Source organism: Cohnella endophytica, assembly GCF_003628305.1.
GTDB lineage: Bacteria > Bacillota > Bacilli > Paenibacillales > Paenibacillaceae > Cohnella > Cohnella endophytica.
Map to the genome: position 1 here is coordinate 57,672 of NZ_RBZM01000004.1, position 115,343 is coordinate 173,014.

The 115,343-nt window shown below is 50.7% G+C and carries 72 protein-coding genes, 1 tRNA gene and 1 riboswitch (1 of these 74 only partly in view); of the genes, 62 read left to right on the plus strand and 11 right to left on the minus strand.

From position 1 onward, the window contains the following. The 3 genes from D7Z26_RS06925 to D7Z26_RS06935 all read left to right on the plus strand — a co-directional run. Nucleotides 1–1,019, plus strand: partial view of an MDR family MFS transporter gene (locus D7Z26_RS06925; RefSeq protein ID WP_120975343.1) — the 3' portion only. It extends 202 nt beyond the left edge of the window; the window shows 1,019 of its 1,221 coding nt (coding positions 203–1,221); its start codon lies beyond the left edge, outside the window; its stop codon occupies nucleotides 1,017–1,019. A gap of 104 nt (nucleotides 1,020–1,123) precedes the next feature. Continuing rightward, nucleotides 1,124–2,317: a polysaccharide deacetylase family protein gene (locus D7Z26_RS06930; protein ID WP_120975344.1), complete on the plus strand. Its 1,194-nt coding sequence runs from the start codon at nucleotides 1,124–1,126 to the stop codon at nucleotides 2,315–2,317. A gap of 42 nt (nucleotides 2,318–2,359) precedes the next feature. Beyond that, entirely contained in the window at nucleotides 2,360–3,334 is a 975-nt protein-coding gene (locus D7Z26_RS06935; RefSeq protein ID WP_120975345.1) for a DUF3221 domain-containing protein, read from the plus strand. 63 nt (nucleotides 3,335–3,397) lie between these two features. On the opposite strand, the gene D7Z26_RS06940 is transcribed toward D7Z26_RS06935, so the two are convergent. Together D7Z26_RS06940 and yfbR are read right to left on the minus strand one after the other, a co-directional pair. Continuing rightward, nucleotides 3,398–4,204, minus strand: a complete 807-nt coding sequence (locus D7Z26_RS06940) for a sugar phosphate isomerase/epimerase family protein (RefSeq protein WP_120975346.1) — start codon at nucleotides 4,202–4,204, stop codon at nucleotides 3,398–3,400. After that, on the minus strand, nucleotides 4,201–4,809 hold the full coding sequence (gene yfbR / locus D7Z26_RS06945; protein WP_120975347.1) for a 5'-deoxynucleotidase: 609 nt from the start codon (nucleotides 4,807–4,809) through the stop codon (nucleotides 4,201–4,203). Before yfbR ends, D7Z26_RS06940 begins: the two co-directional genes overlap by 4 nt. A gap of 87 nt (nucleotides 4,810–4,896) precedes the next feature. Between yfbR and D7Z26_RS06950 the strand changes: the two genes are divergently transcribed. From D7Z26_RS06950 to D7Z26_RS06960, 3 genes are all read left to right on the plus strand, one after another. Next, entirely contained in the window at nucleotides 4,897–6,456 is a 1,560-nt protein-coding gene (locus D7Z26_RS06950; RefSeq protein WP_120975348.1) for a fumarate hydratase, read from the plus strand. 30 nt (nucleotides 6,457–6,486) lie between these two features. After that, nucleotides 6,487–8,286 (plus strand): two-component system histidine kinase PnpS, encoded by a 1,800-nt coding sequence (gene pnpS / locus D7Z26_RS06955; protein WP_120975349.1) that lies wholly within the window; start codon nucleotides 6,487–6,489, stop codon nucleotides 8,284–8,286. Between the two features lie 124 nt (nucleotides 8,287–8,410). After that, nucleotides 8,411–9,139: a response regulator transcription factor gene (locus D7Z26_RS06960; protein WP_120975350.1), complete on the plus strand. Its 729-nt coding sequence runs from the start codon at nucleotides 8,411–8,413 to the stop codon at nucleotides 9,137–9,139. A 940-nt stretch (nucleotides 9,140–10,079) separates the two neighbouring features. Here D7Z26_RS06960 and D7Z26_RS06975 read toward each other — a convergent pair. Further along, complete coding sequence (locus tag D7Z26_RS06975) at nucleotides 10,080–10,778, minus strand: helix-turn-helix domain-containing protein (protein ID WP_120975353.1); 699 nt, start codon at nucleotides 10,776–10,778, stop codon at nucleotides 10,080–10,082. Between the two features lie 113 nt (nucleotides 10,779–10,891). After that, the gene (locus D7Z26_RS06980) at nucleotides 10,892–11,761 is read right to left on the minus strand and encodes a helix-turn-helix domain-containing protein (RefSeq protein ID WP_120975354.1); all 870 of its coding nucleotides are present in this window, start codon (nucleotides 11,759–11,761) and stop codon (nucleotides 10,892–10,894) included. A gap of 125 nt (nucleotides 11,762–11,886) precedes the next feature. Here D7Z26_RS06980 and D7Z26_RS06985 point away from each other — a divergent pair, with 125 nt between their 5' ends. The 9 genes from D7Z26_RS06985 (at nucleotide 11,887) to pstA (D7Z26_RS07025) (ending at nucleotide 23,354) form a co-directional block, all read left to right on the plus strand. Then, a complete protein-coding gene (locus tag D7Z26_RS06985) occupies nucleotides 11,887–12,960 on the plus strand; it encodes a Gfo/Idh/MocA family protein (protein ID WP_199731676.1) in 1,074 nt (357 codons plus the stop codon). Between the two features lie 264 nt (nucleotides 12,961–13,224). Then, nucleotides 13,225–14,187 (plus strand): sugar phosphate isomerase/epimerase family protein, encoded by a 963-nt coding sequence (locus D7Z26_RS06990; protein WP_120975355.1) that lies wholly within the window; start codon nucleotides 13,225–13,227, stop codon nucleotides 14,185–14,187. Nucleotides 14,188–14,210: 23 nt separating this feature from the next. Continuing rightward, nucleotides 14,211–15,347, plus strand: coding sequence for a Gfo/Idh/MocA family protein (locus D7Z26_RS06995; RefSeq protein ID WP_120976472.1), 1,137 nt, complete (start codon nucleotides 14,211–14,213; stop codon nucleotides 15,345–15,347). A 161-nt stretch (nucleotides 15,348–15,508) separates the two neighbouring features. Next, complete coding sequence (locus D7Z26_RS07000) at nucleotides 15,509–17,602, plus strand: hypothetical protein (RefSeq protein WP_120975356.1); 2,094 nt, start codon at nucleotides 15,509–15,511, stop codon at nucleotides 17,600–17,602. A gap of 190 nt (nucleotides 17,603–17,792) precedes the next feature. Then, nucleotides 17,793–18,989: a methyl-accepting chemotaxis protein gene (locus D7Z26_RS07005; protein WP_120975357.1), complete on the plus strand. Its 1,197-nt coding sequence runs from the start codon at nucleotides 17,793–17,795 to the stop codon at nucleotides 18,987–18,989. A 105-nt stretch (nucleotides 18,990–19,094) separates the two neighbouring features. Further along, nucleotides 19,095–20,510, plus strand: coding sequence for a stalk domain-containing protein (locus tag D7Z26_RS07010; protein ID WP_120975358.1), 1,416 nt, complete (start codon nucleotides 19,095–19,097; stop codon nucleotides 20,508–20,510). 28 nt (nucleotides 20,511–20,538) lie between these two features. Next, nucleotides 20,539–21,390 (plus strand): phosphate ABC transporter substrate-binding protein, encoded by an 852-nt coding sequence (locus tag D7Z26_RS07015; RefSeq protein ID WP_120975359.1) that lies wholly within the window; start codon nucleotides 20,539–20,541, stop codon nucleotides 21,388–21,390. Nucleotides 21,391–21,480: 90 nt separating this feature from the next. Further along, nucleotides 21,481–22,449, plus strand: coding sequence for a phosphate ABC transporter permease subunit PstC (gene pstC, locus D7Z26_RS07020; RefSeq protein ID WP_120975360.1), 969 nt, complete (start codon nucleotides 21,481–21,483; stop codon nucleotides 22,447–22,449). A gap of 2 nt (nucleotides 22,450–22,451) precedes the next feature. Next, entirely contained in the window at nucleotides 22,452–23,354 is a 903-nt protein-coding gene (gene pstA, locus D7Z26_RS07025; protein WP_120976474.1) for a phosphate ABC transporter permease PstA, read from the plus strand. Here pstA (D7Z26_RS07025) and D7Z26_RS07030 read toward each other — a convergent pair. Beyond that, nucleotides 23,351–24,244, minus strand: coding sequence for a LysR family transcriptional regulator (locus tag D7Z26_RS07030; protein ID WP_120975361.1), 894 nt, complete (start codon nucleotides 24,242–24,244; stop codon nucleotides 23,351–23,353). The two genes, pstA (D7Z26_RS07025) and D7Z26_RS07030, sit on opposite strands and share 4 nt — an antisense overlap. Nucleotides 24,245–24,399: 155 nt before the next feature. Between D7Z26_RS07030 and D7Z26_RS07035 the strand changes: the two genes are divergently transcribed. From D7Z26_RS07035 to D7Z26_RS07095, 13 genes are all read left to right on the plus strand, one after another. Continuing rightward, on the plus strand, nucleotides 24,400–25,299 hold the full coding sequence (locus tag D7Z26_RS07035; protein ID WP_120975362.1) for a phosphate ABC transporter substrate-binding protein PstS family protein: 900 nt from the start codon (nucleotides 24,400–24,402) through the stop codon (nucleotides 25,297–25,299). Between the two features lie 78 nt (nucleotides 25,300–25,377). Then, nucleotides 25,378–26,280, plus strand: coding sequence for a phosphate ABC transporter permease subunit PstC (gene pstC / locus D7Z26_RS07040; protein WP_120975363.1), 903 nt, complete (start codon nucleotides 25,378–25,380; stop codon nucleotides 26,278–26,280). Further along, nucleotides 26,277–27,164: a phosphate ABC transporter permease PstA gene (gene pstA / locus D7Z26_RS07045; RefSeq protein ID WP_120975364.1), complete on the plus strand. Its 888-nt coding sequence runs from the start codon at nucleotides 26,277–26,279 to the stop codon at nucleotides 27,162–27,164. Before pstC (D7Z26_RS07040) ends, pstA (D7Z26_RS07045) begins: the two co-directional genes overlap by 4 nt. A 13-nt stretch (nucleotides 27,165–27,177) precedes the next feature. Further along, nucleotides 27,178–27,936 carry a phosphate ABC transporter ATP-binding protein PstB gene (gene pstB, locus D7Z26_RS07050; RefSeq protein ID WP_120975365.1) on the plus strand — a complete coding sequence of 253 codons (759 nt, stop codon included), beginning with the start codon at nucleotides 27,178–27,180 and terminating at the stop codon, nucleotides 27,934–27,936. Nucleotides 27,937–27,975: 39 nt separating this feature from the next. Beyond that, nucleotides 27,976–28,731: a phosphate ABC transporter ATP-binding protein PstB gene (gene pstB / locus D7Z26_RS07055; RefSeq protein ID WP_120975366.1), complete on the plus strand. Its 756-nt coding sequence runs from the start codon at nucleotides 27,976–27,978 to the stop codon at nucleotides 28,729–28,731. A gap of 25 nt (nucleotides 28,732–28,756) precedes the next feature. Beyond that, complete coding sequence (gene phoU, locus D7Z26_RS07060; protein WP_120976476.1) at nucleotides 28,757–29,416, plus strand: phosphate signaling complex protein PhoU; 660 nt, start codon at nucleotides 28,757–28,759, stop codon at nucleotides 29,414–29,416. A gap of 178 nt (nucleotides 29,417–29,594) precedes the next feature. Further along, nucleotides 29,595–31,916, plus strand: coding sequence for a GGDEF domain-containing protein (locus tag D7Z26_RS07065; protein WP_120975367.1), 2,322 nt, complete (start codon nucleotides 29,595–29,597; stop codon nucleotides 31,914–31,916). Nucleotides 31,917–31,992: 76 nt separating this feature from the next. After that, on the plus strand, nucleotides 31,993–33,222 hold the full coding sequence (locus D7Z26_RS07070) for an EAL domain-containing protein (protein ID WP_158602229.1): 1,230 nt from the start codon (nucleotides 31,993–31,995) through the stop codon (nucleotides 33,220–33,222). 143 nt (nucleotides 33,223–33,365) lie between these two features. Beyond that, entirely contained in the window at nucleotides 33,366–36,026 is a 2,661-nt protein-coding gene (polA, locus tag D7Z26_RS07075; protein ID WP_120976478.1) for a DNA polymerase I, read from the plus strand. Between the two features lie 29 nt (nucleotides 36,027–36,055). Beyond that, nucleotides 36,056–36,970, plus strand: coding sequence for a DNA-formamidopyrimidine glycosylase (gene mutM / locus D7Z26_RS07080; RefSeq protein WP_120975369.1), 915 nt, complete (start codon nucleotides 36,056–36,058; stop codon nucleotides 36,968–36,970). Nucleotides 36,971–37,105: 135 nt separating this feature from the next. Beyond that, on the plus strand, nucleotides 37,106–37,798 hold the full coding sequence (gene ytaF, locus D7Z26_RS07085; protein ID WP_120976480.1) for a sporulation membrane protein YtaF: 693 nt from the start codon (nucleotides 37,106–37,108) through the stop codon (nucleotides 37,796–37,798). Nucleotides 37,799–37,809: 11 nt separating this feature from the next. Continuing rightward, the gene (coaE, locus tag D7Z26_RS07090; RefSeq protein WP_120975370.1) at nucleotides 37,810–38,406 is read left to right on the plus strand and encodes a dephospho-CoA kinase; all 597 of its coding nucleotides are present in this window, start codon (nucleotides 37,810–37,812) and stop codon (nucleotides 38,404–38,406) included. Beyond that, complete coding sequence (locus D7Z26_RS07095) at nucleotides 38,403–38,972, plus strand: lytic transglycosylase domain-containing protein (RefSeq protein WP_120975371.1); 570 nt, start codon at nucleotides 38,403–38,405, stop codon at nucleotides 38,970–38,972. Before coaE ends, D7Z26_RS07095 begins: the two co-directional genes overlap by 4 nt. 71 nt (nucleotides 38,973–39,043) lie before the next feature. Here D7Z26_RS07095 and D7Z26_RS07100 read toward each other — a convergent pair whose 3' ends face one another. Beyond that, the gene (locus D7Z26_RS07100) at nucleotides 39,044–39,262 is read right to left on the minus strand and encodes an alpha/beta-type small acid-soluble spore protein (protein ID WP_120975372.1); all 219 of its coding nucleotides are present in this window, start codon (nucleotides 39,260–39,262) and stop codon (nucleotides 39,044–39,046) included. Nucleotides 39,263–39,379: 117 nt separating this feature from the next. Between D7Z26_RS07100 and nrdR the strand changes: the two genes are divergently transcribed. From nrdR to D7Z26_RS07140, 6 genes are all read left to right on the plus strand, one after another. Beyond that, nucleotides 39,380–39,841 carry a transcriptional regulator NrdR gene (gene nrdR, locus D7Z26_RS07105; protein ID WP_120975373.1) on the plus strand — a complete coding sequence of 154 codons (462 nt, stop codon included), beginning with the start codon at nucleotides 39,380–39,382 and terminating at the stop codon, nucleotides 39,839–39,841. Nucleotides 39,842–40,035: 194 nt separating this feature from the next. Continuing rightward, nucleotides 40,036–40,111, plus strand: a tRNA-Ala gene (locus tag D7Z26_RS07110). Nucleotides 40,112–41,927: 1,816 nt separating this feature from the next. Next, entirely contained in the window at nucleotides 41,928–46,040 is a 4,113-nt protein-coding gene (locus D7Z26_RS27715) for an S-layer homology domain-containing protein (protein ID WP_233566704.1), read from the plus strand. A 422-nt stretch (nucleotides 46,041–46,462) separates the two neighbouring features. After that, nucleotides 46,463–47,104 carry an S-layer homology domain-containing protein gene (locus D7Z26_RS07130; RefSeq protein WP_120975375.1) on the plus strand — a complete coding sequence of 214 codons (642 nt, stop codon included), beginning with the start codon at nucleotides 46,463–46,465 and terminating at the stop codon, nucleotides 47,102–47,104. Between the two features lie 292 nt (nucleotides 47,105–47,396). Continuing rightward, on the plus strand, nucleotides 47,397–53,792 hold the full coding sequence (locus tag D7Z26_RS07135) for an endo-1,4-beta-xylanase (protein ID WP_120975376.1): 6,396 nt from the start codon (nucleotides 47,397–47,399) through the stop codon (nucleotides 53,790–53,792). Between the two features lie 229 nt (nucleotides 53,793–54,021). Next, on the plus strand, nucleotides 54,022–54,963 hold the full coding sequence (locus D7Z26_RS07140; protein WP_120975377.1) for an SDR family NAD(P)-dependent oxidoreductase: 942 nt from the start codon (nucleotides 54,022–54,024) through the stop codon (nucleotides 54,961–54,963). A gap of 428 nt (nucleotides 54,964–55,391) precedes the next feature. Here D7Z26_RS07140 and D7Z26_RS07145 read toward each other — a convergent pair whose 3' ends face one another. Next, entirely contained in the window at nucleotides 55,392–56,018 is a 627-nt protein-coding gene (locus tag D7Z26_RS07145; protein WP_325050440.1) for a transcriptional regulator, read from the minus strand. Between the two features lie 955 nt (nucleotides 56,019–56,973). On the opposite strand from D7Z26_RS07145, the gene D7Z26_RS07150 reads away from it, so the two are divergent. The 9 genes from D7Z26_RS07150 to D7Z26_RS07190 all read left to right on the plus strand — a co-directional run bounded on the left by D7Z26_RS07150 (nucleotide 56,974) and on the right by D7Z26_RS07190 (nucleotide 69,939). Further along, complete coding sequence (locus tag D7Z26_RS07150) at nucleotides 56,974–59,151, plus strand: LuxR C-terminal-related transcriptional regulator (protein ID WP_158602230.1); 2,178 nt, start codon at nucleotides 56,974–56,976, stop codon at nucleotides 59,149–59,151. A gap of 126 nt (nucleotides 59,152–59,277) precedes the next feature. Next, nucleotides 59,278–63,345, plus strand: a complete 4,068-nt coding sequence (locus tag D7Z26_RS07155; RefSeq protein ID WP_120975379.1) for a GLUG motif-containing protein — start codon at nucleotides 59,278–59,280, stop codon at nucleotides 63,343–63,345. Nucleotides 63,346–63,852: 507 nt separating this feature from the next. Then, nucleotides 63,853–65,190, plus strand: a complete 1,338-nt coding sequence (locus tag D7Z26_RS07160; protein ID WP_120976484.1) for a sensor histidine kinase — start codon at nucleotides 63,853–63,855, stop codon at nucleotides 65,188–65,190. Further along, a complete protein-coding gene (locus D7Z26_RS07165) occupies nucleotides 65,187–65,825 on the plus strand; it encodes a response regulator transcription factor (protein WP_120975380.1) in 639 nt (212 codons plus the stop codon). Before D7Z26_RS07160 ends, D7Z26_RS07165 begins: the two co-directional genes overlap by 4 nt. Nucleotides 65,826–65,974: 149 nt before the next feature. Then, on the plus strand, nucleotides 65,975–66,418 hold the full coding sequence (locus D7Z26_RS07170; protein WP_120975381.1) for a thiol-disulfide oxidoreductase DCC family protein: 444 nt from the start codon (nucleotides 65,975–65,977) through the stop codon (nucleotides 66,416–66,418). Continuing rightward, entirely contained in the window at nucleotides 66,415–66,852 is a 438-nt protein-coding gene (locus tag D7Z26_RS07175) for a hypothetical protein (protein WP_120975382.1), read from the plus strand. The genes D7Z26_RS07170 and D7Z26_RS07175 overlap by 4 nt, the downstream gene beginning before the upstream one ends. A gap of 452 nt (nucleotides 66,853–67,304) precedes the next feature. Next, nucleotides 67,305–67,820: an MBOAT family protein gene (locus tag D7Z26_RS27275; protein ID WP_267900995.1), complete on the plus strand. Its 516-nt coding sequence runs from the start codon at nucleotides 67,305–67,307 to the stop codon at nucleotides 67,818–67,820. 230 nt (nucleotides 67,821–68,050) lie between these two features. Next, the gene (locus D7Z26_RS07185) at nucleotides 68,051–69,073 is read left to right on the plus strand and encodes an LCP family protein (protein WP_120975384.1); all 1,023 of its coding nucleotides are present in this window, start codon (nucleotides 68,051–68,053) and stop codon (nucleotides 69,071–69,073) included. A gap of 41 nt (nucleotides 69,074–69,114) precedes the next feature. Continuing rightward, on the plus strand, nucleotides 69,115–69,939 hold the full coding sequence (locus D7Z26_RS07190; protein WP_120975385.1) for an undecaprenyl-diphosphate phosphatase: 825 nt from the start codon (nucleotides 69,115–69,117) through the stop codon (nucleotides 69,937–69,939). 62 nt (nucleotides 69,940–70,001) lie between these two features. On the opposite strand, the gene mgtA is transcribed toward D7Z26_RS07190, so the two are convergent. Beyond that, the gene (mgtA, locus tag D7Z26_RS07195; RefSeq protein ID WP_120975386.1) at nucleotides 70,002–72,647 is read right to left on the minus strand and encodes a magnesium-translocating P-type ATPase; all 2,646 of its coding nucleotides are present in this window, start codon (nucleotides 72,645–72,647) and stop codon (nucleotides 70,002–70,004) included. 341 nt (nucleotides 72,648–72,988) lie between these two features. Next, nucleotides 72,989–73,161, minus strand: a riboswitch (M-box (ykoK) riboswitch). Nucleotides 73,162–73,268: 107 nt separating this feature from the next. On the opposite strand from mgtA, the gene D7Z26_RS07205 reads away from it, so the two are divergent. From D7Z26_RS07205 to D7Z26_RS07235, 7 genes are all read left to right on the plus strand, one after another. Next, complete coding sequence (locus D7Z26_RS07205; protein ID WP_120975388.1) at nucleotides 73,269–73,991, plus strand: response regulator transcription factor; 723 nt, start codon at nucleotides 73,269–73,271, stop codon at nucleotides 73,989–73,991. Between the two features lie 3 nt (nucleotides 73,992–73,994). Continuing rightward, the gene (locus tag D7Z26_RS07210) at nucleotides 73,995–75,377 is read left to right on the plus strand and encodes a sensor histidine kinase (protein WP_120975389.1); all 1,383 of its coding nucleotides are present in this window, start codon (nucleotides 73,995–73,997) and stop codon (nucleotides 75,375–75,377) included. Between the two features lie 90 nt (nucleotides 75,378–75,467). Next, nucleotides 75,468–76,022: a hypothetical protein gene (locus tag D7Z26_RS07215; RefSeq protein ID WP_120975390.1), complete on the plus strand. Its 555-nt coding sequence runs from the start codon at nucleotides 75,468–75,470 to the stop codon at nucleotides 76,020–76,022. A gap of 1 nt (nucleotide 76,023) precedes the next feature. After that, nucleotides 76,024–77,160 carry a putative lipid II flippase FtsW gene (gene ftsW / locus D7Z26_RS07220; RefSeq protein WP_120975391.1) on the plus strand — a complete coding sequence of 379 codons (1,137 nt, stop codon included), beginning with the start codon at nucleotides 76,024–76,026 and terminating at the stop codon, nucleotides 77,158–77,160. A 16-nt stretch (nucleotides 77,161–77,176) separates the two neighbouring features. Next, the gene (locus tag D7Z26_RS07225; protein ID WP_120975392.1) at nucleotides 77,177–78,310 is read left to right on the plus strand and encodes an FtsW/RodA/SpoVE family cell cycle protein; all 1,134 of its coding nucleotides are present in this window, start codon (nucleotides 77,177–77,179) and stop codon (nucleotides 78,308–78,310) included. Between the two features lie 21 nt (nucleotides 78,311–78,331). After that, a complete protein-coding gene (mgtE, locus tag D7Z26_RS07230) occupies nucleotides 78,332–79,669 on the plus strand; it encodes a magnesium transporter (protein WP_407643491.1) in 1,338 nt (445 codons plus the stop codon). Nucleotides 79,670–79,822: 153 nt separating this feature from the next. Next, nucleotides 79,823–88,141 (plus strand): DUF2252 family protein, encoded by an 8,319-nt coding sequence (locus D7Z26_RS07235; RefSeq protein WP_158602233.1) that lies wholly within the window; start codon nucleotides 79,823–79,825, stop codon nucleotides 88,139–88,141. Nucleotides 88,142–88,244: 103 nt separating this feature from the next. Here D7Z26_RS07235 and D7Z26_RS07240 read toward each other — a convergent pair whose 3' ends face one another. Then, on the minus strand, nucleotides 88,245–88,775 hold the full coding sequence (locus tag D7Z26_RS07240; protein WP_120975394.1) for a TVP38/TMEM64 family protein: 531 nt from the start codon (nucleotides 88,773–88,775) through the stop codon (nucleotides 88,245–88,247). Nucleotides 88,776–88,936: 161 nt separating this feature from the next. Here D7Z26_RS07240 and D7Z26_RS07245 point away from each other — a divergent pair, with 161 nt between their 5' ends. The 7 genes from D7Z26_RS07245 to D7Z26_RS07275 all read left to right on the plus strand — a co-directional run bounded on the left by D7Z26_RS07245 (nucleotide 88,937) and on the right by D7Z26_RS07275 (nucleotide 108,061). Further along, the gene (locus D7Z26_RS07245; RefSeq protein WP_120975395.1) at nucleotides 88,937–89,611 is read left to right on the plus strand and encodes a response regulator transcription factor; all 675 of its coding nucleotides are present in this window, start codon (nucleotides 88,937–88,939) and stop codon (nucleotides 89,609–89,611) included. Beyond that, a complete protein-coding gene (locus tag D7Z26_RS07250; RefSeq protein WP_120975396.1) occupies nucleotides 89,608–90,984 on the plus strand; it encodes a sensor histidine kinase in 1,377 nt (458 codons plus the stop codon). Before D7Z26_RS07245 ends, D7Z26_RS07250 begins: the two co-directional genes overlap by 4 nt. 159 nt (nucleotides 90,985–91,143) lie before the next feature. Then, nucleotides 91,144–92,091 carry an alpha/beta hydrolase gene (locus tag D7Z26_RS07255; RefSeq protein WP_120975397.1) on the plus strand — a complete coding sequence of 316 codons (948 nt, stop codon included), beginning with the start codon at nucleotides 91,144–91,146 and terminating at the stop codon, nucleotides 92,089–92,091. 153 nt (nucleotides 92,092–92,244) lie between these two features. After that, nucleotides 92,245–97,212 (plus strand): S-layer homology domain-containing protein, encoded by a 4,968-nt coding sequence (locus D7Z26_RS07260; protein ID WP_120975398.1) that lies wholly within the window; start codon nucleotides 92,245–92,247, stop codon nucleotides 97,210–97,212. 238 nt (nucleotides 97,213–97,450) lie between these two features. Next, the gene (locus D7Z26_RS07265; RefSeq protein ID WP_158602234.1) at nucleotides 97,451–103,903 is read left to right on the plus strand and encodes a cadherin-like beta sandwich domain-containing protein; all 6,453 of its coding nucleotides are present in this window, start codon (nucleotides 97,451–97,453) and stop codon (nucleotides 103,901–103,903) included. A 150-nt stretch (nucleotides 103,904–104,053) separates the two neighbouring features. Further along, nucleotides 104,054–106,039 (plus strand): sensor histidine kinase, encoded by a 1,986-nt coding sequence (locus D7Z26_RS07270; RefSeq protein ID WP_158602235.1) that lies wholly within the window; start codon nucleotides 104,054–104,056, stop codon nucleotides 106,037–106,039. 36 nt (nucleotides 106,040–106,075) lie between these two features. Beyond that, nucleotides 106,076–108,061, plus strand: coding sequence for a sensor histidine kinase (locus tag D7Z26_RS07275; protein WP_120975401.1), 1,986 nt, complete (start codon nucleotides 106,076–106,078; stop codon nucleotides 108,059–108,061). 26 nt (nucleotides 108,062–108,087) lie between these two features. Here D7Z26_RS07275 and D7Z26_RS07280 read toward each other — a convergent pair whose 3' ends face one another. After that, nucleotides 108,088–108,783 carry a response regulator transcription factor gene (locus D7Z26_RS07280; RefSeq protein ID WP_120975402.1) on the minus strand — a complete coding sequence of 232 codons (696 nt, stop codon included), beginning with the start codon at nucleotides 108,781–108,783 and terminating at the stop codon, nucleotides 108,088–108,090. Nucleotides 108,784–108,946: 163 nt separating this feature from the next. On the opposite strand from D7Z26_RS07280, the gene D7Z26_RS07285 reads away from it, so the two are divergent. The 5 genes from D7Z26_RS07285 to D7Z26_RS07305 all read left to right on the plus strand — a co-directional run bounded on the left by D7Z26_RS07285 (nucleotide 108,947) and on the right by D7Z26_RS07305 (nucleotide 114,278). Then, nucleotides 108,947–110,248, plus strand: a complete 1,302-nt coding sequence (locus D7Z26_RS07285) for a spore germination protein (protein ID WP_158602236.1) — start codon at nucleotides 108,947–108,949, stop codon at nucleotides 110,246–110,248. Beyond that, on the plus strand, nucleotides 110,241–111,305 hold the full coding sequence (locus D7Z26_RS07290) for a GerAB/ArcD/ProY family transporter (RefSeq protein WP_120975404.1): 1,065 nt from the start codon (nucleotides 110,241–110,243) through the stop codon (nucleotides 111,303–111,305). The genes D7Z26_RS07285 and D7Z26_RS07290 overlap by 8 nt, the downstream gene beginning before the upstream one ends. After that, nucleotides 111,302–112,360: a Ger(x)C family spore germination protein gene (locus tag D7Z26_RS07295; protein WP_120975405.1), complete on the plus strand. Its 1,059-nt coding sequence runs from the start codon at nucleotides 111,302–111,304 to the stop codon at nucleotides 112,358–112,360. Before D7Z26_RS07290 ends, D7Z26_RS07295 begins: the two co-directional genes overlap by 4 nt. 89 nt (nucleotides 112,361–112,449) lie before the next feature. Next, nucleotides 112,450–113,466, plus strand: a complete 1,017-nt coding sequence (locus tag D7Z26_RS07300) for an ATP-binding cassette domain-containing protein (protein ID WP_120975406.1) — start codon at nucleotides 112,450–112,452, stop codon at nucleotides 113,464–113,466. Continuing rightward, nucleotides 113,463–114,278 (plus strand): ABC transporter permease, encoded by an 816-nt coding sequence (locus D7Z26_RS07305; protein WP_120975407.1) that lies wholly within the window; start codon nucleotides 113,463–113,465, stop codon nucleotides 114,276–114,278. The genes D7Z26_RS07300 and D7Z26_RS07305 overlap by 4 nt, the downstream gene beginning before the upstream one ends. Before the next feature lie 61 nt (nucleotides 114,279–114,339). Here D7Z26_RS07305 and D7Z26_RS07310 read toward each other — a convergent pair whose 3' ends face one another. Beyond that, nucleotides 114,340–115,227, minus strand: coding sequence for a fructose bisphosphate aldolase (locus tag D7Z26_RS07310; RefSeq protein WP_120975408.1), 888 nt, complete (start codon nucleotides 115,225–115,227; stop codon nucleotides 114,340–114,342). Between the last annotated feature and the right edge of the window lie 116 nt (nucleotides 115,228–115,343).

Below are 115,343 nucleotides of genomic sequence, written 5' to 3' on the forward strand. Positions count from 1 at the left end.
GGTTCGGGGGCGGTTGGAGCGACCGTTTCGGTCGCAAGCCGCTGATCATAATCGCGTTAGCCCTTCAAATGCTCTGCATGGTCGGTTATGTGTTCGCGAATGAAGTATGGCATTATGCGCTTATTTCCATCGTGAACGGAATCGGTTTCGCTTTATACATGCCGGCAGCCAACGCGCAGATTACGGATCTAGTGACGGAGGAGAAGAGAGCCGAGGTCTTCGCATTAATGCATACCGCGTTTAACGTCGGAGCGGCGGTCGGACCCGTGCTGGGGTTGCTGATGTTCAGTTGGAACCCGTCTGCCGTGTTCCTTCTATCCGCGCTTTCCTTCGTCGCTTACGGTTTACTAGTATGGTTCAAGTTACCGGAAACGGCTCCGTTGAAGACGGGAGCAGCAAGCTCGGCTTCAGCCCTGTCGCGTACCAATCCGAAGTTTACGTGGGCTCTTCATAAGTCCCTGTTGCTTATTACGCTGCTTAGTTTGCCGGTCGGGCTCTTGTACGCGCAAGTGGAATCGACGTTTCCGCTGCACTTGCAGACGAATTTCCTTAATTACCGCACGTTGCTAGCCGCTATCCTCACGTTTAACGGCGTTATGGTTATCGCGCTGCAAATCTGGATCGCGAAGCGCACGGAATCGATGGCATCTTATATCGTTATCGGATTTTCCTACCTGCTGTTCGCTCTAGTTTCTCTCGGTTACGGTTATTCGAAGATCGTCATCGCTCTCTTCGTCTCCGAGTTTATTTTTACGATCGGGGAGATGATCTTCGGTCCGCATATCCAGAAAGCCGTTTCCTTGATGGCACCGGCCGAACAACGCGGCTTCTACTTCTCCGTATATGGCACGAGCCAGATGTTGTCGCGCGGGCTTGGACCGATTCTCGGAGGTTATCTGTTCAGCGTCGCGAACGGGGAGACTATGTTTACGGTATTGGCCGTACTCATTCTTGTAGCCGGGTATGGGCAGTTCAGAGTCGTTCGGCAAATCAACAATGGGCAGAAAGCTCTAGCGTAAGGACCCTTCGGGGTCCTTTTTTACGTTACGGCTGAACTTTGTTCCCGCGTCCCTCGTCAAATAGGTATCTTTTGGAAAAGTCGGTGATTCCTATTCGAGTACGGATGACGATCTTACTATTCTTTGTTATGAGTTTAACCGTCGCATCGGGCTGCAGCGTGCTAACCTCTTCCGCGGATAAGGCCGTATCTTCGGATGCAAAAGCCGAGCCTTCATCGCAGCCTGCTTCCCCGCTATCTCCCGCCGCGAGCCCGGAGCCGCAATCGACGCCTTCCGCGCCTTCAAGCCGGGAACCCGAGCCATCGGAAACCTCCGAGCTCGTTCCGTACGACGGAGTCGTCGAGCATATCTTTTTTCACCCGTTGATCGTTTATCCGCAGCTCGCTTTCGACAAAGACTCTTTATCGGATGGTTATAACGAATGGTTTACGACGATTCCCGAATTCAATAAGATGATGGATGCTCTTTATGCCGACGATTTCATTCTTGTGCACCTGGAAGACGTATACGAGGAACAAACGAGCGGCTCGGGGACGAAGATCGCCAAGAAAACGTTGATGCTGCCTAAAGGCAAGAAGCCGCTCGTCATCTCGATAGACGACCTGAACTATTACGATTATATGATCAAGAACGGAAATGCCTTTAAGCTCGTGCTGGATGCCGACGGCGACGCCGCGACTTATTCCGTGACCCCGGAAGGGATTGAGGTCGTATCCAGGGATAATGACGTGATTCCGTTACTCGACCGGTTCGTGGAGGCTCATCCCGATTTTTCTTTAAATGGGGCCAAGGGCGTAATCGCGTTAACGGGCTTTCAGGGTATTCTCGGTTATCGGACTCAGAGGGACTCGCCGGATCGCGAAACCGAAAAGACCGAAGTCCGTCCTATCATTGAGAGATTGAAGGAAACCGGTTGGACGTTCGGTTCGCATAGCTATGGGCATATCAATCTGAGTAAAGTAAGCCTGGACCGGTTGAAAAAAGATACCGAGGAGTGGAAGGACGAGGTGGAACCGTTGGTCGGAGCAACGGCTTTGTTTTTCTACCCGCATGGGGCAAGGGTCGAATACGGAAGTCCGAAGTTTAACTTTCTGGTAGCGAGCGGCTATCGGGTAATCTCGGCCGTAGGCCCGACTTCTTATACGAAAGTCATCGACGGTGCCTATACGATGGATCGTCGCCATATGGACGGGATTGCGCTTATTCAACAACCGAAAACGTTGAAGGACTTGTTCGATCCCGCGGAAGTGCTGGATACCGTTAATCGTCCGGCGGAATATTGGAAGCAACATTCCTAAACTTATCCTCGTCTGTAAATGATATGAAGGGGAGGGTTGCGCGTGCGTTCGTTGAGGATGTTCGTCGTTATGGTCGTTGTCGCGTCGATGCTCGCGGCTTGCGGTCAGAAGCCGGAGAAAACGGATAAGCAAGCGGGAGAGCAGGACCCTAATGCGGTATCCGCCGCGGTCGGATTTGTCGGATACGTGGTCAAGCAAAAGGGAGACCGGATTCTGGTCGTGAATGCTACGGAGCGCGACTTCAGCGCGAGCGACGGAGCGAGCCATTATTACGAGGCGATCTGGTTCTCGAAAGCTCCGAGCGATATCGTAATTGGAGATCGCGTGGACGTTGTGTCGGATGGAGGAATAGAAGCAAGCTATCCCGGGCAAGGCGCGGCGTCTAGCGTAGAGGTGCTTACGACTACGGAGCCGACGGGGGCTAAGCGGAAAGAAGCGGAAGCGGTTCGTATCGCTTTGCAAGATTCACGGGTCTCGGGATATGAAGTGCCCGTGGTGAAATCGGTCGAATACGATACCGAAGCTAAAGCTTGGTTCGTTGAAGTCACCCAAAACGGCGATGAAAACTCGCTGAAGGTAAAGGTTCCGGCCACGGATGACGGGCAGGAACTGGGAGATAAGCCTCCGTTGCCGGTCGTATACGCGGGGGAACAAGCTATAACGGTGTATCAGAGCTCGTACTGCTGGACTGCCAAGAAGACGGAACAATCTACCCAGAGCGTCTGCGCGGATTATGCCAGCCCATTCGGTATGCTTAAGGATGTATCACTGGATCAAGTGGCGGCAGGCCAAGAGATCGTATTCCGATTCGATTCGAAACAGCCGACGGAGACGAGCGTATCAAGGTTCGAAGAAAGTTCGGTCACTCAGGTAGAGTTGGATGGGAAAAAAGGTTTCCTAGCGCCTAGCGAACCGGGAAAGTATTACTACGGCATAGACGCGAAATGGTTAAGAGATACGGATAGAAGCGTGTCCGAAGGCTCTTCGAGCTATGCGTTCGCTATCGAAGTAAAATAAAAGGCTAGGCAACCGGATAAATGTTCATCCGGTTGCTTAGCCTTTGTCGTTATACGGCATCTACTAATTTAGCCAATCGTTCCAGTTACGTTCGATATAATCCTTCATCCACAAACAAACTTCCCATAAGTCGGAGACCGGCTGGTTCGTGAACGGCAACGTCTGGAGATATCCCGGAGGTCCGAATTCCGGCACGAAGATAAGCTGCTCCGCGCCCTGATCGCGCCGGTTGCGGGCGATGTCGCGCCACCAATCGGCGTGCGCGGCTAGAGCGGCGGCATGCTCGGGAGCGCCGGGATGATTGACTTGCGGTCCTTCGGCATAACCGACGCGCGAATGGATATGTATCGATCTCGCGGTCGCGAGCTTCATCCGCTCGGCCTGATTCTCGAGCAAAGATTCGCAGACGGTGCACCAATGGCTGAAGTCTGCGCATAGGTTGAGTCCCGGCACGTCCTTAAGCAGTTGCTCCGTCGCCCAAGGCGTGAACATCGCGCGGCCTCTGTGGGTTTCGTGAGCGATCGGGATGCCGAGGTCGCGTTCGACGTCGACGGCGAAACGATAGAAATCAAGCTGCTGCTCGTAAGGCATATCGTCTTTGGCGCTATGCGCGTTAATGAGAACGGGCGAGAAGGTTGCCGCGCGCTCGACTTGGCTCTTAAAAGATTGTTCGTGGTCGCCGCCGGTGAAAACCATGGAGGTATATCCCAATCCGTATTCCTTCAGAAGCGCTCTAAACCGTTCTTCCGTCGTCGGATCGGGAAGGCCCGCCTCGATCCCCGCGTATCCGGCCTCGGCGATCATTCTGAATTGCGTTTCAAGCGGCAGATGTTCCATTCCCCATAATGCTTTGAATATTCGCAGATTCACGCTTCATCGTCTCCTTGTTCGGTTTCCGTCAACTCGTCCAGCGTTTTCTCGAATGAAGGCGCCAGATGGGTTAAGAACCATTCGACTTCGGGCATGGCTAGCTTGCGCAGCCTCTCTTCGCTTTGTTTGCGCGCGGTCGCGAATTCGCGGTTTCCGGCGGACAACTCGCTCGTGCATTTTAAGTAAGCGTCCAGTAAGTCGGCAGCTTTCAACAGCTTGTCGAGCTCCGGATCGGCGGGTTTGCGCGCCAGCAGCGGACGGTAGCTCTCTTGCAATTCGGACGGAACGGCCGCAAGCAATCGCTCGGCAGCCAAATCTTCGATCTCCCGGAAATTAGCCAGAATGCGAGGATTGTGATGCTTGACGGGCGTTGGAATATCCCCGGTAAACACTTCCGTCGCATCGTGGAATAGCGCATAAGTCACGACTTCGCCCGGATCAATGTCGCGTCGGAATATTTCCCGCGCAATACTGCCTAGAGAATGGGCGATAAGCGCTACATGGTAGGAGTGCTCGGCAACGTTCTCCGGGGTCGAGCTTCGCATGAGGCTCCACCGTTCGATATTTTGCAATCGATATAAATACGCCAAAAAATGATTTGCCATCAACTCGACTCCTTTTCTCCCTCCGCATGTCTGTATGCTATTATATAATGTATAAGCATCATCGAACAGAGAGGGGAACCAGCACTCATGGCTTCAATTTTCGAACAAAGCATGTATCAACTTATCGTGGAAACCTCCACTAACCTTCCGGCGGACGTTCGCCGTGCGATATCCGCGGCCCGGGAAGCGGAAGACCGCGCGACTCGCGCCGGCTTGTCCTTGTCTACGATCGCCCAGAACATCGAGATGGCGGAATGTAACGTCTCTCCGATCTGCCAGGATACCGGTATGCCGACCTTCGTCGTGCATACTCCGGTTGGCGCCAATCAGATCGTCATGAAGCAGGAAATCAAGAACGCGATCGCCAAGGCGACCAAGGACGGCAAGCTGCGCACGAACTCGGTAGATTCGTTGACCGGAGCCAACACGGGGGACAACCTCGGACCGGGTACTCCCGTCATCCACTTCGAACAATGGGAACGCGACGAAGTAGACGTTCGTCTCATTCTTAAGGGCGGCGGCTGCGAAAATAAAAACATTCAATATAGCCTGCCTTGCGAAATCGAAGGACTCGGCAAAGCGGGTCGCGACCTCGACGGAATCCGCAAATGCGTGCTTCACGCGGTCTATCAAGCGCAAGGCCAAGGCTGCAGCGCAGGCTTCATCGGCGTCGGAATCGGAGGCGACCGGACGACGGGTTACGAATTGGCGAAGCAGCAATTGTTCCGTAAAGTGGAAGACGTTAACCCGATTCCGGAGCTGGCCAAGCTTGAAGAATATATTTTAGATAAAGCCAACCAATTGGGCATCGGAACGATGGGCTTCGGAGGCAACGTGACGTTGCTCGGCTGCAAAGTCGGCGTGAACAATCGCTTGCCGGCCAGCTTCTTCGTTTCGGTAGCTTACAACTGCTGGGCTTACCGTCGCCAAGGGGTCGTGCTGGACGGCAATACCCACGAGATCAAGAGCTGGGTGTACGAAGGCGGATCCGCGGTATCGATGTCGGAAACGGCCGCAGTCTCGGAGACGGTTGCAGGCGACAATGAGGAATCCGCTCCCGAGAAGGCGCGCGAAGTCGTTCTGCAAATGCCGCTATCCGAAGAAGACGTGCGCGGCTTAAGAGTGGGCGACGTCGTCATCTTGAACGGCGAGATGCATACGGGACGGGATGCGTTGCACAAGCATTTGATGGACCATGACGCGCCGATCGACTTGAACGGAGGAGTCATCTATCATTGCGGACCGGTCATGCTGAAGGATGACGAGGGTTGGCACGTGAAGGCGGCAGGCCCGACGACGAGCATCCGCGAGGAGCCTTACCAAGGCGACATCATGAAGAAATTCGGATTGCGCGCGGTCATCGGCAAAGGCGGCATGGGACCGAAAACGTTGGCGGCTCTGCAGGAGCACGGAGGCGTCTATATGAACGCGGTCGGCGGCGCGGCGCAGTATTACGCGGAATGCATTAAGAACGTGAACGGCGTCGACTTCATGGAATTCGGCATACCGGAAGCGATGTGGCATCTGCAGGTCGAAGGTTTCGCCGCGATCGTAACGATGGACTCGCATGGCAATAGCCTGCACGCCGACGTAGACAAAGATTCCAAAGCGAAACTAGCCCAGTTCAAGGATCCCGTTTTCGCATAATCGCAACGTTTAAGGAGCCAGTATCCGTCCATGACAAAATTTCGTTTGAAATTGACCGCATTGTTCGTCCTTCTAATCGGCTTCTCCGTATTGGCCGCGGGTTTGCTAATGGGCAACTCTTACCAGAAAAACCATCAGGATGCTCTTCGCGACCACATGATCCGCGAGCTGCACGTGCTGAACGCGGCCGCGCCATGGCCGGAATCTAAGGATGAGGCGGAGCAGGGCGCGTATTTCCAGGAGCAAGCGAAGCGGTTTAAGGAAATCGCGGGAATGCGCGTCACTTATATTCGTCTGGACGGAAAGGTGCTGGGCGATTCCGATCACGAGCCGGAGACGATGGACAACCATTTGACCCGCAAGGAAGTTCGGCAGGCGATGAACGAAGGCACCGGAAGCAGCGTTCGGCTGAGCGACACGTTAAAAGAAAGAATGATGTACGTGGCGATAACGGTCGGCGGAGCTAACGGCGGTCCGAAAGAAGGCATCATTCGTTTGTCGATGAGTCTAGGGGACATAGAACGAAGTTTGAATAACATGTGGCTGGCTTTGATCTTCGGCCTGTGCATGCTATTCGTGGTCGCCGGAATCGTCAGCTATCGCGTAGCGCTTAGCGTGACTCGTCCGCTAGAGCGCATGACTTCTGCGGCGAAGCGGATGGCGAACATGGATTACGCAATTCGCGTACCGGAAAGCGGCCGGGACGAGATGAGCGAGCTTGCGCGCGCGCTAAACGCGATGGCGGGCAGCTTGCAAGGTCAAGTGGATGAAATTCGCCGTAACGGCGTTCGACTGCAGGATGTACTGGACAATATGACGAGCGGCGTCGTCATGGTCGCGCACGATGGCCGGATTACGCTATATAATCGTCAGGCAGAACTATTGCTCGGCGGATCGGTAAAGGAAAGAGTCGGCAGAAGCTTTTCGGAAATCCGTCAGCATTACGAATTGGTCGGTATAATCCGGGAAGGACTGGAAAGTCACTCGCCGATTCACGAGGAATTAACGGTGTATTATCCGGAAGAGCGACTGCTTGAAATCCATCTCGTTCCGATGACGATGAGCGGAGAAGAAGAGTCGGGGCTGTTGCTAGTCCTGCAGGACGTGTCGGCGATCCGCCGGCTCGAGCGGATGCGGAGCGAGTTCGTAGCTAACGTTTCCCACGAGTTGAAGACGCCGGTGGCTGCCGTCAAAGGCTTTGCCGAGACGCTGCTTGCCGGAGCGGTGAACGATCCCGAGACCGCGAGATCGTTCCTCACGATCATCCAAGACGAAAGCGACAGATTGAATCGCCTGATCGGCGATATTTTGGAGCTGTCGAAAATCGAGTCGCGCCGTTCGCCGTTGCAGTTCTCGCCGATCGACTTGCCGATGTTCCTGGGCCGCATGAAGGAATTATTGTCCGCGGACGCCGCCAGGAAAAGCATTACCCTCGACGTTCAGTCCGAGGAAGGTCTTTTCTTGGAAGCGGACGAGGATAGATTGGGGCAGATCGTCATGAATCTGTTGCAGAACGGCATAAACTATACGCCCGAAGGCGGCAAGGTGAAAGTTCTCGCCGAGATTGTCGTCGATGAAGACACCGAGGAAGAGCTGGTACGGATTACGGTGTCCGATACCGGAATCGGCATTCCGAAAAAAGATATTCCGCGGATTTTCGAACGGTTTTACAGAGTGGACAAGGCCAGATCCCGCAGCTCGGGGGGCACGGGGTTAGGATTATCGATCGTCAAGCATCTAACCGAGCTCCATCATGGCACGATCCGGATCGAAAGCACGGTCGGGGTCGGCTCCCGATTTATTCTGGAATTGCCCCTGATTCAACCTTAATAGGACGGTTATACGCCTATTTTACGCTGAGATAACATTTGCATGATGTCGCCTTTACATTGGTATGATAAAACTAACAAGAAGAGCCAAATTGGCAGGACTTTCTGCTGGACCGGAGGGGCGCATGTCGGACAAAGTATTGATTATCGAAGACGAACCGACACTTGCACGTTTGGTAACCTATAATCTTTCTCAAGAGGGTTACGAAACGGAAGTCGTAGGGAATGGCGCGGAAGGACTTCATAAGGCGATCCATGAGCAATATGCCATTATTTTTCTAGATTTGATGTTACCCGGAATGAATGGGTTCGAGGTGCTCCAGAAGCTGCGCCAGAACGGCGTCAAGACGCCGGTCATCATCCTTACCGCGAGGAACGCGGAGGAAGAAGTGGTGCAAGGACTTAAGCTTGGCGCCGACGACTACATTACGAAGCCGTTCGGAGTCGCCGAGCTGCTTGCGCGTACTTCCGCGGTGCTGCGGCGCTCTCGCAACGAAGAGAGCAAGCCATCCGTTGCGAGCGGAGGGGACAAGGTCATCTCGATCGGGGACCTGCAAATATTCCCGGACAAATACGAGGTATTCTCGAACGGTCAGTGGATCACGTTGCGACCGAAGGAGTTCGAGGTTCTGCTGTATTTGGCGGAAAGACCGGGCATCGTCATTACGCGCGACGATCTCATGAACGTCGTATGGGGATTCGATTATATCGGCGGGCAGCGTACGGTAGACGTGCACGTGAGCTCGCTGCGCAAGAAGCTGGAGCTTAACCAACAGAGCGTACAGATCGACTCGATCCGCGGAGTTGGTTATAAGCTATTTATCAACCGCAAAACAACCTCGTCAAGCCGTTAGGCTCGGGCGAGGTTGTTTTGCGGTTACGGGTGGAGGGGAGTTGGGCGTGATGGTTCGCCGCCCTCAATGTCGCAGAATGCAGCAATGAGAGCTCAAACCAATCAACCTCCGCCCTCATTGTCGCAGAATTCAGCAATGAGAGCTCAAACCAACTAACCTCCGCCCTCATTGTCGCAAAATGCAGCAATGAGAGCTCAAACCAACTAACCTCCGCCCTCATTGTCGCAAAATGCAGCAATGAGAGTTCAAACCAACCAACCTCCGCCCTTATTGTTGCAGAATGCAGCATTGAGAGCTCAAACCAACCAACCTCCGCTCTCATTGTCACAAAATGCAGCAATGAGAGCTCAAACCAACCAACCTCCGCCCTCATTGTCGCAGAATGCAGCAATGAGAGCTCAAACCAACCAGCCCTCCTGCTCATTGTCGCAAAATGCACCAATGAGAGTTCAAACCAACCAACCTCAACCCTCATTGTCGCAAAATACAGCAATGAGAGCTCAAACCACCCAACCTCCGCCCTCATTGTCGCAGAATGCAGCAATGAGAGCTCAAACCACCCAACCTCCGCCCTCATTGTCGCAAATTGCACCAATGAGAGCTCAAATCAACCAACCTCCGCTCTCATTGTCGCAGAATGCAGCAATGAGAGCTCAAACCAATCAACCTCCGCCCTCATTGTCGCAGAATTCAGCAATGAGAGCTCAAACCAACTAACCTCCGCCCTCATTGTCGCAAAATGCAGCAATGAGAGCTCAAACCAACTAACCTCCGCCCTCATTGTCGCAAAATGCAGCAATGAGAGTTCAAACCAACCAACCTCCGCCCTCATTGTTGCAGAATGCAGCAATGAGAGCTCAATCCAACCAACTTCCGCCCTCAATGTCGTAGAATGCAGCAATGAGAGCTCAAACCAACCATCCTCCGCCCCTTTGTCGGTTCAATTCAGCAAATGGGGTAGCCTAGCTTTGTTGATGGTATAACCGCACACTCGTTTAACATCCGACCGGGTTGCGAACAGCAACTGCTTCTTCACGAGAGCTCGCAAGTGGCGCACGGCCGTGCTGCGGTGCAAGTGAAGTTTCTCGGCAACGTGCTTGGGAGTCAGGTTTGTCGATAGGGAAGCCGCGATTCGCATGATGGACATCTCGGTCGGAGACAAAGGCACAGCTTGATTTTGCACGGATGCCCCGATTTTCCCGAAGAGCTGCTGAATCAATTGTTGTCCGAGACGAGGGCGTTCGATGATGTCGTCGTAGGCGAATCGAAGGACGATCCAACCGTCTACTACGAGATGGTTTTGTCGAATTAAATGATCGGCGAACTGCTTTCGGTCAATGTCGCGCCAGTGCGGGCCGTATCCATCGACTTCGAAACAGATTTTGTATCCTTCCGCGATATATGCGAAGTCCAAATAGCGCGATCCGTCTTTGAAATCCTTCACCTCGAACTCCGCATGGAGGTTGTCGAAGCGACCTATTGCCGGCCACCAAACTTGTTGAATGAACATTTTCTCTGCATGGTTGTTAGCGTTGAGCAATCTTCTTTTCCTTTCTCCGGTGCTCGTTACGATCATCTTCGATAGCCAATCTTCGTAAGCGCGCTTCAGTTCCGCTGTAAACAGTTGCCCTTTTACCATTAGCGATTCCACCTTTTCGCATCGTTATTTATTAAATAAAAAACCGCCCGATCCGGTTATCTCCGGAAAAGGCGGCGCGTGCTTCGCATCCGTATTGCCTTTATCGATCTAGCTTAGCTTCGTCCCCAAGCGAGCATCTTGCGTTGGAACTCTTTCGGGGAACAGCCGTTGAAGCGTTTGAACATTTTGTAGAAGTGGGCCATGTTCGCCATGCCGATCTGGTCGCCGACCTCGCTGACGCTCATGTCGCGGGTAAGCAGAAGCTGCTCGGCTCGTTTGATTTTTCGGAAGTTGACGTATTCCGTGAAGCTGAGACTCATCGTTTTCTTGAAAAATTTGACGAAATAATAATAGCTCATATTGGCGAGGCGGCAAGCGTCCTCCACCGAGATTCGATCGTCGATGCGGGATTCTACGAAATCGAGCACCGGCTTCAGTCGAATACGTTCCACCCGGTCTTGGTCGGCGAGCAATCCGCGGGTGTCGTTGCGAATCAAGATGAGCAGAAGTTTCTTGATCAACATGTTAACCGCTAGCTCGTAACCGCTTTCTTTGCACAAAGCTTCTTGGTGGATTTGACGGATACAATCGGCCATTTCATTGCGTGCGACGGCATTCTCGCGAAAAATATAATTCATGGCGCTCAATGGCACCTTGGTTTCATTAAAATATTGCAAATAGGGGATCGTGCTCTGATCGAAATAAGTGTTCAGATCGAACTGAAGCACGATATAATCGAGCGTTCCGCCGAGATTCCTATCGCGATGAAGCTGAGAGTTGCCCAATATGACGACGTCTCCAGTCTTCATATCAAACGTTTCGTCGCTAAGATCGACGCAGAAACTCCCTTGCTGGACGAGCATGAGCTCGCACTCGGGATGATAATGCCAAGTCACGGAACCGGAATCATTGCGCGTTGTCTGCCAGATTTTCAGAGACAGCAACGGGTTCTCGTATTCGATCGTTTCTCTGATGGCTTGCACGGGGTCAGCCCTTTCTATGACAAAATCACATAAAATACTCGCACCTGAGCGGATGGGAATTCTACCAAAGTATGATAAACTAATTGTAATTTGAATCCTGCAAAGTATCAAGGAGGACAAGCGTTTTGACAAAAGTTAACGTAGGGATGATCGGATGCGGCGGCATCGCGATGGGGAAACATCTTCCATCGCTCGCCAAAATCCCGGAAGCGCAAGTGGTTGCCTTCTTCGACGTGGCTCCGGATCGGGCCCATGAAGCGAAGAACAAATTCGGTACGCACGATGCCAGGGTTTACCATGATGTATACGAGTTGTTAAGAGATAACGACGTACATGTCGTGCACGTCTGTACGCCGAACGACACGCACGCGGAAATCTCGATTGCGGCTTTGGAACACGGGAAACACGTTCTATGCGAGAAGCCGATGGCTAGAACGGCAGCCGATGCGCGACGGATGCTAGAGACGTCCGAACGGACAGGCAAGAAGCTGAGCATCGCGTACCAGAACCGTTACCGCGCGGATAGCCGTTGGTTGCATCAAGCTTGCCGCGATGGCAAGCTCGGCGAGATTTACGTGGCTAAAGCCCATGCGGTGCGCCGCAGAGCGGTTCCGACTTGGGGCGTGTTCCTTGATCAGGAGAAGCAGGGCGGAGGTCCGCTTATCGATATCGGTACCCATGCGTTAGACTTGGCACTCTGGATGATGGATAACTACGAGCCGAAAACCGTGCTCGGAACGACCTACCGCAAGCTTGCCGAGCAAGGAAGCCAAGCGAATCTGTGGGGACCTTGGGAACCTTCCAAGTTCACGGTCGAAGATTCCGCGTTCGCGATGATCACGATGAAAAACGGGGCAACGGTATGGCTGGAGTCCAGTTGGGCGCTGAATACGCTAGATGTGGACGAAGCGAAAGTAACCTTGAGCGGAACAAATGCCGGCGCGGATATGAAGAAGGGCTTGCGCATCAACGGCGAAGAACACGGCCGCTTGTATACGCAGGAAATCCAGATGTCCGGAGATTTCGGAGGTAATCCGCTGCCAGATGACGCGGCGGAGCAAGAAGCGCGGGCTTGGATCGACTCGATCCTACACGATCGCGAGCCGGTCGTTACGGCGAAGCAAGCATTGGTCGTTCAAGAAATTTTGGAAGCCGTATACGAGTCGGCGAACAAAGGACAAGCGATTAGCTTCGGATAAGGCGACGGAGTCGACTCCAAATCATCATACAAAAAGAACTAAATAGGTAAGTGTTTTCGGCGAGGAACTCAAGTAGACTTGAAACATTCCCGGAATACAGTGGAGTAGACGAGTCTCCTTGGCAGGAGACTCGGTCGCCTCTTTTGATTTTAGGGTGGAAAGGTGCATGCGGTTTCATGTAAACTAGTTGTGGGACAACGATGAACGCGCGTACATCTGCAGCACTAACTTTTGATAACAATTAGAAAGGTTTGGTGGGGAACAGTGAAATCAGGAGTATTTATCGTTTTGTTCGGCCAGCAATCTTTTGAGCAAGCGCTCGATACCGCGAAAGCGGCAGGCCTCCAGTCCGTTGAAATCGGCACCGGTGCGTATCCGGGTACTTCGCACGTGAACGCGCAAACCGTCGTAAACGACGAAGCGGCTATTCGCATAATTCGCGATGCCGTCGATTCCCGCGGATTAACGATTAGCGCATTGAGCTGCCACGGAAATCCTCTCCATCCGGATGCGGCGATTGCGAAAGCGCATCACGACGATTTCGTAGCGACCGTCCAATTGGCGGCGAAGCTCGGCGTAGATACCGTCATTACTTTTTCGGGTTGCCCTGGCGACTCGGAAAACTCCAAATATCCGAACTGGGTCACTTGCCCTTGGCCGGAGGATTTCCTGACCATCCTCGAATGGCAATGGAACGAAGTCGCCATTCCGTACTGGAAAGAACAATCCGCGTTCTGCCGCAAGCATGGCGTTCGCGTCGCGATCGAGTCCCATCCGGGTTTCCTCGTCTATAACACGGAAACAGCGCTTCGCCTTCGCCGCGAAGCGGGCGACAACATCGGCGTCAACTTCGACCCGTCCCACTTGTTCTGGCAAGGAATGGATCCGATCGAGTGCGTCAAGGCACTCGGCGATTCCATTTACCACGTACATGCCAAAGATACGAAATTAGACAAACGCAACATCGCGCTTAATGGCGTTCTTGATACGAAGCATTACGGCGACATCTTGAACCGTTCCTTCGTGTTCCGCACCGTCGGTTACGGACATGACGAAGAATTCTGGAAAGACCTCGTCAGCGTATTGCGTCTCGTCGGCTACGAAGGCACGATCAGCATCGAGCACGAAGACGGCATCATGAGCGTGAACGAAGGATTCACGAAAGCGGCAAGCTTCCTTAACGGCCTCATCCTGAAAGAAAGCGCAGGTGAAATGTGGTGGGCGTAAACAAAAAGAAACTGAATGTCGGCATGGTCGGTTATAAATTCATGGGCAAAGCCCATAGCCATGCGTACAAAGACGTAGGCATGTTCTTCGATCCGGCGGCGGATGTCGTCATGAAGGCGATTTGCGGACGCGACGAGAACGGAGTTAAAGAAGCGGCGGACAAATTCGGCTGGGAGTCTTACGAGACCGACTGGCGGAAAATGGTCGAGCGCGAAGATATCGATTTCGTCGATATCAACGCTCCGAGCGACGCGCATAAAGAAATCACGCTCGCGGCGATCGCCGCCGGCAAACACGTATTCTGCGAGAAGCCGTTGGCGCTGAATCTGGCCGACGGCCGCGAAATGCTGGCCGCCGCGGAGAAAGCCGGCGTCAAACACGCGGTTTGCTTTAACTATCGCTTCCTTCCGGCCGTACAGCTAGCGAAGCAAATTATCGACGAAGGCCGTCTAGGGGAGATTCACCACTATCGCGCCACTTATTTGCAGGATTGGCTCGTCGATCCGAACACGCCGCTCGCCTGGCGCTTGAAGAAAGAAGTCGCGGGCTCCGGCGCGCACGGCGACATCAATGCTCATAGCATCGATCTTGCCCGCTTCTTGATCGGCGAATTCGATCGCGTCGTCGGACATAATCGCACGTTCGTGAAAGAACGTCCGGTTCTAACGGGATCCTCCGGATTGTCCGGTACGGGCTCCGAGACGGAAAAAGGCGAAGTCACAGTAGATGATGCGACTGGATTCCTCGCCGACTTCAAAAACGGCGCGATGGGCATGTTCGTCGCTTCCCGGTTCGCGGCCGGCCGCAAAAACCACAATACTTTCGAGATTCACGGCAGCAAAGGTTCGATTCGTTGGGACCTCGAGAAGCTGAACGAGCTCGAAGTGTACTTCCGCGAAGACGAGCCGAACCTGGCAGGTTTCCGCCGCATTATGGCAACCGAGCCTTCGCACAAATACGCCGGCAACTGGTGGCCGACGGGTCATATTATCGGATACGAGCATGCTTTCGTGCATATCGTGTACGAATTCATGCAGCACATCGCCACGGATTCCCCGTTCGCGCCGACGTTCTACGACGGCGTGAAATGCCAAGAAGTTCTCGAGGCAGTCGATCTGTCGATCGAGCGCGGTGCATGGGTTAGCGTAGACGAAGTATAAGCTAGTCGTAAGAGGAGACCATCCGGTCCATCCCGTATAGGGAGGACCGGATGGTTTTTTTAGTGGATGGAGGATGGGAACTGTGTAACTTTTTCTGGATCAAAACGTCTAATAGATGGTCAATTCCCATCATTTAGGACAAAGAACGGAGCAGGTGTCGTATGCGCATAAAGTTGTTTTTGATGGGTACCGCTATAGCGGTATTCGCGATCGTGGTCGCTTTAGTCGTGTGGAAGCAAGTCGCGAAATCTCCTGACCCGGTGGAGACACAACTGACATTGGCGGAACAGCCGTTTTTGTACGATATCCCCGTCGCTCAGAAAGGCGTGGATTGGGACAGCGACGGGAAACAGGAGACGTTGTCGATCGTCATGACCGAAGGGAAGCTCGTTAACTACGAGGATCCCGGCCCGTACATGGGCGAATTTTACGTCGGTCAATTCTCGGCGGTGCTGAAAGATGCAGGGGGAAATACGCTTCAATCCCTCGAACTCGCGCCTACGTTTCACGAAGCACTGATGTTCCCCAAAGGCACGTTCGAGCTCATGTTCGACGACTATAACGACGATGGTTATCCGGAATTCACGATCGGGCAATATATGTCGAGCAACGGCAACATTTATAATATGTATACGATACGTCCCGAAGGCATTTCTACGGTCGGAAGCGGTATTTTTACTTCTTCCGCAGAAGGCCCTTATTCTATTCGCTATCCTAAAGCTTCGCCGATTTCTTTCCTGAACCGGTATTACGATAATAGCCGAGGCAAAGCGTTCCAATCGACGTTTGAATGGAGCGGGAATACGTTCAAGAAATTAGGAGAAGTCGAGCTTGTATTCGACCCGGAAACGGGGACCGAGACGGTGCCGCCGGCAAAAGAGGACAAGGAGCTCGGTCTAGCCGCAACGCCGATGCAATACGGGTTTAAGCTGAACTATAATCCGATTTTTACGATGAGCTCCGACGAAATCGTTCGGGACGGAGATAAACTTGCGATCCCATTCTCCGTTAGCGAAGACTCGGATAAAAGCAGCGCCTTGCGCAGAGTTATCGGTTATTTTGACTTAGCGTCGCAGACAACGTTAGCCGCTCATGAGATCACGAATACGACGGTTACGAATATTTACGGAGTTTCCAGCGCGTTAAAAGTATTCGGTCTAATCGGCCAGGACGAGTTGGTCTACTCTAACGTATCAGAGGAAGGCGGAACGCAAAATTATCGCATCGATAAGCTGAATCTTAAATCGGGAGCCAAGGAAACGTTAGTCGCGGGTTTTCCCAGCGCGCCGAATGAGCAAGGTTTTTTCGCGAGAAATTGGTTCAGCCCGAAAGAAAATCGCATCGTCTTTAATCAATACTCGGAAGGAACTATGGAAACGTTCGATATGAAGACGCGGAAAGTGAATGCTTTTCATAAGAAATATCCGCATAGTTGGCCGCTTTACATGACGATTCCCTCTCCGGATGGCTCGCTCTTCTGGTACCAGGGATCCGACTTCCGGCTTATGGACCTGAACGAGAAAGTGGTGGCCAAAGTGCCTTATCCGGAAGGGATGATCGACTATCCGGTCTGGATATGGAGCGACGACAGTAATTATTCGGCTATCCATTATACGTTCGACCAGGATCGGAAACACGTAATCGACTCCGAAGAAATCGAGAATATCGCTCCGCAGGGGGTAAGGATTTTCGATCGGAGAGGGAAGGAAGTCGCCAATCTCAAAGCCGAACCGAAGAAGGACGAATATGTGGAAATAGCGGGATGGTTGCCAGAAAGCAATGGCGTGCTGCTTCGGTATTTTCATCTGTACCGCGAAGAAGCCAGGAAGGAAAACTTCCCGATCATGGATTCCTCCGTTACCTACAAGCTATATCATTTGAACGAGCGCAAGTTAACGAGTCTCGAAAACGTCGATTCCTTCGAGAAATTGCCGAAGCCTACCTTGGTGAAGTCGGCAGTTCGGGGGATGCACAATTATATTTTGGATAAGGACGCCAAGCTCTTATGGAAAACCGCAAACCGGTCGCCAGATGCCGCTTATCCGATTTCTTCCCCCGCAGGCGAGCTGTACATTGTGAGCAACGACGCGATAAACGGGAAAGCCGAAATCGCCAAATACGAGAAAGCGACGCGTAGATGGACGAAAGGTAACTTGCCGTACAACTTCATCGATCCCGTATTCAACGGAGAAAATTGGTTGTCTAGTGAAGGAACTTCCTATATAAATCTGAAGTGGTGTTTGAACGGTAACTAATAGATTCCAGTCGACTCCTTCTATTTAAAAGCCTCCCCATGGCTATGGAGAGGTTTTTTGTCGTTTTAATATCGGAGCCCCTAAACTTTACATTCCGATAACGAAAAACAAACAAATGGATGACACTATTTTGATAGGTTAGGTGTGAGGTAATATTTCCCTTCATTTATACAGAACAGAGGTGTTTCTTGTGATAAGCCCGTCCGTTCTTCCTAGACCCGAAGCAGAGAACGCGCTCGCCGACAAGATGATTCCGACAGATGCCGACCCCTCTGACAGCTTAACCGCTAGACACGCGATTACCGAGCTGTTTCAGCCGATCGTCGTGAGGGACTGGATGAAAGGTTGTCCGGTCATTACGCCTTCGCAGCAGAGCGATGATCTTGTCACCTTGTTTCGCAGGAAAAAACAATTCGAATGCGTTGTTGTCTGCGACGAATGGCATCGCCCGCTCGGGTTGATCATGAAAGATCGGTTTTTCCGGCTTTTAGGCTCGCTGTATGGCATGTCGTTGTTCGGACATCGTCCGATCTCGGCGATGATGGACGCGAAGCCGCTCATTATGGAGCTGACGGTCGATCCTCATGAATTGATCGACCGCGCGTTGTCCCGAGCTGAAGAAACGTTCTACGATGCCGTACTCTTAACGGATAACGGCAAATTCGTCGGCGTGTTGACCGTCAACGATCTGCTGAACTTGAGCAGACTGTTGCAACGCGAAGCCGTCAGCCGGCAAATTCGCACGATCCGGGACACCGAGACGATGATCGGAAACATTCGGGGGTCGGTCGAGAAAGTATCGGAAGCGACGAGCGATACGCTGGCTTGCGGCGAACGCATCGCGGAAATTACCGACGAAGGCCGCGAAGAATTGGACGGGATGCTGCAATTGTTCAAATTATGGTCCGCGAACGCGAGCAAGCAGGAGCAAGCGGTCGCCGAGCTAACGGAACGGACGTCCGCCGCGGACGGAATTATCCGGCTTATCGCGGATCTGGCGGATCAATGCAACCTGTTAGCCGTGAATGCGACGATCGAGGCCGCACGCGCCGGCGAGCATGGCAAAGGGTTCGGCGTCGTCGCCCAGGAAATTCGCATGTTGGCAGATCAGACGAAACATTCGGCAGGTCAGATCACCGGGCTTATCAAGGCGATGACGGAAGCCACCCAGAGCGCCGTTCGGTTAGTCGGCGAAGGGAAGCGAGGCGCGGACAGGGGATTTACACAAGTGAAGAAGACGGAAGATGCTTTCGCCCAGTTGTGGAGCTCGTCCGAATTGAATCGCGAGGCGGCTTCCAAGCTGATCGATGCTTCGCGCGACGCGTTGGAAACATCGAACGAAGTATCCAAAGAATTTCGTAAACTCGTCGGCCAATTGGGTACATAAATTTAACAATTCGAAAACGAAACCCGAACAGGCGCTTTACAAATCAAAACTATAATTATCCTAGTAAGATTAAATCTACCATAATCAGAAGGGTGATCAGAGTCGATGTTGCTAAAAAAAGCGTCAATGGTATCTGTGTTAGCGTTAGCTGTAGGGGTATCCGCAGTCGGTGTGGCATCCGCGGCAACTGTAACGAAAGCGAGCGCGGTACAGGTAATCAATTCGGCTTATATCGTAAACGGAGTATCGGTTAACCTCAGCACCTTCTTCGAAAAAGGCAAAACGCTCGTGTCCGTGAAAGAATTGAGCACAAGACTCGGCGCTTCGCTTCAAGCACTTAAAGGCGGTATCGTTCAAGCGAAACTCAACGGCCATCTGGTAGAGCTCAAGCTGGACAGCACTTCCATCAAAGTCGACGGCGTCGAGCAAAAACTGTCGGTTCCGGTAAAAGCGGTTAAAGGCACTACATATGTAGAATTGAAGTCTTACGTTCAAGCTCTCGGCGCGCAATTCGCGAAAGACGCATCCGGCGCCACTTGGATCGACGCTAACCTGCTGGCCGACGTCGACCACATCCAATTCGCGGATCCGTCGACCATTATCGCTTCCCTCGAGAACGAAACAGGCCGCGTAGATTACTTGATCAACGCGCAAACAGGCAAATACGCATCGCTGTTGGATGCTGCCGACGCTTCTGAGCTGGTCGTTTCCCCGAACGGTGTGAGAGCCGCGTACACGAAATCTACGGGCGAAGTGTATGTGATCAATCTGGGCTCGAAGACATCGTCGCTAATCAGCGCGGATACTTCGATTAAGCCTGAACTGGTATGGTCCGCCGATGGTTCGGCTCTTTACTTCCTGCAAGGAGATAAAGGAAGCGTAATCGCCAAGTTGGACGTGACTAGCGGAACGATTTCCAAAATTCTCGACGACAAAGTAGATTACAAAGCGAACTTGGGCGTATCCGCCGACGGCAAAACGTTCACGTATACGGTAACGAAGCCGGGCGCGGTCGTAGCCGACGCGAACAAACCGGTCGATGCGGACGATGTAACGATCGATATGAAGGGTACCGAGCCGCAAATCTTCCTGTTCGTCAACGATCCTTCGATCAAAGACAACAAGCCGACGCAATTGACGACGGCAGCGGACGATAAAGTGTTCATTCAAGCTGCAGCCGACGGTTCGAGCGTAACATATGTAAGCGTAAGCGCGGACGACAACGTGAAATCCACGCTGGTGCAAGTAAGCAAAGACAAAACGGTTAAAACACTGTTCGCCGACAAAGACGTATACCAAGCAACGTTGTCGAACGGCAAATGGTATGTGCTTACGGAAGGCAATGGCTCGAACCAATTCATCTACGAGATCGATCCTGCCACGGGCACGGCTAAGCAAATTTACACCGTCTCCGACAGCGTGAGCGAAATCGTAGTTAAAGCAGGAGCTCCATTCGCGGTAATCAATAACGGCCATGTGTACGTGGATATTGACGGACACTGGAAACCAACAACCCGATAATAACTAATCGAGAGGAGATTTTCGAATCATGAAATTATTCAAATCGTTATCCGTCGCCGCCATGGCGATCGCGCTAGTCACTTCTTCCGTATCCGTAGCGGGTGCTTCCAGCTCCCTGAGCGGCAAAATCGTAATTAACGGTTCTTCCGCCCTTCTTCCGCTGACGCTTCAAGCGGCGAGCGAGTTCAAGAAGCTGAATCCGAAAGTAAAAATCTCGGCTTCCGCCGCTGGTTCCGTAACCGGACCTCAATCCGTACGCAAAGGCATCGCCGATATCGGCGCTTGCGACTGGGATGCTTCCATGGATGTTCCGGGCTTCAAGAAGTTCGATGGTCAAGTAGCTAATAAAGTTGCGATTATCCCGTTTGCGGCAGTCGTGAATAAAAATGTCGGAGTGAACGACTTATCGACGAAACAGCTGCAAGACATTTTCTCCGGTAAAGTTACGAACTGGAAAGACGTAGGCGGCTCCGATGCCGACATCATCCTCGTTAACCGCGCGTTCGGTTCCGGTACTCGCGTTAACTTCCAAATGAAAGCTCTGCAAGGCGCGGACTTCCTCTCTAAAGGCAGCAACTACAAAGAAGTCAAATCGAGCGGAGACATGAAAACCGCGATCGAAACGACTCCTAACGCAATCGGTTATATCGATTTGGTATACGTAACAAGCAATATGAAAGCTATGCAAATCAACGGCGTGGCTCCAACGGAAGCGAATGTCGTCAACGGTACTTATAAAGTATGGGCTTACGGAAACTTCATGACGAAAGGCCAGCCTACAGGCGCGGTTAAAGCGTTCATCGAGTACATCCAAAGCACGAAGTTCCAAAACGGTTCGCTTAAAAAGTTGAAATTCATTCCGCTTTCCGCAATCAAGTAATTTCATAAGGCTCCATTAACCACACATTGGGGAAGAAGCCAGCATAGCGACCGCGCTAGCTGGTTTCTTCATGGGAGGACGGACATCTTCATGCAACTGGAATCTTCTGCTCAAAGGCCGATCATCGGGACCGGCGCCTCCGAACTCGGAGGAAGCATCAAAGCCGGATCGGGCAAAAAGTTCGATCGGAAAAACAGGCTACTGATCTACAACCGTTTCTTTAAAATCGCTTGTATCGCAAGCGCGGTGTTCGTGTGCTTGGTGTTGTTCAGCATCTTGTTCTTCATGTTCCGTACGGGCGTGCTTACGTTCCAAGACGTTTCGCCGATGACCTTCTTCTTCTCGACGGATTGGTCTCCCGAGAACGAGAGCTACGGCGCGTTCGTATTCATATTCGGAACTTTCGCGCTTACGTTATTGACGCTCGTCATCTCGGTTCCGCTCTCCGTCATTATTGCGGTATTCCTGGCCGAAGTGGCTCCGAAATGGTTGAGAAACATCCTTCGTCCCGTTCTGGATCTGCTTGTCGGAATTCCTTCTGTCGTCTATGGCTTTCTTGGCTTGACGATTCTTATTCCGCTCTTGCGCGACTTAACGGGAACGAACATGGGCGATGGCATACTCGCGGCCGCTATCGTGCTAACGATAATGGTGCTGCCGACGATTAGCCGGATTAGCGACGATGCGATTAGCGTAGTTCCGAGAAAATACAGGGATGCTTCCTATGCGCTTGGCGCGACGCGATTCCAAACGATCTTCAAAGTCATTGTCCCGGCTGCCCGCAGCGGTATTATGTATGCCGTCATACTGGGCATGGCGCGCGCGATCGGCGAAACGATGGCCGTCGTTATGGTCATCGGGAATACGCCTCAATTGGCGGATGCGTTGTTCAAGCCAACATCGGTTCTGACGAGCAATATCGTCATGCAGATCGCGAACGTTCCGTTCGACTCGACTTGGAATAACGCGCTGTACATGATGGGATTCCTGTTGCTTATTATTTCGTTGCTTATGATCGTGCTCGTTCGGATGTTCCAACGTAAGGGGGCACAACAATGAATATGGCGACGACGAATGCTCCCAATGCTCCGAAGAACGCGTTCCGTTCGGAAAAAAACTTGAACCATGTCAAAAATCGGTTTTTCACCGTTTTCGTTTGGGGAATATCCGCCATTATCGTATTGTTCATCTTGGCGCTATTGTTCCTGATTCTGGAAAAGGGACTACCGAGCTTGTCTTGGGGATTCATCATGGGATTGCCTAGCGAGATGGAGGAAGGGGGAGGCATCGGTCCGGCATTATTCAATTCCTTCTATATGCTGGTCATTTCCCTCCTTATCTCCATTCCGCTAGGGATGGCCGCGGGTATTTATTTGGCCGAGTTCGCGCCCAACAACAAGCTGATCGGCTTTGTCAGGGTGTGCGTAGAGGGCCTGGCGTCCGTACCTTCGATCATCTTCGGCTTGTTCGGGATCGCGCTGTTCGTCGAGATGCTCGGAATCGGCTTAACGATTATCGGCGGCGCGGTTAGCTTGGCGTTCCTCAACCTTCCGGTTATGACGCGAGTCACGGAAGAGGCCATTCGCGCAGTACCGAAAGAATTGAAGCAAGCGTCCTTCGCGCTCGGAGCAACCCACTTGCAAACGATTCGGCGCGCGCTTATTCCTACCGCGATCAGCGGAATCGTGACGGGGATTTGCCTCGTAGCGGGTCGGGCATTCGGGGAAAGCGCGGTCATCATTCTTACGGCAGGCGTCTCGACGTCCGGCGAGATGTGGGACTTCAACTTATTTTCCCCGGGGGCGACGCTTGCGGTTCATCTCTGGTACGTCCAGTCGGAAGCGATCGTGCCGGATGCGGTATCGATATCCGATAAGGCGGCAGCCGTTCTCGTGTTCGTGATTCTTATGTTCAACATTGTTTTCCGGATTCCGTTATGGATCAAGGATCGTAAAAATCGCTAGAAGATGGACCCGATGACCTGCCTGAGCAGAGCAGGATTCCAGAAGTTCATCCTCCAACATGCATATAGGCTCCACTGCGAAGAATGACCCGGAAGCGTAAGGAAAGCTACCCGTCCCGCGGGATCGGGTAGCGCGCATTCCGGCAATACCGCAAGACCGCCCTGAGCATGGACGGCTCGGAATATCATCTCGACGGAATCGTATCTTGCATTCACCTTCAACTTCAATGCTAGCTGATCTCTCCATATTGCAACGAGTTCATGAACGGAATACTCCGTAAGATCATAGAAGGAATAAGAATACAGATCTTGAGGGACAAGCTCTATTTGCCGGGTCAATGGATGATCCGCTGGTACGATAAGCCGCAACGAAGAAGCGGTCAGCTTCTCGAACTGCAACCGCGAGGCGTCACGAGGCGGTTGCCCGCATAACACGAGGTCTAACCGGTCGGCTTGCAATCTGGAATAGAGCATTTCCTCCTCGTCCGTGGTCATCGAGACTTGGACATTCGGCAGCCCGTTAACGGCGGCGAACCAATCGCTTTCGGCAATCGATGCCATCGCGCAATCCGTGCAACCGATTCGTAACATCGTTCTTTCGTTATCGCGCCATTCCGTTAATTTCGTTTCCGCTTCCGCATATAACGCGTTGATCTGCGAAGCGTAAGGAAGCAACATTTTGCCCGCCGCGGTCAAGAAGATTTTGCCCGCTCTCGGCTCGAACAGTTTTACCCCCCATTCCGTCTCCATCTTCTTCATATGAAAGCTGACTGTGGGTTGTTTCATCTCTAGCGCGTTAGCTACGGCGGTTACTTGTTTATAACGATCAATGAGACTTAGAATTCTCAATTTTAATAGACGGATGACGTATTCCTCGCTTTCGCTAAGCATTATTAACTTTGTCTATAATATTAACACCCACATAGATGTAGTGTATGCATTTTTTTCACAGCGTTAACATACCGAAAACATTACACGAACTCCCGCCTTCTACAATATGAACTGTAAGCCAAATAACACGAGATTCGGAAGGGGTTCTACGAGTAATGAGAAAAACGGTAATGTTGTTGATGGTTCTGACGTTGACGGTAGCCCTGGCCGCATGCGGCCAAAAAAATAATAGCAGTAACGGTGGTAACGCTAGTGAAGGCAGCAGCTTGTCAGGTTCGTTCCTAGCATCCGGTTCCTCGGCATTGCAACCTCTGGTCGATCAAGTATCGAAGAAATTCATGGACGCGAACTCCGGCGTATCCGTACAAGTACAAGCCGGCGGAAGCGGAACAGGATTGACTCAAGTATCGGAAGGCCAATCCCAGATCGGTAACTCCGACGTATTCGCCGAAGAGAAGCTGGATGCGGCTAAAGCTGCAGAGCTTGTCGATCACCAAGTCGCAGTCGTCGGCATGGCGGCAGTCGTTAATAAAGACATCACGATCGATAACCTGACGAAACAACAGTTGGTCGATATTTTCACCGGTAAAGTAACGAACTGGAAAGACGTAGGCGGCAACGATCAGAAGATCCAAATCATCAACCGTCCGTCGAGCTCCGGTACTCGCGCAACGTTCGAGAAATTCGCTCTGGGCCAGAAGTCGGAAGACCTGCAAGGCTCGATCCAAGAAGATTCCTCCGGTACGGTTAAGAAACTCGTAGGCGAAACTCCGGGAGCGATCGGTTACTTGGCGCTGTCTTACCTGGACGATTCCGTCAAAGCGGTTAAATACGAAGGCGTAGAAGCATCGGCTGATAATGTAGCGAACGGAACTTATCCGGTATGGGCTTACGAGCACATGTATACGAAAGGCGAGCCGGATGCCGCAATTAAAGCATTCCTTGATTACATGATGAGCGACGAAGTGCAAAACGGCGACGTTGTAGAGCTTGGTTATATCCCTGCTAACAAAATGCAAGTTAAACGCGATGTGGACGGCAACATCACGAAATAATCATTCAGTTCCATATCATACGCCAATCAAGAGGCAGATCGTATTGCCTCTTGATTGGCTGTGTAAAGGGAGAGATACATGGCTCAATCGCTAGAACGGCAAAAAGCGAAACCGCATATTGCGGAAGAGTGGGTAGGCAAAGTATATACCTTGCTCTGCATCGCTTTCCTTATAACCACAATCGTATCCATCGTATATTTTGTCGCTTCCAAAGGACTTAGCACTTTTTTCGTGAACCATGTGAGCTTGACCAACCTCGTTACGGGGCTCAAATGGTCTCCCGACGGCCAACCGCCTGTATTCGGCGCTTTGCCCTTTATTTTCGGTTCTTTTAGTACATCCATACTGGCCGCCGTTATTGCGGCTCCGCTTAGCTTCTGCGCGGCGGTATTCATGATCGAGATCGCTCCGAAGTTCGGACGTCGTTACCTGCAGCCGGTCATCGAGCTGTTGGCGGGCATCCCGTCCGTCGTGTACGGCTTCGTTGGCTTAAGCGTCATCGTTCCGTTCTTCCGCGACGTGTTCCCCGGACAAGGAGTCGGGATCGCGGCGGGTGCGCTCGTCTTATCGGTTATGATTCTTCCCACGATAACTACGATTGCAACCGATGCGTTGGCTGCGTTGCCTAAGGGCCTTAAGGAAGGCTCTTACGCGCTAGGCTCGACGCGTTGGCAAACCATATATCGCATCGTGTTGCCTACGACCCTCCCCGCACTAATGACGGGGATCGTGTTAGGTATCGCGCGGGCATTCGGCGAAGCGCTCGCCGTACAGATGGTCATCGGCAACGCGCCTCACATTCCGCATTCGTTATTCGAATCGGCATCTACGTTGACTAGCGCGATCACGCTCAGCATGGGCAATACCGCGATGGGTTCGGTCGCGAACAACGCGTTATGGTCCTTGGCCTTGATCTTGATGTTCATGACGTTCGTCTTCGTATTTATCGTGCGTTGGCTGGAAGGGAGGAAAAAGCTATGAGCGCCAAAACGGCGGACAAAATCGCAACCGCGGTAATCGTCGGGGTTGCCGCTTTTATCGTTCTAGTGTTAGCCGGATTGCTTGGCTTCATTCTTTATCGCGGAGTCGGCCATATCAGCTTTCATTTCCTTACTTCCGCTCCCGAGACGATTCGCAAAGGCGGCGGAATCGGTCCGCAGCTATTCAACTCGGTATTCCTGCTCGTTCTGACGATGATCATTACGATTCCGATCGGCTTGGGCGCCGGAATCTACATGAGCGAATACGCGCCGGCTAACAAAATCACGAGCGGAATTCGGTTGATCGTCGAGGTACTGTCCTCGGTGCCGTCGATCGTCGTCGGTTTGTTCGGATTGCTGGTGATCGTTAACTTGTTCGGCTTCGGATTCTCGCTCTTCTCGGGCGCTCTGGCACTTACGGTATTTAACTTGCCGTTAATGGTCCGGATTACGGAGCAAGGCCTTAAAGGCGTTCCTCGCGAACAGAAGGAAGCAAGCTTGGCGCTCGGATTGTCGAAATGGAAAACGATCACTTCCGTAATGCTGCCGATTGCCATGCCGGTCATCCTGACGGGAACGATTCTCGCCGCAGGGCGCGTATTCGGAGAGGCGGCCGCCTTGCTCTTCACGGCGGGCATGAGCTCGCCGAGACTCGACTTCACGAATTGGAATCCGCTAAGCCCGTTCTCGCCATTGAATCCGTTCCGGCCCGCGGAGACGCTCGCGGTTCACATCTGGAAAATCAATTCGGAAGGCTTGGCGCCGGATGCGGCACAAATCGCGGCCGGAGCTTCCGCTGTTCTCGTAATCACCGTTCTAGTGTTCAATTTCGCGGCAAGATGGCTCGGCCGTTACATGTATCGCAAATTCACGGCCATTAAATAAAGGAGGTAATCGCGTGCAGTCTATCGGATTGTCTGCCAAAGACTTGACCGTATCGTATGGCGATCATGCCGCGGTTAAGCGCGTGTCGCTCGATTTCTCCGCCAAGCAGGTCACCGCGCTCATCGGACCGTCCGGTTGCGGAAAGTCGACGTTCCTTCGCAGCTTGAACCGAATGAACGACCTTATACCTAACTGTACGGTAACCGGAGAAATCTGGATCAGGGATCAGAACATCAATAGTCCGTCGACCGACGTCGTTTCGCTTCGTCAGAAGATCGGCATGGTGTGGCAACGCCCGAATCCTTTCCATAAATCGATTTACGAGAACATCGCTTTCGGTCCGCGTTATCACGGAACGAAAAACAAAAAGAAGCTGGACGAAATCGTCGAGCAATCGCTGAGAAAAGCCGCGCTCTGGGAAGAAACGAAGGACCGGCTGCATAACTCCGCGCTCGCGCTCTCCGGCGGTCAACAGCAACGTCTGTGCATCGCCCGATCGATCGCCGTCAAACCGGATATTATCCTCATGGATGAACCGGCTTCCGCGCTGGATCCCGTCTCCACTTCCAAGATCGAGGAATTGATCTCCGAGCTGAAGCAGGATTACTGCATCGTTATCGTGACGCATAACATGCATCAAGCGGCGCGCGTTTCGGAGAAAACGGCTTTTTTCCTCAATGGCGAAGTCGTGGAATACGACGATACCCCTAAGATTTTTACGAATCCCCAAAGACCTGAGACGAACGACTACATCACGGGGCGGTTCGGATAAATAGCATTATTTTCATCAGAACGAAAAGGAGAATTAGCCATGAACTCCCTGATCGAAATCAATGATTTGGACTTATTCTACGGAGATTTCCACGCCCTGAAGCATGTGAACTTGGAAATTCCGGAGAAAGCCATTACCGCGTTCATCGGACCGTCGGGCTGCGGTAAATCCACTTTGCTCCGCACGTTCAACCGAATGAACGACATGATCGCGGGCACAAGAATCGAAGGCAAGGTCGAAATCGCGGGCACCGATATTTATTCGAAGGAAGTCGACGTCGAAACGCTGCGCAAGCGCGTGGGCATGGTGTTCCAACAACCGAATCCGTTCCCGAAATCGATCTATGATAACGTTGCTTACGGCCCGAGGCTCCATGGCATTTCCGATCGCAAGAAACTGGACGAAATCGTCGAAACAAGCTTGCGTTCCGCCGCTCTCTGGAACGAAGTGAAGGACCATCTGAAGCGTTCCGCCTACAGCATATCCGGCGGTCAGCAGCAACGTCTGTGCATCGCCCGCGCATTGGCGGTCGAACCGGACATTCTGCTCATGGACGAAGCGACTTCGGCGCTCGATCCGATTTCCACGCTTAAAATCGAGGAGCTCGCGCAAGAACTGAAAGACCGCTATACCATCGTTATGGTCACGCACAACATGCATCAAGCGGCTCGCGTATCTCAACAGACCGTCTTCTTCCTAAACGGGGAAGTCGTGGAATATTCGGAGACGGAACAGCTGTTCTCCAATCCGACAGACCAGCGCACGGAAGATTACATTAGCGGACGGTTCGGTTGATTCCGAAGGAGGATGGATAGGGATGATGGTAAAACGCCTGGAGTTCGATCATGGGTTGGAAGAAATGACGAAAGTGCTCGTGGAAATGGGCAATCGAGTTGAACAAGCACTCATCGAGTCTATGGAAGCATTAAAGAACGGCGATGTGGCAACGGGCAAACGGATCGTGAAATCCGATACCGAGCTGAACCAGATGGAAGAGAAAATCAGCGAAATCGGAGCGAAGCTGATCGCGACGCAACAACCGGTCGCCAAAGACTTGCGTCGTATTCTGATCGCTTTCAAAATCTCGTCCGATCTCGAACGCATGGGCGATTTGTCCGTCGATATCGCTAAGGTCGTCATCCGCTTGGACGGAGAAACGCTCATTAAACCGCTCATCGACCTGCCGAGAATGGCCGAGCTCGTTACGGTTATGATTAGTGAATCTCTTCAATCCTACGTGGATGAGAACGTCGATCTCGCGTACAAGAGCGCGAAGGACGACGATCAAGTCGATGCGTTATATTCCCAGATCATCCGGGAATTGTTCTCCCTTATGGTCGAGAATCCGAAGACGGTCGGCCAAGCGATGTTGCTAAGCTTCGTAGGCCGCTATATCGAACGGATCGCGGATCACGCGACGAACATCGCGGAGAGCGTCGTGTATCTGATGACCGGCAAACGTCCGGATTTGAATCAATAAATCAATACAAGTGAACAATCGCGAGCCGCGTCTTCCCCGGAAGAACGCGGTTTTTGCCTATTTTACACCCGGATAACCAAAGAAGGCGTAAACGATAACGTTATCGTGTTAAGTTAGCGTTAACGAGCACTATAATACCGGGCAATGGTCCGGAATCGTCGGTCGGAGGCATACGAGAATGAACGAAGCCTACGGATGGTTAGACCCCAATCTTGCGACTCGATTGAAGAGCTTGGCAATCGATCCGCAGCGTTGCGGGTTATTCATTGTACGATGGGAAGGCGGGCAAGCCTTCGCGGAACTGAACGAGACGGGTTCCGTCAAAGCTTCTCTTCGAATTGCCCGGCTTATGCGTTTGGTAGCCTATCGATTCGCCAAGGTGTCGGATTCCGTAATCGGGTGGACGTTATACGAGGCGAACCTGATTATCATGGTTTCGCTGGAGGCGGTGGAGGCGCAACCCGGAGACGAAGGCGAAGCAGGCGAGGTCGCCGCCGGCAGAATGGCGTTCCTGCTTCGGGATTTGGCTGGACGAGCTTTTATGGATTACCCGTTGTCCCGGACCCTGGAGGCGGGAAGCAGCTTTCGTTGCGGATTCGGAAGGCTGACTGCGTCGGAGCAACGAAAATCCGAGAACAAATCGGAGAGCTCTCGTTCGTCCGCACGGACATGGGAAGAGGCTTTGCTGTTCGCTTACGAAGAGGCATGGAAAAGAATGTTCTTCGCGAATAGCCCGATGCTGCGCTTTCCGTTAACGGAACATGGCGCGGTTCCCGTCCAAACGGAGATCAAGGTACGCTACAAGCCGATCATTTCCTTGCTTGACGGATCTCTTTACGGCTACGAAGCGATACCCGTAGAGCCTGATCGCGGCGGCGCATCGATCGATCTGAAAACTTTCTACGCTAACGCCGAACAGACGGGCAACCTGTTCGAATGCGATCGGCGGTTCCGCGAAGCCGCCATTCGCGGTTTTCCGTCGCGCCATGGGGACGTGAAGCTATTCTTGCCCGTTCCTGCCAAGATCATTTTCGATCCGAGGTTATATCCGGGGAGTACGCTTCGCAGAATCGAAGCGGCGAATTTGCGTCCCGAGCATGTCGTTCTTGTCCTGATCGGAGGGGAGGACGAGCCGAGCGCGACGATCAAAGCGGCGTTAGGACATTATCGTAACCAAGGCTTTCGAATCGCGTTGTCGGATCGGATACCGGATTTGGCTTCTTTGCGGCGAATGAAAGAAATGCATCCCGATTACGCGCGAATGGACGTAAGATGGATCGGCGACGCAGGAATCGATTCGGTCGAAGAAAGCTTGCTGAAAGCGCTCATGAGTTTGAGCCGCAAGGAGCAGATCGTATTGATCGCCGACGGCCTCGATCGGGAAGGGCAGCTTCCCGCGCTCGTCGCCAGCGGCATGAATTACGCGCAGGGCGATTGGATCGGCGGCGGGCACGAGGAAGCAGCAGGATCTTCGCAACGCGTGCAGAGTACGATTCGCTCCCAAGTAAACATGCGGTATAAGGGAGCTTCGGGGACGGTATCGGAGTTGGCGATGCCCGTTAAGCTATTCGGTCGCGACACTCCGGTATCGGAAATTTCCCGTCACTTCGAGCTGCATAAGGAGGCGCAAGGTCTCGTCATCTCGGACGATGGCAAGCCCATCGGACTTCTGATGAAGGAAAAGCTGCATCAACTGTTGTCCGGCCAATTCGGATTGCCGCTTTATTGGAATCGCGCGGTCGGCAAGATCATGGATTCCTATCCTATGATCGTCGACGAGTCGATCCCCGTCGATCAAGCTTCGCAGATGGCGATGGGGCGAGAGCCGGACAAGCTGTACGACGCGGTTATTATTACCCGCGGCGGAGCGGTGTTGGGCATCGCCTCCATCCAATCGATGCTGGAATGGGTAACGCAGACGCGTATGGCCGACGCCCAATGGGCGAACCCTCTGTCGGGGTTGCCCGGTAATGAACCGATTCGCCGCGAGTTGATTCGCAGGTTATCGGAGGGGAAAGAATTCGCGGTGTTATACGCGGATTTGGATCACTTCAAATGGTATAACGACCAGTACGGATTCCATAAAGGAGACGACGTGATTCGATTTACCGGCGAAACTCTCCTTGAAACCGTGAAGCTAAGAGCATCGGCCGATTGCTTCGTAGGCCACATAGGGGGCGATGATTTTATCGTCATTGCATCCGGGACGGACGTCGAGGCCATGTCACAGGATATCATCGGGCGATTCAAACGCGGCATAGGGGCATACACCGGCAATCATGAGGGGCCGGTTCTTGATCGCAAGGGGATGCCCGTGAACGAAGCATCGGGACTGTCGATGTCGTTATCGTTGCTTCTCTGCCAGTCGACCGAGGGCTGGACGCCCGAGAGCCTGTCGGAAAAGGCAGCTTCGCTGAAGAAAAAAGCAAAGCTGATTCCTGGCGATTCGCTCGTACAGGAACGGATAACCGATCATTCCCGCGATTTAACGGCCTATTAACAAAGATTGGGTCTCGACTTTACATTTCATTGGTAAATTAGGATTTACGGAACATATGCGGAAGATGGTGCTGAATATGAATTCATCTTGGTTTGGGCTGGATCAGGCGATCGTACGCGCCGAGCGCCATCCTTCGATAGGTCTGATCGGTATCGATCTGAACGAAGGCACGAGCGGATCGGTTACCCGGCAATGGGAAGAGGAATTCAATTGGCGGCAATGGCTTCAATCGTCGATCGGTCGAGAAGACATCTGGTTCGGCGACGAGATGGCGGGTCATCTATGGCTGTATGCGGAAGTGCCCTTAGGGCTTTGCTTAGAAGATAGCGAGGCTTATTTGCGAGGTTTGGCAAAGCGGGTTCGGGACGCCATGATCGCGGAGTCCGGCGGCGCGTTCTACGAGCCGGCGCAAGGGACCTGGTATAGAGAACACGGGATCGGTTGCTCTATGCTTCACGGATTGACCGAAGCGACGCCCAGGGATGTCATCTATGAAGGCGTGCTGAAAGTGGCCTCGCAAATTCGCGAATCGCAGCACAATCGCAAAGATTGGGAACTCCGCTTCGAGCTCGAGCACCTGCTTGCGGAGAGCAGCATTAAGAGCGTGTACCAACCGATCATGAAGCTGGGCGACGGCCGGGTATTCGGATACGAGGCGTTGACAAGATGTCCGGAGGGAAGTCTGTTCGACGGTCCCTTATCATTGTTTCAGTTCGCGGAAAAGCACAACATGGCTTTTGCGCTGGACAGACTGGCGAGGGAGAAGGCGATCCGGCACTGCCCGACGCTGGGAACGGTTCAGAAAATATTCATCAACGTCACCATGAGCATCATCAACGATCCTCATTTCGTATCCGGACAGACGGTGAGGTGGCTGGACGAACGCGGACTCCACCCGGGGCAGGTCGTGTTCGAGCTTACGGAGCGCAGCTCGATCGACGACTTCGAGGCGGCCAAAAAAATATTGGCGCACTATCGCAGACAAGGCTACGAGATCGCGATCGACGATGCTGGAGCAGGCTATTCTTCTTTGCAGTCGATCGTCGAGTTAAGTCCGGACTACATAAAAATCGATCGTTCCCTCATCAGCATGGCGGATAAGGACGAGATGAAGAAGCATATGCTGCGCACTTTCGTAAGGTTCGCCAAGAAAATGAACATCCGCACGGTGGCGGAAGGCATCGAACGCCCGGAGGAACTGCGGCTGCTTCGGGCGATAGGCTTCGATTACGGTCAGGGTTACCTGATCGGACGGCCAAGCGAATATCCGACAGCTGCAATCGTAGGAGCCGTCCCCAAGGCGTAAATGCCGGGGGCGGTTTTTTTCATGTTCAAGGTCATAGGAGCAAGACTGGAAACGAGCTTCGGGGTGCGACGCTAGTGGCAGTATGTTATGATATTCGTAATGAAAAATGTCGGTGAGGTGGGCGTTCCGCTATGAGCAACGAAATGGACAAGCTGGTGTTAATAGACGGCAATAGTATCATAAACAGAGCTTTCTACGCGCTGCCTCCGCTGACGAACAGCAGCGGATTGCATACGAACGCGGTGCTCGGATTTACGACGATGCTCCTTAAGGTGCTGGAAGAAGAGAAGCCGAGTCATGTGCTCGTCGCGTTCGACGCGGGCAAGATTACGTTCCGGCACGAAGGGTACGCGGAATACAAAGGCGGCAGGCAGAAAACGCCGCCCGAGCTGTCCGAGCAATTCCCTTTGCTCAAGGAACTGTTGCAGGCATTTTCTATCCCGCAATTCGAATTGGCCGGCTACGAAGCGGATGATATTATCGGCACGCTGGCGAAGCTCGCGGAAGATCAAGGGAAATCCGCGATCGTCGTATCCGGGGACAAGGATATGTTGCAATTGGCGAGCGACAGGGTAAGCGTGTTGATCACGCGCAAGGGCGTAAGCGAAGTCGAGCGGTACACGCCGCAAGCGATCGGAGAGAAATACGGACTCGTGCCTGCCCAGATCATCGACCTCAAAGGACTGATGGGCGACGCGAGCGATAATATTCCGGGCGTTCCCGGCGTCGGCGAGAAAACGGCGCTTAAGCTGCTACAGGAGTTCGGAACGGTCGAGAACGTCTTGGAGCACGTGGAGGACATCAAAGGCAAACTGCGCGAAAATATCGAGGCGAATATGGAAAGCGCCCGCATGAGCAAGCAGCTTGCGACGATCTATCGCGAGGTTCCGTTGGAGCGCACCTTGGAAGATGTCGCTTGGAGCGGTTACGATAACGCGGCTCTTGCAGCGGCATTCCGCAAGCTAGAGTTCCGGAACCTCTCCGATCGCCTCAACTTGGGCGCGGCGGACGAAGCCGCCGAGGCGGCTAGCGCGGAAACAGCTTCCCATTACGAAGTGATCAACGTCTTGACCGAAGGTTGGGCCGGCTTGAACGATGCGCTTACGGCCGCGGAGGCCGTGCTTGTGGAATCCTACGGCGACAATCCGCACCTGGCTGAAGGAATCGGAATCGCCGTAGTGTCGGAGGCGAAATGTTACGTCGTTCCGTATCGTCTGTTAGCGTCGACGGAGGCACGTCCCTTGGTCTCCTGGCTCGAGAACGCCGACGCTCCGAAGAGCAGCTACGACCTTCACCGGGTCGAGCTCGTGCTCGCGCGTTCCGGAATCTCTTTGAAGGGACAAGCGTTCGACGTACAACTCGCGGCCTATTTGCTCGATCCGACCGAAGCCGATCCTTCGCTTCACGGGCTGCTGCAACGTTACGGCTTGGGACAGATCCTCTCGGACGAAGCCGTCTACGGCAAAGGCGCGAAGTTCCGCGTTCCCGAAGACGATGCTATTGCGAAGCATCTGGCCGCCAAAGCAGATGCCGTTCGCCGGATGATGCCGTTACTGGCTGAGCAGTTGGAGCAATTGGGCATGCATCGCCTGTATTACGAACTGGAGCAGCCGTTATCCGGCGTGCTCGCGGGCATGGAGAAGCAAGGGATCTCGGTTAACGCGGAAACGTTGAAGGAGCTTGGAACGGAGTTCCAGCGCCGGATCGAGGAGACGACGTCGGCCGTCTACGAGTCGGCGGGCTTCGAATTCAATATCGGTTCGCCCAAGCAATTGGGGGAAGTGTTGTTCGATCGGCTCGGACTTCCAGTCATCAAGAAAACGAAGACAGGGTATTCTACTGACGCCGAAGTGCTCGAAAAGCTGGAGCCGTATCACGAAATCGTTCGGCGTATCCTGCATTACCGTCAGCTCACCAAGCTGCAATCGACGTATATCGAAGGCTTGCTGAAGGAAATTCGATTGGACGGCGGCAAAATCCATACGTTCTATCGGCAGACGATCGCAGCCACCGGAAGGTTATCCAGTCAATTCCCGAACCTGCAGAACATTCCGATCCGCATGGAGGAAGGCCGTCAGATTCGCAAGGCATTCGTGCCTTCCGAGCCGGGCTGGACGATTCTCGCGGCGGATTATTCGCAGATCGAGCTTCGCGTGCTCGCCCACATTTCCGGGGACGAAGGACTCAAGGAAGCCTTCTTGAACGAGATGGACATCCACACGAAAACCGCGATGGACGTCTTCGGCGTGCAGCCGGACCAAGTGGACGCGAACATGCGGCGACAAGCGAAGGCCGTTAACTTCGGTATCGTATACGGAATAAGCGATTATGGGCTTTCGCAGAACTTGAATATTACGCGTCGGGAAGCCGCCGAGTTCATCGAGCAATATTTCCAAGCGTTTCCTGGCGTCAAAAGATATATGGTCAGCATCGTGGAGCAGGCGAGAAACGACGGTTATGTCACGACGTTGCTGGAACGTCGCCGTTACTTGCCTGAAATTCGCCATTCAAATTTCAACCTTCGTTCGTTCGCCGAACGGACGGCGATGAATACGCCGATTCAAGGAACCGCGGCGGATATCATTAAATTGGCCATGATGCGAATGAACGAAGCGATATTGGAGCGCGGGCTGAAAAGCCGCATGCTCCTGCAGGTACACGATGAATTGGTGTTCGAGGTGCCGGAAGACGAGTTGGATCTTATGAAACGTTTGGTGCCGGATGTCATGAGCACCGCTCTGCAATTGGACGTACCGTTGCGGGCAGACGTAAGCATGGGCAGCAATTGGTACGAAGCGAAATAACAGCTCAGAAGAAGGAGGCGAGTACCGCCATGCCTGAATTACCGGAGGTAGAAACGGTTCGAAGAACGTTAAATACGTTAATCGTCGGCAAGCAGATCGATCGCGTTACGGTCAGCTTGCCGCGCATCCTTCAGAAACCCGTCGATCCGGAGCAGTTCGCCGCCGCGTTGGAAGGAAGAACCTTCCAGTCGGTCGAACGACGTGGGAAGTTCCTCAGGCTCATCCTGGACGGCCTAGTTCTTGTCTCGCATCTGCGAATGGAAGGGCGATACGGCTTATACGAACAAGACGAACCGACGGAGACTCACACGCATGTCGTATTCCATTTTTCGGATGGGACGGAACTGCGTTATAAAGACGTTCGACAATTCGGAACGATGCATTTGTTCTTGCCGGGAGAAGAATTAAAGGCGGCTCCGTTGAATAAACTGGGGTTGGAGCCTTTGGACGAAGGGTTTACGCTGGATTCGTTCCGGCGCGCGCTGGGCAAGCGGTCGACGAAAATAAAGCCGTTGTTGTTGAACCAGGAAGTTGTCGTCGGATTGGGCAACATCTACGTGGACGAAGCTCTGCACGCCGCAGGCATTCATCCGGAGAGAGCCGCCAACGAACTGAGCGGGAAGGAGCAGGGGCGGCTTTATGCCGCGATCATCGCGACTTTGTCGGCTGCCGTCGAAGCCGGAGGCTCTTCCATCAAATCTTATGTAAACGGTCAAGGAGAGATGGGGCTGTTCCAGCATAGCTTGCAAGCCTATGGTAGAACGGGCGAGCCTTGCGTTGGTTGCGGGACGCCCATTGAGAAGTCGGTCGTCGGCGGACGCGGGACGCATGTATGTCCCAAGTGCCAGCGAGCTCCTCGCGGAGCGTCCGCGGAAGGAAGCAAGAGGACGAACAAAACGCGCGCCAATGCGGTTAAAAGCAGGTTGGACGGCTTGGGACAATAAGCAAAAAGTAGGCATTCGCACAGGAATATTCGAGCGATCGGGGCATTCGATCCTTCTGGTGCATAGGATGAACAGAACCTAACTTCCGAGTGGGGAAGTTCGGGCAAGCATCCAATGCAGGGGGAACTCGATATGATGGCACCTGTCGCATCGCTTGTTTTATTGTCGGTCGCGGTTAGTCTTGACGGTTTCGGGGTAGGTATAACGTATGGAATCAGAAAAATAAAAATACCGATATCCTCGATCGCGATCATTTCGGCTTGTTCGGGGCTTATCATCCTGCTATCGATGATGGTCGGCGTTGCGATATCGCAATGGATGCCGCCCAAAGGGGCATCAGCCGTAGGCGCGATCATTCTCATGGGCATCGGCGCGGCGGCCTTGTTACAGTTTATCCGCAACGGACGACGGGAAAGTTCGGAAGGACGGCCCTCCCGGGAAGAATATGCAGCCGCTAGCGAGCACGCAAGTTCGCGCCCGGAGGAACCGGTACTTAAGATGGAACTTAAAGTGTTCGGTTTTATTATTCAAATTCTGAGAACGCCGTCCGCGGCGGATAGGGACCGTTCGGGCACGATTAGCGCGGGGGAAGCGTTTTTCCTCGGCTTAGCGTTGTCTTTGGATGCTTTCGGTGCTGGGATCGGCGCAGCGTTGCTAGGTTTTCCTCCTCCGCTTACGGCTCTTTTGATCGCGTTGGCAAGCGGTTTGTTCCTGCTCTCGGGCACGAGAGTCGGATTCTGGGCTTCGGATTGGCGTTGGGTCAAAACTCTTTCGGTCATGCCCGGTATTATATTAATCCTCATGGGCATATTCAAATTGTTTCTATAAGGAAGATAGCGATGAACATCGGTTTAACGGGCGGTATCGCCACTGGCAAAAGCACGATCGCCAAGCTGCTCGAGCAGCGAGGCTCAATCTTGATCGATCTGGACAAAGTCGCCCGGGAAGTCGTCGAACCCGGGCAACCGTCCCTGGCGGCGATCGCCGGGCGATTCGGGCCGCAGGTGTTGAACGAGGACGGAACGCTTGACCGCAAACGGCTCGGGTCGATCATTTTCGCGGATCCGGCCGAGCGCAAAGCGCTGGAGTCGATTACCCATCCGGCGATCCGGGCGGTCATGAAGGAAAGAATGGCTTATCATGAGAGCCATACACCGGACAAACTCGTCGTCGTCGACGTACCTTTATTATACGAATCCGGCTTGGAGTCTTATTTTGAACAAATCATGGTCGTTTACGTCCCACGCGGTGCTCAATTAGAACGTCTCGCGTCGCGGGACAAGCTGACCTACGAAGAAGCGCGCAAGCGACTGGATGCGCAGATGGATATCGAGGATAAGAAGCTTCGAGCGGATATTCTGATCGATAACAGCGGGACTCCTGAACGGACGGAAGAGCAAATCGAACGCTTCTGGCGGGAAAAGGGGCTGGGATGAGGAAGCGGATAAAGCGCAAAAGGATTATCCTCCCCCTCGTCTTGATCGTTCTGGGCGCGCTATTCGTGCAATCGGAATGGCTGGGGCGGTGGATTTATCCGATATCTTATACGGAAGAGATCAAACAGAACGCGGAACAGTACGGGCTCGATCCCTTGCTGATCGCGGCCATCATTCGAGTCGAATCGAATTATAAGGTAAGCGCGGTATCTCCTAAAGGTGCCGTAGGTGTTATGCAAATCATGCCGGATACGGCGGAGTGGATTTTGAAGCAAGGCGATTTCGGAAAAATGACGGCGAAGGATGCCGGAAGTCAAGCGCATGCGGGTATACGATTGGGGTCTTGGTACGTGAAGGAGCTTAATCGACAGTTCAACGGCAACTTAGTTGTATCGTTGGCCGCTTATAACGCAGGCCCGGGAAAAGTTCGCCAATGGCTGGATAAAGGGGTCTGGAGCGGCGAAGAGCAAACGGTACGAGATATTCCTTACGGGGAGACTAGACATTACGTGCAACGTGTGATGTATTATTATAAGAAGTACACGAAAATATACGAAACTTTGTAACATGGAAAGAGAAGCCTTGAGGCGTAGTCGTCTCAAAGCTTCCCGGTATTGAGTGCCCTCTGGTCTAACCGTTATTTACCGGCAAGTTGTTGTTCTGCCAGTTGTACCAAGCGGCGGGTAATGTTACCCCCGATCGATCCGTTATCTTTCGTGGTCATGTTCCCTTGGTATCCATCTTGCGGGATGGCGATGCCCAGCTCTTGCGCAGCTTCGTATTTCAGTTGGTCAAGAGCGGCAGTTGCTTGAGGGACAAGCAATGTATTGCTTCTGTTGCTTTGTTGTCCGGCCATTGTTATTCACCTCCTTGCGGTTGGTAACAGTATTATGTGGTTTTATTGTTCCGATCATGTAAGGGAAGGCTTGGAAAAAGAAAAAATTGTTACGACGAAGGAGACTGAATAACCGCCATGAAATGTCCTTATTGCGATTATAGCGGGACTAAGGTGCTCGATTCGCGCCCGGCCAACGACAACAAATCGATACGCCGCCGCCGCGAGTGCGAGAAATGCAGCCGCCGGTTCACGACTTTCGAGACGGTGGAGGAAACTCCGCTCATCGTAGTCAAGAAAGACGGAAGCCGCGAGGAATTCAGCAGGGATAAGGTGCTGCGCGGACTGCTCCGAGCATGCGAGAAACGTCCGGTATCCGTCGGGCAGCTGGAAGTCATCGTATCCGACGTGGAACGGGATATCCGCAACACGGCGCAAGCGGAGATCGACAGCGGAATCATCGGCGAACAATTGATGCAACATCTGTACAACGTCGATGAAGTCGCGTATGTGCGGTTCGCGTCGGTGTATCGCCAGTTCAAGGACATCAACATGTTCTTGAAGGAATTGAACTCGCTCATGAGCAAACATGGGATCTGATCCGGGCTGAAGAGACGCAGGACCAATCGGGAGGCGTCTTCTTCGGCGCGGATTAATTAAGGTGACGGCAGCATCATATTTAGTACCCGGTAACGTTATGTCCCTAGCTCGTAAATTTCTCGGGAAACCCCCTCGAAATCCCGTTGACATCTGGTATTGTCCTGTGATAAACTCATTTTTGTCGTCACAATCTTGGGCCCTTAGCTCAGCTGGGAGAGCGCTTCGCTGGCAGCGAAGAGGTCAGCGGTTCGATCCCGCTAGGGTCCACCAAAACGATTCAACGGGCAGCCTTGACGGGGCTGTTTTTTTGCAAAAATGATGATAATGCGTTAAGTTTGTACGATTTATCGTACAAGTGCCCCTTGGTTTTGATGAAGTTGGAGCCAGTTTGTACGATTTATCGTACAAAAGCCAGCATGATGGCGAATAAATCATAGAATTTGTACGAAAAATCGTTTGAGTTGGCTTAATTAGACTGGTAATGATTAAGTTTTATGCGATATTTCACTCATATTGGCGAAGCACGCCCCGATGATCCTGCACCGCGCAGGGTTAATTGGGGCTTTTTTTAATTTTAATCTAGGAGGCGAAGAAAATAAGCTTCGAGATTGAACATGAAAAGTGGATTAAATGGCATTTGAGCAGGCGTCATGGAGAGCGAAAAGACTCACTATTGCGGGGACACGGGTTTGGGAATAAAATGTTTGTCGAAAAGATTTGGTGGTCACTCATGGGACAATTTGTTGGGCTTCATCCGGAGTATGAGGTAATGGATTGGCGGGGGCGATCGTATTTTGTAGACTTTATGTGGACCGTGGGAGGAAACCGCTTTGCGTTTGAAATCATGGATTACGGATCACACGGCTAAGACCGCACCAAGTATCGATTGGATTTGAACCGCACGTTGTTTCTGCAGTCCCAACAATTCCAAGTCATTTCGATCTCATACGACGAGATGAAAGAAAACCCGTCTTTTATTGAAGCTATTGTCCGGAATTTGTTGGCTCCATATCTGGCTTTAGACACAAAGAAATACATACTGGTTTCGCGGCCGTTTTGCAAAATTGAACGACAGCTTATGCGTTTCGCAATCCGTCACAATCGAATCATTCGTCCCCCTGAAGCGGCAAGGGAGCTGGAACTTCACAAACAAACTGTCATTAAATATTGCCGCATGCTTGTTCAGAAAGCTAGGCTTCGTCCAGTACCCACCGGAACAACAGGGAAAATCTATCATTACGAATGTTTGGGATCGATCCAAAGCCCCGATTTGCTATGAGTATTTCGGCATTAACATTATGACGTGACTACACAGAGAGTGGTTATGGCAGTGTGAATGACCATCCATAGGAGATCGAACCAAGCTGGGGCGTTCCGCGCGCAGGGAGCCGGAGGCGGACGAGCACGGCATTGAAATTTACCGCTAAGAACGTCATCGTGGACTTTACTTCGTTAGCAAGTTAATCGGAATTTCAATATCCCGCTAAGGTCCACCAATACAATAAATGTACGCAGTCCATCAGGACTGCGTTTTTTGTTATGGTTTGACGTAAGCTGATCGAACTAAATTAGGACGTTCCGCGCTGGATTTCTACGCATGTCAATATGGATAGTGAAACCATCTCTAGATCGAAAAAGGAATTCAGTCTTTTGTCCGACAGGATATATGCTGGTTGCCATTGGTGCGTTGCAAGCGTGATCTTAAAGATTTCTTTATGTTTCATATATAGAACAATCTTTAATGATAGATTAGAAGTATTGCTGTCATGGGAGATGGTACATGCAGCCGGATACTCGGATCAAGTCATCAGGGGGGATAGTTATTTCGATTACAACGCCGTCGGGATACGCCTCAGGCAAGGTTGCCAACTAGCCGTGAATTGCGGATTTGAACGGAAACGGTATAACCCCTGGCCGGAAGGCCAGAACCGAAGCAGAATTTCTTATTCCGAGAAGCTTATACTTCCACATGAGGTGAAATATTTTGAGAAAAACATTGTCCTTAACGTTGGTTTTCGCACTTATCTTTTCATGGTTGCAATTGTCTTGGAGCATTCGGCATGCTAACGCTAGTGGTGAAACGATTGTGTATGCCAACAAAGACGTTTTTATCGACGACTTCGGTACGTACCCAACTGGCTATGACGCCTTCAGTTTTATTCCGGGAGCCGGACACGTGAATGTGAACGTTGTCGGCCCTGACTATGACGTGGGCATTCAGAAGACGGCGATTAACTTTTCGGGGTTAAATTCCGGGCTACCGTCTACAATTACTTCCGTCAAGCTTCGGGTATTTATCCCGCATATTTATGCCAACCAGGGAACAACGCCGAATGATATTCGAGTCACTGTCCGTGCCTCCGACAATACCACATGGCCGGAAAATTTGTCCAACAATATAGCCAATTTTCCATTGGACAACAACGACAGCCGACTGAATATAGCCAGTCTTCAAAATGTCAGGGTTGCCAGTAATACAGGAACGATTGATACAACCAACGTTGACACGACGTCGGCGGGCTGTACGCCGATCAGCAACATATTGATAGGTTGTCTTTATCTTGATGTCACGGATTACGTGAAAAATAAAATATCCTTGGGCGCAACGGATATTACCTTCCTGTTGAGCGGTCGCGCCGATGCCAACAAAACGGCTTATTTCACCCTTTATCCGGATGAAAATGTGACCTATAAGCCGCAGTTGATTTTTACAGGTTTAGCGGTGACCCACGCGGCCGCGCCGAGCATTGACACGCAGCCTGCGGGCAAGACGGTAAACGTCGGAGGAAGCGCGAACTTAAGCGTAGCGGCTAGCGGAGGCGTATCGCTGAGCTACCAATGGTATAGCAACACGACTAACAGCACTAGTGGAGGTACCTTGATTGCGGGAGCGACCAGCGCTACTTACGCTGCACAGACGGGGACGGCAGGTACGAAGCATTATTACGTTGTTGTGACCAATACGGACAGCAGCGCGACGGGCACCCAAACGGCAACGGCAACGAGCAACGTGGTCACGGTGACGGTGAACGCGCTGACCCATGCAGTCACGCCAAGCATCGACACGCAACCGGCGGACAAGACGGTGAACGTGGGAGGAAGCGCGAGCTTAAGTGTAGCAGCTAGCGGAGGCGTATCGCTCAGCTACCAATGGTATAGCAACACGACCAATAATAATAGCGGAGGTACCTTGATCTCGGGTGCGACCAGCGCTACGTATGCAGCGCCGACGGTAACAGCGGGCACGACGTATTATTTCGTTGTCGTAACCAATACGGACAGCAGCGCGACGGGCAACCAAACGGCAACGTCCACGAGCAACGTGGTCACGGTGACGGTGAACGCGCTGACCCATGCAGTCACGCCAAGCATCGACACGCAACCGGCGGACAAGACGGTGAACGTGGGAGGAAGCGCGAGCTTAAGTGTAGCGGCTAGCGGAGGCGTATCGCTGAGCTACCAATGGTATAGCAACACGACTAACAGCACTAGTGGAGGTACCTTGATTGCGGGAGCGACCAGCGCTACTTACGCTGCACCGACGGGGACGGCAGGTACGAAGCATTATTACGTTGTTGTGACCAATACGGACAGCGGCGCGACGGGCACCCAAACGGCAACGGCAACGAGCAACGTGGTCACGGTGACGGTGAACGCGCTGACCCATGCAGTCACGCCAAGCATCGACACGCAACCGGCGGACAAGACGGTGAACGTGGGAGGAAGCGCGAGCTTAAGTGTAGCAGCTAGCGGAGGCGTATCGCTCAGCTACCAATGGTATAGCAACACGACCAATAATAATAGCGGAGGTACCTTGATCTCGGGTGCGACCAGCGCTACGTATGCAGCGCCGACGGTAACAGCGGGCACGACGTATTATTTCGTTGTCGTAACTAATACGGACAGCAGCGCGACGGGCAACCAAACGGCAACGTCCACGAGCAGCGTGGCCACAGTAACGGTGAACGCGCTGACGCACGCGGCCGCGCCCAGCATCGATACGCAGCCTGCGGACAAGACGGTAAACGTGGGAGGAAGCGCGAGCTTAAGCGTAGCGGCTAGCGGAGGCGTATCGCTCAGCTACCAATGGTATAGCAACACGACTAACAGCACTAGTGGAGGTACCTTGATTGCGGGAGCGACCAGCGCTGCTTACGCTGCACCGACGGGGACGGCAGGTACGAAGCATTATTACGTTGTTGTGACCAATACGGACAGCGGCGCGACGGGCAACCAAACGGCAACGGTAACGAGCAGCGTGGCCACAGTAACGGTGAACGCGCTGACGCACGCGGCCGCGCCCAGCATCGATACGCAGCCTGCGGACAAGACGGTAAACGTGGGAGGAAGCGCGAGCTTAAGTGTAGCGGCTAGCGGAGGCGTATCGCTGAGCTACCAATGGTATAGCAACACGACTAACAGCACTAGTGGAGGTACCTTGATTGCGGGAGCGACCAGCGCTGCTTACGCTGCACCGACGGGGACGGCAGGTACGAAGCATTATTACGTTGTTGTGACCAATACGGACAGCGGCGCGACGGGCAACCAAACGGCAACGGCAACGAGCAACGCGGTTACGGTGACGGTGAACGCGCTGACCCATGCAGTCATGCCAAGCATCGATACGCAGCCTGCGGACAAGACGGTAAACGTGGGAGGAAGCGCGAACCTAAGTGTAGCGGCTAGCGGAGGCGTATCGCTGAGCTACCAATGGTATAGCAACACGACCAACAATAATAGTGGAGGTAACTTGATTGCGGGTGCGACCAGCGCTGCTTACGCTGCGCCGACGGGGACGGCAGGTACGAAGCATTATTACGTTCTTGTGACCAATACGGACAGCGGCGCGACGGGCAACCAAACGGCAACGGCAACGAGCAACGCGGTTACGGTGACGGTGAACGTACCTTCCCCGAGCGGCAATTTATCGCCATCGACGCCTTCGGATCTCGATGTGATCGTACTGGTTAACGGAAAAGCTGAAAACTTGGGCAAAATGGCGAATTCCATACGAGACAATCAGACGATGTCGACGTTTATCATGGACCAGAAAAAACTGGAAGAACTACTGAAGTCCGAGGCGCCAAAATCCGTCGTTACGGTCGTGCCAAACGTCAAATCAGACATTCTGGTAGGAGAGCTAGACGGACAGATGATCAAAAACATGGAAGACAGGCAAGCGATTCTTCAGATCAAAACGGATCGGGCAACCTACACACTTCCGGCACTGCAATTCAACATTCGCGCAATAGCCGATCAATTCGGGAATTCGGTTACGCTGCAAAACGTCAAGGTTCGTATCGAAATTGCAACGCCGATTTCGGATACGGTAAAAGTCGTCGAGAATGCGGCTATGAATGGATCATTCGCTCTTGTCGTACCGCCACTGAGCTTTAGCGTAAAAGTCACGTATGGCGATACGACAATCGAAGTCTCCAAATTTAGTGCGTACGTGGAACGAACGGTTGCCATTCCGGACGGCGTTGATCCAAGCAAGGTAACGACAGGCGTCGTGATCGAACCTAATGGAACGGTTCGCCACGTTCCGACGAAGGTCGTAAAGATCGACGGTAAATTATATGCGGTTATCAACAGCTTGACCAACAGCACGTATTCGGTCGTATGGCATCCGCTCGAATTCAGCGACATGGCGAAGCATTGGGCGAAGGACGCCGTGAACGACATGGGCTCGCGGATGGTCATCGACGGGGCGGGGAACGGCATGTTCAGTCCCGACCGGAACATTACCCGAGCCGAATTCGCGGCGATTCTCGTCCGCGGATTGGGATTACAGCTTGAAAATGGAACTGCGACATTCTCGGACGTGAAAGCGACGGATTGGTATAGCAGCGCGGTGAATACGGCGTATGCGTATCGTCTGATCGACGGATACGAGGACGGCACTTTCCGTCCGATGGAGAAGATCACACGCGAACAGGCGATGACGATTCTGTCTAAAGCGCTCGCGATCACGGGGTTGAAACAGAAGCTGTCGGATCGATCGGCAGACTCGATACTAAAGCCATTCAAAGATGCTGCTCAAGTATCCGTATGGGCGCAAAGCGGAGTTGCCGATTGCGTGCAAGCCGGCGTTGTATCCGGAAGAACCGATGGTGCGCTTGCGCCAAAGGCCTACATGACTAGGGCTGAGGTTGCAACCATTATTCAAAGACTCTTGCAACTATCCGACTTGATCTAAGTAAAGAGGGGGCGAAATTCGCCCCCTCTATTTATGTCATTATCATGAACACCAAACATGTGGAGTGTTTAATAATGATGGTTAACGCTAAGAACGTCATCGTGGACTTTACTTCGTTAGCAAGTTAATCGGAATTTCAATATCCCGCTAGGGTCCACCATACCTTATCATCAGAACGACAGAGATGCCGTTTTTTTTATTTCATTTTGTGCTTGGATATATTTCAAACCCCTATCTGAGAACATTTGAACGGTTTCTTTGTAACGTCACACATGCTGAGTGGACGTGGTACTTGAGGTGTAGCTAACATGCTGATGCTGACTAGTAACTCTGCCGCAGTTTATCGCTAATACTGAGTCTCTTAGGGAACTAGGGGTTGGCGATGGTGAAGAGGATCCATTAGAGGAATAATTGTAAATTACATGCAAGACCCAATCTTGTCCGTCCTGAAAGTCCAGTTCGGCGTTGAGACGCCTGAAAACGCGACGAAGCCAGACTCACTAAAAGGTAACAGCGCCGCCTCAAAGAACGTCGCGGATCTGAGTTTTACAGAAACGGACGCGGAAATTCAAAGCGCGATCGACAATGACCTAGAAATACATGGGCATACGCTCGTCTGGGAAAGCCAATCGATTCCGTGGCTGAACAACTACTTCCTGTCACTGCTCGTTCGCTTATTGGAGCTTAAAGGTAACGATGCTTCCGTAACGACGTTCTCCGACGTGGATTCTTCCGCATACTACTACGATGCGGTCAAGATCGCTGCGCAGCTCGGCATCATTCAAGGCACGGGCAGCAATCTGTTCGATCCGAACAGCAAGATCTCGCGTCAAGACATGATGGTCATCGCGGCGCGCGCGGCGAAAGCCGCGGGCAAAGCGTTGCCGACAGGCGGCACTTTGGGTGCGTTCAGCGACGAGACTTCGGAAGCTTCTTACGCGAAAGACAGCGTTGCAGCGTTGGTCAATGCCGGTATCGTGCAAGTTTCGAACGGCAAATTGGCGACGAACAGGCTTCCTCACTCGCGCCGAATCGGCAGTTATCCTGCAACAGATTTGGAGTAAATAAAGGTTTCATTAACTAATAATGAGGATGGCGAAGAGGTTGTTTCTGCGCCATCCTCATTTTGTTGTGGTCTGTTACAGCCTTCATATTTTCCAAAATGAAATATGGTGGTTCATAAGTTCGGATCTAATATCTTCTTTAATTTTTATAGTAGAATCTCTACTTCGCTAGGTGCCGCCCTATTAAAACGCTCATTATAATTGAAGATACGGGAAGGAGAAGTCATTCAACATCAAGGTTGAAAGCGCTTCAGGTAACTTTAAAAATTCATTCTGGGGGGAAGGACATCAAATGAGTAGACGCTTCAAACGGCAATTGCTGTCACTGTTAGCCGCGGTACTGTTAGTGCCGCAATTTTGGTTTGCTCCAAAAGCGAATGCAGCGAGCGCAACGATACCTGTCATCCTGTATCATGTAATCACCGATAATCCATCCGGAGATTATCAATACAGCACAGCCAACTTCAAAAAACAAATGAAGTATCTGAACGATAACGGCTATACCACCGTATCCGCGGAACAGTACGTCGACATTATCGTGAACGGGGCAACCGCTCCTTCTAAACCGATCCTGCTGACGTTCGACGACGCGACACCGGACTTTATTACAAACGCGCTTCCAGTATTGACGCAGTACAACATGAAAGCGGTATCTTTCGTCATCCAGGACAATATCGGTTCTTGGGGAATGACACTGAGCCAATTGAACACGCTGAAAAACAACCCGAACATCAGTCTTCAAAACCATACAAAGACGCATGATCAAGCCGTATGGACGACTAGCATCACCAAAGCGACCGCGGCCGCGGAAATCCAATCCGCGAATACGTTCTTGAAAGGAATTACCGGCAAAGATCCGATCCTTCTTGCCTATCCTTACGGCAACTACAACGCGGACGTAAAAGCAGCCGCGACGGAGAACGGAATTATTGTCGGTTTCAAAGCCTGGAGCGGAGATGACGACGCCTTGGCGATGGGACGTATTCTCATTAAGAAAGACGATACTTTAAATACCTTCGCAGCCGCGATCGGCGGACCTACGCCTCCGACACCAGAAGCGATCGGGAACGTTGTTGTTTCGAACGACTTCGAGAACGGCACGCAAGGATGGTTTAAGCGCGGTACCGAGACGGTAACGGCTTCGACCAATGCCGCTCATAGCGGAACCCGCAGTCTCTTGGTGGAAGGAAGAACGGACAACTGGAACGGCCCGGGCTTTAACCTCGCCGCCACCGGCAAACTGAACAAGGAATCAGTTTACGAGTTTTCCGCATGGGTTAAACTCAAAGAGGGAACAACAGGCTCCGAGACAATCCAATTCGGCGCTCAACAGACAGGGGCAGCCAACGAGTACCTGAATCCAGGCTCCGCGGCAACGGTAACAGCCGACGCTTGGGTACAAGTCAAAGGCGAGTATACTTACGACATGAACGCCAATTCCCTGCAAGTCTACTTACAGAGCAACAGCAGTAAAACCGTTAGCTTCTACGTCGACGATTTCCAAGTGAAAGTCGTCAAACCGGCCGTTCTTGTCGAGAAATTCGAAAACGGCAAAAATGGGTGGACCGGCAACGGCGCTACGGCGACCGTAACGAATGCCGTCTACCACTCCGGCTCGAACGCGCTTCTCGTGACGGGACGCACCCAAAATTACCACGGCCCGAGCCTAGTGTTGACGGATACGCTTGAAAAAGGCGCGGAATACGAAATTTCCGCCTACGCCAAGCTGGATACCGGAGCAGCTTCGACGCAGTTAAAGGCATCGATTGAGCAATCCGGATTAACCGGCAACGACCAGTTTAAGCAAGTAATCGGGTTGACGACGGTCACCGACGGCGCTTGGGTGAAACTGAGCGGTACTTATACGTATAACACCGCCGCTACGGGAATTAAACTCTACTTCGAATCCGAAGACGCCGGTAAAAATACAAGCTTCGCGATCGACGACGTCGTCATCCGCCAGACCAGCGCAGCTCCTCCTCCAGGATTCATCGTCCTGTCCCAAAGCTTTGAGGATGGTCAGCTCGGAGGTTGGACGGATCTGGGATGGAACGGCACCGGAACAGCGGTAGTATCGTCCGACTACGCATCCGAGGGAACGAAATCCCTTCTATATAAGAACCGTTCGGACAGAAAGAGCGCCGTATCTCTCAATCTGACCAGCAAGTTGGTATCCGGTCATAAGTACGATATCTCGTACAAACTTCGCTCTGCTCAAGGAACCGATAACTACCACTTAGGCGCGAAAGTCAAATCCGGCGGAACGGATAGCTACCCATGGATTATCGGCAACCAAGCCGTTACGGACTCCGCTTGGAAGACGTTCGAACTGAAAGGCTACGAAGTGCCTGCCAGCACGACCGAATTCCTAGTGTGGATCGAAGCGAACATCTACAGTCCAGACGAAACCGCCACGGCGAAAGCCGACTACTATATGGACGAATTCGTAATCAAAGACGTTACGCCTGGCGCCGAGCCTCCGAGAACTCCAGCCGTGCCATTCAATACTATAACGTTCGAGGATCAATCGAAGGGCGGCTTTGTCGGCCGTGCGGGAACGGAAATGTTGACCGTGACGGATGAAGCCAACCACACCGACAACGGTTCTTATGCGTTGAAAGTAGAAGGCCGTACAGACTCTTGGCACGGTCCGACGATTCGTGTCGAGCAGAACGTAGACAAAGGGAGCGAGTACAAAGTAACGGCATGGGTCAAGCTGATCTCGCCGACCAGCTCGCAGCTTCAATTGTCCACTCAAGTCGGCAACGGCAGCACCGCAAGCTATAATACCATACAAGCAAAAACCGTCAGAGCTACCGACGGATGGGTGAAGCTTGAAGGCACCTATCGTTACTCGAGCGTAGGCGACGAATTTTTGACCATCTACGTCGAGAGCTCCAGCAACAAGACTGCTTCTTTCTACATCGACGATATCAGCTTCGTGAACACGGGCTCGATCCCTATTTCAGTACAAAAAGACCTGACGCCAATCAAGACGCAGTACCAAAACGATTTCTTGATCGGCAACGCGGTATCCGCGGCGGATTTCGATGGCACTCGCCTGGAGCTTCTCAAATTGCATCATAATGTCGTCACGGCGGAAAACGCCATGAAACCGGATGCGACGCAGGCGGTCAAAGGTACTTTCACTTATGCGGATTCGCTTGTCGATAAAGCGATCGCCGCAGGGATGAAAGTACACGGCCATGTGCTCGTATGGCATCAGCAGACACCTGCGTGGATGACTACTTCGAACGGTTCGCCTTTGAGCCGCGAAGAGGCACTCGCCAATATGAGAACCCATATCGAAACGGTTTTGACGCACTACGGTGACAAATACGGCAACAATTTTGTTTCTTGGGACGTCGTCAACGAAGCGATGAACGACAATCCTTCTAATCCTTCGGATTGGAGTGCTTCCCTTCGCACCTCTCCTTGGAAAACGGCGATCGGTAACGATTACGTGGAGCAGGCGTTCTTGGCAGCAAGAGAAGTGCTGGACGCGCACCCCTCTTGGAATATCAAGCTCTATTACAACGATTACAACGATGATAACCAGAACAAAGCTACGGCTATTTACAACATGGTCAAAGCTATCAACGACAAGTACGCGCTTACGCATCCGGGCAAGAAGCTGATCGACGGCGTCGGCATGCAGGCGCATTACAACGTCAACACGAAGCCGGACAACGTTAAAGCGTCGTTGGAGCGGTTTATCTCCTTGGGCGTTGAAGTCAGCATTACCGAGCTGGACATAACGGCCGGCAACGGCGGTACGATCACCGAAAAGGAAGCAATCGTACAAGGCTACTTGTACGCGCAGCTATTCCAAATTTACAAAGAGCACGCCTCGAATATCGCCAGAGTCACCTTCTGGGGTCTGAACGACGCGACGAGCTGGAGAAAAGAACAACCGCCGTTGCTCTTCGATAACAACCTGCAAGCGAAGCAAGCCTATTACGGCGTTATCGATCCGAGCAAGTTCATAGCGGAGCACCCGCCGGCTTCGGCAACCGCTAGCCAAACGTCCGCTAAATACGGTACGCCGGTCATAGACGGAACCATTGACACGATCTGGAGCGATGCGCCTGAAGTGTCGATCCAGAAGTTCCAGATGGCTTGGCAAGGTGCACGCGGTGTAGGCAAAGCGCTCTGGGATGATCACAACCTGTATGTGCTAATCCAAGTTACTGATAATGCGGAACTGGATAGTACTAGCCCGAACGCATATGAACAAGATTCCGTCGAAGTGTTCGTAGACGAGAATAATGGAAAGACAGCTTCCTATGAATCGGATGACGGGCAATACAGAGTAAACTATAAGAACCAGGCAACTTTCAATCCGTCAAGCAAAGCAGCCGGTTTCGAGTCGGCCACCTCTCTTTCCGGAACGAACTACACGGTAGAAATGAAAATACCGTTAACATCGATCACGCCGGAAAACAACATGAAGCTAGGCTTTGACTTGCAAATCAACGACGGTAAAAACGGTGCTCGTCAGAGCGTTGCCGCATGGAACGATTTGACCGGCCAAGGTTATCAAGACACGTCCGTTTTTGGAGTGCTTACGCTTTTCGGTAAGAGTCCTCCTGCAACGCCACCGGAGGCGCCTGCGAACGTAACGGCTTCCGCCGTGAACGCTAGCTCGATCAAGTTGAATTGGGATGCCGCTTCAGACACGAACGTAACGTTCTCCGTCTATCGCGGAACGTCCGAATCCGGTCCTTTCACGGAAATAACTTCAGGCAAAACGGGTTCTGAATACACGGATACGGGTCTGGAGGCTTCAACGAAGTACTACTACAACGTTAAGGCAGTTAAAGGGGAATTGGTGTCGGATGCATCCGCAGTCGTAAATGCAACGACGAATCCTCAGGTTGTAACGCCGCCTGAAGAGGTTTTGGCGGTACCTACGGGATTGACGGCCGCTGCACAAAGCCAATCCTCGATCAAGTTGAATTGGGATGCCGCTTCATACACGAACGTAACGTTCTCCGTCTATCGCGGAGAGTCCGAATCCGGTCCATTCACGGTAATCGCTTCCGGTGAATCGGGTACTGAATACACGGATACGGGTCTGGAGGCTTCAACGAAGTACTACTACAACGTTAAGGCAGTTAAAGGGGAATTGGTGTCGGATGCATCCGCAGTCGTAAATGCAACGACGAATCCTCAGGTTGTAACGCCACCTGAAGAGGTTTTGGCGGTACCTACGGGATTGACGGCCGCTGCACAAAGCCAATCCTCGATCAAGCTGACTTGGAACACCACTTCAGACACGAGCGTAACGTTCTCCGTCTATCGCGGAACGTCCGAATCCGGTCCTTTCACGGAAATCGCTTCTGGCAAAACGGGTTCTGAATACACGGATATGGGTCTGACCGCTTCGACGAAGTACTATTACTACGTGAAGGCAGTTAAAGGGGAATTGGTGTCGGATGCATCCACAGTTGTGTTTGCAACAACGAGCGCCGCTCCGCCTCAGACCGGTACAGTCACGCCTCCTCCGGTGACTGAACAGCCGGCTGAAAACGGCCAGATCACACCAAAAGTTACCGTGAATAACGGTAAGGCATCGTCCAACATCTCTGCCGGCAATCTGCAGAAAGCGTTCGATCAAGTTGTAACTAACGCTGCAGGCAAGAAAAAAGTTACGATCGACATTCCTGCAACAGCAGGCGCAAATTCATACGAAGTGCAATTGCCGCTTCAAAGCCTGAAAGATTCCGGATCGACAGTACTTGCGATCAAGACGGAGAACGGCACGGTCGAGCTGCCTGGCAACATGCTGGCAGGCACGAACGTCGGCAGCTCCGATTCCATATCGGTTCGCTTGGGCAAGGTCTCGACAGAAGGACTCAGCAATGACGTCCGCCAGCAAATCGGTAACCATCCGGTCATTAGCCTCGAAGTTTTGGCAGGCGACTCCGTTGTCGCTTGGAACAACCCGAACGCGTCTGTAACGGTATCCGTTCCTTACACGCCGACGGCTGAAGAGCTAAGCAACCCGGATCACATCATCATCTGGTACATCGACGGCATCGGCAAAGCGACACCTGTGCCGAATGCCCGCTACGATGCAGCAAGCGGTACGGTCAAATTCTCGACGACTCACTTCAGTAACTATGCAGTTGCATTCGTCGTGAAATCGTTCGGAGATCTTCAGTCCGTACCATGGGCGAAGAAAGCGATCGAAGCGATGGCATCTCGCGGAATCATTAACGGCACGAGCGAGAATGCGTACGATCCGAACGCCGCCATCAAGAGAGCGGACTTCCTGTCGCTGCTCGTTCGCGCATTGGAGCTTAAAGGTAACAATGCTTCCGTAACGATGTTCTCCGACGTGGATTCCTCCGCATACTACTACGATGCGGTCAAGATCGCTGCGCAGCTCGGCATCATTCAAGGCACGGGCAGCAATCTGTTCGATCCGAACAGCAAGATCTCGCGTCAAGACATGATGGTCATCGCGGCGCGCGCGGCGAAAGCCGCAGGCAAAGCGTTGCCGACAGGCGGCACTTTGGATGCGTTCAGCGACGAGGCATCGGTAGCTTCTTACGCGAAAGACAGCGTTGCAGCGTTGGTCAATGCCGGTATCGTGCAAGGCTCGAACGGCAAATTGGCGCCGAATAGCTCTCTCACTCGCGCCGAAGCAGCAGTTATCCTGCAACGAATTTGGAGTAAATAAGAGTTTCAGATAGCCTGAAGAGGCTGCTCTGCAGATTGAATCTTGATATGCTCCCCATACGGTAGACAGGTGAAATAATAAATAACCTGTTTGCTGTGAGGGGAGCATTTTTCATGCCCGAAAATAAACTTAGTGCCTCAGAGAAATTAGCTATCATGCAAGAGATTGGCTTCGAGCGGAGAATACTTTTTATAAACGCTGTTAAATTACTCAAATCGGGAGGGTGCACATGAACGACAAAATTGTTGTCATTACAGGAGCAAATTCGGGAATCGGCAAGTCAGCGGCGATGAAATTTGCAACAGAAGGCTATCGGGTGATCATGGCTTGCCGCAATATGGAGATTAGCAAAACCGTGCAACGAGCCATTATCGAGACTTCAAAAAATAAGGACGTAGACTTGATAGAGCTCGACGTGTCGTCTTTCGATTCTATTCGTACATTTTGCGCTGCTTTTAAGGCTAAATACCCACGCTTGGACATTCTAATCCATAACGCCGCCTATTTAAATTACGGTGAAAAAGCGTATACGCTCAGCCCCGAGCAAATTGAATTGACTTTTGCGACGAATACATTCGGTCCTTTCCTGATGACTCGCATATTGGCGGATCATCTTGCTAAATCGCAAGACCCGCGTGTGTTGAATGCTTGCACGACGAACATCAAACATTTCTTCAATCCGAAGCGAAAAATCGACTTCGACAATTTGTTAGGCGAATATCGGGACACAAAGCCTTTTAGCGTCTATAAAATGTATGGGGACTCGAAAATGGCTCTGTTGATGCTGACCTTCAAAATGGCGGAGCAATTTAAAAGCCAAGGGATTAAGGTCAACGCATTACAAATTAATCGCGTGAAACTGTCGAAAGAGACGATTCGGAAAATGAGTCCTGGTTGGAAAGTGCTTGCGTGGGCGCAAAATCTAACGAACCCTATGCCTGCGGGCATGGCCGACAACTACTATCACATTAGCACTTCGGATGAATACACGCATGCGACAGGTCAGCTATTCAACCATAAGAGAGAAATTGTCCGCCAAGCGGCAAGCGAAAAGGGCTTCACGCAATTGAAGAACATTTTCGGTTCCGGCAGCTATCCGAGCTACGCAACCGATCCTTACAATGTAGAGAAGATATGGAGCATGTGTACTTCGCTGGCTGCGGGGGATTAGCTGGGCAGATAGTTCACGTAGAGGTATTACACACCCCAAAAGAAATAACGAGTTTTATATCCCAAGCCTTTAGCTCAACTGGGGCGTTCCGCACGGACGGAACGAAGTGAAGGAGTACGGCATTGAAATTTACCGCTAAGAACTTCATTATCGATTTCACTTCGTCAGTATAGTTAATCGGAATTTCAATATCCGCTAGGGTCCACCAAACATAAACACCGACACGCTGAATAGAGCGTGTTGGTGTTTGTGTTTGATCGGACTGAGTTGGTCGTACCAGTTGAGTTGTTCAGTGAATCTAACGGTCTCCATCGCCGTTAAATCACAGATTATAGGTATTTTGCAATTCTAACGGTCGTAAATGCGGCTATTCGAATTTTTTTGAACCAAACGAGGATATCTGCACCAATTAACGTTGCTCACAACCGTTAGAAATTCAAAGGCGGCATTTTTGATTGATTAATGGCTGTGGCACCCGTTAGATTTTTGTCATTTAGCCGATATGTGCGGTATCTTTGTTTTCCACTTGCAACAACAAGTATGTTCTTGGCGACAAGTGATCGAAGGATTACTCTGGTGCGATGCTCGGAGAGGGAAAGGTGTGCGGACAGTTCACGAGCTTCAAATGTTCGCATTAATCTTGAGGAAAACCTTATCGTTTCTTTTTCCGCCCAATTCAATCCCGATGCGATATCAATCGATAAAAACTTCCCGACAAAGGAAAGCACCAATTGTTTGCACACTCCGGGATCGTCGCGAATGGACAAGTATGCGATCGGTAAAAAGGACCAATCATCAAGAACAAGTAAGGCTTGTTTCATGCATAAATCCTTGAATCGTTCTACCTCAATGTCTCTGGCATGACTGCGATAATCATGAATCTCTATACATCCTTTCGCGCCGCCGGGCATATAGGCAAGATCAAGATAACGATATCGGTTATTAAAATCGCGAACTTCATACTCGGGATGCAAATCGTTAAAGTTTCCAATTACAGGGAACCATATCGAGCGCAGAAAAGTAACAACACTGTAGCTTAATCCTTTTTTTAACATTTCTCGTCTTCTTGGATTTTTCTCTTTAGCAATCTACAAGGTTAACCAATTTCCATAAATTTCGTCAAATAATAAGCTCATGCTCATCTTCCTACCTTTCTAAATTGAAAACGAAAAACCGCTCTAATACGATGTTCATCTAAGAGCATCGCATCAAAGCGGTATGTGCTTCACACCGTGATTTATTTTTAGTTTACTATATTTTTCAATTTAAAAGCAACATTTTTCCATTTTGATTTCGTTTCCTTGAGTAAAGAATTTCAGGTGAAAATATTTCCTGATTCGTCAAAACCCGCGGGGTCTTAGGTATCGGAATTTCAATATCCCGCTAGGGTCCACCAAACCTAAATTTTAAACACGCCACTTAGGCGTGTTTTTTATGTGCAAACCATACCCCAACGACTAAAAACACTTTGAATGGGCCTGTTTGGCGTTCCCGGTACTATAATCGGTAATAACGGAAACTACATGTTATGGTAAAATAAGAAAAAGGACTGCAACTTATCACATACAAATTCAGCTATCCCACTGGCGGATTTGATTTTCATCACCTTGTCCATACGGAGGCTCTCCAGTGATTGCGACTACGAAGTTTCATATTCCCCAGGTGCGGAGCTCGTTGGTACCACGACCTAGATTAATACATCGTCTTAATGAGGGAATGGAGGCTAAGCTGACGCTTCTGTCCGCTCAAGCAGGTTACGGCAAGACAACTGCGTTAAGTGAATGGGCCAGACAAATCAGCATGCCTGTGGCATGGATTTCACTAGATAAACAGGATAATGATTGGAACCAGTATTGGAGCTGTGCAATCGCTTCGATTCGGATATCTTATCCCAATTTCGGAAGCCACTTCATGTCCCTTATTGAGAAAGGTTCTGCGGTTCCACTGGAACTTGCCATGACGTCACTTTTAAATGAGTTGCATGCATTAACGAGTGAGCTTGTTATCATTTTGGACGATTATCAGTTCATTGAGCTTCCTATTATTCATAAGTCCATGACCTATTTGCTTGAGCATTTGCCTGCGAATGTTCACATCTTTGTTGCAAGCCGTATAGATTTGGCGATTCCTACTGCGAGACTGCTGGCCAAAGGGGAATTCCATCAAATCCATATGCAGGATTTGCGATTTCAACTGAATGAAGGGCTCGTTTTTTTTCAGAAAATGGCCGAATTGTCCTTAACGGAAACGCAAGTGACGGATCTGTTTCACAGTACGGAGGGCTGGGTTAGCGGATTGCAGCTGGCGGCGATCTCTCTGAAGCGAAGTCCTAATATAGCGGAGTCAATTCAACGTTTTAGCGGACAGCATCATTATATATTCGATTATTTGCTGGAAGAGGTGTTCGAGCACCAATCGGAATCCATGCGAGCCTTTTTACTGGAAACGTCTATGCTTAACCGGATGAACCATTCCTTATGCGAGGCGGTAACGGGCTTGTCGAACAGCCAGGAACGCTTGGAGGAACTGGAGCGATTGAATTTATTTATTATCCCGTTGGACGAGCAGAGAAACTGGTACCGTTATCATCATTTGCTCTCTGATTTCTTGCAACATCTATTCATCCGAACCGACACGGATAAAGGGATACAAGTACATATTCGCGCAGCAAATTGGCTCGAGCAGCATGGATTGGACGAAGAGGCGGTAGAGCATTATCTGGAAGGGAAACAATACGCGGATGTTGTTCGGTTGATCGAGAGGAACTTGCTTGCTTTGGTTCAAAGTAAAAGCGTTACTTTGATGAGATGGGTTGCTCGTTTGCCGGAAGATTCTTTCGTCGAGAAGCCGATGATCGAATTATTCTACATATCCGTGTTGCTTGGCGTTGGCGAGTGGCAGCCCGCATTCAACAGAGTGGAGCAGGCTATGGCCCGATTTACAGTTTTGCAAAAGCAGCGGACCTCTGCGGAGTGGGACTCGGTTATGGGCAATATTTATTTCTTCTGCGCGGTTGTCGCATATCTTCAACGAGACTTGGGCCGAACGTCGCATTACTTTGAGTTGGTCGAGCGTTATATGCCCGAAGGCAGTTTCTTTCAAACCATGGGACGCAACCGATTTCAAGGCTATGATTCGTTCGATGACCATTTGGCCTGGATCAACGATCTTCATGCAGCGGAAGCTTTTCTATTGAAGTGGATCGCAGCTTGGGAGGAGAAGACGGAATATCCTTTTATCGGTTATTTGTATGTCTCCTATAGCAAACTGCTGTATGAGTGGGACCGATTGGAAGAAGCGGAGTCGTATGCGAATAAGGCGATTGAACGCAAGGATATGCAACCCTACGCGCGGATTATGATACCTATTGCCATTAGTGCTTCCCGGATTCAGCAAGCCAGAGGAAATTCTGCGCGGGCAAGAGATCTGCTCACGCAGTTGAAGGTGCAGATCGATTCTCCCGATTATGAATTGTTCATGCTGAAGGTCGAAGCCGAACAAGTTTGTTTATCGTTGCAGCAAGGTTCGATCGAAGCTGCGGAAGCGTGGTTGCAATGCTGCGGTTTGGCGCATACGGATGAAGTTTCGCTTAACCGTGTGGCAGACCATCTCGCTTTGGCTAGAGTTCTTGCGGAGAGTGAACGAATGGAAGATGCGCTTTACCTGCTTGGACGGCTTTATCATCTGCTAAGCAAGGAAGATCGTCTTCGGGATCGAATCAAGGTATTGATTCTCCAAAGTTTAACGCAACAGCGTCAGGGTCAGATGGAAAATGCTCTCGTTCAGTTGGAGACTGCTTTGCACTTGGCGGAACCGGAGGGGTACATCCGCAGCTTTATTGACGAAGGTCCTCGGATGGCGGAGCTGTTATCCGCGTATTGGCAGGTACGGCAAGGTAGTGGCCTAAGCTATAAGCCCTCGGTTTCATTGGTCTATGTAAAGCATCTGCTTCAAGCATTGTCTATCACTCCGGAAGAGAAACAGTCTATTAATGAGAGTTTAACAGAGCAGGAGAAGAGGGTACTAGGGTTGATTATTCAGGGATTGTCGAATAGGGAAATGGCTGATCAGTTGAACATTGCAGGTGAAACCGTGAAATGGCATATCAAAGGGATTTACAGAAAGCTTAACGTAAATAATCGCGTAAAAGCACTGCAGCGTGCCAAACAATTAACGATAGGGGAATGAGAGTCCCCCCATAGCATTGTCCAATCGCCCCCCCGAACGGGGGATTTTTTTTTGGTAGCAATAGACTTAGAGTAAGTAGAGAATCGCGTAGTTTGTGCATAAGGAAAGATTGAGAGGAGAAAGAAAATGCGTACAAGAGGCAGCAAAATTTTGATTATGATGTTGGTTATGGCAATGATGTTCGGCGGTGTTACTGGATGGGGGATTACCGGAGGCGGCAAAGTCTTTGCAGCAGATAGTGGTGACTTTGACGGAGGAACAGGAACGTCAGGCGATCCCTTTCAGATTAATACCGCTGCTCAGCTCGATAATGTCAGGGATCATGTAGAAGCGGGTGTTTATTTCGAATTGACGAATGATATTGATTTGAGCAGCTATTCAAGCGGTGAAGGCTGGTTACCTATTGCGAATTTTGGCGGAAGCTTGGATGGCAATGGGTTTATAATCATGAATCTAAAGATCAATAGACCAGGCGATAATTTAATAGGACTTTTCGGAAAAAGCGCATGGGACAGTAAGTTTATAAATATCGTACTTGAAAATATGAATGTGCAAGGCAACAATCATGTAGGTGGCTTGGTGGGATATAACGAAGGGGGATCAATCAACAACAGCTACGCCACAGGGAGCGTGGGTGGAGATTCTTATGTAGGCGGCTTGGTTGGATATAACTACGGGGGAACGATTAGCAACAGTTACGTCACAGCGAGCGCGAGCGGAGCTCATTTTTTTGTAGGCGGCTTGGTAGGATATAACATTGGGTATAGCTTTGGGGGAACGATTTACAACAGCTATGCCACAGGGAATGTTCATGGTGGAGATTCTTATGTAGGCGGTTTGGTAGGATATAACTACGGGAGTTACAGCGGGGGAACGATCAGCAACAGCTATGCTACAGGAAATGTGAGCGGCAATAATAATCTTGGTGGCTTGGTAGGACAAAACCAATCGTATAACAACGGGGGAACAATCAGCGACAGCTTCTACGACAGCACGACAACAGGTCAATCCGATTCAGGAAAAGGCACAGGCGTAATTACTGCAAACATGCAAAAGAAAGATACATTTACCAGTTGGAATTTCAACTCGGATTGGTACGTAATACCAGGTCAATACCCGCGATTATGGGCACTTACAGCCTTGACGGAAGGTACGGACGTCGGTACCACGAAAATTGTTCATGTTGCGAATGGTATGGAATATTCGATTGGGAATGGCGAGTACACAGCGTTTACGAATACTTCATTGGATAATATACCTGTAAATGCGGGCGATACGATTTCCGTCCGTGTAGCTGCGGATATTTCCAGCGCAAAAACGTTGACGGTAAGTCTAACGGACATCAAGCCTGCAAATGCCCCTACAACAGCGGCTTTGACGGTTGGAACGAACATCACGGGAACAACGCAGATATCCGGCGTAACCGATTTGATGGAGTACAAAGTCGGCAGCGGTTCGTACACTGCGATTGCGAGTACAAGCGTAGATAACATTGTCGTCTCGGAAGGCGATAACATTTATGTTCGAGTCAGGGCAACAACGCAACCGGCGTCCATTGCGCAAGTTTTGACCGTAGCGCTTGCGAATATCAAGATAGGTTCAATTAAAGTACCAGCCATAGCTTTAACTGCACCAGAACCATACGCAACGCCGGTATTATCGCTAGCGCCAACGGCGGAATATACGGCAACGGTAGCTTGGTTGCCGGCAGATGAACATTTTAAAGAAGAAGTACCCTATACGGCGACCATAACGCTAACCCCAAAAAGCGGATATACCTTTTCGGGCGTGACCTCGAACTTCTTTACGGTAGCAGGAGCTACAGCAACGAATTCAGCTCAGTCTGGCGTAGTAACAGCCGCATTCTCGGCAACTTCTGCAGCCTTTGACGGCGGAACGGGAACTGAAGACAATCCATATCGAATTGCAACCGCTTCTCAATTTGATAAAGTTAGATACGTTTTAGAAGAAGGCGTCTATTTCAAGTTGACGGCCGATATTGATTTGAGCAGCTATGGGGCTGGCGAAGGCTGGGATCCGATTGGATCTTACGACGATGATGAACAAAGTGGAGCATTTCAAGGGAATATGGACGGAAACGGCCATACAATAAAGGGGTTAAAGATAAGTAACTCATCCAATAATCCCGTAGGATTATTCGGCACTGTCGGCGAGAATGGTTCGATTAGAAATATGATCGTGGAAGATGTAAATATTGATGGCGGCTATGCAGTCGGCGGCTTGGTTGGACTCAATTTTGGAACAATCGCCAATAGCTGCTACGCCACGGGAAATGTGAGCGGAAGTGATAATTATGCAGTTGGCGGTTTGGTGGGTATCAATATTGGAACAATCAGCAAAAGCTACGCCACAGGAGATGTGAGTGGAAGTGATACTAGTGAAGTAGGCGGCTTGGTTGGTTACAATGAAGGAACGATCACTAATAGCTACGTCACAGGAAGCGTGAGTGGAGATGGTGATGTAGGCGGTTTGGTTGGTTACAATGAAGGAACGATCACTAAAAGCTACGTCACAGGAAGCGTGAGTGGAGATGGTGATGTAGGCGGTTTGGTTGGTTACAATGAAGGAACGATCACTAATAGCTACGCAACAGGAAGCGTGAGTGGAGATGGTAATGTAGGCGGCTTGGTCGGTTACAACCATTACAATGGAGATATCAGCAGTAGCTACGCCACAGGAAGCGTGAGTGAAGCAGAAGAAGTAGGCGGCTTGGTTGGTTTCAACAATGGAGATGTAAGCGACAGTTTCTATGATATCGAAACAACTGGACAAGAAGATGAAGGTAAAGGCATTGGTAAATCAACCGAGGATATGATAAAAAAAGATACGTATGTGGCTGAAGACTGGGACTTTAGCGATACATGGGCGATAAGCGCAACACGCAACGGCAGCTATCCCTATTTGCAAGCTATTCAGCTCTATTTGGACTATGACGGTAACGGAAAGACAAGCGGAAGCGCTCCGATTGACGCGATTTCCTATATGCCGGGTTCACCGGTTGCTGTCAAGGCTAACACGGGGAACCTGGCGAGATCGGGCTACACATTCACGGGATGGAACACAAAAGCGGATGGCTCGGGGACGACTTATGCTCCGGCAGCAAAATTGAAGTTGACCGAAAATTCGATTTTATATGCGAAGTGGACAGCTAATGCTCCAGGAAATGGAGGCGGTTATCCAAGCGATACCAAAGTGACCTCCACGGACGGCAAGCTAACCCTTCCGGCAGGCAGAGCGGGCGAGGTTAGTTTGGAAAATGCGGTAGTGATCACGATTCCGGCTAATGCTACGGGCAAAGACCTGAAACTAACGATCGATAAGGTGTTAGATGCGCAGAAGCTTCTTACAAGCAAAGACATTCTAATTACCGCGGTATATGAGATTTTGAAGAACTTCCCGGAGAACTTCGACAACCCGGTCACATTGACTTTTACCTTCGATCCTGCAAGCTTGAAGAGCGGTCAAAAGGCGTCTGTCTTCTACTATGATGAAACGAAGAAAGAATGGGTCGAAATTGCTGGCAGTAAAGTAAGCGGAAATCACATTTCGGTAACTGTCAATCACTTTACGAAGTTTGCGGTACTCTCTGTAAACCAAACTTCAGAAGTGCCTGACCAAAACCCAAAACCAACGATTACCTTTAGCGATATCGCCGGACACTGGGCAGAATCAGCAATTAAGCAAGCGGTAAGCCATGGAATCGTGAGCGGTTATCCGGATGGAACGTTTAAGCCGAATCATACGGTGACCCGTGCGGAATTTACGGTTATGCTGATGAATACGTTGAAGTCGCAAGGAACAGGAGCGGCGTTGACGTTCTCGGATGAGGCGAAGATCGGCGTTTGGGCGAAGCCGGCCTTGGCGCAAGCCGTACAAGCAGGTATCATTAAAGGCTTCAAGGACGGGACTTTCCGCCCAGGTGCGGCGATTACGCGAGCGGAGATGGCGTCTATGGTCGCGAACGCGCTCCAATTGCAGGCCGAATCGACGAGCGCAACAGGCTTCGCGGACGACAAGGACATTCCTTCATGGGCGAAAGGCTCAATCGCAGCCATTAAGAAGCTTGGCCTTGTATCAGGCAATGGCTCGAACGCCTTCGCTCCTGCGGCTAATACGACAAGAGCAGAGGCCATTACGGTGCTGCTGAACGTGTTGACGTATATGAGTAAGTAAAGGTAAAGATATTCATTTAACCATTGAAGTAGCAATCAAGTAAAAAAAAGGGTTATTCCACAGGCAGTTGAGCGAACTGCTTGCGGGATAATCCTTTTTTCTATAAATGCTGTTGCTCTAACGGTTACCATTTCCGTTAAATCGCGTATTCTTAACTTCTTGGAATTCTAACGGATATACTTGCGGCTATTTACTGATCTATGCAAGTTACGACCATTTCTGCATGAAATAACGTTGCTCACAGCCGTTAGAAATTCAAAGGCGGCATTTTTGATTGATTAACGGCTGTGGCACCCGTTAGATTTTTGTCATTTAGCCGATATGTTCGGTATTTTACTTCCTTTCGCGCCGCCGGGCATATAGGCAGGAAATGAATGTTGTATTGCATGGCTGATTCTTCTTGTTGAGTTCATCATGTTTCCCCTAATTTCCCTGGCTTAGAAGTAAATCTGATACGGATCGAATTTTATGATATCGTTACTGTATAACCAAACGGAGCTGAAAGAGATGCTTTATTACTTTTTTGCTTTATTGCTGGCGGCTTTCGTTATTTTGTTTAATGATATCCGGAGAGAGACCAACCGTTGGGCGGCCTTCTTTTTGTGCTGCGCTGCCATCGGAGGGGTAACGGATTCCTTACATAGAGCTGGTTTCGATATTGGGTCGCATGCGACGCAATTTATTAACCTTGTTTTGACTCCATATGGGGTGCTGGTATTTAGCCTTGTTTATTCAGGAATAGCTCAGTCTAAAATGAGGATTTATAAGTGGGCGTTACTGATTCCCGTGGGCATTATGCTGGCAGCGACTTGCTCGTCTCCGGAATATGCTATGAATTATAAGCTTTTACTCGTCTGGACCGCGCCCTATTACCTGGTTTCCTGTTACGTAATTATCGTATCGTTTCTAAAAGAAAGAGACAGCCCGAATAAGAAGAAGCGCTTGGTCACCGCCCTTATTGTCGTGCCGACACTATTGGCCGTACTTGTGTTTATTTACGGAGCTAGGGCGATATGGCCTGATTTCGATTTTTTTTATTATATTTCCGTCTTTATTGGCTATTCTCTTGCCGCGGGATTGTTAGGCACCTTTTTATACAGTGTGCTTGGCGTCAAGCTTCGGTTTGATCGTGATCCTCTGGAAGGTGCTATGAAAGCGGCGGGATCGGGGTCTGCCTTGTTAAATCATACGATTAAAAATGAAATCGGCAAAATCGCCATCAGCTCCGAAAACTTAAAATCGTCTATTCCAGCCAACGACGATGTGTCCAAACAGCATCTGGATATCATTTCGAGCGCTTCCGAACATATGCTGGCCATGGTCTCTCGAATTCACGACAAGACGAAAGAAATTGTTCTAAGAGAGCAGCCTTGTCGGCTGGATCAATTGTGCGATGAATGTCGCGGGCAGCGACAGCCATTGCCGCTGAACGATCAAAACATAAAGATAACTGCAAACTACTCCGTCCGCCCGACCGTCCTTTGTGATCCCGTACATATGAAAGAAGTCGTTAACAACCTTCTATTGAATGCGATAGAGGCCATGCCTGCTGCTGGAGGAACGGTTGAAATCCGACTGAATGCGAATAAGAAAGGTATTGTTCTGACCGTGGAAGATAGCGGGGCGGGAATTCCGGCGCATCGGTTGGTCCATGTATTCGAGCCGTTCTTCAGCACGAAAAAACAATCCCGAAATTTCGGTCTCGGTCTATCGTATGTCTATAATGTCATGCAAAAAAGCGGCGGCTTTGTCCGGATAAGAAGCCGTGAAAATATCGGCACCGCGATCGAGCTTTATTTTCCTCGTCATAAAATCATCCGGTCGAACAGGGGGGAATCCGAATGAACCACATCAAAGTATTTCTCGTAGAGGATGATCCGGATTGGATTAAAGCGATTACCGCTTTTTTGAACAAGGAAGAGGATTTGCTTGTGATCGGTTCTGCTACGAGCGCGGAAGAAGCGATCCGTCTGACACATACGTTATCGTTCGATGTCGTATTGATGGATATTCAACTTACCGACAAGGGCTTGGACGGCATCTATGCTGCGGTTGAAATGCTTGAAATTCGCCCTGCCAAAATCATTATGCTGACCTCTTTAACCGACGAACATGTGATTACGCAGGCTTTTACGGCAGGGGCAATCCATTATTTGGACAAAACCCGGTTCATGGAATTACCGCATATGATTCGCAGCGCCCACCATCACTCGGCGGCAATGGAAGTGCTCTTGAAAGAATTGTCCAGATTAAAACGGGAGGAGCAGTTGAAGCAGCTGACAGAAGCGGAGCGCGAAGTGTTCGAATTAATCGAAGAGGGCTATACGCAAGCTCAGATCGAGCGAAAATTGTACAAAGCCGAAAGTACGCTAAAAAACCAAGTCAACAAAATACTGAAAAAGTTTGGCGCCAAAAGCAGCAAGGAAGCCGTCGAGATAGTGAAGAGGAAGGGGCTATTCCAGAGAGGGCGCAAAGAATAAAGAAGGATAGCGAGACGGATATCGCACTCAGCTAATTAACGCGGGGTACTACGAAAAGTAGTACCTTTTTTGGCATCCGCCTATAGAAGTTGGAACTGAGCAAGGTGCGGCAAACCAGCTACAATTCAAGTGAGAGGAGGGATGAGTGGATGATACATAACCCTATTGATTCGAAGAAGTACATTTATCTGCTTATTGACGGCGAATGTACGTTCTGTCATCGGATGGCAAAGTTTGTCTACAGGCGGGATAGGGCAGGTCGATTCCGTTTTGCCCCCTTGCAATCGGAGGCTGGTCAACGGCTTCTAAAGCGAGAAGGCCTGTCCCTGAATCATCCGGATACGTTCATTCTGATACAAGACGGGCGTTACTACACGAAGTCCGAAGCCGCTCTGCGTGTGTTCCGCAAGCTCGATGGGGTTTGGCCGCTTCTTTATGGACTTGTCGTATTTCCCGTTAAGATCCGAGACAAAGTATATGACGGCATTGCGCGTCGACGTTATCGATTATTCGGCAGAAGAGCTGCTTGCATGCTGCCCGAAGTAGGCTTGAGAGAGCGATTTGTCGAAGCGGGAGAGGAGATCATCGAATGAGTCGGATAACGAGCGAGTGGTCGGAACTGGTCAGATGGGCGGGTTATTTGCAACTGGGGGTCGTTGTCGGCAGTCTTGCCGTACCTTATCTGCTTCAATGGCGAGACGAATTATCGTCCGTTCGCACGTTGATCAAGCAGGTGTTCTGGACGTATGCCGCCTACATTTTTTGCACCAATTTGTTTTTTGCGGTTTTGTCGATCTATCTGGCACCGAATTTGACGGATGGTACTGAACTGGCCACGGCTATGTGTCTCTTTATTACCCTTTATTGGGGAGCCCGTCTGGTCATACAGTTTTTTTATTTTGATAAAAAAGGAATTCCGAGCGGCGGGGTTTATCGTTACGGGGAATGGCTGCTTTCCCTCTGCTTCGTATTTCTCACGATTGTGTACGGCGGAGCGACTCTCCTGTGCGTCTGGGGGACTCCGTGATTCCCGCTTTGATATTGCTAATCTGCGTATGCATTCCGGTGCTAGGATATCGAATGGCTCAGTTGCAATCGATGGCTGTAAAACGCAGTTTAGTCTGGGGAATGACGGTGAGCGCACTTTTACTAGCAGATAGAATCATGCTCTTCCAATCTCCCGCTTTAAGGATGATAGCCATTATCGGGGTATTATTATATGCCATGAAATCCGTTACTTACGTTGAATGTTCAAGTCGGGACAAGCGGAAGCTGCCCGTGCTCCGTTGGATAGCCTTTCACCTCTGGATTGGAATGAGGCCATATGTATTCGCGAAACGGAAGGCTGAACCCTACAGGGACGCCAGAAAATATATCGAATTGGGAATCAAAAGATTCCTATTGGGCCTCCTATTAGTGGTCTTATCTTGGTTCTTATGGCATTCGGCTGTCCAATGGAACTGGAATCATCGTTACAGCATGATCGGGGCGACCGCTTTATTGCTGACAGGGTTAAGCTTTGCGGGTCATTTTGGGCTATTGAATATATGGGCGGGAGTTTGGAGATGGGCGGGGTTTGATTGCCAGCAATTATTTCGCAATCCGGCGATGTCGAGGAGCTTGAATGAATTTTGGAGTAAGCGCTGGAATTTGGCTTTTTCGGAAATGACGACTCTGGGCGTTTACCGTCCGCTGATCGGCGTTGTCGGCAAAAACGGAGCGGCATTCGCATCCTTTTTATTTTCGGGAATATTGCATGAGTTGGCGATTTCTTTACCGGTCCGGCAAAGCTTCGGAATGCCGTTGTTCTATTTTGTAATTCATGGGGCCGGGATTGTGATAGAGCGTACATTGGAGAAATGGGACTTACCCGTCTCCGGAGTTCCGTGGCTAGGTCGCATTTGGACATTCGTCTGGCTGGTTTTGCCGGTTCCCCTGTTATTTAACCCATCTTTTCTGAAAAGTATCATTTGGCCGATTATTGGCATCTATTAACAATTGTTTGCCGCATGGATGATTGGGAGTGAGCAACCAAATACAAATTTTAAGCAGCCAATCCGGCTGTATTTTTTTATTTGGGGCGCTTGTGGAAAATGAACCAAACGGGGGCTTTCCAAACGGAAGGAGCATGACGCCTTTTGGGTCGAGCCGTTAATTTTACGTTTTCATAACCCTTTTCATTTCTATTAAAGATAAAATGGTTGCTGATGGACAAGGAGGACAACATGCCAAAGAAAAGAAAGTCAAAATCGTTGCGTTACTATTTAAGGATTGCCGGATTGACGGCAGGTACGCTTCTCATTGCAACGGCGTGCTATGCCGGCTATATCTATTTAAAGGCGAACGAGGCTATTCATCGGATTGCGGCACCGGCCGATGCCATGAATATGAAAACCGACGCATCCAACGAAGCACAAAAGGAAATCAGACCGTTCATTGTTCTTTTGGCCGGTGTAGATAGCCGGGCGGGGAGCGGGGGCACGCAGAATACGGACGTCCTTATGCTAGTCAGCATTAATCCGCTAACCCATTCGGCAAGTATGGTCTCTCTGCCTCGAGACTTGCTACTGAAGCCTAAAATATTGCCGGACCGTAAAGCCAATTATTATTTCGCTTATTATTACGCCAAGGACAAAGCTTCCGCCATCTCGAATACGAAGCAATTTTTCAGCGATCTGTTCAAGCTTCCGATCGATTATATGGCCGTCGTGAACTTCGACGCTTTGCGCCAAATGGTTGACGCGGTCGGTGGCCTTGAGATCGATGTCGACATGGACATGAAGTATGTTGATAATGTCGACGGGACTCGGATTGATTTGAAGAAAGGGCTTCAGAAGCTTAACGGACAGCAAGTGCTTGATTTCGTTAGGTATCGCAAATCCAATCGGGGAACACAGGAGTCGTCCGATTTCGCGCGGAATGATCGACAAAAGCAAGTAATCAAGCATATTGCGGGGAAATTGGGTGCTTTCCAAGGAATGTCCCAGTGGGGCAAAATTTTGGATATTATCGGCGAAAACGTGAAAACCGATGTGCCCGAAACGGTGCTGCGTCAATGGATCTTCAACTTTAATAGCATCAAACCCGAGCAGATCCAATCCTTGAATATGAACGCCAGTTGGAAAAGCCCTTACGTTTACATAAAACAAGAGGATTTAATACAGGCACTAGCTACATTGCGGGCAGACGTCGGTTTGAAAGCAGAAAACCAACATAAATTAGGCGATGTCGTCGGAGTGGAAAAGTAAGAGGAAAATGATTCGATAGAAAAAGAAAGAGGAGAGAGAACATGGATTATATGAAGTCGATTATCTTCGCGATTATTCAAGGGATTTCCGAATTGTTTCCCATCAGCAGCGTGGCGCACGGCGTATTTACTCCCTACGTCTTTCATTGGAATCTGAGCCAGGAATTTTTGAAGGATCACTTTTTGCCGTACGTGGTGATGTTGCACGTCGGAACCGCTCTGGCGTTGCTCGTCTTTTTCAGACGGGAATGGCTTTCGATTGCACGTTCGCTTTTCAATGTGAGAGACAAGGATTCGAGGAGATTGCTCGCTCTTATTATCGTGGCCACCCTTCCTGCCGCGTTGATCGGCGTAACGTTGGAAAAGAATCTCCGCCACTTGTTCAGCAGCGTGACTAGCGCTTCTGTATTCCTTATGATCAACGGTGTTTTCCTCTTTTTCGGGGAGAAAATACGTTCCCGCGGCAACAAAGAAATCAATGATCTAACCTTCGGACAAGCCTTTATCGTAGGGCTATTCCAATCGCTCGCCTTAATTCCCGGTTTTTCGCGGTCCGGGTCCAGCATGATTGCCGGATTCTGGGCAGGTCTTAAGCATGAATCCGCCGCCCGATTTTCCATGCTGCTGGCTACTCCGATTATTGCAGGCGCCGGCGTTCTTGAGATTCGCAAGCTGGCCAAATCGGGGATGGACGGACTTTTTCGCATTTCGCTTGTCGGCGGGGCGGTTGCCGCCGTTGTTGCTTATATAACCGTATGGCTATTAATGAAATGGTTCAAAAAACACGAAATTCAAGCGATGAGGCCGTTCGCTTATTATTGTTGGGCAGTCGGGGCGATTATCCTACTCACTTCAATATTCCACTAGGGTTTTCCCCGAAATCAAAAGCGTAGTCCGCAAAGGACTACGCTTTTGATTTGCACATGCTCTCAAAGCCACTCGTTGAATTTGCAAATATACCATTTTTTGACGAGCTGCGTCAAAATGCAGTAACCCAACAAGGTTGCCGCGAGCCAAGGGAAGTAGGAGGCCGGAAGCGGCTGCAATCCGATGGCCGCTCCGAATCCGCTGAACGGAAGATAGATGCCGAGAGCCATGATCAGACTGGTCAACGCTACGACGGGAGCGCTTGCCCGGCTTTGGATAAACGGGATTTTCTCGGTACGGATCATGTGAACGATAAGGGTTTGCGACAGCAAGCCTTCAATAAACCAGCCGGATTGGAACAGCGTTTGGTGTTCAGCGGAATTCGCCGAGAAGACGAACCACATTAAAGCATAGGTCGTGATATCGAATATCGAGCTGATCGGACCGATAAACACCATAAATCTGCTGACCGACTTGGCGTTCCATTGTTGCGGTTTCCTCAAATATTCCTTATCCATCGTGTCCCATGGGAGGGAAAGCTGCGAAACATCGTAAAACAGGTTTTGGATCAGAAGGTGAATCGGAAGCATGGGCAGGAACGGGATAAACGCGCTCGCGACCAATACGCTGAACATGTTTCCGAAATTGGAGCTTGCGGTCATTTTTAAATACTTGATCAGATTGCCGTAGGTTATGCGTCCTTGGATAATTCCTTGTTCCAACACCATCAAGCTTTTTTCCAGCAAAATAATGTCGGCCGATTCCTTCGCGATATCGACGGCCGTGTCCACCGAAATTCCGACATCGGCTTCTTTCAGGGATGCGGCATCGTTGATACCGTCTCCCATGAAGCCTACGGTGTGTCCTTTGCTTTTCAAGACCCGAACGATTCTCGCTTTTTGCAGCGGATTTACTTTCGCGAATACTGTCGTTCTCTCGGCGATGTCCGCTAGCCTCTCATCCGTTAAGGCATCGATAGAGCTTCCGAGCAAGATGTCGTTCACGTCTATTCCGACATCCTTGCATACTTTGCGCGTGACGGCCGCGTTATCTCCCGTGATGACTTTCACTTCGACGCCGTTGTCCTTTAATGCCCGTATAGCCGTTTTCGCCGTTTCCTTCGGCGGATCAAGGAAAGCGAGGTAGCCGACTAACACAAGATTGTTCTCGTCATGTACACCGTAAGCATCGGTTCTTGGGCTTGTTCGTTTCATCGCGACGGCCAGAACGCGCAGGCCGTCCGTATTCATATTCCGGACGAGCAGACTAATGCTCTCGGTTAGCTCCGAGGTAATGGGAATCAGTCGACCGTCCTCGTCCAATACATGGGAGGTTACGCCTAATACTTCTTCCATGGCTCCTTTACAGATGAGCAGGTGGTCGTCTTCTCTGGTTGCCAAGACGACGGACATCCGGCGGCGATTGAAATCGAACGGGATTTCGTCGAATTTCTCGTAGTTCTGTTCCATCCCTGACATGCTGGAAAGCTCGGCGTGCTCCAGAACGGCGACATCCAGCAAGTTTTTGAGCCCGGTTTGATGGTAGCTGTTCAAGAACGCATATTCGAGCACTTTCCGGTTTTCCTTGCCTTGAATGTCGAGGTGCTTTTCGAGAATGATTTTGTCCTGCGTTAACGTACCGGTTTTGTCCGTGCACAAAATATCCATGGCTCCGAAGTTTTGAATGGCGTTCAGCCGCTTGACGACGACCTTATTGCGGGCCATCGTCGCCGCGCCTTTGGCCAGATTGCCGGCCACGATAACGGGCAGCATTTCAGGCGTCAATCCGACCGCAACCGAAAGGCCGAACAACAGAGCTTCCCACCAATCTCCTTTCGTAAAGCCGTTGAGCACGAAAATGATCGGAACCATGATGAACATGAAGCGGATCAGCACGAAGGTAATGCTCCTGACCCCTTTATCGAAGCTTGTAAGCGGCGGCTTCCCGATTAACGTACCTGCCATGGAGCCGAAATAGGTGTCGGAACCGGTGGACACGACGACGGCTTTCGCCGAGCCGCTGATGACGTTCGTCCCCATGTAGCACATATTGCTCAGTTCCAGCGCATTCATCGATGCTTGTTGCTGTTTCCGGACCGATTTCAGCGCATCTCGAGGGAGGGTGACCTGTTTTTCCACGGGCATCGCCTCGCCGGTAAGCGCGGATTCGCCGACATGCAAATCCTTCGAGACGAGCAGTCTCACATCGGCCGGAACCATGTCGCCAGCGGACAGATGAATCACGTCTCCGGGAACAAGAAGCTCCATGTCGATTTCTTTACGCTCGGCTTGGCGGGTAACGGATGAGGTCGTGTTTACCATCGCTTTGAGCTTATCCGCCGTTCGCGAGGAACGGTATTCTTGGGTAAACGTAATGATGACGCTGACCGTAACCATAGTCGTAATAATGAGGACCGCTTCGAGATCGTCGTCCATAAAATAGGAAAACGCGGCAAGAGAGAGCAAAATCAGAATAAACGGGTTTTTGAAGCAGGCGAGCAATTGCAAATACCAAGCCGGCGTTTTGTCTTGGACAATCTGATTTTTCCCGTGCTCATCGAGTCTTTTCCGGGCAACGTCTTCCGTAAGCCCTTCGTAAGCGGTGTTCAAGTCTTCTATGATATCCTCTTCTACGGAAAGGGAGGCTTGAATGAGACGCTCGGCGATTTCTTGGGTCCATTTTTCTTTGTTTTTCGTAGCTTTGATCATGTGGATGACCTCCTTGTGCAAATAAAATGAATGGAATAAAAAAAGCTCTCCCTGTTAGCCAGAGAGAGCTGAATCCGAACATTCATGATTTGCTCGCAGGTCAAAAACGCATGCTTAAACAAGGCCGCCGCATATGGATTTTTTCACGGGGCAATAAGCATCGTAATGAACGGAGAGCAAAGCAAGTTCGATTCTCCCTCTGTACAACCTTGTTAACGGCTAAACGGCATATTCGACTCGGACTACTATCCATAGCGGCGATCCCCCCTAAGAAGTCAAATGGCAAAACAAAAACCCTCCAGCAGCCTAGAGGGTTAAAAAAGCGCGCAAAAAAACACGTGTCATTTCCCCCCTAGTCGAGCTTTGGCACTATACAACGTAAAGAGAACCGAATCTCTTAGCCACCTTATGAAAAGCCTTAACCCGGCAATTCCTGTTCTACCCATGGGCATCTTTCGATATTTCTGGGCAGTGGCCTGTGTTCGTATAGGAGCCTCACCTAACGAGGATTTATTCAATTCCTTTGCAATCTTAATTCCTGTTTTTCGATTTGTCAAGGATTTAAAACAGGTTATAATAGATGCACTTAGCAGTTGAACTAAAGCTTTCGGGAGGCATCGAATGAATCCTTCGCAACGCAACCATGTCCTCGTCGTCGAGGACGACGAACATATCAGGCGGTTTGTGGCGATTAATTTGCGGACAAACGGATTTCAAGTTACCGAAGCCGCGTTAGGGGAAACGGCAATGCAGTGTATCGACAATAACCGTCCGGATGTTGTCGTGCTGGATATTATGCTCCCCGACATGGACGGATTCGAAATATGCAACAAAATCAGAGCTGTCGATACGAACATCGTCATCATTTTTCTAACCGCGCGAGGTCAGGATACGGAAAAAATCAGAGGGCTGGAGCTTGGCGCCGACGACTATATCGTTAAACCCTTTAATCCGCTCGAGCTCGTAGCGAGAATTAAGACCGTTTTACGACGCACGCACCATTCGGCGAAGGTAGAGAATTCGGAGACAACGAACAGAAACGTACTGTTGTCCGGGACGATCCGAGTCGATCTGGATTCTAATAGAGCATTTAAAGCGGACTGCTGCATCGAGTTGACGCCCAAAGAATATCAAATGATCAAAGTGTTCCTGGAAAACCCCGATAAAGCATTGTCGAGAAACGACCTCTTGAACCTCGTATGGGGCGAGGATTTCGTCGGCGATACGAAAACGGTGGACGTACACGTTCGCAAATTGAGGGAAAAGATCGAAGATGATAGCTCTAAGCCTCGGCTGATCGAAACCGTGTGGGGGCTGGGGTATCGTTGGAGGAAGGACGGCTGACTTTTGGGAATCCAGCAAAGATTAGTAGGAAGTTATCTCGCGGTCATTGCGATTACGGTTGCGATATTGGAGATCTTTCTCATTTTCTCGGTGAAATCCTATTATTATCGCAACGTTGAACGGGCATTGGTAAGCCAAGCGGAGTTGTCTGCGTCTTTTTTTCATCAGTATTTCAGCGCGGAAGACTTAGAGAAGCAAACCGAACGGTTACTTAAAGGTTTTTCCCAGCATTCCGCGGCCCAAGTCCAGATTATTAGCCGATCCGGCCAACTGCTTCAAGATTCTACAGGAATGCGGGGGAGTCCTATGATGACGGATTACCCGGACGTGCAAGAAGCTCGTAACGGAGATGTCGGAATATGGCAGGGGCGCGAGCCTTCCACCGATGAGTCCGTTTTAGCCGTATCTTATCCTTTGCAAAGCGTAGACGGCAACGCGGGCGTAGTCAGATACGTGACTTCTCTTACGGAAACGAAAAAAACCGTCGACCGTATTTCGGAGATCTTGATTACGGTGGGGATTATCGTCGTTGCAATCGTAACCGTTGTTGGCGTCCTCCTATCGAGAACGATTACGAGTTCGGTATCGGAACTTAAATTCGCGGCTCGGAAAATGTCGGAGGGCGATTTCTCCGCGAGAGCCAAAAAACGATATCGGGACGAGCTTGGAACGTTGGCGGATACATTAAACGCGATGGCGACCAAGATCCAGCGAGACGAAGCGCTTAAAAACGATTTTATTTCTTCCGTGTCGCATGAACTGCGAACTCCGTTAACCTCGATCAAAGGATGGGCCGTAACTCTATATTCGAATCGGGGGGAAGATCGAACCCTACTCGAAGACGGATTGCGGATCATCGAGACGGAAACGGACAGGTTAACCCGAATGGTCGATGAATTGCTCGATTTCTCGAAATGGGATAACGGACAAATCGAGTTATACCGGGTTTCGCTTGATTTATCGGATTTTCTTCGGAACATTGGCAAACAATTGGCGCCTAGAGCTGCCCGGCTAAATATTACGTTAGAAGTAGACGTAAGCGATACGATACCGTCCGTTCAAGTCGACGAGAACCGATTGAAACAAGTGATGATAAACCTCATAGACAATGCGCTTAAGTTCACGAGCGATAACGGATCCGTAAAAATCTTTGCCCGACAGGTTGAAGGAGGGGTTAGGATTATCGTCGAGGATACGGGAGCGGGAATCGCCTCGCAGGACATCGATCATGTCTTCCAAAAGTTTTACAAGGGTAACGGGAGCACCCATGGGAGCGGCTTGGGGTTATCCATTTCGGACCAAATCATTAAGCAGCATGGCGGGACTTTAACGTTAGAAAGCCGCATAGGAGTAGGGACGAAAGCGATAATCCATCTGCCTGTGTGACTCAGCCATGATTTTAACCTTTTCATAACCCTTTAGAATTCTTTAAGCGATAAAATATAACAATGAGCCGGAAAAGACGAGGAGCAGATCATGAGAACGATAAGCAAGCTCGCAAGGGCTGGGTTTCTTGTAGCTGCATTATTGTACTTTAGCGGGTGTAGAATGCCCGTCACTCCAAATGAACTCATTAATCCGCCCACCTCCGAATTAAGTTTGCCGGAGAATAAATGGGACGAGATTCAGAAATTGTTGCCCAAAGGCGCTCAGTTAGTCCCTCAAACGTTAGGACAAGGAAACGGTATAGCATTCGGAGACCTGGATGGCGACGGCATAGATGAAGCATTGATTGTCTATAAAGAGAATCCGCTCCACGGAAAAACGCTTAAGGCCGCACTGCTCAAGCAGAAGAGCGCTCAATGGCAAATCGTTTGGGATACCCAGGGCTTCGGTTACGGACTGGATTATTCCAAAATCGCGGACGTCAACCGGGATGGCTTGCCTGAGGTTGTTCTAAGCTGGTCATTAGGCAATGCGGGAACGGGAATGGATGTCTACGTTTGGCGTAACGATACTTTAATGCTGCAATCGAAAGAGGAATATCGCGCCAGCCCCGATAAAGCAACTGTCGTAGGAGGTATTTCATGAGTTGAAGCAAGGAATCGAAATAAGAGGACGCCCGGATTTTCTGCTTCTCCTGTTAACGATGACCCTGGTCGGTCTAGGATTGATAATGATTTTCAGCGCTAGCTCGCCTATTGCCATCGCCAAATATCATAGCGCTTGGCATTATGTATCGAGGCAGGGAGCATTCGCTTCGATTGGCTTGCTGTTGATGTTACTTTTTATGGGCATTCCGTATTCCTGGTGGAAAAAGGCGGCTCCTTTCCTGCTAATAACTTGTTTATCGCTTCTTGTTTTGGTGTTAGTGATCGGATCCGTCATTAATGGAGGGAAAAGGTGGTTCGTCATAGGCGGCTTCAACTTTCAGCCGTCCGAATTCGCCAAGCTAACGATCATTGTTTATTTATCGTCGTTGATCAGCAAAAAAGGGGAGCATTTCAGACAGTTTAAGAGAGGCTTGCTGCCTATCCTTCTCGTTGTCGGACTCATCCTTTTGCTTGTCATGAAACAGCCGGATTTCGGTACCGTCTTAATTTTGTTTTTTATTTCGGGGACGATCATTATGATCGGCGGTGCGGACGCACGGCATCTTGCCATGCTTTTATTAGGGCTCGTACCGACGATTATTTATTTAGCGGTCAATAAAAGCTATCGTTTGGAACGCATAAACTCCTTCATGAAGCCATTCGATAACCCGGACGGCTCGGGGTATCAGCTCATCCAATCTCTTTATGCATTAGGGCATGGCGGTCTTACGGGTACGGGATTAGGGCAAAGCGTCCAGAAGCTTTTTTATTTGCCCGAAGCGCATACGGATTTTATTTTTGCCGTTATCGGAGAAGAATTGGGTTTCGTCGGCACAGTATTGTTCGTAATCATTTTTTTCTTCTATTTATGGCGAGGATTCGTGGCGTCTTACAACTGCAGCGAACCTTTTGGACTCTTATTGGGCATGGGGATCGTAGCCATGATCTTTATTCAGTTTGTGTTGAACGTCGGAGCGGTAACCGGTTGTTTGCCGATTACGGGAATACCGCTTCCGTTCATCAGCTATGGCGGCTCGTCTTTAATCCTGTGTTTAGCCTGTTCCGGGATTTTACTTAGTATTTCGCGGGAAAACAATCGACGAAAACAAGAACAATATCAACAATCCGCAGAATGATTTTAGAGGGAAACGTATGACATTTATTCGAATGCTCAATAAATTGGATACCTTAATTCTTTTTTTCTTGGCCTGTCTGATCACCATTGGTACCGTTGCGATTTACGATGCGACTTCCGGAACAAAACTAGATGGATTGCACATAAATAATCTGATGCTATTCGGTTCGTTTTGCGTTCCGATGTTGCTTATAGCGTTTTTCGATTATCGCTTTCTGGTAAGCAAATTAGCGTATCTCTTGTATGGAATCGGGATCGTTATGCTTGTTCTCGTAAAGTTTAAGGGAGAGAGCCTTAACGGCTCGTCTCGTTGGTTGAGCATAGGTTCTTTTCAATTTCAACCGTCCGAATTAGCGAAGTTATTCACGATCTTGTTAGTAGCCCATATGCTGCATAAGCGGACGGGAGAGAAGCTTCGCTTGTTCAAGGATGTTTTACCCGTTACGGTTATTGTTCTCGTTCCTTTTTTTCTGATCCTTAAACAGCCTGATTTAGGTACAGCGTTAGTGTTTGTCGGCATTTTGCTCGGGATGCTGTGGATGGGAAACATACGTGCGATCTATATGATACTGCTCGTGGGTTTTGTCAGCGTTCTGATCGGTTTAATCCTGTGGTTGTATCATGCGGATTACGAACTGTTAACCCGATTCGTGCAGCCTCATCAATTAGCTAGAATACAGACCTTTTTGGACCCGACTAGCGATCCCAATAAATCGTGGCATGTCATTAACGCGATTAACGCGATAGGTACGGGCGGGTTGAGCGGGGGTTCAGGCTATTTCTCGGAGCATGGATTTATTCCGTACGTCTATTCCGATTCCATCTACGTAATCATTGGCGAACGATATGGATTCATGGGATCCGCGGTTCTTTTAATGCTATATTTCCTCATGATTTATCGCATGATTATTACGATCATGGAGAGTAAGAGGCATGCGGGGTGTTACGTCGTTGTAGGAATTATTAGCATGCTTGTGTTTCAAATTTTCGTAAATATCGGAATGCATATCGGCTTGCTTCCGTTGACGGGAATATCTTTGCCGTTCATCAGTTACGGGGGCAGTTCGCTTCTTATCAATATGATCGCGATCGGGTTGGTTCTAAGCGTAAAAATCCATGATGATGTTGAAGATAATACGGGAATGACATAATGCTCGAAGGAGATACCCTTCATGATTCAACTCGAAGAAATGAAAAAAATGGTGGCGGAATCCGATAATCATTCCCTTATCGAATTCGTCGAATCATTCAGGCCGTTCGATCTGGCAGACTGCCTAGAGAAGCTTGATAAATCGGAACAACTTCAATTGATCGGACAATTGCCTCCAAACCTGTCCGCCGAAATATTGGAATATCTGGAGCCCGAGTTGCAATATCGCATTTTCGCTAACTTAGAGGAGCCGATCACTTCGCAAGTTCTTAACGGGATGTCAAGCGACGTCGTCGCGGATATGCTGTTATCTCTTCATAGGTATCAGGCAGTCAAACTGTTGGGCCATCTGCCGGAAGAGTATCGGTCCAAAGTTCTGACGTTGATGACTTTTCCCGAGCAAAGCGCCGGAAGCCTGGCGACGGTCGATTATATCGCGGCCCGCAGCTCCTGGACGTTAGACGAAACCTTGCAGCATATCCGGAAAATCGGGCATGAGGCGGAAATAACGTCCTATGTATACGTCACGAGTAACAAAGGGGCGCTTATCGGGGTAGTTTCTTTGAAAGAAATTATTTTATCGGATCCCAAAACCAAAGTATCGGACATCGTGACGGAAGATGTGATCTCCGTCCCCGCGTTGATGAAGCAAGAGGAAGCCGCCGAGCTTCTTTCCCGTTATGATTTGGTCGCACTTCCCGTGGTTGACGCTCAGAGCAGATTAATCGGCGTCATAACCGTCGACGACTTGATCGATGTCATCCATGAAGAAGCGACGGAAGATATTCAGAAGCTAGGCGGAAGCCAACCTCTAACGGACACGTATTTCAAAACTTCCGTTTTTCAATTATACAAAAAAAGGATCATTTGGCTTCTGGTGTTATTCGTCGCGGAAGCTTACACGGGAACGGTTCTAAGACATTATGAAGTAACGCTGAGCGAAGTGATTGCGCTGTCGTTCTTTATTCCGCTCCTGATCGGAACGGGAGGCAATACGGGAACGCAGACCGTGTCCACATTGGTTAGAGCGCTAGCGGTAGGCGAAGTTCAGTTTCGGGATATTTTGAAGGTGGTGAGGAAGGAGGTTACGACCGGGCTCATGACCGGCGCTTCGATTTCCTTGATTGCTTACGTTCGAGCTTTATTTCTCGGAGTCGAAGCGAAAGTCGGGTTTGTCGTCGCCGTAACGGCGATGACGGTCGTCTTATGGGCCTCCTTCGTAGCTGCCGTGCTGCCCTTGATTCTTCATAAATTGAAAGCGGATCCCGCGGTCATTTCCGGACCTTTCATTACGACGTTAGTAGACGGAACGGGTCTTATCATTTATTTCACGGTTGCCAAGCTCGTGCTTCATCTATAACGACAAGAAGGACCTCTGCCGAGAGAGGTTCTTTTTTTTTGCTAAATGGATCCATTTAATACTTATTTAACGTTTATCTTCCCTTCCGATGACTATCGATTGGTACGCTTGTATAAATATTACCATGAGCTGGATTCGAGAGGAGTTTTGAGGTTGCTGAACTCAAGGATAAAAAAGACGATTACGTATGCTTTGATTGTGGCGGTCGCGTGTTATTCGGTTATCGGAGGGTTCGACTTGCGTCCCGATCCGGCAGCCGCCGCGGGCCAGGCGTTCACGAAGACGGCCGATCGCGTCGTTATAAGCAAGTTCAGCCCGAACGGAAATCGTCCAAGCTTTAACGGCAGCGGCCCTACGGCTACAGTTAAAAATAACACGATGTACAAGTATGATTTTATCGAATTGTATAATCCGACCGAACAACCGGTGGACCTGAGCGGCTGGACGCTTCAGTACGCGGATAAACCCAAGAACGGTTCTTGGACTTGGAAAACGCTAACCGGATTATCCGGGACGATCAAGCCTCACGGATATTTCCTCATTCAAGAAGATTTCGATCATGATCCTAGCGTCGGCGCTCCGATGGAAAGTCCGATTTACGGATCCGATCTGCCTGCGCCGGATATAACCGCAACGGCTGCAACCGGATTATTTAAAATGAACAAGGATTACGGAAAAATCGCTTTGGTTGCCAACGGCACTTCGTTGACGAATGCCGCCGATCCCCGGTCTGATGCGAATGCGGCTGCGTTAAAAGATTTGGCTGTCTATGATGCAGACGGAGCAGCCGGCACCGCAGGGGTAATCAAAGTATACAATTATGCCGTTCGCAAAGCGGTTAACCCGGCCGATCCGATCGGTGCAGGTTTGGCAACGAACAGCACGGACGGAAGCCCGAATGTCAACGAGGCGAAATACGGCAATGGCTACAATACGGACAATAACGCCGTCGATTTCCTCATTGGAGGAAGCACTTCCTTTTCGGGAACTAACCCCGCCAACGTCCGTAACTCCTCCAGCGCCTCCGCGCCGATCATGATCTACGCGCAACCCGATGCTCAGTATAATAAAATCGCGATGACTACCCCATCTGCGATCGATCCAAGCCATAATACCGTTTACTTACAATTTCCTTTCTACACCGGATTGAAAAGCGGATTCGATACGAATGACGTCGTTGTGGCAGGATTGCCCGCTGGCTTAAGCTATATCGTCAAGCCGGATGCGGCCAATCATAGACTTGGAATCGAAATCGGGCAAAGCCCTTCGAATCCGATTTCGACGGATACGCCGTTTACCGTGAAAGTAAAGGCTTCCGCCGTTTCTACGGGAGAGACGATCGATTCGGATGCGGTATCTTTCTCGATCGCGGCGCCACTGCCGCAAACGCCCTCAACGAAAGTACAGGCAACCGTTGATCAAGGCACGTTCAAGATGTCCACTACGACAAAAGTAGATGGGGTTCGTTCTTCCATTGCTTTATCCGTCCCGAACGTGGACACCGTCGGCTTGAAAAGCGCGATTGCTTCCAATGCCTACACCTTCACGCCGCCATTGCCGGCCGGATTGTCGTTAACGGCCGCAACCGATCCGGCGAATCATAAAATAACGTTCCAATTGTCGGGGACGCCGGCTGTTCCGATTACCGAAGACGTACATCTCAACCTTGTTCTGCATAATGGCGTTATGCAAAGCGCCACGGCTAACGGCCAGACGATTCAGGATTCCGATCCGATCGGCGGCATTACGATCGAGAAGATGAGCCCTGTCGTGGATCCGGCCAGAAAAACGTTTATCGTCGGCACCATGAAAGCAAGCAATGCCTTCTTTTCCGATCCCGCTATGAAGTCGGACAAATATGCCACGCAAGCGAAAACCGGCTTTGATTTCTTCCGCGGCACGCCGGATGTGTTTTTCAAGGATTTGAACACGGCCGTTTTACCTGTTCCTGCATCATGGAAACAACTTGGATTAACCGTAACGATTCAAGGAGACGCTCACCTGCAAAATGTCGGAACGTTCGAGAATGCCGACGGACAAGTGAAGTTCGACTTGAACGATTTCGACAGCGCATCGGATGCTCCGTTTTATTGGGATTTGCTTCGGATGGTACCTAGCCTCTATTTGGAGAGGGATAACGGCGCCAATGCCAATGAAAAATCGCTTACGGACGCGGACGTGAACGATATCGCAAGCACGTTTCTGGACGAATATCGGTCTACGCTCGATTCCTTACAAAAAGGAAGCTTAAATTTGTCCAAAGAGTTGACCGCAAGCAGTTTGGGCAACGGTTTTACGAAATCATTGGTCGCGCAGATGGAGGCGTCGACCCGAGTCGACCAATTGCAGAAAGCGGCTCCCGCGACTGGAAATGCCAGAACATTCCTATCGGACAGCAGTAAATACGTTGTTCCGACCGTCGCGCAGCGCCAGCAATTCGACGTGGCCTGGGCGTCTTATCTCGTAAGCATAAGTCAATTCGCCGCTGCCAAGAAAATCGATAATCCGAATTACTTTAACGTTAAAGATGTCGTTTATCGCATCAATCAGGGCAATTCGAGCAGGGGCTCGATGAGGTTTAACGTCGTTATCGAAGGTCCTTCCAGCGGGCCGGACGATGATATTCTGCTTGACGTAAAGGAAGAGTTTATTCCTAGCCTTTATTTGAACGTTGATGCTAATCCCAATGAATATACCCAGGCTTATGGCACGAATCACGGAAAACGGGTCGCTGACCTATATAAGAAAATGTCGGCGAATACGGAGAACTTCGCGGGGACGATGGCCATGGGAGGCCGGACTTTCTTGGTGCGAACGATCGCCGTCAGCAAAGGCGATTACACGAGCGCCAAAAGTCCGAAAGCGTTCAACTCCAAAGCGGATTTCTCGGATTACATGAAATATACGGCGCAAGCTTATGCAATGGCTCATGCCAGATCCAAAACGGGATTCGCGGCAAACTTCGCAGCCGCGATGGACGATGCTGCCTGGGCGGATTTTAAGTCGAAGCTGCTCGGACTTGCCGCCGATTACTACTTGCAAGCGAAATCGGATTTCGGACTCATGAAAGACGATCTGTCGAACGGTGCGCTATTGGACGTCGGTCATCTGTCAGGGCTTGTCGTGAAGGCAGGAACGACTGCAGTGGATTTGGCTCCCGTTTTCGCTAATTTGACTCCTTATGACGGTTATGCGGCCGGCGTTCCGGTTCGAAGCTATGCGACCCAAGTTCCCGCGGATGCTTCTTCCGTTTCGATCACGGCAACGGCGGCTGACAGCGGAGCCACGATTACGATGAATGGAGCATCGATTGCCGGGCTCAATTCGCAGACGATTACGCTCCATGACGGGATCAATCCGATCGACATTACCGTCAAGGCAAGAGACGGCTCGACGATAACGTATACGGTGGCGGTAAATCGCGCAGGCGATTCCGGCGGCAACCCGACCGAAAAGTCTCCTATCGTTATCAGCGAAATTTATGGGGGCGGCAATCAGGCAAGCTATAACGCCGACAATACGATTAAAAATCAGCCTCTGTATAAATATGATTACGTGGAGCTGTACAACCCGTCCAACCACGACGTCGATGTAAGCGGATGGAGCTTGCAATATGGCGGAGCAACCGCAACGACTTGGACCGTTATCGGACTGTCTGCGGCTTCCAAGCCGCATCCCGTCATCCCGGCGCATGGATATTTTCTTATCCAATTGGGCGCTTTCAGCGGCACTTTAAAAGCGGGCCAAAATGCAGCAACGCCTCAATATTCGCTTCCCGCCGCGGATTTGGTAGATCCGAACGGAACCGATATCGACAACAAAGACGGGAAAATCGCGTTGCTTGATCATGCGGTCGCTATGGACAAGGCGGATCCCAAAGCTTCGGCCAATGCTATCCATGTCGTGGATTTCGTAGGATTTGGCGGCGCGAACGCCTCTGAAGGAAGCAAAGCAGCCGCTTCCGGTTCCGTCATTAAATCTATCGTTCGCAAAGCGCTTGATCCGAAGTCGATCGCCGCAAGCAAGCTGCCTGTCTCGCACGCCTCGCTTGATCCTACCGCTGTCGGCGGCGGCGTATACGGCAACGGCTGGGATACCGACAATAACTCCGACGATTTTGCGGTGATCGGGAGCGGTAGCTACGGAACGCCGCAAAACTCGGCGAGCACGAGATACCCGGAAACCGTGTACGTGGAAACAGATCCGGCAAGCAACGAGATCGTCATGGATTCCGGAAAAACAGTCAATTCAAGCTATAGCACCGTGTATCTCTCGTTTCCCTACAATGCCGGCATCAAGAACGGCGCATTAGCAAACGGCACGGAGTATACGATCAGCGCGCTTCCGCCGGGGTTGATAGCGACAGTGACGGGAGATCCGGCCAACAATCGCGTCGCCGTCCAATTGGCCGGTACGGCCGGCACCGCGGTAACAAACGATATCGATCTGGGCATCGTGATTAAAGCGGCTGCGATCGCAACGACCGGAGAGTCTAAAGACTCTCCCCCGGTTACGGTTACGCTTCGACATTTTGCCGCGCAGACGGCTGTATCGGCGCAACCTTTGGGCGATACCAACCTATTAATGAGTTCGGATACCGCCTTGGATTCTTCGGCCAATTCCTTTACCTTGAAGCTGACGAACGGCACGATAAAAAGCGGGACGCTGACTCCGATGCAGGATTTCGCCATCAACGGTTTGCCTGTCGGATTTACCGCATCGGCCGTCGGGGATCCCGCGGCAAACACGGTGAAGTTTACGATCGCGGGAACGGCGAACTCTCCGGTGACGTCGAAAGTAAACTTGTCCGTCGTACTAAAAGGAGCATCCGTCTCGACTGCCGGACTGTCCGACTCGGCGCCAATCACGGGCATTACGCTTATTGATCATATGCAACCTATTCTCGATTTCGAGAATCAAGCCTGGAAGGCTCGTCTGTTCGAGCTGAGCAACGCCCCGATCGTCGGCCATTCGGTGACCGATGTCGGAACCGATTATAAAGTTGGAGACAGCGTAAAGCTGGGCGGATTCTCGGGACTGATCCACTTGCCCGGCGATCCGATCGATATTTACTACACGATTACGGACAGAGGTCCGAATGGAGATAAAGCGGACGTACCTAATTCCAAAGTATTTCCGGTTCCGGCCTTCTCGCCGCAAATCGACAAGATCCGGTTAAAGAACGGCCGAGTCGAAGTTCTCGAGCAAATTCCGCTCCGCTTGCCGGCAGGGTATTTGGATCCGGTGACGGGTACGAGTCTCATTTCCGGAATTTCCAACTTCCCTTCGAACAGCGGAGCTAAGCTTCCCGTTGACGGACAACTCGACGAGGTGCCGATCGGAGCGAACAACAGGGTGCTTCCTGCCGATCCTTACGGTTTGGATATCGAGAGCATCGGATACAATCCGAAGGACGACACGTTCTGGATCGGCGAGGAATATCGCCCGAGTCTCGTTCAAGTGAAGCGCGACGGTACGATCCTGCAACGGCTAGTTCCGAGCGGGGAAGAAGCGCTTTTCTCGAATGCTCCGGCAGTTCCGGTTCGCGGCGTAATTCCGGCCGTATTCGGAATGCGGGATCCGAACAAAGGCTTTGAAGGGGCATCGGTTACTCCGGACGGAAAATATTTGTTCGTCGTAAATCAGGGACCTTTAACAAATCCGGCCAATTCGGATCCGTCGAAGTCTTTCGCCCTGCGATTCCTGAAGATCGACTTGAGCAAACCGGTGCCGGAAACCGTCGGGGAGTATGTATATGTAACCGACATCGGCGGCAAATACATGATCTCGGATATCGTGGCACTCGATCAAGATCATGTTCTAGTGGATGAACGCGACGGGAAAGTCGCCCACAAAATGATTTACATGGCGGATTTCTCCCATGCTACGAACATTCTGGGCAAGCTCGATCAAACGACGGGCACTACGGTGGAATCCAAAATTCAATCCGGCTTCGTCGCTAATAAGACGTACGATTTCACCTTAGCAAATTCATCGGTTCTGACCGTGTCGCCCGCGAATAAATCGCTTGTTCTCAATCCGCTTGAGTTCGGATATCCCAACGCCAAGCTGGAAGGGCTGGCCCTGCCCAACGCTCATACGATCGTAATCGCCAACGACAATGACTTCGGCGTGGCGAACAGCGATAAAGAGCAGGTCTGGATGTATACATTGGATGTTCCTGTTGCCGCCGAGGCGCCGGTCGTTTCGAAAGCGAGCCGGACAGGTCAAGTGTCCGCGCTTATATCCGGCACTCAGGGTTCGACGGATATTACCATTACGGAAACGTTAGGGGAAGACAGTCTGCTGGGAACGGTCACCTTTGTGCTTCCGGAGGGGATTTCCGCGACCACTCAGGATGTCGTAGCGATTGGCGATGAACTGCCGCGCTTGCTGAACGCCTCCGAGATCATGCCGAATAGGAACGGTAAATATGTGGTCGTCGACGGTATTTCCCTTAAAAGCGGAGAGAAGATCAGACTTCATTTGGCAGGGAAGACGTTGCCGGGTACGTCGGCTGCCTTCCGGGTGTACGTCGATTCGGACGGACCGGAACGAAATTATTCCTTGAGCGCCGGAACGTCGGTTAACGCGGACACGGCACAGACGGCGAGCAACGAAGCCGGTTTGCAGTCGATAACCGTCGGCGGCAAGAACGTAGATTTGAATCATTCTATGACAACCGTTACTATGTTGCCGGGAACCCAATCGGTTAGCATCGTCGCAACTTTGCAACATACGAAGGCTTCCCTTCGCATTAACAATGAGACGGTAATAAGCGGAAACGCTAAATCCGTCGCGGTGACAACGGGGAAAAATCTCATTACGGTTACGGGCGTTGCCGAGAACGGGGCGGCTTTCCGAACGTACTCTTTAGAAATCGTTGTCCCGTTCCAAGTCGACGCAATTTCTTTGAATAAACAATCGCTGTCATTAAACAAAGGTCAAACATCGCAACTGATAGCGACAGTAACTCCTTTTGTCCCGGCCGATCTAGTATCCTGGTCGTCCGAACATCCGGAGATCGTCGCTGTGGCACAGAACGGATTGATTACGGCCCTATCCATCGGCAGCGCGGTAATTACGGCATATTCGGGTTCGAAGCAAGTGACCGTCTCCATTACGGTTACGGATAATCAGGATAGCGGTAACCCAGGAAACCCAGGAAACCCAGGAAACCCAGGAAGCCCAGGTGCAGGCGGACCGACTACGCCGAACGAAGGCGGCAATAGCTCCTCCGGAGTAACCATGGATCCGTCGAAAGTGAAGAGCAATGTCGAGACGGACGCTTCCGGTCGCAAGGCGGAACAACTTACAGTCGATTCAGGCTCGTTGTCCGAAGCGTTCTCGCAATTAACCGGGAAAAACAAAGCGTCGCAGCAAGTGATTATCAATTCGCAAACGAACGCGTCTTCAGTAATAGCGGGCTTACCTGCTAGCAGCTTGATCGAGGCATCCAAGTCCGTTCCGGATGCGACGATCGTGGTCAATATGGATAGAGTAAGCTATTCTCTGCCGCTGAAAGCTCTAGATTTAACTGCCGTCGCCCGCGAGCTGGGGGCAAATGCGGATCAAGTCGGCATTTCCATCCAACTTCAAACGTTAGACGGCGCGGAACTCGCGGCTGCTCTAGCTAAAACGGAGGCAAACGGAGCGAGAGCTTTGAGCTCTGTATTCGAGTTCAAGATCATGGCGACGGCAAATGGACGTACGACGGAAGTCCATTTGGTATCGGGGGTTTATGCGCCAAGAACGATCTTGCTCCCTGCGTCCGTCGACGCGAAAGCAGCAACGGTCGTACGGATTGAAGCAGATGGCACGTTATCGTTCGTACCGGCGGTAATTAGCGGCAGCAAAGCCCAATTTTTCAGTCCGACGAACAGTTTGTATGCGGTGGTGTCTTCGCCGAAGTCATTCCGCGACGTAACGGGACACTGGGCTCGCGGAGATATCGAAAAGATGGCGTCCAAGCTGATGGTAGCCGGATTCCAAGACGGGAGCTTCCGTCCGAACGGCCCAATCACCCGCGCCGAATTCACCGCGTTATTAGTCCGCTCTTTGGGCTTGAACGCTACCCAAGGAAACGTCCTGCCATTCAAAGACATCCGTTCGGGTGCCTGGTATACCGGCACCGTTCAAGCGGCCGTAGCCGCAGGTATCATTTCGGGCTTCCAGGACGGCTCGTTCCGCCCGGACGAGGCGGTCACGCGCGAGCAAATGGCCGTCGCGATCCAAAGGGCGCTGCAGTTCATCGGGAAGCCGCTGCCAGCGGCAAGCGCGGATCAAGTTCTTTTGAAGTTCAAAGATCGCACGGAGATTTCCGGATGGGCCCAATCCGCAGTCGCATCGCTTGCGCAGGCCGGACTGCTGACCGGGAGTGCTGGCAGCATTAACCCCGGCTCCACCGCCACTCGCGCGGAAACGGTCGTGTTGCTGGAGAGAATGCTGCAAAATGCGGGATTCTTGAATTAGCGGAAACAGGCAAGAGACTTAGCCCACTTGGGTCCTCTTCAAAGGAAAAGGTCAACCAGAACTGATCTGGTTGACCTTTTCTTATTAGGTGGGGTGGCTTCATCTATAAAAGAAAGCCAAGAAGATGTTTGCCAATAAAAGCGTAAAACAGCATTCCCGGAATTTTACCTATTGCGGATGCTAACGCATATAACGGAAATGAAATGGAAGCGGCACCGGCATAAACGGAAACGATCGCTTGCGGAAGTACCGGAACAAGACGTGCCAACAAGATGGAAACAAACGGATTCCTCTTCATTTTGGCAGTAAAAGCTTGTACTCGTTCGTTGTTCGACAGCCAGATTTCTGCTTGATCGCCATAAAAAAATCTAGCGTAAGCATACATCAGAAGAGAAGAAATCCAAGCGCCTGTCCAGCATAACAACGCGCCAGGGAAAGTGCCGTAAACAAATGCCATAATCCCAATGACGACGCTGTAAGGGAGTACGGGAAAAAAAGTAAGGCAGATCGTAATCAAAAGCATCAGAAACATCGAATGGGAGCCTTGCTGCATCCAAGCCAGCAGCTCGGTTTTATTTAAGAAAAGGACATAAACCATTAATGCGTAGAAAAGAATAGCAAGCCATTTTTTCATTCTCACGCTTCCTGCCAGTATCTAAAGTTGGTTATCCTGACCCGATTATACAGGAATGATTGGGAGAAGTCATAGTAGGAAGATCGCACGGCGGATGATTTATTCAACGCTTCCGATTTATTGTATAATGGCTAGATGAAAGACAGGGAAAGAGGGAACGGATGCCTACGATACTTGTTGCCGACGACGATGAGAACATTCGCGAACTCGTCTGTTTATTTCTACGCAACGACGGATTCGCGACAGTCGAAGCCGCGGACGGCAAGGAAGCACTAACCGTCTACGCCTCAACGCATATCGATCTTGTCGTGTTAGATATTATGATGCCGATCATGGATGGTTGGACATTATGCAAGGAGCTCAGAAAAGCCGATCCCGATCTTCCGTTACTTATGCTGACCGCGAGAGGCGAAACATGGGAGAAAGTGAAAGGGTTCGAATTAGGGACGGACGATTATTTGACGAAACCCTTCGATCCGTTGGAGTTGACGGCTCGTGTCAGGGCATTATTGAAACGCTACCGGATTGGCTCCACCCAGACGATCCAATTCGGCAACGTCACTCTCGATCGGCAGGCTTATAAAGTGATGAGAGGGACGGAGTCGTTCTCGTTGCCGCTCAAGGAGTTTGAATTGCTGTATAAGCTCGCCGGAACCCCAGGACAAGTGTATACGCGCGAACAGCTGATCGACCAGATTTGGGGGATTGATTACGCTGGAGATGATCGAACGATAGACGTGCATATCAAACGCCTGCGCGAGCGGTTCGCTAACGCATCCGATTTTCGCATCGAGACCGTACGTGGTCTTGGTTACCGGCTTGAGGTATACGAATGATTAATTCCTTATATACGCGCGTCGTTCTGACATTTCTAGTCTCCGTGATCGGAGGGACGATCATTGCGTTTTTTGTGGCAACTTGGGTCTATAAAGAGAAATTGAACGAAAACTTGCAAATTACCTTAAATGACTTCGGCAGGGATATCGCCCGGATTTACGAGACAATTCCGTTACGCGAAGCGGACTCGTTCGTAAGTGAAATGAAGCAGCTCAATTCTTTTCATATTCAAATATACGATGAAACGGGTAAGTTCCGGTCTTTCGGAAAAAATAACGAACACCATACTTTTAACGTGACGATGGAACAAGTAAAAGAAGTACTCGACGGAGACGTTGTCCAAGTCCAGACGAACGGCGTTGATCCCGTGCTCTTAGGTTTGCCGTTGAAAACGGAAATGGGAATAGAAGCGATGTTCGTGGAACAGCTCGCCCCCTCTTCCTCTTCATTTCTCGTCAAATGGATTTTGAATTTTGTGACCTATTCGTTGCTAGCAGGAAGCCTATTGATTCTGTTGGCCGCTATGTTTCTTGTCAAACCGATCAAAAAGCTGACAAAAGCGACTAAGCGAATAGCAGCTGGAGATTTCAACGTTAAGATGAATATTAAGCAAAAGGGCGAGATAGGTACTTTGGCTCGCAGCTTCGAAGAAATGATGCATGATCTGCAGCAGCTTGAGCAAATGCGCAGAGAATTCGTGTCGAACGTGTCTCACGAAGTTCAGTCGCCGCTCACCTCGATATCCGGTTACGCCATGGCGCTCAAGCAAGATGACATTGCGGATAACGATCGAAGCCGTTATCTCGATATTATTATCGCCGAAGCGGATCGGATGTCCAAGATGAGCGATAGCCTGTTAAAGCTGAGTTTGCTTGAATCGCAGTCACAGCAACTGCGGATGGTGACGTTCGGTCTTGATGAACAGATTAGACGAATCATCGTCGCGATCCAGCCGCAATGGTCGGCTCGCAACATCCGTTTCGAGCTAGATTTGAAGGCCGTTCGAATAACGGCCGATCATGAACTATTAACCCAGGTATGGACGAACATACTCGGCAATAGCATCAAATTTTCCATGGATGGCGGCGTTATTAACGTCAGCATCAAACAAGATACCCATAACGCAATCGTCCGAATATCGGACACCGGCATAGGGATTTCCCCCGAGGATCAGAAGCGTATATTCGATCGGTTTTTTAAGGCCGATCGTTCCCACAGTCGAAAGTATGGCGGTAGCGGCATGGGACTTGCCATCGTCAAACAGATCGTATCGCTTCATCAAGGCGACATCCGAGTGGAAAGCGAGCTCGGTCAAGGAACGACCGTCATGGTTAACTTGCCCCTCACTGCGCCAACGGATGAATTGGATTAAGGCTACGGCATTTAGTGCAAGTTTCTTGCAGTTGACGCCGTAGCTTTTTTGGTGTTCATACTCCGTTCATATTGTCGTCACGGAGAGTCCATCTTCGTCGTATAAGCTTTCCATATCGGCTTATAAAGTAACCTAACAAACAGACGAAGACAGGGGAAGATGCGAGTGAAAAAGACGATGACCATACTACTTAAAACAATAGGAGTTATAGCGATTGCGATCGGACTTTTTCTAGTCATTGTTTTTATCGTGAATAGGGTCTGCAACAAATCGGAGCAAGGGAAAATAGAACCCTATGGCCAGTTCGTCACCGTTGATGGGAAAAATATGAATGTTACGATTCAAGGAAAGGGCGAAGAAACGGTCGTACTCCTGCCCGGTTATGGAACAGCAGCGCCGGAGCTTGATTTTAAGCCGCTTATCGAAGAGCTATCTCCATATTACAAAGTCGTCGCGATTGAGCCTTTCGGTTACGGATTAAGCGATGAAACCGAAAAGGAACGAACCATGGACAATATCGTAAGCGAAATTCATCAAGCTCTGCAAAGCCTTAATATCGATCGATATATTTTAATGGGTCACTCCATTGCAGGCATTTACGGACTGGATTACGTGAACAAATATAAAAACGAAGTGAGTGCCTTTGTCGGGATCGATAGCAGCGTTCCGACGCAAGGCGGTGTAGATGCTGAAGTCCCGACAACAACGTTCAAACTAATGAAAAAATCAGGTCTCTTAAGATTACTGATAAAACTACAAGGCGATCCCTATGCTTCATCAGACTTCGACGAAAAAACAAAAGAACAAATGAGAATGATTACGAATAAAAATATATATAATGACACTACTTTAAATGAAATGAAAAATTTCACTGCTAATTTCGATGGGGCTCAACAGTTATCGTTCCCAAAAACACTACCTGTCATTTTCTTTTTGCAAGCGAATAATACGGACGTTGAGGGATGGATACCGCTGCATCAAGAACAAATCAAAGATTCCGTAAACGGAAAAGTGATCACGCTTGAAGGAGATCATTATTTACACCATACCCGATCCAAAGAAATCGCCGAAAAATTTAGGGAATTCATGGGGGATATAAAAAAATAAATTTTTTCTTTAATCCTGAAAAACCGCGAAGGCTTGCCGCTTCGCGGTTTTTGTTGTTTTATCGACAAGGCTTTTCATAATTCTTTTATCGGTCCTCTGTAAAATTCGTACTAGTGAGACATTAGGAACTGTTTGATCGAGAGGGGAAGAAAAATGCGCAAATTCGTGATTCGAGGATTGATTTCCATCATGGCGATGCTAACTGTGCTCGGAACATTCAACGGAGGTTTACTCCGATCCGACAAGGCTTTTGCGGCTGCGCCGTTTCCGGGCAGCGGGACGGCTGTTAGCCCTTATCTGGTAGGGACTGCGGATCTTTTTAATAGTATCAGGAGTTATCGGACTTCGAAGTATTATTTCAAATTGACGAGCGATATCGATTTGAGCGGCTATGCGGCGGCAACGGGCTGGGATCCGATCGGCAATATCAGCGGTCCTTTTTATGCCCACATAGATGGCGATGGATATAAAATTACGGGATTAAAAATAAATAATCCGACCGGCGATTATATGGGACTGTTCGGCTACCTGGGATCAGGTTATTCGATTACGAATTTGACGCTCGATCAAGTATCGATAACCGGGAATCAATACGTGGGCGGTCTGGCCGGGTATATGGTGGCCGGTACGATCGGCAACGTCTCCGTCTCCGGGAACGTAACCGGTAAGGTTGATGTAGGCGGTTTAGTCGGTTCAAATTACGGCGGAACGATTAACGGCAGCCATGCGTCGGCGACGGTAAACGGAACCACTGACGTCGGAGGATTGGTTGGCGACTTTTGGATGAATGGGTCGTCAATCAACAATAGCTACGCTTCAGGGGATGTAAGCGGCGGAAACAGTAGCGAAAACGTAGGCGGCTTGGTTGGAGTTGCGGGTACGGCAACCGTCATTAGCAACAGTTATACCTCTGGCCGCGTAAGCGGGGGTTCGAAAGTAGGCGGTTTGGTCGGCAGTCTTGTTGCTGTAACCCTAAGCAATAGTTACGCCTCTGGCGACGTAAGCGGAAATTCATTCGTAGGCGGTTTGGTCGGTACCAGCGCCACCACGGCACTGATTACCGATAGCTATGCCTCGGGGGCAGTTCGCGGCACTTCTAGTGTCGGCGGTTTTCTAGGTCACAAAAATTACAATTTAACGATCAAGAACAGCTATGCTTCCGGTCTCGTGAATGAAGGCATTGGAAGCATGAATGTAGGCGGATTTGTGGGAGAAACTGATAGCGGCGGAGCGCCGATCATCAATAGCTTCTATGACATAAATGGGACAGGTCAGTCGATCTCAGCCGGTGGTAGCGGCATTTCAACCGGACTCATGCAGAATAGAAGCACGTTTGAGGCTGACACCGCGAATAAGTGGGATTTCTCGACGAAGTGGGCGATCGAATCGATACGCAATGGGGGGTATCCCTATTTGTTAACGACTCAAGCGTATCTGGATTATGACGGAAACGGAGGCATTAACGGTACGGTTCCTTCGAGCCGCTCTTATGTGCCAGGAGAAAAAGTCGGCGTGCATGCGGGAACGTTTGTCCTAAACCAGGCTTTAATCGATGCGGGATGCATCTTCTACGGGTGGAATACGAAAGCGAACGGAAGCGGAGTTACGTATAAGCCGGGCGATTCTATTACTCTTACGTCCAATACGACCCTGTACGCGAGTTGGATGATCCCGAGCGGGAACGCGGGGTTGACCACGACGATCGGTACCGTTAGCTCGAACGGATCGGCCGAAGAAAGCGTGACGAACGTTCCGTATGGAACGACGCTAACCGCGTTAAAAGCGGCGATTACGCCGGCTGCGGATGCGACGTACGAAATTTACGACGCGGACGGAACAACGGTAGCGACGCTATTGAAGTCGGGAACGAAAATTATCGTTACCGCGCAGGATCGAATAACGAAGGTTACCTATACGGTGACCGTAAACGCGAACAGCGCGAAGGACATAACATCCTATAGCTTGGCAGCGCAGACCGGAGCAGCCACGATTAACGCGACCGCTCGTACAGTCTCTATTCAAGTCGCTTATGGAACCGATAGGAGCAGTTTGGCTGCTACTTTCGCATTATCAACTGACGCTACGGCGAATGTCGGCGGCGTAGATCAAATCAGCGGAACGACGGTTAACGATTTCCGCAACCCGGTTACCTATGTCGTGAAAGCGGGAGACGGAAGCACGCAGAGTTGGACAGTCACCGTGACGGTTGCGCTTAACAGCGCGAAAGATATAACCGCATTCAGCTTGGCGGCGCAAACCGGACCGGCGACGATAAATACAACATCGCGCACGGTTAGCATTAAAGTCGCATACGGTACCAGCTTGAACGGCTTGGTCGCCTCGTTTACTTTATCCGCCGGAGCCACGGCGAAGGTCGGTTCGACGATTCAAACGAGCGGTACGACCTCTAACAATTTTACAAGTGCGGTTACCTATACTGTGACAGCGGAGAATGGCACTTCGCAGACCTGGAAAGTCACAGTAACCGTCGCGGCTGCAAGCAGCGCGAAGGACATCACGGCATTTAGCTTGGCTGAGCAAACCAATGCGGCAACGATTAATGCGACCGCGCATACCGTGTCGATTGAAGTGACGAACGGCACCCAGGCGAACGGTTTGGTGGCTACGTTCACGTTGTCTGCCGGAGCAACTGTCAAGGTTGGCGGCTACGATCAAGTTAGCGGTACGACGGCCAATGATTTCACGAATGCCGTTCTCTATACGGTGAAGGCCGAAAACGGCACTACGCAGGACTGGACGGTTACCTTGAGCGTGGCGAAGAGCAGCGTCGCAACGCTGACCTCGACGATCGGCACCGTAAGCGCTGGCGGAACAGCTAGCGAAACGATCACGAACATCCCATACGGCACCACGTTAGCCGCATTGAAGGCAGCGATCACGCTAGCGGCGAATGCCACGTACGAAGTCTATGAAGCGGATGGAACAACGGTAGCGAGCATACTGGCCTCTGGCTATAAGATTATCGTAACCGCGCAAGACGGAACGACGCAGGTCACGTATACCGTGACGGTGAATGGGCCATTGAGCAGCGCCGCGACGCTGACTTCGACGATCGGCACCGTAAGCGCTGGCGGAACAGCAAGCGAAACGATCACGAACATCCCATACGGCACCACGTTAGCCGTATTGAAGGCAGCGATCACGCTAGCGGCGAATGCCACGTACGAAGTCTATGAAGCGGATGGAACAACGGTAGCGAGCATACTGGCCTCTAGCTATAAGATTATCGTAACCGCGCAAGACGGAACGACGCAGGTCACGTATACCGTGACGGTGAATGGGCCATTGAGCAGCGTCGCAACGCTGACTTCGACGATCGGCACCGTAAGCGCTGGCGGAACAGCAAGCGAAACGATCACGAACATCCCATACGGCACCACGTTAGCCGCATTGAAGGCTGCGATCACGGTAGCGGCGAATGCCACATACGAAGTCTATGAAGCGGATGGAACAACGGTAGCGAGCATACTGGCCTCTGGCTATAAGATTATCGTAACCGCGCAAGACGGAACGACGCAGGTCACGTATACCGTGACGGTGAATGGGCCATTGAGCAGCGTCGCAACGCTGACCTCGACGATCGGCACCGTAAGCGCTGGCGGAACAACAAGCGAAACGATCACGAACATCCCATACGGCACCACGTTAGCCGCATTGAAGGCAGCGATTACGCAAGCGGCGAATGCCACATACGAAGTCTATGAAGCAAATGGAACAACGGTAGCGAGCTTACTGGCCTCTGGCTACAAGATTATCGTAACCGCGCAAGACGGAACGACGACGGTCACGTATACCGTGACGGTGAATGGGCCATTGAGCAGCGTCGCAACGCTGACCTCGACGATCGGCACCGTAAGCGCTGGCGGAACAACAAGCGAAACGATCAAGAACATCCCATACGGTACCACGTTAGCCGCATTGAAGGCAGCGATCACGCTAGCGGCGAATGCCACATACGAAGTATATGAAGCAAATGGAACAACGGTAGCGAGCATACTGGCCTCTGGCTATAAGATTATCGTAACCGCGCAAGACGGAACGACGACGGTCACGTATACCGTGACGGTGAATACATTGCCGCCTGGTGGAGGTTCGACAACGCCAACCTCGCCAACCAACACCATTGTAAGCTCGACGGACGGGAAGTTGACGCTTCCGTCTGGTAGAGAGGGTGTGGTTAGCTTAGACAATGAGGTCATCGTTTCGGTTCCTGCCGATGCGACGGACAAAGAAATCAAAATAATAATCGACAAGTTGACGGATTCGCGGGAGCTCCTCACGAATAATGAAGTTCTGGTTACAGCGATTTACGAGATTCTGAAAAATTTCCCGGAGAACTTCTTGAAGCCTGTCACGCTTACCTTCACGTTTGATCCGGCACGCTTGAAGAGCAATCAAACGGTTGCTGTCTTCTACTTTGATGAAGCGAAGAAAATCTGGGTAGAAGTGAAGGGAGGCAAGATAAACAAAAATCAAATTACCGTAACGGTTAATCACTTTACGAAGTTTGCGGTATTTACCGTAGGCGGGCAAGAGCCCCCGGCCAATCCTGAACCGAAGGTTACTTTGAGCGATATTGCCGGACACTGGGCCGAGGCCGCGATCAAGCAAGCGATAGCTGGCGGAATCGTCACGGGATATCCGGATGGAACTTTCAAACCCAACCGCACCGTGACGCGCGCTGAATTTACGGTGATGCTGATGAACGCGTTAAAGCTGCATGGAGCAGAGGCAACGCTGACTTTCACCGATTCGAAGAAGGTTGGGGCTTGGGCAAAGAGCGCAGTGGCGCAAGCGGTGCAAGCCGGCTATATAAAAGGTTATCAAGATGGGACTTTCCGACCGGATGCGGCGATAACTCGCGCGGAGATGGCCGCGATGGTAGCAAAGGCGCTCGGTTTGTCCGTGCAGGAGGGTTCTTTAACCGGATTTGCGGATGACAAGAACATTCCGGCTTGGGCGAAAAGCGCAGTCGCAACCATGAAGGAGCTAGGTCTGATTACAGGCAAAGGCGGCAATAAGTTCGCGCCTGCAGCGGAAACGACAAGAGCCGAAGCCATAACCGTCCTGTTGAATATGCTGATCTATAAGAACAAGTGAATATAGTAAAAGCAGAAAAGAAGGGGGAGTTGTTCCCCCTTCTTTTCTGCTTTTTATGAATATATTGTCGATTTACCTCAGTTTAACCTTGGAAGTTTACTATGAGTTTGCTTAAGAAGAAATTAGGTGTGTTAAGGTTTTGCGACGTTTTGAATCAAGTACTAATCGGAGGGTTAATATGAAAAGTTCGAGCAAAAGGTTATATCGAGTCTTTCTGATATTTCTTATAGGAAGCATTATGGGAACCTCGTATCCGCAGTCCTCCGCGTCTGCTGACTCCATTTTCGCCGGAGGGGACGGAACGAGCGGTTCGCCCTACCTGATTGCCAATGCGGTTCAACTGAACGCGATTAGGAACAATGTAAGCGCCCAGTACAAGCTCGTTTCCGATATTGATTTGTCGTCTTATGCCGCTGCTGATAGCGGAAAGGGCTGGAAGCCAATCGAGGGCAATTTCACCGGGTCGCTGGACGGTGACGGACATCGGATTATAGGCTTGGCCATCAAGCGCGGCGGCGTGCAAAATGTAGGTTTGTTCGAATGGGTCTATATGGGGAAAGTCGTGAATTTGAAGCTCCTCGAAGCCGATGTGAAAGGAGGCTCCACTACCGGTATTCTAGCCGCTAACGCGGTGAACGCTACGCTGTCGCGTGTTTACGCTTCCGGATCTGTGGAAGGAGCACAGGAAGTGGGGGGATTAATTGGCAAATTACAAGGCTCAACCGTCACGTATGCCGGCTCCTCGGCATCCGTCTATGGAAGCTCGTCTTCGGTCGGCGGCCTGGTAGGCTATTCTTCCGGGGCCGGCGGGGAACTTTCGGACAGTTATGCGGAGGGAGACGTCCATGCCGCGGGCGATTATGCAGGCGGGCTCATCGGCAATTCCAATGGCGGAACGATTATGCGCAGTTACGCCTCCGGAGACGTCTTTAGCGATCAGAACAGCGTCGGCGGATTACTAGGTACGGGTTATACCGGACTTGTACAGGATAGCTATGCGTTAGGTTCGGTTAGCGGATCAAGGACCGTCGGCGGTTTAATAGGCTATTTGTACGGTCTGACGGTCAAGAATAGCTATGCAGCTGGCCGTGTGTCAGGTAACGACACTTATGGCGGTTTTGGAGGGTATGGCTATGGTTCAACGGTTACGGGATCATACTGGGATGAAACGGCATCAGGCATTTCATATCCGTACAGTTGGTCTTCCGACTCTTCGGGCGTCACCGGACGAACGACCGCGAGTATGTTGCAAGCGTCAAGCTTCCCGGGCTGGAGCTTTAATGGGACGTGGGCAGGAGCGGCGGGAAAAAGCTATCCTTATTTGAAAGATAACGCGCCTATGTGGTTGACAGATTTAGTGGCGGTCCCAAACGCAGGGATATCAGGAACCATGGCTCCGTCCTTTAAACCCACCGTAAAGCAGTATGATATTAGCGTGACGAATCCGGCTACGGCGGTGGCGATTACGGCTCCCGCGGCGAATGCCGGGGCAAACGTAAACATCGCCGGCGGCAACGCGATTGTTGCCGGCAACAATACGGTAACGGTTACCGTAAGCGACGGCAACGGCAGAGATCAGGTTTATATTTTACATATCAATAAGTTAGCTTCGGGCACCTTGTCCTCTGACGCCCAATTGTCGGATTTACTAGTGAACGGGGTTTCCGTAGTGGGTTTTAATAGCGGCACCGCATCCTACACGGTAACCGTCCCGAATGCGGATACGGTTGCGAATATTACGGCTGCAACGCATAACGCCGATGCGACTTATTCGGTATCCGGTTGCGGGAATCTAGTAATGGGGAACAACATTTGTAAGGTTATCGTATCCGCATCGGATGGAACGCAGATGACATATACGCTTACCGTTATTCGCAATCGGTTCGCCGGGGGAGAGGGAACATCCGCATCCCCGTATTTAATTGCCACGGCGGACCAGTTAAATGCGGTTCGCCTTGATTATCAGAAAGCATTTCGGCTTACGGCCGACATCGACTTGTCCTCCTACGCGACGGCAAACGGAGGGGCAGGCTGGGAGCCGATTTATTTCGAAGGGATTTTGGACGGAAACGGTCATAGCATTAAGGGGCTTACGATCAATCGTCCGAATGAAGATATAATCGGTCTGTTTCAATACATCTATATAGGCAATGTTTACAATTTGAAAATCGTGCAAGCCAATATCGTCGGTCGAGACAATACGGGAGTGTTAGTAGGTTGGCATAGTTCGAGTACGATAACCAACGTTACTGTCTCGGGGAGTGTATCGGGTCGTAACAGCGTGGGCGGTTTGATCGGATACGTGACGTACGGAACGGTTACGTCAAGCGGTTCAATTGCCAACGTTACGGGCAGCGGCAATTCAATTGGAGGCTTAATCGGTTTAAACGAGGGGGGGACAGTAAACGCAGCTTATGCCGAAGGGAATGTTCAAGGCTCCTCGTTGGTAGGGGGTCTAATCGGGAGCGATAACTACTCAAGCACGATCTCGAATACTTTCGCTACGGGACAAGTAACCGCAACTAACGCTTCCGCGGGCGGTCTGATCGGCAAGACCCAATCGGGCACCTATAAAACCAGCTATGCGACGGGTAAGGTGACGGCCGCTAGCGCTGCCGGCGGACTGGTAGGCACCAAAACGAGCGGGACCTTTACGAACTCCTATTGGAATACGACGACCTCGGGGTTGAGCAGCGGCGTAGGTTCGGGAAGCGCTACAGGAATGACGGGATATGCATCGGCGAGTATGAAGCTAAGCGCCAGCTATAATACATGGGACTTCAGCACGGTATGGAATATCGTCAGCGGGACAACGACGCCTTATCTTCGCGGAATATTGCCCTTATGGTTGACCGATTTGACGGTAACGGCAAATTCGGGAGCGGTCGCCCCCGTGTCTCCGAGCGTGGATAATATCACTTCGTCCTACATGGCTGCAGTCGCAAGCGATGCGAATAGCGTCTCGATTACGGGAACGACGATAAATCCAACGGATAGCATGACCGTAGTCGGCGGCGCTAATTTGGCCGTTGGCAACAATAGCGTCACGGTTACCATTTCCGGTTCTAACGGTTTCGGCAGCAGGCAGTACGCACTGAACGTTGTACGTTCTAATCCATCGAGTTCGGGATTAAGTTCTTTATCGCTTTCTTCCGGAACGCTCAGTCCGACATTTACGGAAGCCGTAACGACGTATAACGCGAGCGTTGCATATGGAGTTTCCAGCTTAAACGTGACTCCGTACGTCAGTAACGCGGGCTCTACGGTCAAAGTGAACGGAATAAGCGTAAATAGCGGACAGACCAGCGGAAGTATCGCGCTTACGGCCGGAACGGCAAATACGATCGTCGTGGAAGTGACTTCGCAGGACGGGACGAATACGAAAGCCTATAACGTGACCGTAACGCGCGCGGCCGGAAGCTCCAATGCGAACTTAAGCGCATTGACAACGACTGCGGGAACGCTCAGCCCGACCTTTGCGGCCGGAACTACGGCGTATACGGTTCCTACGGTCGCCAATACAACAACTTCCGTTACGGTTAAGCCGACGGTAGCGGATTCGGCATCGACGGTGAAGGCTAGCGTGAACGGAGGGGCGGAAATCGCGGTCACGAGCGGCAGTAACAGCTCGGCGCTTGCCCTTAATGTCGGAAGCAACAGCATTGTTATTACGGTTACCGCGCAAGACGGCACGACAAAGAGCTATACGCTGACCGTGTCGAGGGCAGCCAGTACGGTTGCGACATTGGCCGGCTTGACATTGTCTTCGGGCTCTTTAAGTCCGACTTTTAACGTGAATACGTTAACCTATACCTCGACTGCCGCGAATAGCTACTCGAGCGTTACCGTTACGCCTACGGTGACGAATGCGAATGCAACCGTGACCGTGAGCGTTAACGGCGGAAATCCGATTCCGGTCGTCAGCGGGCAGAGCAGCGCAGCGCTTGCGCTCAATACCGGTTCCAATGTCATCAACGTGGTCGTTACGGCTCAAGACGGCACGACGACGAAAACTTATAAGATTACCGTTACGCGCAACAAAAGTACGGCTGCGGACATTACCGCATTCAGTTTCGAAGGATTAACTCCAGCGGTAACGGGTACGATCAGCGGAAATACAATTAACTTGACGGTTCCCTATGGAACTAGTAAAAATGCGTTAGTCGCTAGCTTTACGAACGCGCAAGCGTCATCCGTCCAAGTGGGGGCAACCGCGCAGACAAGCGGGATAACGGCCAATGACTTTAGCTCCCCGGTAACTTATAAGGTTACGGCGGAAGACGGCATAACGACCAAAAGCTATATCGTTACGGTAACGGTTGGGGCGAATACGGCCAAAGATCTTACGTCCTACAGCTTTGCGGATTTATCGCCGGTCGTAATAGGCGCGATTACTGGAAGCAACGTTACGTTGACGGTACCCTACGGCACGAATGTATCGTCGTTGGTCGCAACCTTCGACAGCACGGGGGTTGCCGTGAAGATAGGCTCGATTGCCCAAACAAGCGGCGCGACATCGAATAATTTTATTTCACCGGTAACTTACACGATATTGGCGGCGGATGGCAGTTCGAAGCTTTACCTCGTAACCGTCATAACCTCGGCGAATGCTGCTAAGGAGATTACTTCCTTTAGCCTTGCCGAGCAGACGGGAGCGGCGACGATTAACGCGGCGGCGCATACGGTCGCGATCGAAGTGGCATACGGAACGAACTTGGCAGCCTTGGCGCCTACTGTGACCGTATCGGCGAATGCGACGGTAAGTCCGGCTTCGGGAGCGACAGTGGACTTCTCGGGCGGCGCGGTAAGCTATACGGTGACGGCGGAAAACGGCGATACGCAGACGTGGACGGTAACGGTAAGCATAGAGCCGGCACCTTTGAGCGGGGATAACGCGGTAACCGGCTTTACGTTGGCCGAACAGACGGGAGCGGCGACGATTAACGCGGCGGCACATTCGGTCGCGATCGAAGTGGCATACGGAACGAACTTGGCGGCCTTGGCGCCGACTGTGACCGTATCGGCGAATGCGACGGTAAGTCCGGCTTCGGGAACGCCTGAGGATTTCTCGGGCGGAGCAGTAACCTATACGGTGACGGCGGAAAACGGCGATACGCAGGCATGGACGGTAACGGTAAGCGAAGCGTCGGCACCTTTGAGCGGAGCGAACGCGCTTACCGGATTTACGTTGGCCGAACAGACGGGAGCGGCGACGATTAACGCGGCGGCACATTCGGTCGCGATTGAAGTGGCATACGGAACGAACTTGGCGGCCTTGGCGCCGACTGTGACCGTATCGGCGAATGCGACGGTAAGTCCGGCTTCGGGAGCGACGGTCGATTTCTCGGGCGGCGCGGTAAGCTATACGGTGACGGCGGAAAACAGCGATACGCAGTCATGGACGGTAACGGTAAGCGAAGCATCGGCGCCTTTGAGCGGGGCGAACGCACTTACCGGCTTTACGTTGGCCGAACAGACGGAAGCGGCGACGATTAACGCGTCGGCACATACGGTTGCGATCGAAGTGGCATACGGAACGAACTTGGCGGCCTTGACGCCGACAGTAACCGTGTCGGCGAATGCGACGGTAAGTCCGGCCTCGGGTGCGACGGTGGATTTCTCGGGCGGCGCGGTAAGCTATACGGTGACGGCGGAAAACGGCAATACACAGACGTGGACGGTAACGGTAAGCGAAGCGCCGGCGCCATTGAGCGGAGCGAACGCACTTACCGGATTTACGTTGGCTGAGCAGACGGGAGCGGCAACGATTAACGAGGCGACGCATACGGTCTCTATCGAAGTGGCATACGGAACGAACTTGGCAGCCTTGGCACCTACAGTGACCGTATCGGCGAATGCGACGGTAAGTCCTGCCTCGGGAGCGACGGTGGATTTCTCGGGCGGCCCCGTCAACTATATCGTTACGGCGCAAAACGGAACACGGAAGATCTATCAAATTACAGTCAACCTCGCTCTACCAGGCGGCGATAATGGTAACGGTAACGGTAACAATAACGGTAATGGTAACGGCAACGGCAATGGCAATGGCAATGGCAATGGCAATGGCAATCCTTCTCCCAGCGATGGAGCCTCAGGCTCGAATCCTCCGCAAGATCAGACGACGCCGCCGGAGGAGCTAAAAATCGTCTTCACGGATACGAAAGGACATTGGGCGGAAAAAGCGATTGACCAGGCGTTGGCCAAAGGCTTGGCAACCGGGTATCTCGATGGCACGTTCCAACCGAATCGTTCGGTTACGCGAGCCGAATTCGCGGTTATGCTTTTCCGGGCTTTGAAACTCAAGGGGGAGAACGCGTCTAGCTCTTTCACCGATAAGGATAAGATTGGTTCATGGGCTACGGTTGCAATCGCGGAACTCGTGAAACTCGGCATCGTCGGCGGTTATCTTGATGGAAGTTTCCAACCGGATAAGAAAATTACCCGTACCGAGATGACGGTGATGTTGGCCAGAACGTTAAAAATTATTTACGGAAATTCCGTTAAGCCCGATTTAACGACAACTTTTAATGACAATCCTAATATTCCGCAATGGGCAAGGGCTGATATTGCAACCGTCGCTAAGCTTGGTATCGTTCAGGGACAGCAGGGCAATCAATTCGCGCCTAGCGCCTTGGCGTCGAGAGCCGAAGCGATAACCGTTCTATTGAGAATGCTGGAACTGAAAGAATAGCCGCGGGAAATTGACGAATAGGCCGTGACCTCTTAAGGAGGACGGCCTATTCTCGTACTATCACGACCGACTTAACCTGAAGGGAGATCCGGCATGCGAGCATTGAGGAGAGATGGCGTTGCGCGTGCCATAACAATTGGATGCTGCTTGATGTTTATCTTGATTACGGCAGCTTGGAGTGGTTCGACGAAAGCAATGGCCAGCGATATCACAGCGCAGCATTCGAGTCCTGTGGTTTTATCCGATGATTCTCTCTCCTATCGCCTTAACGAGCAAATGGATGTATTGCCGGACGGCAAACGTCAATGGACTTTTAAAGACATTCAAACGACGGAGCTTCAAAGCCAATTTCAGCCTGCCAAGGGCGAGTCGGCTTTTGGATTCGCGGCTTCCTCTTATTGGATTCGTCTTAGCCTCGAGAACGAATCCGCAAGCGAACAATGGGAGATTAGCCTGTTAAACCCGCTAATGGATATCGTTCAAGTTTTTGCTCCTCGCATTCAGGGTTCGACGCCCCTTGCCGATATCAACCGGCAGTATCCGACGTTTGAATTAAAACTTCCCGTTGGACAGGCTGTTACTCTATATGTTCATTGCGAAACCTGGGGTTCCATGATCATTCCCCTACGGTTATCGGAACAATCGACGGTATACGATTCCGAACATACCGAATTTTTATTGTATGGTTTATATTACGGCATGATCGTCATTATTATCGTGTATATGTTCTCCGTCTATATGACCTTTCGCGACATATCCTATCTCTACTATATTCTTTATATTTTTTGCTTCAGCTTGGCGCAATTCGTCTGGAACGGGTTGGGGAGGCCGCTTTTTCAGTCTGGTTTCTTAGCTGAAAAGATGGAAAGAAGCTTGTTGTTAAGCGGTCCGTCCAATACCTATGATTTTTTCTACATCATGAGCGTAGGGTTCGGATTTCTTGCCCTTAGGAAAATATTAAATCCGCGAAATTACGCGCCACGGATCGACTTTATATGCCGTTGGATGATTATGATCTGTTCCCTTCTGCTTGCCTGTATTTTTTTATTTTATTCTTTTGGAATCGCTCGGTATTTGATCTGGTTCAAGACCGTCATTTATTTAATGGTGCCTTTCGTTATGATAGGTTGCGCATGGAAAGGGAATCGCTTGGCGCAGTATCTTTCCATCGCGATTTTGCCGCTTCTGATCACCGGCGGTCCGAGCATGTTATTGTCGTTCGGATTACTGCCCGACAACTTGATAACTCATTTCGGAATGCAATTCGGATCGGCAACGGAATTTCTGATTATGTCGCTCGTTCTGTATGAGCACGTTTCTAGATTGCAGAAAAACCAAGCAAAAGCGCAGGATGAAGTGGTAGCAAGACTGGAGAATTGGAATGAGGCTTTGCAGAAGACGGTAGAAGAACAAACGGATAGTCTGAAGCGGACGAACGATGAGCTCAGGTCCGCTCAACAATCCCGTACGAGGTTGCTGCAAAATATTTCTCATGACATCCGCGCTCCGCTAAATTACGTGCAGGGCGGCATCCAAGCGCTCATGCGTAAAATGGCGAAACAGTCCGAGCAACAAATGAAAATCGTGAGGAACGTTTACAATAAAGTGTTTGAAGTTAATCGCTTTATCGATGACTTTCTGCAACTTAGCCGCCATCAGGACTTGCAGGAAGAGAGGGTTCCGCAGATGGTCGTTTTTCGGGATTACATATTATCCGCATTCGAAGAGGTTGGCGCGGATATTGAATATTCAGGTCTCCATTGCGAAACGATTGTACAAGCGACGAAAGTCGATGCGCGGATAGCCATCGATCCTCATCTGCTCAAAAGAGCCATCGCCAATTTGGTTAGCAATGCATGTAAATTTACGCCGAAAGGCGGCACGATCACCCTTCAAGCAACAGTCGGAACAAATTACGGCATCATTATGGTCCAAGATACAGGTCAAGGTATTGCTGCAGAGCATCTTGAAGCGATTTTTCGAAGACATTATAAGTCGGGAGAAGCGCAAGGCAGCGGATTGGGCTTAGCGATTGCCAAGGAAATCATTGAACGGACCGGCGGCAAGATTTGGGTGGAAAGCGAGCTCGAGGTCGGCTCCCGGTTTTATTTCACGTTGCCGTTAGCGGAGGCTTAGCTATATTACGTAGTAGCGAAAGGGGGAGGAAGCGGTATGCGAATGATACGGAATATATTTCTGATCAGTATGCTGGGTATATTCCTTGTTCCTTTCACGGCGGCGGCACGGGCGTCGGTTCAGGAGGGGACGCTGCAGTTAACGGATGCTGTTCGCGTCTATCCTTTAAATCCTTATATCGAAGTACTGGCAGACGAAAAAGGGGAATGGACTTTGCAGGATGTGTTATCGCCGACCCTGAATAAGGGCTTTCAATCCGCCGCCGGTAAATCCTCCTTCGGATACACGGCATCCGTGTACTGGATACGAGTTGCTATCTTCAATGATTCGGCTCGCTTGCAATGGGAATTAAGCTTGAAAAATCCATTGATGAATAAAGTTCAGGTATACGGCCTTAGCCGAACCGCGGTCTTAAATCGCAATGTTCCCACATTCGCGATTCAGCTTCCCCAAGATCAAGTCTCAACTCTATATATTCGCAGCGTAACTCCCGATACGATGATCCTCCCGCTAAAGCTATCCGATCAATCTAGCGTTTATCGTACCGTGCATTCGGAATTTCTCGTACTCGGGTTTTATTATGGGGCGATGCTGATCATCGTAATCTGTTTGTTTGCCTTGTTTATTTCGACTAAAAATCGCGCCTTTCTCTATTATTCCTTGTATATCTTGTTCTACACCTGGGCTAACTATGTTTGGAACGGCTTGGCCGGCGAGTACTCAGGTACCGGGCTTACAGCGGAGAAAGCCGGAAGAACGCTATTTTTCAAGGCTCCGTCAGAGGCATACGAGTTTTATTTTTTGTTAAGCGTTTGGTTTGGCTGCCTATTCTTAAGAAACGTCATGTCTCCGGTTTCATATGCGCCGAAGATAGACGGACTGCTCCGTTGGATGATTGGGGCGTGCCCCTTCATTCTCTTCGCGATAGGCAGCATTTATCCGTATGGGATGGCTCCTTATTTAGCTAAGTTTAAAATGGCAATTATCTTTTTGATGATCGCGATAATTATGAGATGCGCATGGAAGGGGAATCGGATGGCGAAGTATCTTGCCATTGCCAAAACGCCACTCTTCTTGGGCATTGTCGTCCCCAGCACCCTGCTTTCCTTCGGCGTTTTGCCCGATAATTTGTTTACTCACTATGCCATACAATTCAGCTCCGTTGCTGAATTCGCGATCACGGCGATCGTAGTTTCGAAACAGCTTAGCTTCATGCGTAAAGGAAGCGACGAAGCGCAGCATACTCTTGTGGAAACGTTGGAGAGGTGGAACGCGACCTTAAAGGAAACCGTTGCGACCCAGACGGAAAGCTTAAATCGGACGAATGATATGCTCATGATTACCGAGACCAAGCGCATGGATGTGCTTCGTTATATTTCTCAGGAAGTTAGAAGTCCGCTTGATCATGTTCAGGAAAGCATTCGTAGGCTTTTGGAGCCGATTGAAACGGATCTTGGGCGGCAAGAGGAGCTGCTTGCCGTTGCCTTCTCCAAAGTGCAGGATATTAACCATTACATGGACGACCTCTTGGAATTAAGCTTTGTTAATCAGGAGCAAGATGCCTTGCAAATGGTTATTTTCAGAGAGTGGATAGAAGATATATTCATCGACTTTGCCAAGGAAATCATGGCGTCGGGACGTCGGTGCGAGTCCGTTATTAACCCGTTCGATTCCGATGTCGATGTATGGATGGAGCCTTATTTGATGAGAAGGATCATTCAAAATCTGGTGAACAATGCCTGTGAATTTACCCCGCCCGACGGAACGATTACGCTGCAGGCCGGCCAACGGGACAACGCGGTATGGATCATGGTGGGAGATACGGGGCAAGGAATCGGAGCGGAGCAGCTTGGACGGATTTTTGTGCGTGATCCGAGAGACGACGACCATCAAGTTAACGGAATAGGTCTTGCTATGGCGAAAGAAATCGTCGAGCGGCATGGCGGAGAAATTCGGGCGGATAGCGAGTTACGGCGAGGGAGTCGGGTTTATATTAGCTTGCCCGTCATAGCTGCCGAGTAAATGTTGCTCCGGATCCATAGTTGTAGCTATCCGTCAATTTCGAACTTGTACCCGAACCCTTTAACCGTCCGAATATAGACGGGCTGCATCGGGTTGGCTTCGATTTTTTTGCGCAGTTTATGAATATGTACTTTGATAAGATCGGAAGAGTAACCCGTGATATCGTTCCATATTAAATCGTATAGTTGTCGGGGATGAAAAACCCTCTTCGGACTTTGCGCGAGCGTCATCAGCAAATGGAGCTCTTTAGCCAATAGAGCAACGGGTTGATCGTTGGCGATGACCGTTAAACGGTTGAGGTCAATTTCCAGTCCGGGAAAACTGAGTTTATTTGCGGTCTCCTTGGTTTTGCTAAGCAGGTTGCCCCAACGGAGGTGGGAACGAATTCTTGCCGCTAATTCTATGTGATTGTAAGGCTTGGTAATAAAATCATCGCCGCCGGCCTGCAAAGAATTAACCAAATCCTCCTGCTGAGCGTTACCCGTAAGAAACAGAATAGGGCGATGATAGAGAGTTCTGATCTGCCGGCATAAGGTTATACCGTCCGTGTCCGGCATTTGAATATCTAATAAAATCAAATCCGGTTGTTGCTGATTAAGAAAGCTAATGCATTGCTCCCCGTTAAAAGCTTGATGGACGATAAAGCCTTCGGCGCTAAGAAATAGCTGTAGCATTTCTTGCAAATGAACATCGTCATCCACAGTTAAAATCGTTGTCGCCATTTTTCTAAATCTCCCTTTTGCAATCTAGGCTATCTCTACTTTATCAATTTTTCTGGCACATAGACAATATAAATCGAACCCGATAGGAGTGATGGGATAGCTGTACGTAATTACGCACATAAATGAATGGAATTCTGCGCAAATTATGGCAGAGGTGATTCGCGTGAACGATTTGAAGAAGGCGAAATGGGAACTGCAGCTCATGGAGCAAATGGAAACGAGCGCCGATTTTAGAAGCAGTACCTTTTCCGCGGGCGATCATCAAATGACCTTGTATTATTTGAAATCGCTTGTCGATTTGAACGAAACCGTCGGTATGATGAAATCTTTGCTGGGGCAGTCGACCCAAGCCGCCCCGTCTTCCGTTGATCTCGCCGGTTGTTTGCTCGAAGGGAAAGCGATCGTCAGCTTGAACGGCTTGGACGCGCCGCTCATAATCACTCCGGTAGAACTCGTGCTTAATCGCCCTATCATGTCGCCTCAGACCGTGCAGCCGCTTCAAGGAGCATTCGATTCCTTTACGGAAAATCTCGATGCGAATATCGGATTGCTTCGCAAAAAGCTAAAACGAAAAGACTTTGCCGCGGAAGCTTATACGACGGGAACGAACACGCATAGAGAAATTGCATTGGTTTACCTTAAAGGAGCGGTACATAAGAACGTTGTAGATTTTATGAAACAGAAGCTAGCCAAAAACAGGGCCGCAGATGTTCATAACGTATCGGACTTATTGAAGCTGTTGGAGCAGCCCAGAATTTCCCTCGTTCCTTCCTATCTTTCGTCGGAATTGTCCGAGGAGACCGCTCAGAACATGCTTGCCGGCAAAGTAATCGTCTTAATCGACCAGTTTCCCTTCGCGCTGGCATTCCCGGCTATCATTAAGGACCTGTGGTCGCTTAGATCGGACCTGAACAATCCGGTCTTGTTTCGATTGTTCTATCGTTTTATCCGAATCGCGGGAATTTTATTTTCTATCGTAACGCCTAGTCTATATGTCATTCTTAACGCCGTGAACCCCGAACTCCTTCGCATCCAATTGGCTCTCTCCGTTGCGGAAAGCAGAGAAGGCGTTCCCTATCCGTCCATCGTGGAAGTATGCCTCATGCTCCTTTTGTTCGAGTTGGTTATCGAAGCGACGATACGTCTTCCCAAAGGCATAGGTCCGACGTTAACGATGATCGGGGGCATTATTCTCGGACAAGCGATCGTTCAAGCCCACCTGGTCAGTAATCTGCTGATCATTATTTTAGCGGCGTCTTCGATCGCCAATTTTACGATTACGGGATATATCAATACGATCGGAATCCGAATTTTCAAATATGGGGCATTATTTCTAAGCGCGATATTCGGCATATTCGGGCTGGAGGCCGCCTTGTTATGGTTTTGCGTATATTTGGCGGGCCTCAAACCGTTGTCCGTGTCTTACTTAAGCCTTCATTTGAAAGGAAATTCTGCCTATGACTAAAAGAATGATATTCATACTGTTCTTGCAAATTCAACTGTCGGCAGCTCTATCTTTTTACACGGTCGGCATTTTCGAGTCGACGACAAAGGGGCATTGGGAACCCATCTTGGCAGGTTGTTTGCTGGAAATAGTTTTTTTATGGATTTATCTAAAGGGCTTGTCCATGTCGAAGGGTAAAAATATGGTGGAAATCATTAAAGGGACGTTCGGGAAGTGGGGGGCCATGCTCATTCTTCTGCCCTTTTTTTTGTTCCTCGTTACTCATTTGATCTCGTTGGTTAATCATCAAGTTTCCGAAGTTAACATCATTTTGCTTCCCCAGACGCCGTTATGGATGACTGCGATGATCTATGTAGCGTTGGCAGCGTACGCGGCTAATAAAGGGGTGCTCGTAATCGCCCGAATGAGCACAGCCGTGCTTTTACTGTTCGTTCCGTTCGTGCTTTTTTCGTTGTTGATCAGTTATAAAAACTTTGATATGTATAATGTTTTTCCTTTGTGGAACCCGAGCTTTTCCTTTGTCGGAAAACCGTCCTTCTACGTCAGCATGTATGCCTACGCCGGTTTTTTATTTCTTGGCATGCTTAATTTGGATAAGCCGATAAAGCTCCGGAAGATGTGGCTTGTCCTTTCTCTCGTTGTCTTGTTTTACTTGGCCGTCGTTTACGTCCCTCTTTTCGTATTCGGGCACGAATCGATCACGCTCCTTATACATCCCACTTTGCTTGCTTCCGATACGATCGATTTGGAGTGGGTCGTGTTCGATTGGTTGCCTTCATTTTTCGTCGTCGCGGCCAGCGCGCTTAGCTTCCTGGATGCTGCGGTGACGCTCTGGATGGCGATTCTCCTAATTCGGGTCTTGCTTTTTCCAATACCGGGGAAATGGCTGGCGCTAACGATGGGCATTGCAGTTTTTGGGTTAAGCTTAAAGATTCCTAACATGCATAGTATGAATCGCTTCGACGCCATGATTACGTTTTTATTTCTTTACGGTATTCTGGTTGTTCCTGTCGCGACCGTAATCTCAAGCATGCGGCAAAGGAGGCGTCAAACTTGAAACGGGCCCTGATTTGCTTTCCCGTATTGTTCATCTTTGTGGCCATCCTGAGCGGATGCTGGGATGTGAAGGATATCAACAAGCGCTATTTGCCGGTTGTCATGGGGATTAGCAAGGGACAAAACGATAATTACAGAATCATCCTGCAAGTCCCGGACATTAAAGGGGGGACGCAATTTCTGGAGGGCGAATCGAAGTCGATCAGCAAGGCGGTGGAAATCATTCGCACGAAAGCGGAGAAAGAAGTAGATTTGATGCATGTGAGGTTGTTTCTAATTAGTCAGGAGCTCGCGCAGCAAGGAATCAAGAATATCGTGGACTTCGCCATGCGATCCAACGATATTTCCATCAAGAGCATGGTAGCGATCGTTTCCGGCGATTTTGAGAAGACGCTGTTTCATGAAATCAAACGGACTCCGGAAGTATCTTCCTACGATTATTTCAGCGAAGAAGCCGGATGGACGCCGGACGTTTCCATTAACCGATTGTGGGAAGCGTACCGGAGCGTGTATTCCTATACGGAAGACTTCGCAGTTCCGCTGGTTCAAGCCGGCGAGAGAACATTGTTCGAATTTCAAGGCTCGGCGATTATGAGCCGGGATCGGATGGTAGGAACGCTCTCTGCCAATGAAACATTAATCAACAACATTTTCCAAGAAAGATACATGGACGGAACGATCGAACTATCCTCAGACGCGAGTATCCTCATTAAGAAAGCAACCATTCGAAATAAGGCAAGGTGGCGTTCATCCGGGCCGAACCTGCAAAGTAGAATTCATCTGGTTATTTCGATTCTCGAGAACAAAAACGAAAAGACCAATGCCGAAATCGCCCTCGAAATCAAGGGCTTGCTTGAAAAACGAGCGCATGTCATTTCCGATAAGCTGCGCTCTCTAAAAGCGGATATTCTCGGTAACGGTCAAGCTTTTCGGCCGATTATGAACGATCAGCAACTTAAGAATTGGAAAGAGACGTGGTTTCCTCAACTCAATCATCAAATCACAGTAACCGTAAACGTGAGAGACAATCAGGATTATAAAGAGGAGATGAAATGAGGTTGTCGATCGGAGCACGGTTCATATTCAGTTCATAAATCTGGTTTAACATTCCTTCCTAAGGAATCAGTTATATAGGAGGAATTGCAATGAAAGAAATAAATCCAAACAATGGCGATTGGGCTGTGGAAGCGCGCGGGCTCGTCAAATCATTCGGCGATAATCGCGCGGTGGACGGGGTGGATTTGAACGTGCGCACCGGTTCGATCTATGGCGTGCTGGGTCCGAACGGGGCAGGTAAAACAACCACGATCAGAATGCTGGCGACTTTGCTTCGGCCGGACGCGGGTTCGGCGCGAATTTTCGGACACGACGTGGCGAAAGAATCGCAGATCGTCCGTCAATTGATCGGAGTGACCGGTCAGTACGCATCGGTCGACGAGTCGCTCAGCGCAACCGAGAACCTGATCATTTTCTCCCGTTTGCTCGGGTTGAGTCGTACGGAGGCCCGTCGGAAAGCCGGGGAATTGCTGGAGGAATTCGGTTTGACCGAGGCTGCGAAGCGACCGCTCAAAAATTTCTCGGGCGGCATGCGTCGCCGATTGGATCTGGCAGCGAGCCTTATCGCGCAGCCGCCGCTCATTTTCTTGGACGAACCGACTACCGGTTTGGACCCGCGCACTCGCGCGCAGATGTGGGATACGATCCGCCGCTTGGTGAAGACGGGTTCGACCGTTCTCCTAACGACGCAATACCTCGATGAGGCAGATCAATTGGCCGACCGGATCGCGGTTATCGATGTGGGGCGAGTCGTCGCCGAAGGCACCGTGGACGAACTGAAAGCGTCTGTCGGCACTTCGTCGTTACAATTAAAAGTCCAAGATTCGCAAGACATCGAAGATGCTCGCCGAACGATCGAGCGGATACTCAAAGTTCAGGCAAAATTGTCGTCGGAAGCCGGAAAAATTACCGCTCCGATGGCGAACGCCGACCTGGTCACCGATTTGTTGATTGCCCTCCGCGAGGCGGGCATTCATTTGGCCGAGATGAGCGTGCAGAAGCCGACCCTTGACGAGGTGTTCTTAACGATTACCGGTCACGGCGTGAAGGATGATGCATCGTCGATATCGGATGAATCGAATAAATCGGAGGTGGCAAGAGTATGAACAGTACGATGATTAAGCCGGGCGCCGGTCGCAAGCTGAAAAACCGCACGAGCTTCGGCCAATCGGTACGCAACTCGTTAACGATGGCCTACCGCGGTTTGCTGAAGATTCGGCGAACGCCCGAGCAGTTGTTCGACGTTACGCTACAACCTATCATCTTTACCCTTATGTTTACCTACATCTTCGGTGGAGCCATCTCCGGCGACGTGCTGAGTTATTTACCCGTAATCATTCCCGGAATACTCGTCCAAACCGTAATCACGACTTCTATCGTTACCGGCGTTCAACTGCGCGAGGATATGGATAAAGGCGTGTTCGATAGATTTAAGTCGTTGCCTATCGCGCGTATCGCGCCGCTTGCGGGGGCTCTGTTAGCAGATACCGTCCGATATACCATTGCTACCGTGCTTACTTTCACGATGGGTTTTATTATGGGATATCGGCCCGAAGGCGGCCTGGGTCACGTAGCCATTGCCGCGCTGCTTGTCATTGCTTGCGCTTGGGCAATCAGTTGGATCTTCGCCTTCTTCGGCGTCATTGCTCGTACGGCTTCAAGCGTACAGGGGATATCGATGATCGTGTTGTTCCCGCTCACTTTCCTTTCTAACGCATTCGTGCCAGTCGACACCATGCCGGATTGGCTCCAGTGGTTCGTTAAAATCAATCCGATCTCGCACCTCGTTACGGCCGTTCGGGATCTAGCGAACTCCGGAACGGTAGGTTGGGATCTCTCGATTTCCTTGATCGGTTCCGCCGTCATCGTGGCGATCTTCGCTCCCCTCACTGTACGCGCCTATATGCGCCGGACATAGAATTAACGCCCCCGAGCTTAATAATAAGCTCGGGGGCGTTAAACTATCTATGCATCTGGAGTTATGTGATGGAGGCTTCATAGATGTCTTGTATGGACTTGGATAACATCGCGTCGAATTCATCGTCGGTCTGACCGGCGGTTAGTCCCTCGGACAGGGCACGCGAGAAACTGGCGATCAAACCCGAATTACGCGTCAGCTTCTCATTGGCTTCCGCTTGCGCGTATCCTCCCGACAAAGCTACAATTCGGACAACATGCGGATCCTTCATTAAGTCGGCGTAGAAGTCGTCTTCCGTCGGGATGGACAGTTTGAGCATGACTTGTACGCCATTGTCGAGAGCGGAGAGGTGAGAGAGGATCTCGTCTTTCAATAACTTCTCCGAGTTTGCCTTATCCGCGCTGTGAATATCGACTTCCGGTTCGATGATGGGAACTAACCCCATCTCTACGATTTGTTTACCGATGGCAAACTGTTGCTCGACGACCTTTTTGATTCCGGCAGCATTCGCTTCCTTAATAACCGAACGCATCTTCGTTCCGAAGATGTTCCGTTCAACCGCGCGCTTCAGAAGGTCGTCCAATCCGGGAATCGGCTTCAAGAGCTGAACGCCGTTCTCGAGGTCGGCAAGTCCCTGATCGACTTTCAGAAAAGGAACGATTCCTTTCTTGTCCCACAGATAATCTCCGGTGAGCTGTCCGTCGATGGAACGATCCATCGTATTCTCGAATAAGATCGCGCCCAAAATGTACTTGGAATCGAACGCGGAACTCTTAATAATACGCGTTCTCATCTCGTGCACCAAGGCATACATCTCTTCCTCATTGGAATAGCTGGTTTCCTTAACGCCGTACTGCAGCAGAGCCTTGGGAGTACTTCCTCCGCTTTGATCCAAGGCCGCGATAAAGCCTTTTCCCGTACGGATTCGATCTAATTGTTTCGTATTCATGGATGTTTCTCCTTCCCTTTCATGGACTGAATGACATCTTGAATCTTATTTCATTATAGCACTTCTACGGATTAACGTCGGGGCTTGAGAATTTGGGAATAATGTTGGAGCAATAC

Excerpts from the sequence above, each read along its gene's own strand:
- coaE (WP_120975370.1), top strand. The coding sequence starts at position 37,810 with ATGAACATCGGTTTAACGGGCGGTATCGCCACTGGCAAAAGCACGATC.
- D7Z26_RS07170 (WP_120975381.1), top strand. The coding sequence starts at position 65,975 with ATGATACATAACCCTATTGATTCGAAGAAGTACATTTATCTGCTTATT.
- D7Z26_RS07015 (WP_120975359.1), top strand. The coding sequence starts at position 20,539 with ATGAAATTATTCAAATCGTTATCCGTCGCCGCCATGGCGATCGCGCTA.
- D7Z26_RS07310 (WP_120975408.1), bottom strand. The coding sequence starts at position 115,227 with ATGAATACGAAACAATTAGATCGAATCCGTACGGGAAAAGGCTTTATC.
- D7Z26_RS07030 (WP_120975361.1), bottom strand. The coding sequence starts at position 24,244 with ATGCTTAGCGAAAGCGAGGAATACGTCATCCGTCTATTAAAATTGAGA.
- pnpS (WP_120975349.1), top strand. The coding sequence starts at position 6,487 with ATGACAAAATTTCGTTTGAAATTGACCGCATTGTTCGTCCTTCTAATC.
- D7Z26_RS07155 (WP_120975379.1), top strand. The coding sequence starts at position 59,278 with ATGCGTACAAGAGGCAGCAAAATTTTGATTATGATGTTGGTTATGGCA.
- D7Z26_RS07270 (WP_158602235.1), top strand. The coding sequence starts at position 104,054 with ATGTTTATCTTGATTACGGCAGCTTGGAGTGGTTCGACGAAAGCAATG.
- D7Z26_RS07145 (WP_325050440.1), bottom strand. The coding sequence starts at position 56,018 with ATGTTAAAAAAAGGATTAAGCTACAGTGTTGTTACTTTTCTGCGCTCG.
- pstA (WP_120976474.1), top strand. The coding sequence starts at position 22,452 with ATGGCGACGACGAATGCTCCCAATGCTCCGAAGAACGCGTTCCGTTCG.
- D7Z26_RS07095 (WP_120975371.1), top strand. The coding sequence starts at position 38,403 with ATGAGGAAGCGGATAAAGCGCAAAAGGATTATCCTCCCCCTCGTCTTG.
- mutM (WP_120975369.1), top strand. The coding sequence starts at position 36,056 with ATGCCTGAATTACCGGAGGTAGAAACGGTTCGAAGAACGTTAAATACG.
- D7Z26_RS07175 (WP_120975382.1), top strand. The coding sequence starts at position 66,415 with ATGAGTCGGATAACGAGCGAGTGGTCGGAACTGGTCAGATGGGCGGGT.
- D7Z26_RS07070 (WP_158602229.1), top strand. The coding sequence starts at position 31,993 with ATGAATTCATCTTGGTTTGGGCTGGATCAGGCGATCGTACGCGCCGAG.
- D7Z26_RS07245 (WP_120975395.1), top strand. The coding sequence starts at position 88,937 with ATGCCTACGATACTTGTTGCCGACGACGATGAGAACATTCGCGAACTC.
- D7Z26_RS07275 (WP_120975401.1), top strand. The coding sequence starts at position 106,076 with ATGCGAATGATACGGAATATATTTCTGATCAGTATGCTGGGTATATTC.
- mgtE (WP_407643491.1), top strand. The coding sequence starts at position 78,332 with ATGATTCAACTCGAAGAAATGAAAAAAATGGTGGCGGAATCCGATAAT.
- D7Z26_RS07140 (WP_120975377.1), top strand. The coding sequence starts at position 54,022 with ATGAACGACAAAATTGTTGTCATTACAGGAGCAAATTCGGGAATCGGC.
- D7Z26_RS07290 (WP_120975404.1), top strand. The coding sequence starts at position 110,241 with ATGACTAAAAGAATGATATTCATACTGTTCTTGCAAATTCAACTGTCG.
- D7Z26_RS07280 (WP_120975402.1), bottom strand. The coding sequence starts at position 108,783 with ATGGCGACAACGATTTTAACTGTGGATGACGATGTTCATTTGCAAGAA.
- D7Z26_RS07240 (WP_120975394.1), bottom strand. The coding sequence starts at position 88,775 with ATGAAAAAATGGCTTGCTATTCTTTTCTACGCATTAATGGTTTATGTC.
- D7Z26_RS27275 (WP_267900995.1), top strand. The coding sequence starts at position 67,305 with ATGATCGGGGCGACCGCTTTATTGCTGACAGGGTTAAGCTTTGCGGGT.
- D7Z26_RS07305 (WP_120975407.1), top strand. The coding sequence starts at position 113,463 with ATGAACAGTACGATGATTAAGCCGGGCGCCGGTCGCAAGCTGAAAAAC.
- D7Z26_RS07255 (WP_120975397.1), top strand. The coding sequence starts at position 91,144 with ATGCGAGTGAAAAAGACGATGACCATACTACTTAAAACAATAGGAGTT.
- D7Z26_RS07160 (WP_120976484.1), top strand. The coding sequence starts at position 63,853 with ATGCTTTATTACTTTTTTGCTTTATTGCTGGCGGCTTTCGTTATTTTG.
- polA (WP_120976478.1), top strand. The coding sequence starts at position 33,366 with ATGGACAAGCTGGTGTTAATAGACGGCAATAGTATCATAAACAGAGCT.
- D7Z26_RS07225 (WP_120975392.1), top strand. The coding sequence starts at position 77,177 with ATGACATTTATTCGAATGCTCAATAAATTGGATACCTTAATTCTTTTT.
- D7Z26_RS06975 (WP_120975353.1), bottom strand. The coding sequence starts at position 10,778 with ATGGTAAAAGGGCAACTGTTTACAGCGGAACTGAAGCGCGCTTACGAA.
- D7Z26_RS07100 (WP_120975372.1), bottom strand. The coding sequence starts at position 39,262 with ATGGCCGGACAACAAAGCAACAGAAGCAATACATTGCTTGTCCCTCAA.
- D7Z26_RS07190 (WP_120975385.1), top strand. The coding sequence starts at position 69,115 with ATGGATTATATGAAGTCGATTATCTTCGCGATTATTCAAGGGATTTCC.
- D7Z26_RS07065 (WP_120975367.1), top strand. The coding sequence starts at position 29,595 with ATGAACGAAGCCTACGGATGGTTAGACCCCAATCTTGCGACTCGATTG.
- nrdR (WP_120975373.1), top strand. The coding sequence starts at position 39,380 with ATGAAATGTCCTTATTGCGATTATAGCGGGACTAAGGTGCTCGATTCG.
- D7Z26_RS06960 (WP_120975350.1), top strand. The coding sequence starts at position 8,411 with ATGTCGGACAAAGTATTGATTATCGAAGACGAACCGACACTTGCACGT.
- D7Z26_RS07265 (WP_158602234.1), top strand. The coding sequence starts at position 97,451 with ATGGGAACCTCGTATCCGCAGTCCTCCGCGTCTGCTGACTCCATTTTC.
- D7Z26_RS07135 (WP_120975376.1), top strand. The coding sequence starts at position 47,397 with ATGAGTAGACGCTTCAAACGGCAATTGCTGTCACTGTTAGCCGCGGTA.
- D7Z26_RS07260 (WP_120975398.1), top strand. The coding sequence starts at position 92,245 with ATGCGCAAATTCGTGATTCGAGGATTGATTTCCATCATGGCGATGCTA.
- D7Z26_RS07165 (WP_120975380.1), top strand. The coding sequence starts at position 65,187 with ATGAACCACATCAAAGTATTTCTCGTAGAGGATGATCCGGATTGGATT.
- ytaF (WP_120976480.1), top strand. The coding sequence starts at position 37,106 with ATGGCACCTGTCGCATCGCTTGTTTTATTGTCGGTCGCGGTTAGTCTT.
- D7Z26_RS07035 (WP_120975362.1), top strand. The coding sequence starts at position 24,400 with ATGAGAAAAACGGTAATGTTGTTGATGGTTCTGACGTTGACGGTAGCC.
- D7Z26_RS07215 (WP_120975390.1), top strand. The coding sequence starts at position 75,468 with ATGAGAACGATAAGCAAGCTCGCAAGGGCTGGGTTTCTTGTAGCTGCA.
- D7Z26_RS06930 (WP_120975344.1), top strand. The coding sequence starts at position 1,124 with ATGACGATCTTACTATTCTTTGTTATGAGTTTAACCGTCGCATCGGGC.
- pstB (WP_120975366.1), top strand. The coding sequence starts at position 27,976 with ATGAACTCCCTGATCGAAATCAATGATTTGGACTTATTCTACGGAGAT.
- D7Z26_RS07300 (WP_120975406.1), top strand. The coding sequence starts at position 112,450 with ATGAAAGAAATAAATCCAAACAATGGCGATTGGGCTGTGGAAGCGCGC.
- D7Z26_RS07205 (WP_120975388.1), top strand. The coding sequence starts at position 73,269 with ATGAATCCTTCGCAACGCAACCATGTCCTCGTCGTCGAGGACGACGAA.
- pstA (WP_120975364.1), top strand. The coding sequence starts at position 26,277 with ATGAGCGCCAAAACGGCGGACAAAATCGCAACCGCGGTAATCGTCGGG.
- D7Z26_RS07185 (WP_120975384.1), top strand. The coding sequence starts at position 68,051 with ATGCCAAAGAAAAGAAAGTCAAAATCGTTGCGTTACTATTTAAGGATT.
- D7Z26_RS07130 (WP_120975375.1), top strand. The coding sequence starts at position 46,463 with ATGCAAGACCCAATCTTGTCCGTCCTGAAAGTCCAGTTCGGCGTTGAG.
- D7Z26_RS06995 (WP_120976472.1), top strand. The coding sequence starts at position 14,211 with ATGGTCGGTTATAAATTCATGGGCAAAGCCCATAGCCATGCGTACAAA.
- D7Z26_RS07010 (WP_120975358.1), top strand. The coding sequence starts at position 19,095 with ATGTTGCTAAAAAAAGCGTCAATGGTATCTGTGTTAGCGTTAGCTGTA.
- pstC (WP_120975363.1), top strand. The coding sequence starts at position 25,378 with ATGGCTCAATCGCTAGAACGGCAAAAAGCGAAACCGCATATTGCGGAA.
- D7Z26_RS06950 (WP_120975348.1), top strand. The coding sequence starts at position 4,897 with ATGGCTTCAATTTTCGAACAAAGCATGTATCAACTTATCGTGGAAACC.
- yfbR (WP_120975347.1), bottom strand. The coding sequence starts at position 4,809 with ATGGCAAATCATTTTTTGGCGTATTTATATCGATTGCAAAATATCGAA.
- pstC (WP_120975360.1), top strand. The coding sequence starts at position 21,481 with ATGCAACTGGAATCTTCTGCTCAAAGGCCGATCATCGGGACCGGCGCC.
- mgtA (WP_120975386.1), bottom strand. The coding sequence starts at position 72,647 with ATGATCAAAGCTACGAAAAACAAAGAAAAATGGACCCAAGAAATCGCC.
- D7Z26_RS07250 (WP_120975396.1), top strand. The coding sequence starts at position 89,608 with ATGATTAATTCCTTATATACGCGCGTCGTTCTGACATTTCTAGTCTCC.
- D7Z26_RS07000 (WP_120975356.1), top strand. The coding sequence starts at position 15,509 with ATGCGCATAAAGTTGTTTTTGATGGGTACCGCTATAGCGGTATTCGCG.
- phoU (WP_120976476.1), top strand. The coding sequence starts at position 28,757 with ATGGTAAAACGCCTGGAGTTCGATCATGGGTTGGAAGAAATGACGAAA.